This is a genomic window from Rhodococcus sp. IEGM 1351 (assembly GCF_030056875.1).
GTDB classification, from domain to species: Bacteria; Actinomycetota; Actinomycetes; order Mycobacteriales; family Mycobacteriaceae; genus Rhodococcus_F; species Rhodococcus_F opacus.
Genome location: NZ_JASHKU010000001.1, coordinates 56,040 through 171,382, shown reverse-complemented (window position 1 = coordinate 171,382; position 115,343 = coordinate 56,040). Strand labels below are relative to the sequence as shown.

Below are 115,343 nucleotides of genomic sequence, written 5' to 3'. Positions count from 1 at the left end.
GCGGTGTGGCTGCCGGGTACCGCCGTGCAGGAGCGCGCCGGCATCGGCGACTCCACGGACAAGGCGCGCACGTACCTGCGCGCAGTGGTGGGCGACGAGGAGATCGACCGTCAGGAGGCGTACGTCGCCACCGCGCCCGAGGTCGTCGACCTTCTCGAACGCGATCCCCACATCGAGTTCGAGTGGCGGGCGTTCCCCGACTACTACAGGGCACCCGGCCGGATGGACTACGGTCGCGCGATCAACCCGCTCGACCTGCCGAGCGACGAGATCGGGGACCTGCGCGAGGTCATCCGGCCCGAGGCCGACGTCGACCGGGCCGGGGAACCGCATCCGGAGGGCACACTGAACGGTGGCCGCGCCCTGATCGGCCGCCTTCTCATGGCTCTGCACGGCACCGGGCACGCGGAACTGCGCACCGAGACCGCCGCGCGCTCGCTGATCGTCGAGGACGGACGGGTCGTCGGCGTCGAGGCGACCAACGCCGCCGGTCAGACCGCCCGCATCCGGGCGACGCGCGGCGTGCTGCTCGCGGCAGGCGGGATCGAGGGCAACGCGGCCCTGCGCACCGAGAACGGAACACCGGGCCGGGCGGACTGGAGCATGGGCCCGCGCGGCGCGAACACCGGCGACCTCCTGCGGGCGGCGGTGGAGATCGGCGCGGACACCGCACTCCTCGACGAGGCGTGGTGGTGCCCCGGGGTCGAACTTCCGGACGGCTCCGGCGCTTTCATGGTGGGCGTGCGCGGCGGCATTCTCGTCGACACGTCCGGAGAGCGGTACCTCAACGAATCGCTGCCGTACGACCAGTTCGGCCGAGCGATGATCGAGCACGGCAGCAGCAGTTCGTATCTCGTGTTCGACTCGAAGGAGGGCGGGCCCGTGTTGCCTGCCATCTCCATTCCGAACATCTCCGCCGAGAAGCATCACGCGGCGGGCACCTGGGTCTCGGCCGACACGATCGAGGAACTCGCGGAGAAGATCGACGTCCCCGCAGACGGTCTGCGCCGCACCGTCGAACAGTTCAACGACTTCGCCAAGCATGGCGTCGACGAGGCCTTCCACCGGGGAGAGGACCCGTACGACAACTTCTTCTGCCCTCCGGGCACGGGTGCGGACGCGCCACCGAACCCGGCACTGAGCCCGGTGTCGCAGGGCCCGTTCCACGCGGCCCGCATCGTGCTCAGCGATCTCGGCACCAAGGGCGGGGTCCGGACCGACGCCGACGCCCGCGTCCTGCGCGCCGACGGCACGCCCATCGACGGACTGTATGCGGCGGGCAACACCAGCGCATCGCTCAGCGGCCGGTTCTACCCCGGTCCCGGAGTGCCGCTCGGCACCGCGATGGTCTTCTCCTACCGGGCAGTTCAGCACATGCGGAGCTGACTACACGAGGTTGTCCTCCACCGGGAGTCCGAACGCGCCCCTGCCGAACAGGGCGAGGGCGCGTTCGGGCTCGTTGGCCACGTGCACGCTGCCCGCGTGGGCGTCGCGCCACGACCGTTCGATCGCGTTGCCGCGCGACAGCGAACTTCCGCCGGCGGTCTTGAACAGCAGGTCGATCGCGTCGAGGGCTCGCTCGGTCGCGCGAACCTGATCGCGGCGCACCCGCAGGCGCAGACCCATGGGGAGTTCCTCCCCGGCCTCGGCCAGTTCCCACAGTTCACGCACGTTGCGATCCATCTGCAGTATCGCGGCGTCGATCTCGGACGACGCCCGGGCCACCGCGACCTGGGCGAACTGGTCGTCGACGAATCTTCCGCCACCGAGGCTGAGCCGCACTCGTTCCCGCATGAACGTCAGATAGCGTTCGTAGCATCCCGCGACGATGCCGACCCCGGGCGCCGCGACGGCGGTCGTGAAGAGTGTGGCGAACGGCAGCCGGTACAGCGGCCCCCGGTTCACCTTCTGTCCGGGTCCGCGCAGTTGCGCCGTCTCGTAATTCCTCTTGATCCGGTAGTCGGGAACGAACACGTCCTCGGCACTGATCTCGTTGCTGGCCGTGCCGCGCATCCCCACCACGTCCCACACGTCGTGGATGCGGTAGTCCGACCGCGGCACCAGCGCGGTCATGAAATCGACCGGGCGGCCCTCGGTCCCGACCACCATCGCGCCGAGCAGCGCCCACGACGCGTGCTCGCAGCCCGAGGAGAAATGCCAGTCCCCCGTCAGCCGGTAGCCGCCCTCGACGGGGACGAGCCGCCCGACGGGTGCGTAGGCGGACGACATGAGCACCGAATCGTCGTGGCCCCACACGTCATTTTGCGCCCGGTCGTCGAACAGGGCCAGGTGCCACGGGTGCACCCCGAGCACGGACGCCAGCCAGCCCGTCGAGCCGCACACACCGGACACGGCGCGCACCACCTCGTAGAAGTGCACCGGATTGCTTTCCGTGCCGCCGTACCGCCTGGGCTGCAGCATCTTGAACAATCCGGCGTCGCCGAGCTCACGGATCACCTGTTCGGACACCCGCCGCGACTCGTCGACCTTGTCCGCGCGTTCCGCGATCATCGGCAGCAGGCCGCGGATCGATCTCAGGACCTCGTTCGTCATCTGTCGGAGGGTAGGGCGATCACCCCCGCGCGTGGACAGGCATCTCGCTCAACGGGAAACGCCGCCCCACCGCCCGGTCCCGTCCAGTGGGACCACGTCATGCGGGCCGTCCACGCTCACTTAGCGTGCAGGGCACCGCACAAGCCCAGGAGAGGACGGGACGCATCGTGACCACCCAACAGTCCGAGACAGTCGAGGTACGCGAAATCGACGCCGGCGCAGCGCCCACCCGATTCGCCCGTGGATGGCACTGCATCGGATTGTCCGACGCTTTCAAGGACGGCAAGCCCCACTCCGTCGAAGCGTTCGGCACCAAGCTCGTCGTCTTCGCCGACACTGCGGGTGATCTCGCCGTGCTCGACGGCTACTGCCGACACATGGGCGGCGACCTCAGCCAGGGCACGGTCAAGGGCGACGAGGTGGCGTGCCCGTTCCACGACTGGAGGTGGGGAAGCAACGGCCGGTGCAAGAAGATTCCGTACGCGCGCCGGGTGCCGCCGCTCGCCCGGACCCGGTCGTGGCACGCGCTCGACCAGGACGGGATGTTGTTCGTGTGGAACGATCCGGAGGGCAATCCGCCGCCCGCGGACGTCACGATTCCCCGCATCGACGGCGCGCTCGACGACGAATGGACGGACTGGGTCTGGTATCGGACCACGGTCGACACCAACTGCCGCGAGGTGGTCGACAACATCGTCGACATGGCGCACTTCTTCTACGTGCACTACTCGTTCCCCACGTACTTCAAGAACGTCTTCGAGGGCCACGTCGCCAGCCAGTTCATGCGCGGGCAGGCCCGCGACGACATGCGCCCGCGCGCGTCGGGTCAGCCCAAGATGGTCGGAAGCCGCTCGGACGCCACCTATTTCGGCCCGTCGTTCATGGTCGACGACCTGACGTACCAGTACGAGACGCACGACGTCGACTCCGTGCTGATCAACTGCCACTACCCCGTCAGCGCCGACAAGTTCGTGCTGCAGTACGGCATCATCGTCAAGAAGTCGAAGGACCTCGAAGGCGACGCGGCCACCGAGATGGCGAAGAACTTCGGCACGTTCATCGCGAAGGGTTTCGAACAGGACATCGAGATCTGGAAGAACAAGACCCGCATCGAGAACCCGCTGCTGTGCGAGGAGGACGGCCCGGTCTACCAGTTGCGACGCTGGTACGAGCAGTTCTACGTCGACGTCGCCGCGGTGACCCCGCAGATGACCGAGCGGTTCGAGTTCGAACTCGACACCACCCGCCCCGTGGAGTCGTGGAAGAGGGAAGTCGAAGAGAATCTCGCCCGGAAGGTACGCGAAGATGCAGCCACTGCAGTGCACTGAGTGCGGCGCGAGCGTGCTGGTCCAGAAGAACAGCTGGGAACACACTTCCGTTCAGTGGGACGACGCGGCCCGCGCCCGGTGCCGCGAGATCGGCAGCGCGGGGCCGGGGCGCCCCGGCGCTCCCCGGAAAGGGTGTTCGGCGCTGACGGTGTCGATCACCCGAGCCGCGGAAGCGGGCGTCGTCCCGGTGCGCGATCCCGCCCCCGTCCCGACCCCTGTCGTCGCCCACTGAACGTTTTCCGGAAGGACACAACATGATCGACACCGAGCACTACGGTCCGTGGGCCGTGATCGCAGGCGGCTCCGAAGGTGTGGGCGCGAGTTTCGCCGAGGCACTGGGCCGCGCGGGGATCAACCTCGTGCTGATCGCCCGTAAGCCCGGGCCGCTCGAGGAGACCGCGGCCACGGTCCGCGCCCACGGCGTCCTGGTGCGCACACTCGCGCTCGATCTCCTCGATCCGGACGCCCTCGACCGGATCCGCACGGCCACCGACGACGTCGAGGTCGGGTTGCTGATCTTCAACGCCGGGGCCAACAGTTACGGACACGAGTTCGTCAGCGGCGACCTCACCGGCTTCCAGCGCGTCATCGACCTGAACATCACCTCGCAGCTGCACCTTTCGCAGCATTTCGGCGCGAGGATGAAGGACCGCGGCCGGGGCGGCATCGTGCTGGTCGGTTCGCTGGCCGGGTACCTGGGTTCGGAAGACCAGAGCATCTACGCCGCATCCAAGGCGTTCGGCCGGATCTTCGCCGAAAGCCTCTGGCTCGAGCTCGCGCCGTTCGGCGTCCACGTGGTCGAACTGGTCCTCGGCGTCACCCGCACGCCGGCGATGGTCCGGGCGGGCCTGAACTTCAATCTTCCCGGGATGAAGGTCGCCGAACCCGAAGACGTTGCCCGGGAGGGGATCGCGCACATCGCCGACGGCCCGGTCTGGGTGGCGGGCGGCAACTACGACGCGGCGCGCAAGCGCAGCGGTTTCCCCCGCGACGCACTCGTGCGCGGGGCAGCCGAGGGTATGCGGAAACTTCTGGGCCGCCGGTAGCCGCGGACGTCAGAGGGTGGTGACGAGTCCGCCGTCGATCACGAAATCGGAGCCCGTCACATTGCCCGCCCGGTCGCTCGCGAGGAACACGACGAGATCCGCCACCTCGTCCGGGCGGGTGAACCGGCCCGTGACCGCCTGCTCCGCGACACGCTCCGCCACTGCCTCCGGGTCACCGCCTGCGGCGCGCGCCACCGTCGCGGCGACCCCGTCGTCGCCGAGCCACAGGGCGGTCGACACCGGACCGGGGCTGACGGTGTTCACCCGAATACCCAAGGGTCCCAACTCTTTCGACAGGGCCTTCGAGAAGTTGGTGAGCGCGGCCTTGGACGCGCAGTAGTCGATGACGGTGGGGTCGGGCAGGAAACTGTTGACCGAACTCGTGGTCACGATGCTTCCCCGGCCCGCCGCGATCATCGTGGGCAGGGCGGCGCGGATCGTCCGCACCGCCGACATCAGGTTGAGATTCATCGTCGTGATCCAGTCTTCGTCGGTCACGTCGAGGAACCCGGTCAGTCTCGGGTGGGCGGCGCCGACGTTGTTGACGACGATGCCGAGACTGCCCCGAGCAGTGGCGGCGGCGACGAGTTCGCCCGGACCGGTGGGGGTCGACAAGTCGACGCTCACCGCCTCCACCGTTCCGCTGCGGACGAGTTCTTCCAGTTCGGGGCTGGGCGAACGGGCCCCCGCCACCACGAACGCGCCTTCCGCGGCGAGCGCCCGGGTGATGGCGAGCCCGATGCCCTTGCTGGCTCCGGTGACCACGGCGACGGTGCCACGTAAGGCAAGATCCACGGGGTTCCTCCTGACGACGGCGGAGCGTGCACGGACGAGCGGAACATCCCCCTCCGATCACGCTAGCCGAAATGATGCCGACCGCGCTGCAGGCGAGTAATCTCAGCGACGAAGGGCCAGGCCACGGCGTTGCTCTCGTATGGCGATGCCTGTCGTCGCACGACTACACCTGGCGCGCAGGCCCCTTCACCCCTAAGCACTGTGTTCTTTCCTGACTCGGGAGACGAGTGATGCGACTTCTTCGACTTCGAACCGCCGTTGCCGCGTGCGCGATCGCGGCTGCCGGCACGCTGACCGTGGGGGCCGGACCGGCCCTCGCCCAGGATCTGCCGACGGTGGTGCTGGTCCACGGCGCGTTCGCCGACACGACCAGCTGGGATGCGGTGGCCGCGGAACTGCGCGGCCGAGGATACGAAGTCGTGGTCCCCGACAACCCGTTGCGCGGACCGGCATACGACTCCGCCGCCATCGAGAAGGTGCTCGCGGACATCCCGGGGCCGGTGGTGCTCGTCGGTCACTCGTACGGCGGCGCGGTCATCACCAATGTGCATTCGCCGAACGTCGAGGCCCTCGTCTACGTGGCGGCCTTCGCCCCGGCGCAAGGCGAGCCGGTCATGCTGAACCTCGATCCGATCCGGTTCCCCGGCAGCCAACTGCTCCCGCCGGTGCTTCAGGTGAAGGTCATCGAGAACGATCCCACCGGAATCGCCGAGAGAAATCTCGACGGTTACATCGACCCCGGCCGATTCCACGAGGTGTTCGCCCAGGACGTCCCGGACGCCACGGTGGCCGACATGATCGCACACCAGAAGTCGGCCGCGCTCGTCGCGAACCTCGAGCCGACCGCCGATCCGTCGTGGGCGTCGACACCCAGCTGGGCCATGGTCGCTCAGAACGATCGCGTGATTCCGGCGGCCGCGGAGCGGTTCATGGCCACACGCGCGGGAGCCCGGATCACGGAAGTTTCCGCGTCGCACGCCGTCCTGGTGTCCCAGCCCGGCGCGGTCGCGGACCTCGTGGTGCAGGCAGACCAGGGAACTCCGTAGCGGACCGCCGTGAACGCGCCCGGAACACCGGCACCGAACAGCAGGAGCCTCGCCCATCGGGTCCACAAGATGGTCGGGCGTGATCCGCACGAGGAACACCGTGCGGCAACGCCGTTGGAGTTGCTGTTCGACCTGACGTTCGTCGTCGCGTTCGGCGTCGCGGGCGAGCAGTTCGCGCACCTCGTCGCCGAAGGGCACGTCGCCGCCGGGCTGGCGGGATTCGCGTTCGCGATGTTCTCGATCATCTGGGCGTGGATCAACTTCTCCTGGTTCGCGTCGGCCTACGACACCGACGACTGGATCTACCGGGTCACCACCATGGTCCAGATGATCGGCGTCGTCATCCTGGCGCTGGGCATGCCGCCGATGTTCGCGTCCATCGACCGCGGCGTCGAGCTCGACAATTCCGTGATGGTGTCCGGGTACATCGTCGTGCGCGTCGCCATGGTGTTCCAATGGCTGCGCGCCGCCAAACACGACCCCGAGCACCGTCCCGCGTCACTGACGTACGCCACGACGCTCGTCATCGCGCAGATCGGCTGGGTCGCCTTGGTGATCGCTCCCCTCACCGTCGAGTACGCGTTCGGCTTCGGCGCGATCCTCATCCTCGTCGAGCTGACCAGCCCCGTCATCGCCGAACGGTACCGGGGCGGAACACCCTGGCACGCACACCACATCGTCGAGCGTCACGGCCTGCTCGTCATCATCACCCTCGGCGAGGGTGTGATCGGCACCGTGGCGTCCCTGTCCGCCGTGGTCGAACACCAGGGCTGGACACTCGACGCGATACTCGTCACGGTCGCAGGCATCGGACTCACGTTCGGACTGTGGTGGGTGTACTACATCCTGCCGTCGGCCGAGGTGCTCGCGGTGTACCGCAACCGGTCGTTCGTCTGGGGTTACAGCCACATCGCGCTCTTCGCGTCGCTGGCCGCGGTGGGAGCCGGACTACACGTGGCGGCGTACTACATCGAACACGCCTCCCACATCGGCGCGACGGCAACGGTGCTCTCCGTCGCCGCGCCCGTCGCGATCTTCCTCGCCGGCGTCTACGCGCTGTACACGTACCTGCTGCGGGTGCCCGACCCGTTCCATGTCCTGCTCCTCGTCCTGACCGCGGCCACGATCGCGCTCGCGCTGGTGCTGGCGGCGCAGGGTGTGTCGATGGCATGGTGTCTGATCGTGGTGATGCTGGCGCCGATCGTCACGGTCGTCGGATACGAATTGCTCGGACACGCGCACGAGGCCCGGGCGCTCGAGATCGTCCTCGGGCGCGCCGACACCGGCGCCGGCGAGGAGCACTAGGACCAGGGAGTCACCGGCCGAGGCCGGGCCACACCGTCGACGACCAGATCGAGCCGCTCGTCGAAAAAGGCCACGAGCCCCCGAACTTCCGACGCGTCGACGAGGGGCTCGTCGTACCGCCACGCGATGTCGTGGAGCACTCCGCCTGCGGTGACCGCGGACCGGTAGGCGGCCTCGCCCTTGTAGGCGCAGTACGACGTCGTCGCACTCGGCTGCAGTTCCGCGACGACGTCGTCGGGCGGCAGGTAGTAGCGGACCGGCAGCAGTGTTTCGAACAGCATTTTCGCCCGCCGAGTGTCGGCGAGGAGCGTGTCGCCCAGCATCACCCGGATGTGGCGGGACGTGCGGCGAACGTCGATGCGCTGGAACGGGTCGTGCGGATGACCGACGATCTCGTCGTCCTCCTCCAGCCAGCGGTCGAAGCCGTCGAAATCGAGAACCACGTACCCGGCCAGGTCCTCGTCTCCGGGCCGGAACCCCAGGGCGTTCCCTGCGCCGGCGGTACGGAGCGCGACGGATTCGCCCTCCGTGCTGTGCACCGAGAACGGCACCCGCGGATCGAGTACCGGCATCGTCGTCACGTCCGGCAGGGCGAAGCCGACGTCGCCGGTCCCCTCCGCAGCCACCGAACCCGTTGGCTCCGGCGACAACTCCGCGTCGATGTCCTCCGCCGGCACCGCGTACGTGGGAACGACGCGCCGCGGTTCCCAGACCAGGACCGCACGGTCACTGTCGACCACCGTGGTCCCGTTCAGCACGGCACGGATCCGCTTCGCCGTCGGCTCGTAGCGAAGCTCGCGTAGCTGACGTCCGATGCTGTCGCGCAGTCGCAGGCCCATGAGTTGAGACTAGGCCTGTCATCGGGCCAGGCCGAGGGAAGCGACGAGGTCCTCGTGGAACTCGAACCAGACGCGGTGGCAGGAGTTGCGGTCGTTTGCCGTGATCCAGCCCGGATCGGTGCCCGCTCGCTCGACGGCGCCGGCGAACCGCTGGTGATAGCCGGCGAACCGGTCCATGCCCGCGACCAGGCGCGCCTCGAGTTCGCCCAGGGCGTGCGCCGCGGTCGCCAGGCGGGTGATCGTCGCGTCGATGGTCACGGTCGCCTCGCCGACGCCCATCTCGGCCAGCTGCCAGGCGGTGCACGCGTCCGCCACGGCGACGTTGTGCGGCAGGAAGTCCCGGTGCACCTGCACCACCACGGCGCGGGTGCCGCACCGGTCGAGCTCGGCGGCGAGCAGTCGCTCGCCGTGAACCTTCCCGGTTTCGGTCAGGGACCAGCCGCTGTCCCCGGCAAAGTCGGTGTGGGTGACCCACCCACGGGCCTCGGTATCGAGCAGGTGCTCGGCTGCCAGTCCTGCAGGCAGCGCGAACCGGGCGGCGATGCGCGCGGTCTCCGCGTAGCCCAGGATCCGCACGGCGTGCAGCACCAGGATGTCCGTCGGTGTGCGGTGCGACATCAGTTTCTCCCAGTGTTCCCGGTGGCGGTGCCGACGTGCCCGTGGGTGCCGTCGACGCGGACCAGCCTGCCCTCGGTCAGGGTGGTCATGGCCCCCGCCGCTGCCAGGACTGCCGGGATGCCGAATTCGCGGGCCACGATCGCGGCGTGCGCGAGCATCCCGCCCGTCTCGGTGACCACCGCGCAGGCTCGGGCCAGCAGCGGGGTCCACGCCGGCGAGGTCGTACGGCAGACCAGCACGTCGTCCGGACGAAAGCGGGCGAAGTCGTCCAGGCTGCCGATGATCCGTGCAGGCCCGACGGCGGTGCCCGGGCCGGCTGCGATGCCCGTCAGCAGAATGTCGCCCGACGTGGCTCGCACTGGCCGCGCGGTGGAGGGAGCGGTCGTGATCGGGCGGGCTTGCAGGACCCGGATGTCTTCGCCGGCGATCGCCCACTCGATGTCCTGCGGGCGGCCGAACAGGCTCTCGATATCGCGTCCCAGCGCCGCGAGGGCGAGGGCCTGGGCAGAGGTCAGCAGTTGCCCGCCCCGGTGCCGGGCGACCTGCACGTGCGCACCGTCGACCAGGTACGCCTCCGGAGTGACGGTCCCGGCCACGACACTGTCGCCCAGGCCTCTCGTGGCCTCGATCACCACCTGCTCGGCCCCGCTGACCGGGTGCCGGGTGAACATGACTCCGGCCGTCTCGGGTTGCACCATCACCTGCACGATCACCCCGGCCGACGCGGGGGCTTCCCGATCCGTGCGAGCAGCGTACGCGACGGCTTCGGGTGAGGAACCCGACGCGGCGCTGCGATGCACCGCCTCGATCACCTCGGCGCTGATGGTGACCCCGAGCGTCGTGGCCAGTTGTCCGGCGAACGAAGACTCGACGCCGTCCTCCGCGAGGGCGGACGAGCGCACCGCGAACGGACCGGGACCGAGACGGTGCAGTCCGGCCTCGATCTCCCGCTCCCAACCGGGATCGCCGAGGGGGTCGGGTATCACGAATCCGTCGGGTACCCGGTATCCGGCACGCAGCAGCCGGCCGAGGTTGCGGGCCTTCACACCGCAACGCTCGGACGCGTCCGGCAGGGGGAGCATCGGCACTGCTCAGGCCTCCGCGTCGCGGTCGCCGGCTCTGGCAAGGACCCGGTTCAGGCGCTGCTGGGCTGCCTGCGCCGAACCCAGACCGAGCGCCTCCGCGACCTGCGGCCAGGTCATCCCACAGGCACGGGCGGCGAACAGCAGGCCGGACTCGATCTGATCGAGCTCGACCCGAGCTGACGACAGCAGCCGCAGCCCGGCCGCGAGCACCGCTGGGTCCGTGCCGTGTGCGTCCCGGCCGGCCCACGCCGCGAACCTGACGAGGTCGGTGTCCGAACGTGGCTGCCCGGAATGCTCCCAGGGACGCCGCTCGAGCCGGGCGGCACCGGCCTCGTTCAGCGTCGTGCGTGCCTGATCGAGTTCGGCCGCGTGGGTCTGGTCGTCGGTGGTCACCCGACCACCACACGCCATCAACAGTCTGTTGTCAACATCCTGTTGATGGGCGCGTCGTCGGACGAGGTCCCGGCATCCTCAGCCGGCGAGGATCCCGGCGACGAAATCCTGCGCGTCCTTCTGCGACGCACCGATCGTCCCGCGATGGTCCGCACCCTCGTACGTCCGATACGTCAGTTCGTTCCCGTTGTCCTGCAACGTCTTCACCATCAGATCCGTCGACGGCTTGCTCACCACCAGGTCGCCCGAACTCTGCGCGACCAGCGTCGGGACCTGCACGTGGACCCGCGACGGCTCCTGACGGGCCAGGTACTCGGTGAGCGGTCCCAGGTCGGCGTCGGGACGGAAGACCTGACCGGCGGGCACGGGCGGCACCTTCCGGATGTCGTCGATGCAGCCGGTCCGCGCCACCGTCAGCAGCGGTTGCGCCTGCTCCGTCAGCAACGTCGACGGGTCGATGGCGGGATCCGCGGCCTGGGCTCCGAGGAGGATCAGCGGGAGGAACGCCTCGGCCGCCTCGATACCCGGAACACCCGAGCGGAAGTACTGCGGCGTCTGGTCGAGCCCGTTGCCCGGCGCGATCGCCACCGCACCACCGAGGCGCAGTTCCGGGGCGCGCTCCCCGCCCTGCGCGGCGGTGAACAACGCCGCCTGCCCGCCCTGGCTGTGACCGATCACGAACCACGTCGAGCCGACCGCCGGATCCATCGTCCGGGCGGCGCGCACGATGTCCACGACGGCGTTCGCCTCCGTGTCACCGTTGATGTACGGGTGGATCCCCGGCGTGCCCAGACCCAGGTAGTCCGTGCTCACCACCGCATACCCCTTGGCGACCCAGTCGTCGAGGGACGCGTCCACCCCGGAGAGATAGCCGTGGGCGGGGCCGCCGGCGAAATCCGCGGACGGGGCGCAGGCGTCCGCGACGCCGGTCGTGCCGTGCGCCCAGCTGATCACCGGATACCCGTCCTCGGGTGCCGGCGTGCGGGGGATCGACACGGTGCCCGACACCACGACGGGGTCGCCGTTGCCGTCCTGCGACACGTAGGTGATCACGTCGTTTCGCGCGGCACTCGGCAGTGCGGGACCGTCTGCGACGGCGCGGGACGAGAGAAGCTGGCCCGGCCGCAGTGCGCCCGGGTCGGTCGCCGTCTCGGATGTCGCAGTGGAACAGGCGGTTCCACCGACGAGGAGGACGAGTACGGCCACCGCGCCGATCCGGGCGCGCGACAACGTCATGAGAACGCCGCCAGCGGCTCGGAACCCGACCAGTCGTGACCCCAGTAGCTGTCCGCCGTGATCTCCTCCGCGGTGTAGTGCATCTCGTCGACGAGCATGCCCTCCGTGCCGAACTCGAGGTCCCAGCCGCCGGGGGCACGCACGTAGAACGACACCATGCGGTCGTTGGTGTGCCGGCCGAGGGTCGACGAGATGGAGAAGCCGAGCTTGCCGAGCCGGTCGAGCGCCTGGCCGACGGCGTCGAGGGTGTCGACCTCCGTCATCAGATGCACCATCCCGGGTTCGCCGCTGCGCGGTGCAGGGCACAACGCGAGGCTGTGATGGCGCTGATTGACGCCCATGAACCGCACCCGGCGGGCCGGTCCCGGGGCGTCGGCCGGTCCGAGCCGGATCGCGCCGCGCGGCAGGAAGCCCAGCACCTCGGTGTAGAACGTGTAGGCCTCCTCGAACGCCGGCGTCGGGAGGACCACGTGCCCCAGACCCTGTGCGCCGGTGACGAACCGGCCGCCGTGCGGAGTGACGACCGGACTGTGGTCGAGCACGGGCCCGAAGAACACCTCCACCCGTGTGCCGGACGGATCGTCGAACGCGATCACCTGCTCTGCGTCGCGGTGGCGCGACTCCTCCTCGGACAGGACGTCGACCGTGACACCCGACTTCTCCACCTGCTCACGCAGCCGCTGGAGAGCGAACTGGTCGCGCACCTCCCACCCCACCGCGAGTGCCGTGTCCGTGTCGCCGGGGAGGACGATCAGCCGCGACCGCCGCTCGTCGACGCGCAGGTACAGGCCGTCGGGCTCGGGGCCGGAACCCTCGGCCATCCCCAGCCCGTCCACCACCAGCTCACGCCAGCGTGGCACGTCCTTCGTCTGGATCCTGAGGTAGCCGAGTCCTCGAATGTCGGTCATGTGAAAGTCCTTTCCTGGAGGCGGCTCCGCCACCCGTGCGCCTTTCTGGTAGCTGGAACTACCAGAAAGGCGCACGGGCGCGGAGCGCCTAGATCATCGAGCGGTGGATGCCCTGAGGTTCTCCGCCGAGCTGGGTCAGCGCCGACGAGTGGAAGATCGACCCCGGCACGTGGATGGCGTGGGAGAGGCCGGCGTGGGCGTCGCGCCAGAAGCGCTGCAGGGGTGTCTTCAGTTGGAGCGCACCGCCACCGGAACGTGCGAAGATCTCGTCCACGGCGCGCACCGCCCGCCACGCGGCGGCCGTCTGCGTGCGCCGGCCGATGGAGCGGAGTTCGAACGAGACGTCCTGGCCCTTCTCGGTCATGTCCCAGAACCGGTCGACCGTCTCGAGGATCGCCGCGCGCGACGCCGCGATCTCCGCCGCTGCCTCGCCGATCGCGAACAGCACGTACGGGTCGTCCTTGATCGCGGTACCCGACACGGTGACACGTTCACGCTGCGCATTCAGGTGGCAGGCCAGCGCGCCCTCGGCGATCCCGATCAGCGACGACGTGATGCCGAGCGGGAAGATGCACGAGAACGGGAAGTTGTAGAGCGTCTGGGTGCGGCCGAACTCCCTCGGCGCAGACCCGTCGAACACCTTGTCGGCCTGCAGGGTCCGGTGCTGCGGGATGTACGCGTCCTTGACGATCAGGTCCTTGGACCCGGTGCCGCGCAGTCCGACGACGTTCCAGCTGTCCTGGTCGATGTCGTAGTCCGAGCGTGGCAGCAGCACGTGCAGGATCTGCGGGGGCATCACCCGGTTGCCGTCCCGGTCACCGACCGCGGCGCCGATCATGATCCACCCGCAGTGGTCGGTGCCCGAGGAGAACGACCACCGTCCGTTGAGGACGTAGCCGCCGTCGGTGGGCACGGCCACACCCATCGGCGCGTACGGCGAGGCCATCCACATGTCGGAGTCCTCGCCCCACACCTCGTCCTGGGCCGTGCGGTCGAAGAACGCCAGTTCCCACGGGTGGACTCCGACGATGCCGCTCACCCAGCCCGCGGCCCCGTCGATGGCGCCGATGCCCATCGCGGTCTCCGCGAACTCGCGCGGATGCGATTCGTAGCCGCCGTACTCCTTGGGCTGCAGCATCCGCATCACGCCGGAGTCGCGCAACCGTTTCGCGGAGGTGTCGGACAGGCGCATCAGCTTGTCGCCCTCGGCGCCTTCCGCGCGGATCTCGTCCGCGTACTGTTCGATCCTGTCAAGAACCTGGCCCATGATGATCTCGGCTTTCTGGTGTCGGTACCCGGCGAAACGCCTAGGCGGACTTCTTCTCGGCGACTGCGGACCCCGCGGACTTCCGGTCTGCGAGACCGAGGGCGATCTCGATCAGCTGGTCCTCCTGACCGCCGACCAGCTTGCGTCGGCCGGCCTCGATGAGGATCTCCGCACCGGACACCCCGTACCGGCGGGCGTGGGAATCGGCGTGCTTGAGGAAGCTGGAGTAGACACCCGCGTAGCCCATGGTCAGCGACAGTCGGTCGAGCAGGCAGTCGCCGTCCATGATCGGCCGGACGACGTCCTCGGCGGCGTCGATGATCTTCAGAGTGTCGATGCCGGTGCGGATTCCGAGCTTCTCGGTGACGGCGGCGAACGCCTCGACCGGGGTGTTGCCCGCGCCCGCACCGAAACGCCGGGTGGAGCCGTCGATCTGCAGGGCGCCGGCCTCGACGGCGAGCACCGAGTTGGCGACACCGAGCCCGAGGTTCTCGTGCCCGTGGAAGCCGACCTGCGCGTCGTCGCCGAGTTCGGCCACCAGGGCGGACACGCGGTCGCTGACGGCGTTCAGGATCAGCGCCCCGGCCGAGTCCACCACGTACACGCACTGGCAGCCGGCGTCGGCCATGATCCGGGCCTGCTTCGCGAGAACCTCCGGCGGCTGGCTGTGCGACATCATCAGGAAGCCGACCGTCTCCAGCCCGAGTTCGCGGGCGAGACCGAAATGCTGCACGGAGATGTCGGCTTCAGTGCAGTGCGTGGCGATGCGGCAGATGCTCGCGCCGTTGTCCGCGGCCTCGCGGATGTCCGACTGGACACCCAGTCCGGGGAGCATGAGGAACGCGATCCTGGCCCGCTCCGCCGTCTCCACCGCGGCCTTGATCAGCTTCTGCTCCGGGGTGTGGCTGAAGCCGTAGTTGAACGAGGAACCGCCGAGTCCGTCGCCGTGGGTGACCTCGATGACCGGAACCCCGGCGGCGTCGAGCGCCTCGACGATCGAGTGGACGTGTTCGACGGTGAACTGGTGTCGCTTGGCGTGGGAGCCGTCGCGCAGCGACGAGTCCGTCACCCGGATGTCGAGATCAGCACTGTAAGGCATCGGTATTCCTTCGAAGAGTGAATGGGGCGGACGCGCTCAGACGCTCGCGCCGAGGATCTGCGTCGCGAAGCTCTCGCCGACCTTGGTGGCGGCGGCGGTCATGATGTCGAGGTTGCCGGAATAGGGCGGCAGGAAGTCGCCCGCTCCCTCGACCTCGAGGAAGATGCCGACCCGGGCGAGGCCACCGCTGATCGGCGTCGGGTCGTCGAACTGCGGTTCGGCGCGCAGACGGTAGCCGGGGACGTACGCCTGCACGGACGCCGCGACGTCGTGGATGGACGCGGTGATCGCGGCCCGGTCGGCGTCGGCGGGAACGGAGCAGAACACGGTGTCCTTCATGAACATCGGCGGTTCGGCCGGGTTCAGGATGATGATGGCCTTGCCCTTCTTCGCCCCGCCGATCGTCTCGATGCCCCGGCTCGTGGTGATCGTGAACTCGTCGATGTTCGCGCGGGTGCCCGGGCCTGCGGACGGCGACGCCACGCTGGCGACGATCTCGGCGTACGCCACCTCGGTGATCCGGGAGACGGCGTGGACCATCGGGATGGTCGCCTGGCCGCCGCACGTGATGAGGTTGACGTTCGGCGCCGTCCGGTGCTCGCCCATGTTCACGGCGGGCACGACGGCAGGTCCGAGCGCGGCGGGGGTGAGGTCGACGGCCTGGATGCCGAGTTCCCGGTAACGGGGTGCGTTCACCCGGTGCACGTAGGCGGACGTGGCCTCGAAGACGATGTCGGGCCGCTCGTCCTGGGCGAGCAGCCAGTCGACGCCCTCGGCACTGGCGATCACACCCCGGTCCGCGGCGCGCTTCAGTCCCTCGCTGTCCGGGTCGACGCCGATCATCCAGCGGGGCTCGATGATCTCCGAGCGGAGGAGCTTGTACAGGAGGTCGGTGCCGATGTTGCCGGATCCGACGATCGCGGCGAGAGCCTTGGTCACAGTTGTCGCCTTTACTTGAATTGTACTGATACGGAACCGATGTCACTGAAATCGGCGCGGAACACGTCGCCGGGCCGGGCGTCGATCGCGCGGGTGCACGAACCCGGCAGGATCACGTGCCCGGCCTCGAGTCGCACTCCGAAGCTCGCGACCTTCCGTGCCAGCCAGGCCACGGCCTTCGTGGGATTGCCGAGCACCGCCGACGCCTCGCCCCGCGCGATCTCCTCCTCGCCCTGGAACAGCACGGCGGAGATCCCGCCGATGTCGACGTTCGCCGGTTCGACCCGTCCGGCGCCGAGGATCACCCCGGCCGAGGACGCGTTGTCGGCGATCGTGTCGGCGAGCCCGATCTTCCAGTCGGTGATGCGGGAGTCGATCAGTTCGATGCTGGGAACGATGTATTCGGTGGCCGCCAGCACGTCCGCCTCGGTGCATCCCTCCCCCGGCAGGGTCTCGCCGAGGACGTATCCGATCTCCACCTCGATGCGCGGGTAGCAGAATCGGGCGGTGTCGATCGGCGTCCCCTCGGCGTACACCATGCTCGACAGCAGATGCCCGTAGTCGGGTTCGTCGACGCCCATCATCTTCTGCATGACCTCGGACGACAGCCCGACCTTGTGGCCGTACACCGTCTCCCCCGCGCCCCGCCTTGCCCGGATGTTGATCAGCGCGATCTCGTAGGCGTCGACGACGTCGATGCCCGGGAACACGGTGGTCAACGGATCGATCGGCGCGCGGCTCTGTTCGGCATTCCGCAGGAGGTGGGCGGCGGACAGTCGCTGTGCATCGCTCAGCATCACGCCACCTCTCCCGCACGTGAGTGCTGTCGCGCGCCCCGGGACGTCTCGCCACTCACGTCGGCGACGTGCAGCGCGGCGATGTAGCCGAACACCATGGCGGGACCGATGGTCGCGCCCGCACCGGCGTATTCGTTGCCCATCACCGACGCCGACGTGTTGCCGGTGGCGTACAGGCCGTCGATGACGGAACCGTCCTCGCGGAGCACCCGCGCGTCGGCGTCGGTGACGAGTCCGCCCTTGGTCCCCAGGTCGCCGGCCTCGCACCGGATCGCGTAGAACGGTCCCTCGACGATCTCGTCGAGGCACGGGTTCTTCATCGTCGGGTCGCCGTAGTACCGGTCGTATGCGCTGTCGCCGCGGCCGAAGTCCTCGTCCTTGCCGGTGCGGGCGAAGCCGTTGAACCGGTCGATCGTCGCAACCAGGGTGTCGGCCTTGACGCCGATCGCGTCGGCGAGGTCACGCAGCGTGTCCGCCTTGTGCACGACCCCGGAGTCGTAGAACCCCTGCGGGAACGGCACACCCGGCAGCACCTGCGCGAACGGGTACCGCGACTTCGCCTTGGCGTCCATCACGAACCACGCCGGGACGTGACCGCCGTCGAGCTGGTCGTGGACGAAATTCACGTACGGCGACGACTCGTTGGTGAAGCGCTCGCCGCGGCCGTTGACGATCACCGACGGCGGAATGCACCGCTCCGACACGAGCGGGATCACGGCGCCCATCGGGTGGAACACCGACGGCATCCACCAGGCGTCGTCCATGAGGTCGACTGCCGCGCCGAGCTTCTGGCCGGCGACGATGCCGTCGCCGGTGTTCTCCCGGGCACCGGCGCTGACGTCCGGGACGCCGTGCTTGGGCAGGTACTTCGCGCGCATGTCCTGGTTGTGGTCGAAGCCGCCGGTCGCGAGCAGCACGCCGCGACGCGCGCCGATCCGGACCGTTCGTCCGTCGCGTTCGGCGAGAACACCCACGACGGCTCCGGTGCCGTCGACGATCAGTTCCGTCATCGACGTCTTCAGCCACAGCGGCACCCCGGCGTCCTTGAGGACCATCCGCATCCGCGCCACGAGTGCGCGGCCGCCGGTGGCCATGTGGCGTCGGCGGATCACGTTGGACGCCACCCGCCACGCCGCGATCAGTGATGCCTTGCGGCCCTTCCAGGTGCGCTTGACCATGGCGAGGTCGTGGTAGTCCTTGGACGTGACCCACAGTCCCAGCGGACCCTTCATGCTGTTCGGCCGCTGATACTGCTCGTCCTCCTTCAGCGCCCGGGTGTCGAACGGCTTGCATTCGATGGTGCGTCCGAGCGGACGGCCGCCGTCGTACTCCGGGTGGTAGTCGGAGTAGCCCTTCACCCAGTACAGCTTCATGTGCGGGCTGCGGTCGAGCAGGTCCATCAGCTCGGGGCCCTTGTCGACGAACGCGTCGAGACGGTCGGCGGGAACCGTGCCCTCGGTGATGATGTCAAGGTAGCGGCGGATCGATTCCCGCGAGTCGATCACACCCTTCTCCCGCAGTGTCGGGGCGTTGGGAATCCAGATGCCGCCCCCGGAGATGGCGGTGGATCCGCCGAACGTGGCGCCCTTGTCGATGACGAGAGTGTCGATTCCCCGGTCGGCCGCGGTGATCGCCGCGGCCATGCCGCCGCCACCGCTGCCGACGACGAGGAAATCGACTGTGGTGTCGAAGTTTTCTTCGGTGCCGCTCATCGTCCGGTGCCCTCCTTGCGGAGGAGGAAGGCGAGGACGGCACTCTCGAACGCCGTCTTCTGCTCGATCATCGCCCAGTGCCCGCAGTTCGGGAACACGTGCAGTTCCGCCCGGGGAATCGACCGCATCGGGATGATCGCCATGTCCAGCGGGCTGACCCGGTCGTCGCGACCCCACGTGAGCAGTGTCGGCGCCTTCACCTTGTGCAGCTGAGCCCAGTACGGCGTCGCATCCGACTCGAGTGCCGCCTTGGCGCCGGCCTCGAACGCCGCCTTGCTGTACATCTTGCGGGCGCTGGCGAGGGTCTCGGGGTCGGTTGCCTGCGTCCAGCGTTCCTCGATCAGTTCCTCGGTGACCATCGCGGGGTCGAACACCATCGAGTGCAGCCACGCGATCAGTCGTTCCCGGGTGGGGTCGTCCGTGAACTCCATCAGGAGGTTGATGCCCTCACCGGGGCCGGGGCTGAAGAGGTTCCTGCCGATGCCGCCGATGGTGATCAGCTTGCCGACCCGGTCGGGGTGCGCGATGGCGAACTGGGTGGCGACGATGCCGCCCATCGAGTTTCCGAGCATCGCCACCTCGTCGAGTCCGAGCCCGTCGAGGAAGCGGAGTACCGCGTCGCCTGCGGTGAGCATCGGATGACCGCCGAAGTCGTCGCTGACCCCGAATCCCGGGAACTCCAGGACGAAGGTGCGGAAGTGCTCGGCGAAGACGCTGAGGTTGCCGCGGAAGTTGCGCCACCCCGTCACGCCGGGGCCGGAGCCGTGCAGCAGCAGAAGAGGCGGGCCGTCGCCGGCCTCGTGGTAGCGAAGCACGCCGAGGTCGGTCTTCAGCTCCTTCAGGGTGCCCTCGTAACTCGAGTCAGTCGTCATGGTCGGTCACGTTGCCAGCGCGCTCCCGGCTCGGACAGAAGCGATCCCGGTCAGCGAGACATCGCCCTGCTCGCGCAGGTATCGGCAGGGGATTTCCACTGACCGAGACGGCATCTCGTGACGGTACCGGGCCGTCCTTAGCCTCGGGGACGATCGTCGAACGGGTCGGCGACGGAAGAGCAATCGGAGGCGGTCTGATGGCAACCGAACCGGCCGGCACCCAGCCCGGGACACGCTCGGACGCACCGTCACCGGACGAGATGCGCCGTGCCCTCGGCCAATTCGCCAGCGGAGTGACAGTGGTGACCGGGCTCGACACGGAGGGTCCGGTGGGATTCACGTGTCAGTCGTTCGCGTCGGTGTCCCTGGAGCCGCCGCTGATCCTGTTCTGCGCCGATCACCGCGGGCGGGCCTGGCCGCGCATTCGGCAGTCTGGGCGCTTCACGATCAACGTGCTGCGAGAGGACCAAACGGACCTCTGTTTCCGGTTCGGTTCGAGCCGGGGCACCAAGTTCGACGGGCTGTCCTGGGAGCCGTCGCGGTGGTCGACGCCGTCGCTGCCGGGGGTTCTCGTGCGCGTGCACGCGGACGTGCAGTCGGTGCACACCGCCGGGGACCACGACGTGGTGATCGGACGCGTCCTGGAACTCGAATCGGTGTGCGAGGAGCGTCCGATGGTGTTCTTCCGGGGCGGTTTCGGCCTCGACGCCGCTCCGCGACCCGTGCGCGCGTAACGAGTCCAGAGACTCGTCACGCGCGCACGGGCGCTACAGCCATTGCCCGGACTGCACCGCGAGGAGCTGGTCCAGGGTCTCGGTCGACCACGAGCTGTCCGGGATTTCCGGGGTCCGGCGGCCGCGACGGGGTGTTCCCAGTTCGGGGTGGAGCGTCCGGGTGACTTCCCGCGCGGCGTCGACGACGAGCGGGGCGACGCGTTCGAGTTGGACGGTGCGCGCGTCGCCGCACAGCGAGATCCCGGCCACCGGCCCGTCGGCGCTGCGGACCGCGACACCGACGCAACCGATTCCGCGCACCGCCTCCCCGCGCTCGAACGCGAGACCGCGGCGCTGCCGGATCCGGTTGAGCTCCTGGTGCAGCGTGGACAGTTCGGTGATCGTGCAGTCCGTGCTCCGGTTGAGCCGCGGCCCGTACATGCCGTCGACCTGCTCCGGGTCGACCCACGCCAGCATCGCCTTGCCGCCCGCCGTCGTGTAGGCGGGAACGCGCCCACCCACCCGCGACGGCAGGCTCGCGGCCATTCGCCCGCCCACCTTGTCCAGGTACACGCTCTCCGCGCCGTCCAGCACGGCCAGGTGCACCACCATTCCGGTCTGCATGTGCAGTTCGTGCAGCAGCGGGGCCGCCGCGGCCCGCACCTGGCTGTGTCCGTTGTCGCCGCCGCCGAGCCCCGTCGCGCGCCGTCCGAGGCAGTAGCCGAAGCTCGCGTGGTCGACCCAGTCGAGGCGGACCAGCTGGTCGAGGATGCGGTGCACCGTGGACCGCGGCAGCCGGGTGCGGCACGCGACCTCCTCGAGGGTCAGGCGCGACGTGCGGCCGTCGAACGCGTCGAGGATCAGCGTCATCCGCTCGACCATCGACGGGGGCAGATCCTTCTTCGCAGCGGGTACCGACAGTGCATCATCCGAATCGACGACAGTCATCGACGCCTCCAAATATCCTGGTCACACGCATACGCCCGACAAAAATTGAAATGAATTCTTAAAATGTACCAGTCGTGCCCGCCGCGGGGAAGAATTCGGACAACCGCCGCGTCCGGTCACCGGGAGTGCCCGCGCGGCACCCGGGCACCTCCACTACAACGGTGACGACAGACCGACCCCCCCGACAGCGGAGTAACGAACTGATGCACATAGGAATCGCGCCGCCCATCGTCATCGCGCACCCCGCCGTCCGCGCGGACTGGGAGCTCGGCGCCGGCATCGCGGAGTTGACCGCGATCGCCCGCACAGCCGACCGCCTCGGCTACCACCACCTCACCTGCAGCGAGCACGTCGCCGTACCCACCGACGTCGCGGTCGAGCGCGGCGGCACCTACTGGGACCCGCTCGCGACACTCGGTTTCCTCGCCGCCCAGACCACCGGCATCCGCCTCGCCACCCAGGTTCTGGTACTCGGCTATCACCACCCCCTCGAGATCGCGAAGCGCTACGGCACGCTCGACGTCGTCAGCGGCGGCCGGCTCGTCCTGGGCCTCGGCGTGGGCAGCCTGCGCGAGGAATTCGACCTGCTCGGCGCCCACTTCGACGACCGGGGCGCCCGCGCCGACGACGCCCTCGCGGCGCTCCGTGCGTCGCTGTCGCAACCCCGGCCCGAGTACCACGGCACGTTCTACGACTTCGACGGCGTCGTCGTCGAACCGCACGCCGTCCAGCCGCGGGTCCCGCTGTGGATCGGGGGACGGACACTGCGGTCCCTGCGCCGCGCTGCGACGCTCGGCGACGGGTGGGTGCCGTTCGGCCTCTCTCTCGACGAGTTGTGCGCGCTGCTCGCCAGGGTCGACGTCCCCGACGGATTCGACGTGGTCCTCAGCGCGGGCGCGCCCCTGGACCCGATCGGTTCCCGCGACACCGTGACTCGCGCCCTCGAACGACGACGCGACGCCGGCACCACCGTCGTCAGCGCCACCCTCGCGTCCACGAGCGCAGCCCACTACTGCGAGCAACTGGAGGCCCTCCGACAGTTGGGCGACGAACTCGGCGTCTCCTTCCGCACCGCAACCGAAGACAGGATCCGTCCATGACCGGCACCGACGAACTCGTCCGCGCACTCGCCGAACGCGTCACCGCACTCGAGGACAAGCTCGCCATCCTCGAATTGATGACCGCCTACGGTCCCGCCATCGACAGCGGTTCGGCCGACGCGGTCGCGCGGCTGTGGACCGAGGACGGCGTGTACGACGTCGACACCGGGGTGATGCGCGGGCATGCGGCCATCACGGCGATGGTGCAGTCGCAGGCGCATCAGGGCTGGATCGGTAGTGGCTGCGCGCACATGCTCGAGCCCGGGCACGTGCGCGTCGACGGTGACACCGCGGTGGCCACGTGCAAGTCGCAGTTGATCATTCACGACGACGACGGATTCCGCGTCCACCGGATCACCGCCAACCGGTGGGAGCTCGCCAAGATCGACGGCGCGTGGAAGGTGACCCGGCGCGTCAATCGGTTGCTCGACGGTCGGGAGGAGGCGCGCACCCTGCTGGCGGCGGGTGTGCGGGCCTGAGCACCGGCTCCGCGCACACCGACACGAGGCTGCGGGCCTCGTGTCGGTGTGCGCGGAGGGAAGATCAGGCGACCAACTCCGACTTGGGCACCGTCGCGTCGACCGGACGCTCGATCTTGTTGCGGGTGAGGAGAAGCCCCATCACCGCGGCGAGCAGTCCGGCGACGGCGAGTGTGAAGAAGGCGTAGACGAAGCCCTTCTCCGAGTACTGCGCGGCGCGGCCCACCAGCACGACACCGGGGATCGCGACGATGGCGATCATCACCTGACTGCCGATCGCACTGCCCAGCGAGCCGGACAGGTTCAGCATCCCGCCGGCAATCCCCTGCGTCTGCGCGGGCACGGTGCGCATGATGAGGTTCGGCAGCGTCGCCGACGCGGAACCGAGCCCGAGGCCGATCACCAACTGCCCGAACATCATCTGGACCGTCGAATCGTGCAGGGTGGCGAGCAGGAACGATCCGAGCGCGAGGGATGCGCCGCCGAACACCAGAACCGGCGCCGGGCCGATCCGACGGGTGAAGTATCCGCCGACCGGGCCCGCGATCATCGACACGACGCCCGTGGGGACGGTGTAGATGGCGACGGCGAGGGCGGTGACTCCGAATCCGTAACCGAGACCGAGGTCGGGATCGGTCATGACGAACATCGGGATGAGCATCGAATGGCTGACGAGGACGAACTGGACGAAACCGCTGGCGGCCAATGTCTTCGCGACGGGTCCGTGTTTCAGCATCTGCAGGTCGATGAGCGGTTCCTTCGGCGTGCGTTCGTAGAGAAGCCAGCCGGCGAGGATGGCGATACCGCCGCCCACGCACAGAAGCGTCTGCGGGGCCGTGTAACCCCACGCGGCGGCCTTACCGATACCGAACAGCAGCACGAATGCGCCGAGTCCGAGGATGGCCGCGCCGAGCACGTCGAGCTTCGATCGCGTCCGCAGCGTGGTCTCGGGAACGAAGATCGCGACCGCGATTCCGACGACCGCCACGTGGAGGAGTTGCGCCCAGAACACGCCGGTGTAGCCGAAGTGGTCGATGAGGTAGCCGCCGATGATCGGGCCGAGGATGGTGCTGGCGCCCATTCCGGTGGCGACGAATCCGACGGCCACGGGAATGATCGACGGGGGCAGGATGTCTCGGATCAACCCGTAGGCGAGTACGAGTATCGCCATGCCCGCACCCTGGAGTCCGCGGCCCACGAGGAAGAGTTCGAAGTTGGGGGCCAGCGCGCCGAGTAGTGAACCGGCGCCGAACACCGCGGCGGACACGAGCATCATCCGCTTCTTGCCGTAGATGTCGCCGAGTTTGCCGACGAGCGGAGTCGAGGCGGCGAGGACGAGCGTGACGATCGTGATCACCCAACCGACGTTCGCGGTGCCGAAGTGTTTCGCGATCTCCGGCAGCGCCGGGGTGACGAAGTTGTAGGCGAGCGGGATGACTTCGACGAGAAGGATGATCAGGGCGAGGAGGGCGAACGACTTCCCGCGTGAGAGCGGTGCGCGCTCCGCCTCACCTGGGGACAGGGGCATGTTATGCATATGTGGCTCCGGGGATTCGAGAGGATCAGCACGCCCAACCTGGCATGCCGCTCAGTGACGTCGACCACAGTTCCCACTCACCGAGACCTGTCCGCAGCCGGTGCCGTCGATGCCGAATCGGCAGGGAAAGTAGAAAACATTCCTCTATCAGATTGCGCTTCTCTCGTGACTGATCAGTAGTTCGTGCGATACAACTAGAATGAAATCTAGTTCATCTCTCACTCAGGAGTTCCCATGACGGAATCACTCAGCCTCGCCGGACGCACTGCCGTCGTCACCGGCGCGGGCGCAGGCCTCGGCCGGGCCGAAGCCCTCGCACTCGCCGCCGCCGGCGCGGCAGTCGTCGTCAACGACATGGGCGACGGCGCACACGCAGTGACCGCGGAGATCGCGGCGGCCGGCGGCCGCGCCACCGCCGTGACCGGTGACGTCTCCGACTGGTCGCTGGGCGAACACCTCGTGCACGAGGCCGTCAGCACGTTCGGATCGATGGACATCCTCGTCAACAACGCCGGAATCCTGCGCGACAAGATGATTTTCAACCTCACCGAATCCGACTGGGACGACGTCATCCGCGTCCACCTCAAGGGGCACGCCGCCACGTCGCGGGCCGCCGCCGTGCACTGGCGCGAGGCGAGCAAGGCCGCCGGAGGCCCGGTATACGGGCGGGTCGTCAACACGTCGTCCGAGGCGTTCCTGTTCGGATCGGCGGGCCAGCCCAACTACTCGGCCGCGAAGGCCGGGATCACCGCACTCACACTCTCGACGGCACAGGGCCTGTCCCGCTACGGGGTGCGCGCCAACGCGATCTGCCCGCGCGCCAGGACGGCCATGACCGCCGACGCGTTCGGCGAGAACACGGCCGACGCGGGACTCGACCCTCTGTCACCCGAACGGGTCGCCACCCTCGTCCACTACCTGTCCTCCCCCGCCGCCGACGAGATCAACGGACAGGTGTTCGTCGTGTACGGCAAGATGGTCGCGGTGATGGCGGCACCGCAGGTCGAGAACCGCTTCGACGCAGCGGGTTCCGCGTTCTCGCCCGAGGAGCTGGAGGAGCTTCTCACACCCTACTTCGCCGGCCGCGGACCGTACGAGAATTATGCCGCGTTCAGCGTCGCCGAACTGGAGAAGGTCGCGCTGGCGACCGGCGACACCGCCGATGTCTGAGCCACAACCGCAGAAGGAGCGCACGATGAGGCTGCACGGAAAGACGGCGATCGTGACGGGCGGCGCCGGCGGCATCGGCCGGGCCGTGACGACGGTGTTCGTCCGCGAGGGCGCCAACGTCCTGTTCGTCGACATCGACGACGAACGCGGCAAGGATCTCGAGCAGGAATTGGGATCGTCCGCTCGCTTCCTGAACACCGACATCTCCCGGCGCGAATCCGCCGAGCAGATCCGGGACGCCGCCGTCGCAGCGTTCGGATCCGTGGACGTGCTGGTCAACAACGCCCACGCCTCGCGGCAGGCCCTACTGATCGACCACACCCAGGAGATGTTCGACCTCTCGTTCCGGACCGGGTTCTATCCGGTCGTTCACCTCATGCAGGCGTGCTACGAGCAGTTGACGGCGGCGAAGGGGTCGGTGATCAACTTCGCGTCCGGGTCCGGGCTCGACGGCATGCCCACCCAGACGTCGTACGCCGCGGCCAAGGAAGCGATTCGCGGCGTCAGCCGGGTGGCCGCCAACGAGTGGGCGGCCGATCAGATCCGGGTCAACGTGATCTGCCCGTTCGCCGCGACCGAGGGCGTCCTCGCCTGGCAGGAACAATTTCCCGACCGCGCCGCCGCGTCCGTGGTGAAGGTTCCGCTGCAGCGGATCGGCGATCCCGAGACCGACATCGCGCCCGTCGCGGTGTTCCTCGCCTCCGAAGATTCGCGGTACATGACCGGACAGACACTGATGGCGGACGGCGGCAGCATCAAGCTGCGCTGATCCGCCCGGACAGGAGAACGACGATGGAAGACTTCGAGGGCCGGGTCGCCCTGATCACCGGCGGCGCCCGCGGTCAGGGCCGCAGCCACGCGGTCGCACTGGCCGAACGTGGAGCAGACATAGTTCTGTGCGACCGCTGTGAGGACAGCCCGGCCGTGAACTATCCCCTGGCCACTGCCGCCGATCTCGACGAGACCGCGGAGCTGGTGCGCGCCACCGGCCGCCGGTGCATCACCGCCACGGTGGACACCGCCGATCGGGCCGCGATGGACGCACTGGTTGCGGAGGCGGAGTCCGAGTTCGGGCGGATCGACGTCGCGGTCGCGAATGCCGGCGTCTCGGTGGCCGCCCCGGTGCAGTCGCTCACGCAGGAACAGTGGTCGGAGGCGATCGGTTCCAACCTCACCGGCGTCTTCAACACCGTGGGAGCGGTGGCGCCCGGCATGATCCGGCGGGGATACGGCCGGATCGTCACCATCTCGTCGATGCTCGGCCGGGCCGGCAACACCAACGTGGCCGCGTACGCGGCGTCGAAGTGGGGTGTCATCGGGCTCACCAAGAGCGCGGCGCTCGACCTCGCCCCGCACGGCATCACGGTGAATGCGATTGCACCGGGCAATATCTCGACACCGATGATTCACAACGACGCCCTCTACCGGATGATGCGGCCGGACCTGGAGATGCCCGGAGCACAGGACGTGGAACCGGTGTTCCGCAGCCTGCACGCCCAGCCCGTGGCGTGGCTGGATGCCGCCGAGGTCACCCGGGTCGTGCTGTTCCTTGCCGCCGAGGGCAGCGCACACATCAGCGGCATCGTCCTGCCCGTCGACGCGGGCAATGCCGCGAGGGTCACTGGCTGACGCCCCGTGAGTACTTATTAACGTCGGGCGGTTAACAAGTACTCACGGGCGCTAATGGTCAAGGCTTTGATTACACCGATTCGGCCGCTAACCTGTGCTCATGCCCGAGGAGACGACCGACCAGAGCAACCTGGACTTCCTGTCCTTCGTGGACTTCGCGGTGGGCAAGACCGTCGACGAACTGCCCGAGGTCGATCCGGTCTCCATGCGCCTGGTTCTCGCGCTGCACCGCGTGACCAGTGCCCTCGTCTACGACCTCGAGTCGACGGTCCACCGGCCCAGCGGGTGGAGCTGGCCCGGGTTCCGGGTGCTGTTCGTGTTGTGGCTCGCCGGACCGTGCGAAGCCAAGCGGGTGGCCTCACTGTCCGGGATGAGCAGGTCTGCTGTATCGGCGCTGGTGAATACGCTCGAGCGCGACGGTCTCGTGACGCGGCGACCGTCCGCAGGCGACCGCCGGGCGGTCGACCTCGAACTCACCGACGCCGGGCACGACGCCATCGTCAGCACGTACTCGGCGCACAACAAACGCGAGCAGACGTGGACCGACGCGCTGACAGCGTCGGAACGGCTCGTCCTGATCGGGTTGCTGGAGAAGCTGGCGTCGGGCACCGCCGCACGCGAAGCCGTCAAACGCAGTTGAGGTAGACGATGGTCGTGAGCAGTCTCATCCGTCCGGGCGAACAGCGCCTCGTCTCGTTCGACGAGTTCCGCGAGTCGGTGAGCGACGCGTTCGTCCCCCTCGAAATGACGTCGGCCGACCACGACGACTTCCGTGGCGTCGTGCGCGGCGCGACGGTCGGTGCGATCCGGATCAGCGAGGTCACGGCCGCCCCGCACGTCATCAGCCGAACACCGCGGACCATCCGCGCCGCCAACCCCGACTACTTCAAACTCGGACTGCAGGTGCACGGGTCGTGCGTCCTGAGCCAGGACGGCCGCGAAGCCGCGCTCACCCCCGGCGACTTCGCGATCTACGACACGACCCGGCCGTATCAGCTGTCGTTCGACGACCGGTTCCGGATGCTCGTCGTGATGTTCCCCCGGCACCTGCTCCGCGTTCCGCCCGACGGCATCGCCCAGCTCACCGCGCGCCGCGTGCCGGGCAGCCAGGGGCTCGGTGCCGTCGTCACCCCGCTGTTGCGCGGGCTCGGCGAGCAGATCGCCGACGCCTCCCCCACCGTGGCGGTACACCTCGGCGATGCCGTCCTCGATCTGGTCGCGGCCGCGTTCGCAGAGCAACTCCACCTCGCCGACGGACTGATCCCGCAGTCGCGTGGGAACGCACTGCGAGTCCGGGTCACCGCCTTCATCGACGAGCGGCTCGCCGACCGGGAGCTGGATCTGCACTCGATCGCCGGTGCCCATCACATCTCGGTGCGGCACCTGCAGAAGCTGTTCGAGGCCGACGGCGACACGGTGAGCGGATGGATCCGACGCCGCCGCCTCGAACAGTGCCGACGCGATCTCGCCGACCCCCGTCACCGCGATCTGCCCGTCTCGGCCATCGGTGCCCGGTGGGGTTTCGCCGACGCCGCCCACTTCTCCCGGCTGTTCAAGAACACGCACGGATCGACGCCCGGCAGATACCGCGCCGACGCCACACCGGTCACCGGGTCGACGCGTCCGGCCCGATGATCTCCGCGATCTCGTCGACGTGCACGGGCCTGCGCCAACTGTCCCAGCCCACGTGGATCTGCCGCGGGTGCACGGACGGGTCGAGCACGCCGTCCTGGTGAGTGTGCCCGTGCAGCAACCAGTCCCCCTCGTCCTGCAGCCGGTACTTCACGCCCCGGTCCTCCGCGGTGTGGTCGCCGACGTACGGGAAATGGGAGAGCAGCACGGTCTCGCCCGCGATCTTGCGCCGCGCGAACAACTGCACCGACGCGAACGTCTCCAGGAACACCCGTTGCCGGATGTGGCTGTTGCGGTTCGCCATCGGGTGACACGAGTCGTGATTGCCGGGGATCAGATGCAGTTCGACGTTCCGCTTCCGCGCGAACTCGTCGAGTGCGCGCAGCGCCCAGTCCTCGGCGGCCTTACCTCCGACGGTGATGTCGCCGAGTATCCAGAGTTGATCGCCGCTCCCGACGGCGGCGGCCAGCGCGTCGAGGATGGATTGGTCGTGCGCGTCGATCTCCGTTTCGAAGCCCCGGATCTCCACCAGCCGGGCGTGACGAAGGTGCAGATCGGACGTGAACCACACGCTCATGCCAGGAACCGCGACCGCAGTTCCGCGAAGAACGCCGCCGACAGCCGCTCGAAGTCGTCGGCGCTCACGCGGATCCGGTCGCCGATCTCCAACTTAAGCACGGACTGGCCGGAGAAATACTTCAGGACGCTGATGCCGCGCAGGATGCCGTCGTTGTTCATCAACGAGTCGGCGATGATCTCGACTTCGTTGAGCGGGTTCCCGTCCTTGCCCGTGACCGCCCGGATCCGGTGGACGAAGTAGCGGTCCAGCACCAGGACCATGTTGCCGAAGAACAGTGGCTCGAAGTCCTCGAGTGCGGCGAAAACCTTCTTGCCCGTGACCTCGCCCGCAATCGCCCCCGTCAGCGACGTGTACGCGGCGACCTGCTCCGCGACGGACGCCTCGGCGTGATCGATTTCGTCCTTCGTGTAGTTCTTCCGTCCGAGCACTTCGCCGTCTCCTTCGATGCACCGGGTGTCGGATCGACACGCTGAACTCCCAGACCAGCAGTGTTCCACCTTCCACATCCCAGCAGATGAGGGTTCGAGGTGCGATACTCCCGGGTGGCTCTTGCCTCGTATCAACCGGCAACAAAGAAGTCCGGAAGGATGCACCGATGAAGGTCACGATTGCACGAACCGTAGGTATCGCCGCCGCTGTCGCCGGCGCGGGTCTACTCGCCGCACCCACCGCGTCCGCGGCACCCGAAGACGTCACGGTCGATATCGGCGTCGACGGGAATGCCGTGGTGATGGACGTCCGGTACGACGTGTCCGGGGCAGTGGTGTGCGTGATGAACATCGTCCCCGTCGACGGAACCCTGCCGGCCGCCACCGTGGGCCCGACCGTCGTGATGGGCGGAGACGACGGCGAGCTGAAGGCCACCGTCGACCCCGGCAAGTACGCGGTGCAATGGTCCTGCTCGAGCGTGCCGTCGTTCGAGCAGTGGGGAAGCATTCCGCCGCTGACCAACGGCACCGTCGAACCCACCATCGTCACCGTCACCGAGACATCCGGGCCGGGCGGCGGAGGCTCGTCCGGCAGCCCGTTCGGCAGTTGACGGACCGTGCGTACGTGAGCGGCAAAGCGTGTTCGAGCACTCTTTCTCACTCACGTACGCGGGAATGGCGAACTTCTTGGACCAACGCGTAACGAAACCGCTGCGAGCGGGGATTGACAGTACGGAATCCCGCAACGGACAGGAACCCTCCGCCATGGCTACCGTCACGCACATCGATATCGCTCGCGCCCGCCGCTCCCGTCGGGTTCTCTTCATCGGCAACCCCACGCGGTACAAAGAGGTGTCGCACTGGGCGATGGTCAAGCAGTGGATGGTGGTCCACGGACTCGAGCCCGTCCGGAAGATGGACGGCCCCGCGCTCTGCGCGATCGTCACCGAGGACGTCCTCGACGGGGTCGGCTCACCCCAGGACGCGCTGACCGTTCAGAATGCTCGTGAACAGGGCATACCGGTGATCAGCGTCCACGACAGCACCCAGATCTGGCAGGCCACGGCCCGCGTCCGCGCGTCCATCGCACGATCCGGCGGCGGCGCACACTCGAGCCCGCACCACCAGGGAGCCTGAGGAAGCCGGGCCGCCGCCGTCATGGTCGACTGGGACGGCGAAGGCTACGCCGATGTCGGCGCCCTCCAGCGCGCCGTCGCGGAGACATCGATCGCGGAACTCGCCCTCGCGGGCCGTGAACGGTTGCTCGACGTGGGATGCGGCGACGGATTCGTCACGCTCCGCATCGCCAAACGGCTTCCCGGCGGTTCGGTGGTCGGAGTGGACGCGTCGCCGCGGATGATCGCGAAAGCCCAATCGCGAGTGTTGCCGGACGGCACCCGCGCCGAGTTCCGCATTGCCGACGCACGTGGCCTCCCGTTCGACGCCGAGTTCGACGTCGCGGTGTCGTTCAACGCCCTGCACTGGGTCCCCGACCTGCAGGTGGCCTTGGCCGGGATCGCCCGCAGCGTCGTGGACGGCGGACGGGTGATCATCCAGATGGTGTGCGCCGGCCCGCGGACCAGTGTCGAAGACGTCTTGATGGCCGTGGCGGCGGGCCCGCGATGGGCGGAGTTCTTCACCGACTTCACGGCGCCGTTCATCCACGTCGAACCGGAGAAGTTCCGCGACGTCGCGAAGGCGGCAGGACTCGACACCACCGACCTCGTCGTGCGCGACGTCGAATGGGATTTCGGTTCCCGGGAGGAATTCGCGCGGTGGTGCACCGTCGGGTCCACCGACTGGACCACGAACCTCGACGACGCAGCCGTGCCCGAGTTCATGGACGACGTCGTGCACGCGTACGAGCAGATCTCGGGACGCCCCGGGCTGTTCCTGTTCACCCAGATGCGGGCGGAACTTGCCCGAACGCCCTGACCCGCCGCGCAAGCACGCCTGCATGGTGGTGGTGCCCCCAGTCGGACTCGAACCGACACTGTGCGGATTTTAAGTCCGCTGCCTCTGCCAATTGGGCTATAGGGGCTACCGGCCGCCGACTCGGCGACCGTGCGCAGATCACCCTAGCTCAGGCGATCGACAATGCGATTCCGTCGAGGATGTCGTGTTCGCTGACGACGAGTTGGTCGATGCCCGCCTTCTTCTCGAATGCGTCGGCCAGTGTCAGGGTCACGATCGCGCCGCCGCCGATGACGTCGACCCGGCCCGGGTGCATCGGGCCGAGGGCGGCCCGCTCGGTGTGGGTCATGGCGATCAGCGAGTTGCAGACCTCGCGCAGCCGGGGCATCGGGATGCGGGACAGGTGCACCCGCTCGGCATCGTACTCGGGCAGTTCTTCGGCGAGCGCGGCGATGGTGGTCATCGTTCCGGCGACGCCCACCCAGGTGTGGGCCTGTTCGACGGGGACACGCGCGAACGCCTCGTCCAGGCGTTCCTGCGCGAACGCGCGGGCCTCCTCGACCTGTGCGGGAGTCGGCGGATCGTCGTGGAGGCAGCGCTCCGTGATGCGCACGCATCCGATGTCGGTGGAGAATGCGGCGTGGACGCCGGATTCGTCGCCCAGGACCACTTCGGTGGAACCGCCGCCGAGGTCCACGACCACGAACGGTCCCTGCGACGGATCGAGCTCCCCGACCGCTCCTTTGAACGACAGCCGTGCTTCCTCGTCGCCGGTGATGACCTCGGCCCCGGCGCCGGGGATGACTGCGCCCAGCACCTCGCGGGTCATCGAGAAGAAGTCCTCCCGATTGGACGCGTCGCGGGTGGCGGACGTGGCGACCATGCGGACCGCGGTGGCGCCGGCGTCGGCGATCATGCCGGCGTACTCGCTCAACGCGACCCGGGTGCGTTCGATGGCCTCGGGCGCCAGGCGCCCGGTGGCGTCCACGCCCTGTCCCAGCCGGACGACGCGCATCTCGCGACATACGTCGTGCAGTGCGCCCTGGTCGTCGACGTCGGCGACGAGCAGGCGGATGGAGTTCGTGCCGCAGTCGACGGCGGCGACGCGGGTCACTGCTCGGGACTTTCGACGTCGTCGATGCCGGGCCAGTCCGCGGGGATCGCGGTGCCCCTCAGCTTTCCGCCTGCCGCGGACGCGGCGAGGGCCACCGATTCGTCGCCCAGCGGGTTGACGCCCGGTCCCTTCGCCAGCGAGTGGGCCATCAGCACGTGCAGGCATTTGACGCGCTCGGGCATTCCGCCGCCGGTGAAGTCCGTTCCGAGGGGCTCGATGGCGTCACGTTCGGCGAGATACGACTGGTGGGCGCGCAGGTACGCGGCCGCGAGTTCCGGGTCCTGCCCGAGACGCTCGGTCATCTCACGCATCACCCCCGCGGACTCCTGCCGGCTGGCCTCCGCGGTCAGTCGCGGATCGGTCAGGTAGTACAGCGTCGGGAACGGTGTTCCGTCCGGAAGTGTGGGCGCGGTCTTCACGACGCCGGGCGTGCCGTCGGGACTGCGGTACGCGATCTCGAGCACTCCACGCGGTTCGCGGCCCAGCTGGGCGGCGACGGCGTCGAGGTCTTCCTGCGGCACGGGATTGGACGGGTCGGACGAAGTGGTCACCCGGTGGGTTCTCCTGGTTCTGGCGGTACGGGCGGCGGCACCACAGGGGGCGCCGGAGCCGGTGCCGGCTGCACCTCGGGCGCGGCCGGCGGTTCTGAAATGGTCTTCCACAGGTCGGAGTACCAGGGGCCCGCCATCTCGGCGTCCTTCTCCTCCGGCTTCTCGGGTTCCTTGTAGTCGCCGGGCAGCTGCACCTGGAACGGGGTGTCGCCGGGCTTCACCCACCGGAGCCGGCCGCGTGCCTGCGCCTCGATGTAGGCGGGGTCGGAGTAGCGCTCCTCGAGTATCCGCAGTTCCTGCAGATCCTTCTCGAGCTGAACCTGTTCCGCCGCAACACGGTCCGCTTCCCCACGCTGGGTGAGGTAGTTGCGCAGCGGAACCGCGAGGGTGAGCGCGAGAAGCAGCACGACCATGACGAGGACGAGCGCCCGGCCCGTCGACAGTCCGAGGATCGTGTGCTCGGAGCGCATTGTGCGGGCGGCCCCGGCCGCGCCCACCCGTCTCGGGCGGGCGCGACCGGGAAGCACCTTGCCGGTGTCGGCGCCGTCGACGGCGTCCGGCTTGCCGTCGGCCTGCCCCGGCGTCGTCGACTTGGTGGTACGGGGACGCCGCGCTCCGCCCGGAGCGCCGTCCGCCCGGTTTCCGCGGACCCGCTCACCCCGCCCGGAGCCCCGGCCGCCCGGACTTGCTCCGGACGACCGCGGCCTGCCGCGCTGTGCCACCTACCCCAACACCCCTTACTCGACTGTCGAACGTCAGCCTTCGAACGCGAACCGCGGGAACGCGACCTCGCCGGCGTAGCGGGCGGCGTCGCCCAGGTTCTCCTCGATGCGCAGCAGCTGGTTGTACTTGGCGACGCGCTCACTGCGTGCGGGGGCACCGGTCTTGATCTGACCGCTGCCCACGGCGACCGCGAGGTCGGCGATGGTGGTGTCCTCGGTCTCACCGGACCGGTGGCTCATCATCGTCTTGTAGCCGTTGCGGTGCGCGAGGTCGACGGCGTCGAGGGTCTCGGTCAGCGTGCCGATCTGGTTGACCTTCACCAGCAAAGCGTTCGCGGCACCCTTGACGATGCCCTCTTCCAGACGCTCCGGGTTGGTGACGAACAGGTCGTCACCGACGAGCTGCACCTTGTTGCCGATCTGATCGGTCAGGGCGACCCAGCCGTCCCAGTCGTCCTCGTCCAGCGGGTCCTCGATGGACACGATCGGGTAGGCATCGACGAGCTCGGCGTAGAACGCCGACATCTCGGCCGCGGTCCGGTTGCTGCCCTCGAACTTGTAGCCGGTGCCGTCGGTGTAGAACTCGGTGGCGGCGACGTCGAGTGCGAGTGCCACGTCGGTGCCCAGGACCAGGCCCGTCTTGCCGATGGCGACGCTGATCAGGTCCAGTGCTTCCTTGGTGCCCGCGACGTCGGGGGCGAAGCCGCCCTCGTCACCGAGACCGGTGGCCAGGCCCTTCTCCTTGAGCACCGACTTGAGGGCGTGGTACACCTCGGCGCCCCAGCGCAGCGACTCCTTGAACGTGGCGGCACCGATCGGGGCGACCATGAACTCCTGGACGTCGACACCGGTGTCGGCGTGCGCACCTCCGTTGAGGATGTTCATCATCGGAACGGGAAGGACGTGGGCGTTGGGGCCACCGACGTAACGGAAGAGATCCAGACCCGACGACTCGGCGGCCGCGCGGGCCACCGCCAGCGACGCACCCAGGAGCGCGTTGGCGCCCAGACGCGACTTGTCCGGGGTGCCGTCGGCGTCCAGCAGGGCCTGGTCGACGGTCCGCTGCTCGGTGGCGTCGATCCCGATGATGGCCGGAGCGATCTCGCTCAGGACGGCCTCGACGGCCTTCTCGACACCCTTGCCGCCATACCGGTCGCCGCCGTCACGCAATTCGACGGCCTCGTGCTCACCGGTCGATGCACCTGACGGGACCGCGGCGCGAGCGAAACTTCCGTCGTCGAGCAGCACCTCGACCTCCACCGTGGGGTTACCACGGGAATCGAGGATCTCACGGGCTCCGACCTGCTCAATGATGGACACTTGCTGATTCTCCTTATATGGGCTTCGCACTGTGCATCGACCGGTCCGATCGTGCCAGGGACACCAGATCGTGCCAGCACACAGCGTAACGGCACACCGAAACCGGCGCGGGATGGCGCGCCCCGCGGACGGCGAGCCGCCCGCACGACATCCATCGATGTGGCGCCGATCACGTCACAAAGGGGTGGTGGAAGGATTACGGGCGAACCCCGACCGAGTAGGCGGACGCCCGGTCGCGCACCAGCGTGAGGTACTCCCCCGACAGGTTGTAGGCCATCAGCGCCGACTGCCAGCCCTCCGCCGCGGTGAGGTCGCCGCCACGCTCGCACAGGTAGCGGGCGGCGGTCAGCGCCGCGTCGTCGATGTTGTCGGCGTCGGCCACGCCGTCACCGTTCGCGTCGACTCCCCACCGCTTCCACGTCTCGGGAATGAACTGCAGGGGACCCATCGCGCGGTCGTGCACGGGGTCACCGTCCATCGCCCCGCCGTCGGTGTCGGGGATTTCGGCGACACCAGGCCCCCCGTCGAGGGGGATACCCCGGATCTCGGGCGTCACCTGACCGGTGGGCCCGACCGCCGAACCGGCGTGGGTGCCGTGCCGGCTCTCCACACTCGCGATTCCGGCGAGGGTGGTCCACCCGATTCCGCATTCCGGCTTCGTCTCGGCCATCACCGTCGCCGCGTAGCCGTACGCCTCGAGCGCGGTACTCCCGACGCCGACCGAGTCGGCCAGCCCGGCAGACCATCCGTGCAGCTGATCCGCCGAACGCCCGGGTGCGTTGATGTCGATCGGCGGGGTCGCCGCGCCGGGCCCGGGTGGGATGCCTTCCGGAATCGCGATCCTCGGTTGCTGCTCCCGCGAGCACGCGCCGTAGGCGAGAACCACGACCACCGTCGCCGCGAGAAGAGCGAACAGCGGTCCGGGCCATCGGGAACGACGTTTCGGCCGCGCGGGATATCGGTTCACGTCTCCATCATCCACACGAAACTGGTCGATCCCAGCCACGCGGGACGGCCCCCGCACGGCGCCGGGCCGCGACGAGGCACCACACCAAAGGTAAAGGGTTGTAAAAGTGCTGGTGAGGGCTTCTTCGGATAAGTAGGCGCGGTGTATGTTTTTCTTCAGGGCTAAGGTTCGCCTTGCCTACCGCAAGTTTGCCTACCCAACCTTGCGGACCACTCGACTCGACCCCGTCTCGCCCAGGAGTGTGCATGTCAGTCCTCGCCGCAGGGACCGCGCCGTCGATCGCCACACAGCTGTTCGGCAGTGGTTTGATCGGTCTGCGCGAGGGCCTCGAGGCTGGCATCGTCGTCATGATCCTTGCCGCATTCCTCGTGAAAGCGGAGCGCAAGGACGCACTCAAGTGGGTCTGGCTCGGCGTCGGCGTCGCCGTCGCGATGGTGGCCGCGATCTTTCTCGTCATCCACTATGGAACGTCCACCGTCACCGGACTCACCGCGGAGGTCATCGCCGGCGTCGCGTCCCTCGTCGCGGTCGCGATCGTCACCGTCATGGTGCTGTGGATGCGCAAGGCCGCGCGGACCATCTCCCACGACCTCAAGGCGGGCATGGAGAAAGCATTGGTCGCGGGGCCCATCGCGGTGCTCACCCTCGCGTTCTTCGCCGTCGGCCGGGAAGGCGTCGAGACGGCGCTCCTGATGGTCGGGTACGCCGAGAACACAGCGGGTAGCGCCTGGCCCCTAGTCGGCCTCCTGCTCGGTATCGTCGCCGCCGCGGCCCTCACGGTCCTGCTGTACTTCGGCGCCGTCCGGCTCGACTTCGCGAAATTCTTCAAATACACCGGCATCTTCCTGATCATCGTCGCCGCCGGAATCCTCGGGTACGGCATCCATGCCCTGCAGATCGGCGGAGTCCTGCCCGGCGGCTCGGCACTCGCCTTCGACATCTCGGACGGCTACGACGCGTCCAGCTGGTACGGCACCGTCCTGGCAGGCATCTTCAACTTCCGGCCCGACCCGACGGTCCTGCAGGCCGTCGCCTGGGTCGTGTACGTCGTCGTGGTCCTGTTCCTGTTCCTCCGGCCCGTCTCCGCACCCACACCGGCCCCCGCGGCACCCGAGCGCACCGCTTCCCCCACCCCCGACGAGACCGTTTCATGAAAGGCACCTTCCGCCCATGAAGACCAAGCGCCGAACCACCTTCGCCCTCGCCTCGGTCGCCGTACTGCCGCTGGCGCTCGCCGGCTGCACGGAGAAGTCGACCGCAAGCACCGACGACATCACCGTTACCGCGAGCGACGACACGTGTGACGTCAGCGCCGACTCCGGGACCACCGGGAACAGCACGTTCCAGGTCACGAACAACGGCACCAAGGTCACCGAGTTCTACGTATTCGCCGAGGGCGACCGGGCGATGGGCGAGGTCGAGAACATCGGTCCCGGCCTCACCCGCCAGCTCATCGTGTCGCTGCCCGACGCCGGCACCTACCAGCTCGCATGCAAGCCCGGCATGGTCGGCGACGGCATCCGCCAGGAGTTCACCGTCACCGGAGACTCGATGAGCGCCTCCGAGGAGAGCGGACAGCTCGCCGAGGCCGCCGACGGCTACCGCCGCTACATCCGCAGTCAGGTCGTGGCCCTGCAGGACACCACGCAGCAGTTCGTCGACGCCGTCAAGGCCGGCAACATCGATCAGGCCAAGGCACTCTTCCCCGTCTCCCGCACCTACTACGAGCGCATCGAGCCCGAGGCGGAGAGCTTCGGCGAACTCGACCCCAAGCTCGACCTGCGGGAGGCCGACCTCGAACCCGGGCAGGAATGGACGGGCTTCCACCGGCTCGAGAAGGATCTGTGGGTCACCGGTCCCCAGCCCGACACCAACGCGATCGCCGACCAACTCGTCGTCGACGTCCAGTACCTCGCCGACCAGGTGAACGCCGAGGACTACACGATCGATCCCACCAAGATCGCCGGCGACGCGCAGGGACTGCTCGACGAGATCTCGACGTCGAAGATCACCGGTGAGGAAGACATCTTCTCGCACACCGACCTGTGGGACTTCCAGGCCAACGTCGACGGCTCGCAGGCCGCGGTCGCCGCACTGCAGCCGATCATCGACGAACGCAATCCCGAACTGGCCGCGAACATCACCCAGCGTTTCGCGGACCTCGATGCCGAACTCGCTCAATACCGCCAGGGTGACGGGTTCGTCTTCTACGACACTGTCGACGAACAACAGCGCCAGGAACTGTCGCGCAAGATCGACGCCCTCTCGGCCGAGGTCAGCCAGGTTCAGGGCGTGGTAGCAGGCGCATGATCATGACTGATCCGACCGGAACACCCGACACGACCACCTCGGTGGACGAGCGCAGGGGAATGTCCCGACGACGTCTGTTCGGCGCCGTCGGGGCGGGAGCCGCCCTCGCCGGCGCCGGTGCACTGGTCGGGCGCGCCACCGCCGCCGTACCACCGTTCTCGCACGGCGACGTCGTCGCCTTCCGGGGCGAACACCAGGCGGGCATCGTGACGCCCGCGCAGGACCGGATGCACTTCGTGGCGTTCGACGTCACCACGAAGTCCCGTGAGGAACTCGAAGCACTGCTGAAGAAGTGGACCGTGATGGCCGAGCGGATGACCGCGGGCGAGGAGGCCACCCCGGACGGTGCCATCGGCGACGGAGCCTACGTTCCGCCCAGCGACACCGGGGAGGCGCTCGGCCTGCCGGCGTCCCAGCTGACGCTCACCATCGGGTTCGGACCCTCACTGTTCGACGACCGGTTCGGCTTCGCGTCCAAGAAGCCTGCCGCGCTCGTCGACCTTCCGCACTTCCGGGCGGACAACCTGGATCCGGCGCGCAGCGGCGGCGACATCGCGATCCAGGCGTGTGCCAACGACCCGCAGGTGGCCGTGCACGCCATCCGCAACCTGGCGCGCGTCGCGTTCGGGACGGCCTCCGTCCGGTGGTCGCAGCTGGGGTTCGGCCGCACCTCGTCGACGTCGACCACCCAGGACACGCCGCGAAACCTGTTCGGGTTCAAGGACGGAACGAACAACATCAAGGCCGAGGAACCCGGCGTCCTCGACCAGCACGTGTGGGTGGCGTCCGACGACGACCAGGCGTGGATGGGCGGCGGCGCGTACCTCGTGGCGCGGCGGATCCGCATGCTCATCGAGCAGTGGGATCGCACCGTGCTCGGCGAGCAGGAACGCGTGATCGGACGGTCCAAGGGCACCGGCGCCCCGCTGAGCGGCAAGGCGGAATTCGACGAACTCGACTTCGATTCCAAGAAGGGTCACGACCCCGTCATCGACGTCGACGCGCACGTGCGACTGGCATCCGCTCAGGAACTCGGCGGCATCCAGATCCTGCGTCGTGGATACAACTTCACCGACGGCTCCGACGGTTTCGGCCACCTCGACGCCGGACTCTTCTTCATCGCCTACTGCCGCAACCCACAGGAACAGTTCGTGCCGATGCAGCTCAACCTGTCCAGGAACGACGCGATGAACGAGTACATCCAGCACGTCGGTTCCGCCCTCTTCGCCTGCCCGCCCGGCCTCGCCGAGGGGCAGTACTGGGGTCAGGGCCTGTTCACGTAGAGCCTCCCGATCAACGCACCGGGCAGTCGTACCGCATCAACGGTGCCGGCCGAGCAACCGAAGGTCGAGCTGGTCGGGAGGCAGCGGGCGGCCGTGGTAATGCCCCTGGGTGACGTCGCAGCCGTATCGACGCAGGGCCCTCAGGGTTTCCTCGTCTTCGACACCTTCGGCGACCAGAGACGCGCCCAGGCTGTGTGCGAGCTCCACGGTCGATCGCACAATCGCGACGGATCGAGGGTCGCTGGCGAGGCGGGCGACGAAGACCCGGTCGAGTTTCAGCTCATCGACGGCAAGGTCCTGCAGATAGGCAAGGGAGGACCACCCGGTGCCGTAGTCGTCGATCGACAATCCGATTCCGAGACCCTGCAGCGCCTCGACCACCCTTCTGGCGCGCATGTAGTCGGTCATCAGGACACTTTCGGTGATCTCGAGAATGAGTGCGTCGGCGGGTAGTCGAAAGTCCTTCAAGAGCCGGTCGATCTCGGCAACCAGGTCTGCGTCGAGCAGATTCGTGACCGAAAGGTTCACCGCGACGGTCAGCGATACCCCGCGATCGAGCCAGGTGCGCGCTTGACCCAGAGCAAGCTCCAGGACTCTCGTTGTCAGTGGCCGCATCAGGCCCGACTGTTCGGCATGAGGAAGGAATTGATCGGGCAGGAGTAGGCCGTGGCGAGGGTGTTCCCATCGAACGAGAGCCTCGACGCTGTGCACCTGCCCGTCGCACGCGCTGACCTTCGGTTGGTAATAGCACGTGAGCTCGTCGCCGGCGATCGCTGTGCGCAACTCCTCGACGGACTGCCTCTCCTCGATGCTGCGTTGGTACTCGGCAGCGTCGTACACCTCGAGCGCGCGACGGCCGCACTTGGCCCGATACATCGCCACTCCGGCGCGCTGAAGCAAGTCCTGGGGGTTGGCGCAATGTTGCGGGCAGAGGGCGATTCCGATGCTCGCCTCGACGTGAACGGTGATCTCATCGAGGTGGAACGGCTCGCGCAACGCTTCGAGGAGACGACCAGCCAGCGCACGGGCTTCCGTAAGGTCGATCCCGGACGGGAGTAGGACCGCGAACGCGTCTCCGCCGATCCGGGCCGGCAGATCACCCGGTCGCACCGACCGCGCCAGCCGGTCCGCGACCTGGCGCAGCAATTGATCGCCCACGTACCGTCCGAAAGAATCATTGATCTCCTTGAACCGGTCCAGATCCATCAGCAGCAAGCCCGGACCCGGGCGGTGGGGTTGCCCGACCGGCTGCGCCACATGGTCGAAGTATTCGGCCGTCAACGCGGCCGTGATCGCCCGCCGGTTTGCCAGGTTCGTGAGGTCGTCGGTCCTCGCCTCGCGGTGGCTGTCGGCCAGGACGACCACTTCACGGAACGTCACCGCGAATCGGGCCGCGACCGCGACCAGGGTGAGCGCGGCGAGAACCACCGCGAGCCGCGACAGCCGCGCATCGTGGTCGAGCACCAGCAGGCCCACCGACGCAGCGGTGCACACCAGTGGGGGGACCCAGATAGCCAGTCCGGGAAGCTGATTGGATCGCCGCCGGCCGGGGGCCCGCCAACTGGCCAAGGCCACCAGCAGCACCGCGACGTGCGGGAGCGCATCGATCCACGTGCCCTCGACGTAGCCGTCAGCACTGCGGAACAGGTAAAAGGTGTCGGCCACCGCAAACAGCATGAACCCCGCAACCAGCAGCACCCACCGCTGCTCGGCACGCCAACCCAGCACCGCGAGCGCCCCGACCGCAAGCGCGAGGAGCAGCACGTCTCCCACCGGGTACGCCAGCCCGACGATCACCGCTGCGGGTGACCCGCTCGCCACCGACTCGATCGGACCGAATGCGAGGGCCGCCGCCAGAGCCGCGAGCGTCAACCCGGCGGTGACGGCATCCAACCAGATCTCCGCCGGTAGTCGCCGCGCTCGCGCACGGAGGAGCAACACCAGCCCGGTATAGACGAGTGGGTAGAACGCCAACTTCAGCGGATCGGCCACGGATGGGGACTGGCCCTCGGGCACCCACGACATCGCCACGACATCGCCCACGCACCAGCTCGTCAGCCCCAGCGCGATCAGCCACCACGCCTGGCGCTCGGCCGGCACCCACCACGCGCGAGCGGCGACCACGAAGGCGACCGAGAGCGTCAATCCGTCGTAGAGCGCCTCGCGCAGCACGATCCAGCCAGCCCGATCACCCACCGCGATCGAGATCGCGTACGAGACCGCACCGATCAGCAGAATCCCGAGCACCGCCATCACACCGCGCCGTGACCGACCTGGTGGCGACACCCAGCCCGTCCGAAACGGCCGTGTTCGGCTGTGTGCCGACGTCATTCCAGTTGCGGCACGCCGGCCCGAGAGAGGCTGCTCTGTTACGGGTTCCGCGGCTCGAGGCAGGTTCTCGATCTCCCCCGGCCCGGTATCGACGGTGCGGGAGGTGGGATGGTCGACACAGGGCCGCCCGTCGAACTCGTCGAAGCCGGCCGCATTCGGCATGAAACTGCGAAGGCAGCCACCGCCGCCGCGTTTGGCCGCGTACATTGCCAAATCTGCCTGTTTGAGCAGGCTCTCGGTCGTCGCGTCGGGGACCTCGGATGCGGCAATGGTCAGCCCGATACTGGGACGGATGGAGAGCGCGACACCGTCGATGACGAACGGCGGGATGAAGGCCTCCAGCACCCGATCCGCAGCAGACAGGGCATCCTCGACGCTCCCTTCGACCAGGGCCGCGAACTCGTCACCTCCGAGCCGGGCTACGGTGTCGGTGCTCCGCACGCACCCGGTGAGCCGTTCGGCAACGCGGATCAACAGCTCGTCCCCTGCGGGATGGCCGAGGCTGTCGTTGACTGTCTTGAAATCATCGAGGTCCACACACAACACCACGATCGGTGACCGTTCCCGCCGTTGTCGCTGCACTGCCTGGTCGAGACGGTCGAGAAACAACGCACGGTTCGCCAGTCCGGTCAGTCGGTCGCGAAAGGCCTGTCGGGCCACGGTGAGCAACAACCGCCGGTTCTCGGCCAACACGATGAACTGCCGTGCCAGCAAGGCCGACACCAGGACCATGATCGCAGCGGGAATCGGGCCGGAACCCAGCCCGGGCAGCTCCCGCTGCAGGCCGACGGCAACGGCCAGCAACAACGGAACGTACGGCAACCACAACCGTGCCCGGGACGGAATCTGCACCGGAGCCGGTTCGGGTGACGGTGCGCGGGTGCTCGACAGCGCCGCCAGCCCGATCGCGACGAAGGCGGCCACCCAGCCCAGGTCGGTTACACCGCCGTTGCGATAGGTGCCCAGCGCGGTCAGGTAGGAGACTGCGCTGGCAGACAATGCCATCAGGATGATCCCGATGCACAGCAATCCCAGGGTCAGGCGTTGCCCAACCCGCGCTCGGGTCAGCACCACAATCGCCATCGTCGCAATCACCAGGTCCGCGACAGGATAGGCGAGGGACGACACGAGGCTTGCCGGTGTGTCGCTCCCCGCGTGGTACACGCTGCCGAGCACGCTCACCCACGACACCACGAACAGTGAACCGGCCACGATGATTCCGTCCAGAATCAGCCGGGTACGGGACTGTCCGCTGTCACCGGCCGGGAACAGCAACAACGCCGCGCATGCGCCGACCGGAAACAACAGATACGCCGCAGCCGCCGCGGAGGGGAACGGTATCTGATCACTTCCCTCGTTCACCACGTAGTAGCACCAGATGGCTTGACCGACCGACCAGGCCGCCAGCCCACCTGCCAACGCCGACCAGCTGTGGCGCACCATGCCCCGCCCTACCCAGGCAGCCCAGGCGGCACACGCGGTGGCGAGCACGGCGAACACCAGCAAACTCACGTCGGCAATCGCGATCGTCGTGAACGCTCCATCCCATCCCGACCACCAACCCATCGCGAACAGCAGCGATGGGACGATGAATGCGACGGCGATCGCACACAGACCGCCTCTCCACACGGCCTCGGCGCTCGACGACGTCCCCACCCGCTCGGCTGTCCGATGTCCCATCGTCACCACCCGAACTGCCGCCTGCTGTCAGTGAATTCTTGAATTCAAAGTATCCAGACGTCCATCTTTGCACGACGTACATACTGAAATACAGTGCAGAATGATACCCATGGTATGTTTCCGTCGTCACCGTAAGGCAGACAGGCAAGCACGAACGTTCGACATCGCTTGCCCGATCCGCACCGCTACCGTGCGCGGATCGCGGTCAGCGGCCGACGAGCTTCCGGATCAACCGAGCAAGCGGCCGCCGAAACCGCGGACAGTCGCACAGTGCACAGGACGTGCCCTCGCGGTAGTGCTCGTGAGCGGCGAATGGGTGGCCGCAGCGGCAGGTAAACCTCTCTCGAGGTTGCGTGGAACGGCCGCCCTCACGACGGCCAGTGACCCGCCCAGTCCGCCGCTCCGAGGGAGGCCTTCCCCTGTGCACGCGCCGCGTTCTCGGCTACCCGGATCCGGGTGATGAACGCGTGCGTCGCCGCCCGGAGTCTCGTCTCGGCCTCTGCCTCAGCTACCAGACCGGACTCGAGCTCGTCGGGCACGAGTTCGGACGGCAGGCCGGCCTTGCGCGCGCGGGCGATCACCTTCGCCGCGAGGGACGCTGCGGGCTGGCTCATCGCGACGCCGTCGAGGCAGGAACTCCGCGCCTTCTCCGCCGCCTTCCGGATCTCCCATGCCCGTTCCTGCTCCGCGATGTCGATCGGCCCGACGACGTCTTCCCCGAGGTGGGGACTGCGGTGCACGAGCTTGGCCACCAGGGTCGCGGCTACGTCGTCCACGTCGAAATTGCCCGACGCCGACGCGATGCGCGAATGGAACAGGACCTGCAGCAGCAGGTCTCCGAGTTCTTCCCGGAGATCGCCGGGTTCGGACGACTCGATCGCGTCGAGCACCTCGTACGTCTCCTCGACGAGGTAGTGCGACAGGGTGCGGTGCGTCTGCGTCACTTCCCAGCCGCCGTAACTCCACAGTCGATCCATCACCTCGGCGGCCTCGACGAGGTTGTCGCCCGGGACCTTCGGTGCCGCGATGACCCGGGACCCCGACGCCACCCACTCGCGCACGGTGGGGTGGTCGGGATCGGTACTGACCAGGACGGCGGCCCCAGGTGCTTCGGTCAGCAACGTCCGCACGGCTTCGGGTACCTCGTCGGTGAACTCCACTCCGTCACCGACCACCCCGACGGCCTGCATCGGGAGCGTCGTGGGCCGCAACGGATCGAGCAGGACCACCGTCATCGGGTCAGGCCTCCATCACCACGGACCCGGCAGCCTTGCCGTCCAGCGCGAGCACGAAATCGGCAATGTACTGCAGCAACTCCACGTCCCGCACCCGCTCCGCGCCTATTCCGCCCGACCCTGCCCGGGGCAGCGGCAGCTGCACCATCCCGGTGGTGGCACGGTACTGCGCGCTCGGGTAGATCCGCTTGAGACGCAACTGCTTCGAGTCGGGCAGGGCCATCGGCGCGATCTTCAGCTGCGTCCCGACCACGGCGATTTCCTCGAGTCCGTACTCGCGGGCCAGCAGGCGCAGCTTGGCCACCGAAACCAGTCGGCGGACCTCCTCGGGGAGCGGTCCGTACCGGTCGACGAGTTCGTCGACCACGGCCGTGATGCCGTCGAGTTCGGTGGCCGCCGCGAGCTTGCGGTACCCCTCGAGCCGGAGACGGTCGCTGGTGACGTAATCGGGAGGGATGTGCGCGTCGACGGGCAGGTCGATACGGACCTCCTTCGGAGCGTCCTCCGTCGTGATCGGCTTGCCGTCGGCGGCCGCCCGGAACGCCTCGACCGCTTCCCCCACCAGCCGCACGTACAGGTCGAACCCGACACCCGCGACGTGACCGGACTGCTCGGCGCCCAGCACGTTTCCGGCGCCGCGGATCTCGAGGTCCTTCATCGCGACCGCCATGCCGGCACCGAGGTCGGAGTTCTGCGAAATGGTCGCGAGGCGGTCGTAGGCCGTCTCCGTGAGCGGCTTCTCCGGCGGGTACAGGAAGTACGCGTAGCCGCGTTCCCGGCTACGCCCGACGCGACCGCGCAACTGGTGCAGCTGCGACAGGCCGAGGGAATCGGCGCGTTCGACGATGAGCGTGTTGGCGTTGGAGATGTCGAGACCCGTCTCGATGATGGTGGTGCACACCAGCACGTCGTAGTCACGTTCCCAGAAGCCCTGCACGGTCCGCTCGAGCGTGTCCTCGTTCATCTGCCCGTGCGCCACCACGACCCGCGCCTCGGGGACGAGGTCGCGGATCCGCTGGGCCGACTTGTCGATCGAGCTGACCCGGTTGTGGACGTAGAACACCTGCCCGTCGCGGAGCAGTTCCCGTCGGATGGCCGCGGCCACCTGCTTGTCGGCGTACGCGCCGACATAGGTGAGGATGGGGTGCCGCTCCTCCGGCGGCGTGAGGATCGTGGACATCTCGCGGATGCCCGCCATGCTCATCTCCAGCGTTCGCGGGATCGGCGTGGCCGACATCGTGAGAACGTCCACGTGGGTGCGCAGCGCCTTGATGTGCTCCTTGTGTTCCACACCGAAGCGCTGTTCCTCGTCGACGATGACGAGGCCCAGGTCCTTCCACCGGATCCCGGTCTGCAGCAACCGGTGCGTGCCGACGACGACGTCGATCTCGCCGTCCGCCATGCCGGCGATGATCTCCTTGGAGTCCCCCGCATCCGTGAAGCGGGAGAGCCCGCGCACCGTCACCGGGAACGCCGCCATGCGCTCGGTGAACGTCTGCAGGTGCTGCTGAGCGAGCAGCGTCGTCGGCACCAGGACCGCCACCTGCTTGCCGTCCTGCACGGCCTTGAATGCCGCGCGCACCGCGATCTCGGTCTTGCCGTAGCCGACGTCGCCGATGACGACGCGGTCCATCGGGACCGCCTTCTCCATGTCGGCCTTGACCTCGCTGATGACCGTCAGCTGGTCGTGGGTCTCGGTGAACGCGAAGGCGTCCTCCATCTCCTTCTGCCACGGGGTGTCCGGGCCGAACGCATGACCGGGTGCGGCCTGCCGCGCCGCGTACAGCTGGACGAGTTCACCGGCGATCTCACGAACCGCCTTGCGCGCCTTGCGTTTGGTGTTGGCCCAGTCGGAACCGCCGAGCTTGCTCAGCGCGGGCAGCTCGCCGCCGACGTACCGCGACAGCTGGTCGAGCGACTCCATGGGAACGAACAGACGGTCGCCCGGGTGTCCGCGCTTGCTGGCGGCGTACTCGATCACGAGGTACTCGCGCCGCGCGCCGCCGATGGTGCGTTCGACCATCTCGACGAATCGTCCGATGCCGTGCTGGTCGTGCACCACCATGTCCCCGGCGGTCAGAGCGAGCGGGTCTACCTGGTTGCGGCGCTTCGCCGGCAGCCTCTTGCCGTCGCCGACCGCGGCCACCCGGTTGCCGGTGAGATCGGCCTCCGTGACGATGACGAGTCCGGCGGTGGAGGCGTCGCCGGGGAAGACCAGGCCGTCGTGGAGCGAACCGCGCAGCACCCCGACCTGGCCCCGCGGGGGCTCGGTACCGGGCGCGAGTTCCGCCGCGGGTACCTCGGCCTCGCGCAGACGCTCGAGCACGCGATGCGCTGTGCCGGCGCCCGCGACCACGAGGACGGCCCGCCCGCCGGTGGTGACGTGGGCGCGCAGGCTCACGAACAGTTCCGACAGCAGGTCGTCGGAACCGCGGATCTGCGGTGCCGGCGTGACCGCCAGCTCCAGTTCCTCGCCGTTGCCGGACGCGAGCGGGCTCAGCGTCCACCACGGCAGACCCGTGGTCTCCGCGGATTCACGGACCTGGCTGAGCGAACGGTAGGCGGAGGCGCCGAGGTCGATGCCGTCGCCCTTCAGCACCGAGGTGTCGAGCGGGACGGCGCCGCCGATCGAGGCCGCCGTCCACGACGCCTCGAGGAACTCCTGACCGGTGCGCACCAGGTCGGTGGCGCGCGTCCGGATCTTCTCCGGATCGCACAGCAGCACGTGTGCGCTCTCGGGCAGCACGTCGGTGAGCAACTGGAGTTGCCCCGGCCGCAGTACGGGCAGCAGTGCCTCCATGCCCTCCACCGGGATGCCGGCCGACATCTTGTCGAGCATCTCGACTAGCGCGGCGTCGGCCTGGTTGTCGACCGCGAGCTGCGCGGCGCGGTCGCGGACGTCCTCGGTGAGCAGCAGTTCGCGGCACGGCGGGGCGATCACGGCGTCGATGTCGAGTTCGGGCAGCGACCTCTGATCCGCGACGGAGAACGCGCGCAACTCGGTGACCTCGTCGCCCCAGAATTCGACGCGCACGGGATGATCCGCGGTGGGTGAGAACAGGTCCAGGATGCCGCCGCGGACGGCGAACTCGCCGCGCTTGCCCACCATGTCGACGCGCGTGTACGCCATTTCGACGAGCCGCTGGATCAGCCCGTCGAAGTCGTGCTCGACACCCACGCGCAGCGTGACGGGTTCGATCTCACCGAGACCGGGGGCCATGGGTTGCACCAGCGAACGGACGGTGGTGACGATGACCTGGAGCGGGGCCCCGTACGAGCGGTCGTCCGGGCGCGCGAGTCTGCGGAGCACCTCCACGCGGCGACCGACCGTGTCGGCGCTCGGCGACAGCCGTTCGTGCGGCAGCGTCTCCCACGACGGGAACTGCGCCACGGCGTCGCCGATCATCTCCTGCAGTTCGGCGGTGAGGTCGTCGGCCTCGCGACCGGTCGCGGTGACCAGCAGCAGATGGGTGCGCTCGGCGAGAGCCGCGGCCACGAACGGCCGGGCGGGTGCGGGCGCGACGATGTCGAGGTGATGCCGCCCGAGCGCCTCGGTCACCTGCGCGATGACGGCGTCGCCCAGCGCGATCTTCGCCAGACCGGCGAGCGGGGTGTCGGACGAGGGCTCGGCAGCGATGAGCGGGGAAGACAACGACGCACTCCTGAGCAGTGATGACGAACTGCCGGCGAACAGCTCGGGCCGGGACGAGCGGCCAGTTGCGGACTGAGCCAGCCTAGTCGATATCGCACACGGACGGACCGGGGTCCGTATCAGGTGCAGACCTGCACGACCGGTGCGACGGCCACCGAGTTCAGCGCCCGCACGTGCCCGTCACCGCGTCCGCTGTCCCGGTCCTGCGCACCGGCACGATCCGTGCTCCGCCGGGCGGCAGGTGGAACCAGGAGTCCGCCGGTTCGAAGCCGCGGAGGTCGAGGTGGACGTACTGGGCAGCGCCGTCGGTTCCGACGTCGACGACCCAGTCTCCAGGCGCCGCCTGCCGCGCCACCGCCGTCAGGCCGACGGTGCGTTCGAGGGCCCGTGCAGGTCCGCCGACGAGGTGCACGGACTCGGCGACGACACCGCCCTCGCTCGACAGGGTGACGGTCACGCTCTCGTAGCCGCGGGGGCCGAAGCGGTGGACGTGTGTCGCGTCGGTGAAACGCCCGAGCACCGTGTCGAGCGACCACCGGTGGGCCGCGTGCCCGGCGAGGGTCACCGGTTCGGTGACGTCGAACGCCCGGGCACCCGTGCGGGTGTGCACTTGCACCCGTCACTCCCCCACGACCGTGTTGTCGGAGTCGTTGACCGCGTCGATCCGCAGTCCGTCCAGTCCGTCCTCGGCGAGGAGGACGGCGATCGGCAGCGACATCCGCCGCATCACGAACCACGACGCCTTCGACCTGCCGTCGGAGTCGAGCAACCCCCACCCGGCGCCGGGTTCGAGGTCGCGGAGCGCGAACACCAGGGCGCCGTCGCATCCTGAATCGGGCCGTCGCCAGTAACCGAGAGTCGCCGCGAACACCTCGCAGACGGCGGCCCGACCGAGGGGCGAGGTACCGCTCGGGGTCGCTCCAGCGGACCGTCGACGGTTCCTCGCCGAACAGCGTCCGCACGTAGTGATCGCGGACGTCCTCGAAGTCCCAGGACGCCCCGTTGTCCCGCGGCACGGCGGCCTTCCACCATGGATGGTGGCCGGCCGCCGCGAGGCTGCCGAGCTCGGCCTGCGCCGGACCTAAACATACCCCGAGTCTGTAACGCTGTCTTGTCGGAACGCCGACTACAAGTCCCGAAAGGACGACCGCCCTCCACATCCCCGCGACCCGATGGCCGACTCGGAGTCGACGCACCCTCAGTAGGCGCCGTTCGGCCGAAGCACTGCGCGAGTCGTCTTCCACAGGATCAGCAAATCCAGCGTGGGGCTCCAGTTCTCGACGTAATGCAAGTCGGCACGCACCGACTCCTCCCAGCTGAGGTTGCTCCGGCCACTCACCTGCCACAGACCCGTGAGTCCCGGTTTGACGAACAGCCGACGCCGCGCACCATCGTCGCCGTATCGCGCCACCTCGCACTCCAGCGGTGGACGTGGGCCCACCAAGGACATGCTGCCCGTCACGACATTGAACAACTGCGGCAACTCGTCGAGTGAGTAGCGGCGAATGAACTTGCCGACACGTGTGACCCGGGGATCGTCGTGAATCTTGAACATCACGCCGGCGCCCTCGTCGAACGCCGCGAGCTCACGGATTCGCCCTTCGGCACCCACCACCATGCTGCGGAACTTGTACATCGTGAACAGCGCGCCGTCCCGCCCCACGCGGGTCTGTTTGAACAACGCCGGACCACGACTGCTGGCGCGAATTGCACAGGCGATCATCAGAAGAACCGGAGCGATGCCGATGACGAGAACGAGAGCGAAGATCCGATCGAGAACATTCTTGATGACCCATGCCGGGCCCGAATACGTCGGCGCGCTCAACTGCATCAACGGAACTCCCGCGACAGGCGCTATATGCAGGCGCGGACCGACCACATCCATGAGCACGGGCGCGATCAGAAGGTCGGTTCCGGTGCCCTCGAGTTCCCAGCTGAGCCGCTCGGTTCGAGTGGGGGTCCAGCCGCTCGAGGGGAGAACCGCAATCGCCTGGAAGGAATGCAGCCTCGCGATTCCGACGATGTCCTTCTCCGTCCCGATCACCGGAATGCCCTCGATTGCAAGCGGAAGCTCTTCACCCGGTCTCACATCGGCCAGGCAGACAGCGTCGACGCGCCACCCGGCCTGTGAGATATCAGGCGTTCGTTTGATCAATTCGAGCACTTCCGCGACGTCGCCGGCCACGAGGACGGAGCGCAGATTGCCCCCCGATCTCCGGCGTCTGCGCAGTTCCAGCCTCAGCACATAGCGTCCGAGCACCGAGAGTGCGGCCGCGAGCGGAAGAGCGCCGAACACCCACGAGTGCCCGTTCGAGGTGCCGAGGGCATACCCGGCAACAGCCATCACTGCGATGGCCCAGACATACGCTCGTCCGACCCTGTGCACTTCCTCGGCACCGCTGCCGAGAACGCGTGGATCCCATGCATGCGCCAGAGCCAGGGAGAGCATCGAGAGAACGAGAACCGCGACCGCAACTGCGAGCCCCCCCTGCCACGCCCCAAGAGACCCGAGAGAGAGGTGGCGATAGGCGACGGTGACGAAGAGGTCCGCAGCCAAGACGCAGAGGAGATCGCTGCAGAACGCAGCGCGAAAGTACGAACGCTCCCAGTCCGGTCGTCGAGGCGGAGGCTCGGGCACGGCACGGCCGGGGATCGTCGGTACTCCCGCCCCCGTTCGGACACGTGCACATTCGGATCTAATGAGGAGCTGGGTCCTCTCGGACACACTCAGCGCTTCGACATCGCTTCCACATTCGCACATTGGCCAAACCCATGCTCGGAACCCACCCGCCGCGGCGTCGATCCGATCGAGCCCCGGAACTGATTACTAAAAACATACTCCGAGTCTGTTATGGCCGCAATCAAATGACTTGCATTATTTTAAACGAATTAAACCAAACTTTCGGTATAGTTAATGCGGCACGGGCTACCTACAGCCCGACCTCGATCGCTCCCGCGACCAGCAACTTGCCGATCTTCTCCGCCGAGACCGGGCGGCTGAACAAGAAGCCCTGCGCCCGATGGCAACCCATGTCGAGAAGTTGCCGGGCCGACTCGACGTTCTCGACGCCCTCCGCGACCAGCTCCAGGCCGAACGATTCGGCAAGGCCGATGATGGACTTCACGATCGCCCGGTCCCCCGCATTGCTGTCGAGGTTCATCACGAAGCCCTTGTCGATCTTCAGCGTCCCGACCGGCAGCGCCTTGAGGTGGCTGAGGGAGCTGTACCCGGTGCCGAAGTCGTCGATCGCGACCTCGACATCCATCGCGTGCAGCCCTTCGAGCGCCTCACGCGTCCAGGTCAGGTCACTGAGCACAGCGTTCTCGGTGATCTCCAGGCACAGCGCGCCCTTCCGAAGGTCGAATTCCGTCAAGGCATTCGCGACGACGTCGAGAAAATCCAGACCGGCCAACTGCCCCGGCGAGACGTTGACGCGGAGATCCAGATCCAGTTCGGGAACCTGCGACCGCCAGTCGGCCCACTGGCGACAGGCCTTCCGGATCACCCAGCGCCCGAGCTCCCCCGCCACATTCGTCGCCTCGGCGACGTCGATGAACGACGCCGGCTGCAGCAAACCGAGCAGCGGGTGATTCCACCGCACCAGAGCCTCCACCCCGATGATGCGGCCGGTCCGCAGGTCGACCTCGGGCTGGTACTCGAGGAACAGCGACTCGTCCGCGATGGCCGCACGCAGACTGAGCTCGATCATGTTGCGTTTCTCGCTCTCCTCCTGCATCTCGTCCGTGAAGACGCTGATCGCGTTACCGCCCTTGGTCTTCGCGACCATGACGGCCTGGTCCGCCTGGCTGAGAAGTGAACTTGTGGTGGCCTTACCTGGATATCCCGCCGCGACACCGATGCTGACACTGCGACTGACGACCTCGCGGCCGAGACGCACCCGCTCGGTCACTACGTCGCGGATGCGCTGCGCCCGCGCCTCCGCCTCCTGCAAACCGACCGATCCGCCAAGCACGAGCACGAATTCGTCGCCGCCCAGCCTGGAGACGAGGTCGTCGGCCTCGCTGCTCGATCTGAGCCGGTCCGCGATCGTGGAGATGAACCCGTCGCCGGCTCCGTGACCGAAGAAGTCGTTGAGAGGCTTCAGCCGGTCCAGGTCGAGGAACAGGATGGCGACCGGCCCGGGTTCGGACTCGGCGAGGCGAGTGTCCAGGTGGTGGTAGAGCGCGCGCCGGTTACTGAGTCCGGTGAGGGAATCGTGGTCGGCCGAGTAGCGCAACTGCTCTTCGACGACGATGCGTGCCTGGACCTGGGCGAGCAACGCGGCGATGGCCTTGAGGACGTCGAGCTCTGGCGGCGTCCAGTCGCGGTCGCCGAACTTGATGAATCCGAGCGTGCCCGTCGTCGTCTCACCGGACAGCAGCGGAACGGCCGCGAGCGACACCTGTGGCACTCCGGACGCCTCGCGGACCCGCTCGTTGTAATCCGGACCGGACACCTCCGGCCGGAAGATGGCCACTTCCTTCTGGTGCTCGATCTGGGCGAACGTCGAGTCGGCGTCCTTGAAATAGACGACGCCGAGCGGGTCGGGGTCGGGGATGAAGGGCCGGAGTGGGTATTCCGCGATCAGGACCGTCGCGGCGATGTCGTGGTCGGTGAACCGGAGGAAGCTGGTGTCGACCTCGAAATGCTCCACAAGATCCTGCAACACGCGGGTGGCCACGGGCTTGAACGAGACCGCATCGACAGGCGTGAGCCGGGACGCCACGGTTGTCACCAGGGTCTCGAGCTTCTCGGTTTGCTTCTCGGTGTTCACGGGCCCTCCTGTCCTTACGATATCCGCCTGCGAACCCGATCGGCGAGGCGCTCGCTCCGAACCGAGGGGCCCGGCGCATGGCTGAGCCGTAACACCAGGGCGAGCGCTTCACCTCCCTTCGCTCCGACGACGTCGAACAGTTCCTTCCGCAGCCTCTCCAATGGGGCCGCATACCGTGGTGAGAGTTGTTCGAGTTCCGCGCTTTCCACCCCGTAGAGAAATACCGGTGAAATCGGCTGGACGGCGAGCCCGAGCGCCTGCGCGCAGATCCATACGCATTCGGTAGCTTGGCCGCCGCGCACATAGTCCCGCAGGGTGCTACCCGGGATCGCGACGGCGGCGATCGCCGAGCTCGACACAACGCGGTCCGCAGTGGACTTGCCCAGCGCCTGGCCCGCGTCCTGTGCGCCCAACCGTTCCATGACGTCGGGTCTCCGCAACAGCGCAAGGGTCGACAGTTCCGCCGAGTCGAGTTCCAGTGCGCGAACGTCGATGCCGGTCTCGACCGAATCAAGGAGCGGCCACCGCAACTCGCCGATCATTTCGCGATGCAGGGTAGGAGTGAGGAATCGGATGCGATCCGACTCCGCCAGAATGGCGCCGATCGTCGCGATGTCGTCCCGGTCGGTCACCAGGCAGAGGCGTGCACCCTCGCGAGATGCAGCATCCGAGAGAAGCCCTACCTGCCTATCGTCCAACGGCCGGGGCACGCCCGGCCGGCGGTTGGTGGTCCGGTCGAGCATGTGCTCGTAGCGGTCGGTGAGTTCCCGGTCGTTTCCGCTGCCGAACGTCATCGTGGCAACGGGAAGTCCCGGATCTCCGTCGTGGACCGTCACGGTGCCGAGCAGTCCGGCGGCCGACGCGGCGATCCGGGCGTTGTGCAGGGCGGCCCCGACCGCGACATAACTGCCCCGGTACCCGACGTCCATGGCCGTCGAGTGCTCCGGGGCCAGGGAGATGGTCAGCCCGTCGTCGTCCGCCGCGATCGTCCACGGCTGGACGTTGCCGCCGGACGGCGCGCGGGCCGCTGCATGCACGACGGCGTCGACGGCGTCGCGCGAGACCGCGGCAGCCGCCTCGCGATCCGCGGGCTCCTTCGGCAGGTCGTGCGGTCTGGGCGGATCGGTGAGGGCATCGAGATGCCCGTCCAGATCCATGCGACACCGACCCGACGCGAGCGGCTGTCCGAGCACGATGCGCCGCACCGCCGCCGCGACCTCCGCCCCGCCGAGCAACACCTCGCCCCCGAGCTGCGGCCAGGTCGAGATGGTCTCGTCCACCTCCACCAGCGAGGCCGCCATCGTCGCCGACAACTGTGTGGCGTCGAGAATCCGAAGGACGAGCGGAATCTTGTCCCGCGCGCCGAGACCGGCGAGTGACTCCACGTCGACGTCGCCGATCACTCCGTGGAAGATTGGGCGATCCGGTTCGAGGTCGAACCGCTCGACGTCCAGCAGGCCCCTGTCGCTGGTGGCCATCAGCACCGGCAGACCCCGGCGACGGGCCTCCCTCCGCAGGGACACCTTGACGTCCAGCGAGTCGCACTCGTCGATCACCACGTCCGTGCCGTCCAGAAATTCGGCCACCGACTCGACGTCGAGACCGTCCTCCCATAACGTCACAGTGACGTAGGGGTCGATCTCCGCGATACGGCGGGCGGCGACCACTGCCTTGTTCACGCCGAGGTCCAGAACGGTGCCGGGAACCCGGTTCAGGTTGGACAGTTCGAGGGTGTCGAAGTCCGCGAGCCGCAGGCCGCCGCATGCCCCTTCCAGGGTGAGGGCCAGCGCAACCGCGTGGCCGACGCTCAGCCCGACGATCCCGACGGTCACGTCGCGAAGTCGTTCCTGCTCCGGTGCGGTGACTTTGTTTCGATTACGGTCCAGCCGCAGCAACCGGAACGCTGCGGGGCCGAGCAACCGCACCGCGGTGCGTCGCCACGAGTAGTACGCCCACACCGGCGTCTCGTCCAGCACATCGGGATCGGGCGCGGGAACAAGAGTGCGGAGCGTGTCCCTCTGCTGTTCGAGTCGATCGACGAAGACCACCGCGGGGTCGCGGCGGAGACGGTCGAGTACCGCCGCGTCCCCGGAGTGGCCCTCGTCGAACAGCAGTGCGGTGTAGTCACCGCGGGATTCGTTCACGAGACGCTCCGCATCGGCCGGACGACGTTTCCTCCCGTCCCCGTCGCGGTGTCCGCCGACGGCGTCGAGCGGGACGTCGTGAGTAACAGTTGGGCCAACTGCATGGATTCGGCGCGGCCCCTGCGCCTACTCCGATCCCACCACATCAGCCGCGTCTCGTAGCGGTCATCGGGGTAAGGCACAGGAGCAATATGGCCGGCCACCACCCCGCCGGAGGACCGCCACGTGTCCAGAACGTGGGCCGCCGCGGTTGCGAGCATGAACTGGACGTCGAGCAGATCCATCGAATAGGTGGCGAATCGGCCCAGTGCGCCGACGAGTTCACCCCGCCGGCCGGCGCTGTCCGACACCCACGCGCCCTTCGCCTCCAACACGCCGAACGGCAACCGGTCCTCGATCATCCGGCGGACGGCGGGAGCTCCGGGATGGGTGCCCCATTCCGTGATCGCATGCGCCTGATCTGCGGAAAGATAGGGCCCCTGGATTCGGACGCCCGCCGCGACGGAGCCCTGCGGCTCGATCGCGACAACGAACATTGCAGTGGTGTCGCCGTCCTGTATCCGGCGGTATTCGAGGGCCTTCTCGGCGCCGTACTTGCGATAGCCGGTCACGGCACCCTCGAGATATGCTTCCCACAGCGCCGGCTCGTCGGAGGGCCGGGCCACGACGAAGCGACACTCCGACCGGGGATCCCAGACACTCAGAGTTCGGTCGAGTATGGTCTCGGTCGACCGTACGTCGGTCTGCGGACGCGTCAGCTGTTCAACAGGCATTGGCTTTCCCATCGGAGTTGGTGCGGCAATTCCGGGGACTCACGGGTTACGTTAAGACCCCAAGAACTGGACACACGAACACCCGGTCACAGCCCCGCGGCTACTCATTTTCCGCGTTTACTCCGGATTTGTCACCTGTGGTGCCGAAAATAGGCACTAAAACAAACTTCAGGTCGGTATTCAACGCGCCTGAATTACGTCAGGGAAATGAACAACTCGACGTTGTTCGGAGGACGGAAGACCTCTACCTCTTCCGCGTAAGCGCGCTCGATGCGCCCCTCCTTCTCGGCCACCTCGGCCTGGATCCACACATCTTCGATGGGGTCGGACGTCCGCCCGTCTGGTGTGAACTTCGCGAAATAACCGGCCGGGACGCGCACCAGCACGTCGCCGATCTCGAGGTGGTCGAGGTCGATGCAGCGATACCCGATCACGGCCGTCCATCCCAGCTCCGGGACCGCGACGTAGACGGTGGTGAGTTCCTCGACGCCGCGCAGCTGGACGCGCTCGCGGGTGAACTTCAACAGGTCGGTCGCATGCGCCGACGAACCCAACTCCATGCGCGGGAGAACGAGGCCACCGAAATCAGTCGACTCACGCTTGACAATTTCGAAACTCATTGCTGCCCCTGCCTGGTGGCGGGTGGCACTATCGCCACATAGAGATCGATCCCGAAAGCATGCGGGTAGAACTCGAAATCGCCGGTGAAGGACCGTTGAATTTGCTGTGACTCCTCCGCGTCTCGAATCTGCCCCCAGAGGGCGTCGAAGAGATCAGGGAATGTGCCGACCGAGGAGAACTTCGCATAGGTGCCCGCAGGAATCCGCGATACCAGGTGCCCGCGCCCTACCTGATCTATCGAGGAGCACTCGTACCCCACGATTTGCGTGTAATACGAATTGATCTCGGGAGCGTGGTCAACGTAGGCAGAGGCCAACGGGCGATCCACATTCTGCGCGAGGAGGGTGGACCACGTCTTCTCGAGAGCCTTGTCGCGCGCTTCCCCCAGCGCCCGCTTGGGGCTGCGCACAGCCAGTCCAGCGACTAACGTCTCTTCACGTTCGACAATGACGAACGGCACCGGGCACCCCTCCGATGTCATCGGACCATATGGCCTACAACGACAATTTATGTTCGGCCTCCTGCATTTTGGAGGTCGAATTTTCACAATACATCGTCGGGTATCCACCGTCTGCGTCATTGGTCCCCGAAGCCGCCAGCCTCCTGTTCGCGGCCACAAATTACTCCACTGTCTGGACTAATTCGATAAATTTCGAAAATGGTTTTGCACGCACCCAACATACCCAAAGTTGGTTTTGAGCCTTGAACGGTGACATGAAGTGTGGTTTATTGAGTGGATCGACGACCCGTGGTGTGACATACCTGACAGGAACGTCATGACCTCCCCGGGGTGAAGGGAGACTGCAGTGCGCTGCCGACTGTGCGACTCCGACCGGATGCGGAGCATCCTGGACCTGGGCGCGACCCCGCCTTGTGAACTCTTCCTGACCGAAGCCGCGTTGGACACTGCGGAAGTAACCTATCCACTGCACCTGCGGCTGTGCGAAGACTGTTTGCTCCTGCAGATTCCTGCACTGATCACGCCGGAAGACACCTTCACCGACTACGCCTACTATTCCTCCTTCTCGGACTCCTGGGTCGAGCACGCGCGGAGGTTCGTCGCCTCGGCCGCGGACAGACTCGGCCTCGACGACACTTCGTCGGTCGTGGAGGTGGCGAGCAACGACGGCTACCTGCTGCAACACTGCGTCGCCGCCGGAATCCGCTGTCTCGGAATCGAACCGTCGCACAACGTCGGTGCGGCTGCGCGTGAGCGCGGGGTTCCCACTCTCACCGCGTTCCTGGACGAGGACCTCGCCGCCCGTGTTCGAGCGGAGCACGGCCCCGCGGAACTCGTGGTCGCGAACAACGTCTACGCGCACGTCCCGGACCTTCTCGGATTCACTCGCTCTCTCCGCACCCTCGTCGCAGACGACGGCTGGCTGAGCATCGAGGTTCACCACGCCTTGAATCTGGTCCACCTCGCGCAGTTCGACACGATTTATCACGAGCACTTCCAGTACTACACCGTGCTGTCCGCGACCCGCGCGCTCGCGACGGCGGGCCTCACCGTCGTCGATGTGGAACTGCTGGATACACACGGGGGATCGATACGGGTCTGGGCGCGTCCCAGCGCCGTCGGCCGGGAGCCGACTCGCCGCGTCGCCGAGGTGCTGCACCGGGAGAAGACGGCCGGCCTGCACGACGTCGACGGCTACCTCGGACTCGAGCCTCGGGTGAGGGCTGTACGACAGCAGTTGCTCGGGTTCCTCCTGGACTGCCGGACCGAGAACCGGACGGTCGTCGGCTACGGCGCTCCGGGTAAGGGGAACACGCTGTTGAACTACTGCGGAATTCGTCCGGACCTACTCGAATATACGGTCGATCGGAATCCCTACAAGCACGGTCGTTTCACGCCCGGCACCCGGATTCCGATCCTCGACCCGAAGCAGATCGAGAAGGATCGCCCGGACGTCGTCCTCGCGTTGCCCTGGAATCTCGAGGCAGAACTGACCGAACAACTGCGATACATCACAGAGTGGGGCGGGGAACTGGTCTTTCCACTCCCCTCCCTACACAGCGCTGGTTTCCAGCCGGACCTCGTGTCAAGGAGGCTCACGACATGAAAGTTGTCCTGTTCTGCGGCGGTTACGGCATGCGCATGCGAAACGACCGCAGCGACGCAATCCCCAAGCCGATGCAGATGGTCGGCCCCCGGCCCCTGCTGTGGCACGTGATGCACTACTACGCCCACTTCGGGCACAAGGAGTTCATCCTCTGCCTCGGGTACGGCGCCGAGGCAATCAAAGAGTTCTTCCTCGACTACCGCGAAGCGGAGTCCAACGACTTCATCCTTCACGCTAACAAGATCGAGCTTCTGCATTCCGACATCAGCGACTGGTCCATCACGTTCGTCGACACGGGTCTGGAATCGGCGATCGGTGAACGACTGCGCCGCGTGCGAAGGCACCTCGACGGCGACGAATACTTTCTCGCGAACTACGCAGACGTCCTGACCGACGCTCCCCTCGACGACGTGGTCGCGAAGTTCCACGAATCCGGTGCCGCGGCGTCGATGCTCGTCGTTCCGCCGCAGTCCTCGTTCCACTGCGTGAACGTGGCCGATAACGGCGAGGTCAAGGAGATCATACCGGTCGGTCGGCTACCGATCTGGGAGAACGGTGGCTACTTCGTCCTCAGCCACGAGATCTTCGACCTTCTCCCACCGGGCGGCGATCTGGTAGCGGATGTCTGCGAAACCCTGGCGGGCGAGGGCCGCCTGTTCGGATACCGGCACGAGGGCTTCTGGAAGCCTGCCGACACCTTCAAGGAGCGGGCGGAACTCGACGCGAATTACGCAAAGGGCATCCATCCGTGGATGGTGTGGGATCAACCGCAGGCGGTGTCATAGGTCATGCTCGACCTCCATACCCCGCAGGTAGCCGAGATCGCCGTTCTCGGCGCACACTGTGACGACATCGCGATCGGCGTCGGCGGGACGCTGCTGACTCTGTCGTCCACTTCGCCAGGACTCCGAGTGCGTGCCCTGGTGTTGTCGGGCAACGACTCCAGGCGAGAGATCGAGGAACGGCACGCGCTCACCGCACTGTGCCCCGGTGCCGACCTCGAACTCGACGTCCTCGACGTTCCTGACGGGCACGCGCCCGGATACTGGGAGCCGATCAAGACTGCACTCGAGGGATTCCGGCGACGATGTGAGCCCGACATCGTGTTCGCTCCACACCGCGGGGATGCCCACCAGGATCACCGGCTACTGGCCGAACTCGTACCGACAGTGTTTCGGGACCATCTCGTGCTGGGCTACGAGATCCTCAAATGGGAGACCGACACCCCCCACCCCACCGTCTTCCATCCTCTGATACGAGCGGTCGCGGAGGAAAAGGTCCGGGTTCTGTTGAAGCACTACCCGTCCCAGATCGACCGCGATTGGTTCGACGAAGAAGCGTTCCTCGGCGTCACCCGGCTGCGGGGTGTGCAGTGTCGGCGGCTGCACGCCGAGGCCTTCGTTCTCGAGAAGGCGAACATACGATTCGGAAGGACCTGACATGCGAGTGCTCCTCACCGGACACCGTGGCTACCTGGGCTCGGTCATGGCTCCGTGTCTGCTCGCCGCTGGCCACGACGTCGTCGGCCTCGACTCGGGACTGTTCGCCGGCTGCATCCTCGGACCCGACAGTGCCGAGGTTCCGTCGATTCACGCAGACATCCGCGATGTGACGGCGTCACATCTCGTCGGCTTCGACGCGGTGATCCATCTTGCCGCGCTGTCGAACGATCCACTGGGTTCACTGGCCCCCGAGATCACCTTCGACATCAACCATCACGCGTCGTTGCACCTCGCCCGGCTCGCGAAAGATGCCGGTGTGCAACGCTTCCTGTATGCATCGACATGCTCGGTGTACGGCTCGGCGGGCGAGGATCTGGTGACCGAATCGGCACCCCTCCGCCCTCTCACCCCGTACGCGGAGAGCAAGGTGCGCGTAGAGGAGGACGTGACCGCCATCGCCGACTCGGGGTTCTCGCCGGTTTTTCTGCGAAACGCGACCGCGTTCGGGTTCTCGCCATGTCTGCGCGCCGACATCGTCCTCAACAATCTCGTCGGCGTCGCGATGCTGACCGGCACCGTGCGTGTGTTGTCGGACGGCACGCCGTGGCGCCCACTGGTGCACGCCCGCGACATCGCAGCTGCATTCTGCGCCGCACTCGTCGCGCCCGTGGACGCGATTCACTGCCGCGCCTACAACGTGGGGACCGAGGACAACAACGTCACCGTGGCGCAGATCGCGGAAGCCGCGGCCACGGCAGTGCCGAACTCGACCGTCGACGTCACCGGTGAGACAGGACCGGATCCGCGGTCGTATCGCGTCGACTTCAGCGCGATCCGGACGGCATTCGAGGGATACACCCCGCAGTGGACCGTCGTCGCGGGCGCGGTCGAACTGTACGAGAACTACGTCCGCTGGGGGCTCACGGAAGAGCTCTTCACTACGCGCTTCACCCGCCTGGCCCACCTGCGGACGCTGCAAACCGCGGGTCTGCTCGACGCGTCGCTCCGATTCCAGCGGGTCGGTGCGGGCCGTGACTGACGACGGTCGTGCGCGCGCCTCAGAGCGACTTCATCAGACTTGCCCAGCTCGCGGCAGCTGCGTCCCGCGCGCTCACCGACGACACCGGGAGCGGCCAGGCGATGGCGAGGTCAGGGTCGTCGTAGGCCACCGCCACGTCTTCTGCCGGGTCGTGCTCCCTGTCGATGCGATAACAGACATCGGCGCAGTCGGTGAGGGCCTGGAACCCGTGCAACAATCCGGGTGGCACGAACAGATGCGCGAACGTGTCATCGTCGAGGGTGAACGCCTGCGTGCGTCCGAAAGTCGGCGACGTCCGCCGTACGTCCACGAGCACGTCGTAGATCGCTCCGTGCGCGCAGCGCACGAGCTTGGCTTCGCCTTCCCCCGATCTGCAGTGCATGCCGCGGATCACGCCGCGCACCGATCGCGACTGGGAGTCCTGCACGAAGTCCGCGGCGCGGACCGGTCGGCGCGAGGACGCTCGGCGCGCGACGGCGTCGTCGAATATGTGTGCGTCGAACGTCCGCGTGAAGAGTCCCCGCTCGTCCCGAAACGGCTCGGGAGTGAAGAGCAGGACATCCTCGAGTTCCGTGGTTTCCACGCGCACATCACCATCGTGCCGCACCGCGGTAGGCGGGTGCGGCGTTTCCGGAAGTCCGGACAGTCACGATGATCTGCCGCGGATGCGCCGGTTCCGACACGGTCCGTGTGCTCGATCTCGGGCGTATGCCCGCCGCGGACCACTTCCCGCCGGCGTGGTCGGCGATCGACTCGCGCGAGTCGGCGCATCCGCTGGCAATGGAGCTGTGCCGACAGTGCGGACTCGCGCAACTCGCGGACGACGACACAACGCCGGAGGAGCCGCGGGGAATCGAACCTCTCGCGTTGCGGAACCAGGCTGCCGACGCCGTTCGGACGGTCGCCGAGTCGGGCTTCCTGAGCGGCGACACCGTCCTCGAGTTCGGCAGCCCGCACGGCGGCAGCTGGCTCGGACTGCTCGCCGACCGCGGGTTCCGCCCGCCGCCCCCGGGGAGACCTGCATCGGTGGTGCTCGATTGCTTCGGCCTCATGCACGAAGGACACCAGAGGGCGGCACTGGCGGAACGAGTGAGCACAACGGCAAGTGATGGCACCCTTCTTCTCCAATTCCACTCTCTCGCTGCAATAGTCACGCACGGCCAATGGAACGCGCTGCGGCACGGCCACTACGCGTACTACTCCCTGACGGCCCTGCAGCGCATGCTCGGCGACGTCGGCATGAGCCTGTCGAACGCGTGGGAGTTCGACCTGTACGGTGGCACCGTCCTGGTTGCCGCCCGGCACGGCGGCCGGTCGGGCACGTCGCACACCGTCCGCAGAATCCTCGCGGCTGAAAATGCCATGGCGGTGTGCACGCCGCGATCGATCCGCCACCTGCAGCAGGCCGCGGACGACCACGTCAGCTCGCTGCGTATCTGGCTCGCCGCGATGGCAGGTCGCGGGCAACGCGTCTACGCATACGGTGCGGCGTCGCGGGCAGTTGCCCTGTTCAGCCGTGCGGGCGTCGACCGACGTGTGTTGTGCGCGGTGGCCGACGCGTCCCGCGCCAAGCAGGGCCGGCGGATGCCCGGCACCGATGTACCGATCATCTCCCCCGCGCAGCTGCTCGCAGACGACCCCGACGTGGTGCTGCTGACGGTCGCCGACCTGCTCCCGGAGGTGCAGTCGCAGTTTCCAGGGTTGTCCGGCAAATGGGTGGTGGACATCGCCGACGGGGAACGTCAGCAGCCTGGCTGGAACAAGCTCCGCACATACCCTGCCGTCTGATAGCCGCTCTGCCACACCCAGTCGGCGGCAGAGATGTCCGCCGGGCTGGCCGCCATCATGACGTCCCCGCCGAAGCAGCGCTGAATAATGTACCGAGCCCGTGACACGTGCGGGGTGAACGTGACCACGATGACGCTGTTCCATCCGCCGGCCGTCGCGAGATCGCGGAATGCCTGCGCTTCCCCGGCGGTGGTCGCGGGGTCGGGATCGAAGCAGACAACCGCAAACGCGAACTGCGCTCCGCACAGTCGATCGAGCCACTCGTCGGATCCACCGCTCGGATCGGACAGCACCACATGCCCGGCGAGCCCCTCGAGGGCGAGGTCGAGTCCGTAGGTATAGCGCTCGTGACCGGGACCACCGAGAACCAGGATCGCATCAGCTCGGTGGAGCTCGTCGAGTTGCGGCTCGACATATGTCGGCACACCTGCTGCCGTCGCGCCGAGGACCGCGGCAACCACGCAGATGAACGGCCAGCGCAACCATCGAGCTGTACTGCGCACCTAGCGTTCCCCTCCCACGACGCGGCCGGCGATCGTGTGGACGGCCGCCCGTATCTCCGCGAAGGCGGATGGTGCGATCAACCGAAGGGACAGGAGGTAGGCGATCAGGAACGCCACACACTCCAGGGCTATCGCCGCGAGTCCCACCGCGATCGACCGCTGGTCCGAGTGCACGACGTACCGTTCGAGTGGCGCGATCATCGCGAACGCAGCCAGCGAGGCGATCACTGATGGGACCATCACCCGGGCTATCTCACCGCCCGATGCCCCGATCACCGAGCGCGCGAGTCCGAGCCCGGTTATCCCCACGACGATCGCCGCGCCGGAAACCGCGAGACCGACCCCGGCGAGACCGAGTGGTAACAACAGCAGCAGTAAGGGGACTCCGGTCAGCAGGCCGGCTGCGGTCATCCAATTCATGCGGCTGGATCGGCCGGCCCCCTTCATCGCCTCCGCGCTCACCGAGTTCATCGCCACGCCGAGTCCGATGCCCGCCATCGATGCCACCGCCACTCCGGCGCCGCGCCAGGGCTCGCCGAGCAGTACCACGACGGCGGGCTCACCGACTGCGACCATCAGTGCCCCAGCCGGCATCGCCACCCGCCAGATCCAACTCAGAGCACGCAGGAAAGCATCTTTGAAGCGCCGCGAGTCGGAGGAGATGCGGGAGAAGGCGGGAAACAGCACATACGAGCAGACCTGGACGATTGCCATGCCGGGGAGCAACGCGATCCTGCGGCCATACCGATAGTTGCCGAGCGCAGCCTCGCTCAGTCCGCGGCCGATGATCGTCAACTCGACGACCTCCTGTGCCCGTGCGGCTGCGCCGTCCAGTAGTAGCGGAAACGAGAAGACCGCCATTTCGCGCCAGATCCGAAACGAGAACCGCCCTCCGAACGGATGCCATCGGGACAGCCACCAACTCGCGACGATCCAGACGAGCATCGACGCATACGAGCCGATTACCAGGGACCAGACGCCGTACCCCAGCGCGGCGAACACTATCGAACCCGCCGCAAAGGTGAGCCCCACGGCGGGATCCACGATGATCCGGCGCTTGAACTGAAAACGGCGCTGCATCAGGGCATCCGGGACGCATGTGATCGCGATCAAGAACATCGAACCGGACATGGCAGCGGCCACCGTCCCGACCGCCTGGCTGCTGAACACGCGCCCGATCAAGGGGGACACCGCCAACATGACCAGGCTCATGAGGATCCCCGTACCCAGGGTCACCCAGAACACCGTGGTGGCCGCATTCTCGACGTCGTGCTCACGCTGAACGAGTGCCTGGGCCAACGTGCCGTGGGTGACGACCACCAGAAAGGTCGTCATCACCGTACCCGCCGCGAACACCCCGACGATCTCGGGGCTCAGCAGCCGTGCCAGCACCAACGTCTGCACGAACGTCACACCCTGCACGATCAGCAGACCCGCCGCGGCCATCGCGGCCCCGCGGCGGAGGATGCTGCTCAGTGTGCCGACCGAGGTGGTCCCGGGCGACGGTGCAGATCCCGAGTCACCACACTCCGGGGCGCGCCCAGGTGTCGACGAATCCACTGCGCCGCCTTCGTTCACGGCCGACTCACGGCCTCGGTGCGCCGACCGATCGTGTGTCCGAGGGCAACGGTGACCCTTTGCTTGACCGGATGCAGCCTGCGCATCGTGTCGGGAAAGAGCGATAACGAGCACGTCACCAAGGCGGCGCGGAGTGTGTGCCGCTGCGCGAACGCCGCTTTCGCCTCGACACGCGCCACGGCCAGGTTCCCTTCGAGCAGCGACCGTCGGGCCCGTCGCATCGCTTGGTGGTACCGCAACCGCCGTAAATTGCTCCGTAGCGCGTCCAGGTCCTCGGCCCGGCTCGTGGAGTGGGCCACCGTCTGGAACGACCGTTGAATGCGCCCATCGAACGCCTCGACCCCCGCGGGGTCGCGCGATACCGAGTCCTTCCGGACACGGCAGCGCGCGAGGCGCTCAGGGAGCATTCGCACATCGAATCCGGAATCGACGAGCCTCAGCCACATGACCACGTCCGCCTCGACTTCCTGTGTCGCGTGCTCGTACCCACCCACAGCGATCCACGCCTCGCGCCGAACCGCGCCCGTGTAGTACGGGATGTATCCCGCGAGCATCTCGGTCAGAGCCAGAGGCTGCCCCGGATCCGGTCGCGCCCTGAATCCGATCGAGCGTAGGTATCCCTTGGGTGCGCCACCGAGATCGTCGAACAGCAGGGCGTCACAACCGACCGCGTCGACGGCCCGGTCGGCGGCGAGTACCGCCCCCGTCCGCGCGCAGAAGTCCGGCATCAGCAGATCGTCGCTGTCGAGCACGCAGACGTACTGTCCGCGCGCCAGAGCGGCGGCAGCCGTCACACCGCCCTCGTATCCGCGATTTTCCTGTCTTACCAGCCTGATTCGGCTGTCGGATGCGAAGGAACGGACTATCGCCGCGATCTCGTCGGAGCATCCGTTGTCGACGACGATCAACTCCCAGTCGGTACGGGTCTGGCGGTGCACCGACTCGATCGTCTGCGCCAGATACTCCTCCGTCCGGTAGGCGGTGGTCAGAAAGCTGAAGGTAGGGAGGGGGCGCGAGTCGCTCACCGTCACCACCCCAAGCCCACATAACCTTCGCGCCGGCGCCGCTCCTCGGCGCCTGGGAGCCGGACGAGGTCGACAACCGTGTGCTGCGCGCCCGCCCGGTTGACCGCCGCCACCACTGCGGGCTCCCTGGACCCCGCGATGAGCACCTCTGCGTGATCGAGGACGGCGTCGACGTCATCGGTGAGAACCTCACCGATGTGCGGCAGCAGTTCCTCGATGAAGTCGCGGTTCGCGCCCAACAACCTGGACAGTGCGACGTTGGCATCGCAGATCTTGACGTCGTAACCCTTGCCGATGAGTCGCTCGGCCAACTCGACCATCGGGCTCTCACGCAGATCGTCGGTGCCGGGCTTGAACGACAGACCGAAGATGCCGATCCTCCGCTTACCCAACGCGATCACCTGGTCCACTGCCCGCCGCAGGTGCATCTCGTTCGACACCAGCACGTTCGCCAGCACCGGCACTTCGACGTCGTGGATTCGAGCAGTGTGCATCAGCGCGCGCACGTCCTTCGGGAGACACGAGCCGCCGAAAGCGAATCCCGGACGCAGATAGGCGGCACTGAGATTCAGTTTCGTGTCGGCGAGGAAGATGTCCATCACGGCGTGTGAGTCGAGCCCCAGAGATGCGCAGATGGCTCCGATTTCGTTGCCGAACCCCACTTTCAGGGCATGGAAACTGTTGTCGACATACTTGACCATCTCGGCGACGGGGATCGGTACGCGGAACCGCGGTCCACCGAGCCCGTCGTACAGACTTGTCACCAGCTTCCCGCTGCGCTCGTCACTTTCCCCGACCACCGTCTTGGGCGGATTGAGGAAGTCGCGCACACTGCTGCCTTCGCGCAGGAACTCCGGGTTGACGCAGACGCCGAAGTCGACACCCACACGCTTGCCCGAGGCACGTTCCAGACGCGGGATGAGTATCTCCTCGCAGGTACCCGGCACCATGGTGCTGCGATAGACGACGACGTGGAAGCTGTCCTTGGTCGCCAGCGCGGCGCCGATCTCGTCGGTCGCACGCTCGAGATAGCGGGTGGCCAGGCCTCCCCCCGGTGCGGACGGGGTGCCGACACAGACGATCGTGACGTCGCTCGCGAGGACGGCGGCGGCCGGGTCGTCGCTGACGGTGAGCAGGCCGGATTCCACCACCTCCGCGATCAGTTGGCCGATCCGCTCCTCGAACACCGGGGTCTGGCCCCGGCGCAGGAAATCGATCTTCGAGGGATTGACGTCCACCCCGACCACGGGGAAACCCCGGGACGCCAGGCACGCCGCCGACACACATCCGACGTAGCCTAGCCCGAAGACGCTCAGGGCTATCCGCCGCGCGGATGGACGCATATGCAATTCGGTCGCGCTCATGACAACCGCCCAACCAGTAGAGGTCTAGAAGTTTTCTAATGGGACCTATTCCATACTACGTCCCCGTTTTTCGTCATGGTTCCAATCGCATGGTTGATTTCAACCCGGTTTTCCGAGCTCCCCTCGCGCCAACTCGCGATGAGACATCCATCGCGAACCCCGACGGTGAGGTCTTCAGCCCACGCCATGCGTCCGTCCAGTGGATTGAGCACAGTAGCGACCACAACCGGTACGTCGCCCGTGCAGTATCCACCGACCAACCATGCCGGCTCTCTCGATTCCAGCCGACGCGACCACCACCCGAGACCGAGCTGGGCGTCACCTCGTACCTCGTACCGGATCAACTCACTGCTGGCGCTGTGGACCAGCTGGAGAATCGGCTCCCTATCGCGGCTGGCAAGGTGACCCTCCTCGAGCGGTGTGACGTCCAGCGAGGGCGACAGCGGCCACGACGTGCGTACCTCATGACGGCCTCGGCCCGCGATGAGATCGACGACGAGGATGCTGCCCCGATCCGGCGGCGCGATGAGCCACCTCCGATGCACCACCGGCTGCGAGAGCCGACTGTAGCCACTGTGTTCGGCATCGACGACACAGCGCTCGAGGTCGACCGACCGCACCCGAACCCGGGCGTGCTCCGTCCACAGAAACGGCCCTCCGACGACCGACTGGTCCAGGCCGTCGACACACACGGTGGCATGAGCGCGAGTACCCCGATGAGCAGCGCGCCAGTCGGGGTGCCGGTAGTAGCTGCCGGTGCCGGGGTCGCCGATCACGTCGTCGCCGTCGATGCTCAGCGTCACTGCGAGGGCGTCGGCGTGCCCGTGTGCAGCGAGCGAGAGGTAACCGAGCGGCCCGACGTCGACAGTCAGCCGGCGCGCGCCCGCGCGCAGCACGACGAGACCGCCGTGCGGGGCGTAGAAGCTACGAGGACCAGGTTCCGGGAAGGACTCCACCCCGGAAACCGGTTCTGTGCGAGCGTAGTTCATCCAGGCCGCCGACAGCGTCGTGCGGCCCACCCGACGTGCCGCCGTGTTGCGGGTCACCGCGCCCACCGTGCCGAGGTGATCTCGGGCTGTGCGTACCGGCTCCGCGCCGAGCCTGAGCGCGAAGCCCTCGTCGTCGTCGCCGTAGTGCGGCTCCGGATCACGATCACCGACGAGTGCTGCGATGAAGTCCGCGCTCCGATCGACGGCCGCGATCAACTCCGGGGGTGGTCGACCGTCACGAAGCGTCAGCAACGCCGCCACGGTGAGAAGCAGTTCCGAGGTGAAGATCTGGTATCCCATTGCCTGCTCGGCGCCTGCACCATCGGGCAGGATCTGCCGCCCGGCCTCGGCCGACAATACGCGGATCGCGTCCTTCTCCCACGACTCGGCACGGGCCAGGTCCGGCAGAAGAATTGACACTGTGGCCAGGCCTGCCATTTCCCCTACCAGGTGGTTGTTCGCCGAGCTGAACCGTGAACGCTCGTCCCAGCAGCGACGGGCAGACTCGGCGAGCACGCGGACGACGGCCCGAAACCGCGCGGTCGTCAACGCCGGCGAATTTCTCAGACCCTGGAGTGCCACCGCGATCGAGATCGAGCGGACCCCCGCCTCGAAGGCACCGCGCCATCCGATGCCGATGCCCGGCGGATTCTGCTCGATCCACGAGTCGAGTTGACGAAACGCCGCGTCGCCGAATCGCTCCTCACCGGTGAACAACCACGCTTCGGCGAGCCAGGTCAGATGTTGGAGTCTATTGAGCTCCCAGATCCACTTCGGATCACCATCCGCGGTGCGGTGGTCGATTCTGGATGCGGGCACGACAGGCCAGCCGACTTTCGAATGCGGGTCGTAGTGCCAGTCGATCGGCTCCGGCAGCGTCACTTCCGGGTAACCGAAGTAGGCGAATCGCCCACCGGCCACGCGCTCGGCAGCCGCGATCACCTGCTCGACCCCGGCCGGATGTTCCCGCGCGATGACGGCCGCCCGGCCGCGGTCCAGCAGTGCGGGCCGACCGGCGCATTCCCGGAATCTCGCCAACGCGGTTTCCCAGTCCGCCTCCGGCGTCCCGAACAGGTCTGCGTCACTCGTCGCACCGCGCCCGCCGTGCGGAAGCAGGCTCCGACCCGCTCGACTCGCACGCCATGCCACCTCGCGCGGGCTCATCGACTGCAATCGCCGCACGTGCCACAAGAGTTGACTCACGGCGCCCTCCATGCGGATACGAGAACCTCATCCGGCAGGTGACAAGGTGCCGTCGAGCGTGTCAAGCTGACTCGGTGCCCGGCACTCTCGCCTCCCGGCGTTTCAGCCGCCTCCGGTTCGCCCTGACGACGGTCGTTACGGCCGTTGGACTGATCGCCGCCTGCGCTACGCCTGTGGACGAGCGTCCCGCGCCCGCGCCCACGCCCGGCGATCCCCACTCCCTGACGTTCCCCAGGACCGCAACGTATTTCCTGAATCAGCAGGATCTTCCGCCCGTCGAGGAGCTCGCTCGATATGACGTGGTGGTCATCGACAACGAGTGGGCGAACCGGAAGCCGCACGAATACTTCGACGAGCTCCGTCACGCCAATCCACGCCTCCGGTTGCTCGCCTACGTGAACGTGGTCGACCATCCCGATCAACTCGGAACGGAGGCGTACTGGGCCAACCGATACGCGCTGTGGCAGTTCGACGAGAACGGCGAAAGTGCGTTCCCGGAACCATGGCTGGCGCACACGATGGACGGCACGCCGGTCAGCGAGTGGCCGGAGTCGACGATGACCAACCTCACGGACCAGGCGCCGCGGATCAACGGCCAGATCTTTGCCGAGTATGCCGCGAACTGGGTGGTGGACGACGTCTGGTCCGCGGGGGTGTGGGACGGCATCTTCCTCGACGTCTGGGGCGACCGGATCTACAGTGCGGATCGAGATCACTGGGACATCGATTCCGATGGCACCGACGAGCCGGACGATTCGATCTACGGGTTCGGAAACCCCTGGGAACGCGGCGTGAACCTGGCCGAACAGATCATCCGGCAACGAATTCCGGATGCCATCCTGGTCGCGAACGGCGACCGGACACTGCTGACGCAACAACTGGACGGCCGGGCGTGGGAAAAATTCGCAGACCCGCGAGCCGACCGGAATCCCATGTTCGACATCGAGCAGTATGTCAGCCTGACCGCCGAAGGCGAACACCGCCGGCCCGGACTCGCGATGACGATCGACAAGCTGGGTGCCGCACCGCATTCGGCACAGGATTTCCAGCGTGCCCGGTACTTCCTGGCGGCGACGTTGCTCCAGAACGGATTCTGGGCGCCGATGGGCGCCGACTACGACGAGCCGGCCTACTTCGACGAGATGGACGGTGGCGGACTCGGCCCGGGGTACCTCGGGCATCCACTGGTGGCCGACCCGTCGCCGGCTGTCCTCAACGATCCGTACGCGGACGGGGTCGGGTCGCTGGGCCACGGCCTCTTCCGTCGCGACTTCGAGCACGGAACCGTCCTGCTGAACACCGACGACAAACCGCGAGAAGTGCAACTCGAGAAGCCCTTTCGGCGACTTCAGGGCGTCCGGGATCCGAGCACCAACAACGGAGACACCGTCACGTCGGTGACCCTCCAACCGAGTGACGGTCTCGTGCTCTCGAGCGAGAACCCATGACCGCATTCGGTCGTTCATCGCCTCACGCGCTCCGCCGCGAAGAGCCGCGCGTAGAAGTCCGTGAGTGCCCGGCGCGACGTCTCCCACGACAACTGCTGCTCGACACGTGCCCGGCCCAGTTGGCCCATTCTGTGACGTTTCTGCGGGTCCCGGAGCAGCTCGTCGATCCCTGCTGCGAAGGCTGCCTCGTCGTTGGCCGGGGCGTAGACAGCGGACTCCCCCGCCGACACTCTCGACTCGACGAGCTCGAACGAGACGAGTGGCCGACTCATCGCCATGTATTCGACGACCTTGTTCATCGTCGATACATCGTTCAACGGGTTGCGTGGATCCGGTGCGAGACAGACATCTGCGGTCGACAGACATCGCTGCACGAACTCGTCGGGGACCCGGCCGGTGAATTCGACCATGTCTGTGAGTCCGAGCTTCTCGCTGAGGGCCACCATGTCGTCGAAGGAGTCTCCCGCTCCCATGAATATGCAGTGGAGGTCGTCCCGCCCGATCCCGTCCCGCAGGTGAGCGAGGGCGCGTAGCGCGTAGTCGACGCCGTCCTGCGGGCCCATCACACCCAAGTATGCCGCGAGATACCGCTTGCCGCGCTTCAGGTTCGGATCGGGGTCTCGGCGGACGAACCGACTCAGATCGGGCGCGCTCCGAACGACGGTAACCTGCTCCGGCGGCAGATGCCCGCGCTCGAGGGCAACCCGCCGGTAGCTCTCGTTCGTCGAGATCACCGCGTCGGCGGAGGCCAGTGTGAGCCGTTCCAGTAGCCTGGTCGCCCAATAGAGGATCGGACCGCCTCGGGGAAACCGAGACAGGAAGAGTTCGGGCACCAGATCGTGGTGATCGAACACGAACTTGGCACCGGCCGGGCGAAGAAGCGCAGCGACGAGGAACAGCAGATCCGGCGGATTGCAGGCGTGGACGGCATCGACCGGATCATCACGCCGCACCCGGAGAGCGAGCCGCGTGGAGTGCCACAACGCCAGACCGTACTCCCGCAGATAGCCCAACGGCCCACCTTCCGCGGCACGAAGGGGATAGCGGAGAATGCGGACCCCGTCCAGCGTGACGTCCGGCTCGCAGTCCTGGGTGGCCCCCATCGGGCAGATCACCGTGACGCGGTAGCCTGCCTCGACCAACGCGCTGCTCTCCTGCCACACCCGGCGGTCGAACGGTACCGAGAGATTCTCCACGAGAATCAGAATGTGCCGACTCATCGCACCTCCACCACTTCCGTGAGCAGGCGCTCGAATCCTCGCGCCGTGTCTTCGATCCGGTACTGCTGTTCCGCCCGTGCACGCCCCGACCGTCCCTGCCGAGTGCACAGTCCCGGGTCCGCGGCCAAGGAAATGAGCCGTTGCGCCATCGCATGTGCATCTCCGACCGGCACCACATAACCCTGTTCACCATCGGTGACCATGTCTCGCAGGCAACCGCAATCGGTGACCACGAGCGGCACGCCCGCGGCCATGGACTCGATCGCGATGATCGGCACGCCCTCATGCACGGACGACAGACAGGACACGTCGAGCCCTGGCAGGAGTTGTTGCACGTCCCGCCGCACCCCCATGAACCGCGTGCGGCCCGAGATACCGAGTTCGGTGGCAAGAGTGCGTAGCTCATCGTCGCGTTCGCCGCCTCCGATCACGACCAGCCGTACCCGGACACCGGACGCCGCCACGGCAGAAATCGCTTCGAAGAGCACCTGGTGCGCCTTCTGACTGCTGAGCCGGCCAACGATACCGACAATGAAGTCCTGCTGGTCGAGACCGAACGCGGTCCTGGCACGCTCACGGTCGGTGTCACGCGGCAACGGCGGCAGCACGATCCCGTTCGGAATCACCACCTCGCGCGTGCGTCGCCACGCGAAGCGTCCTACCCCTTCTTCCCGGCGCAGGTACTCGCCCTGTCGCGGGGCGAGCAGGACCAGCGCATCGGACAGCCACAGCGTCTCCACGGTGGAGCGCGGCAGGCAACGCTTGCCGACCGACGTCAGGTCCATGTCGTGGGCCGCCACGATGTTGGCACGTACTCCCGCGATCCGTGCCGCAATTCGCCCCAGCGCCAGCGCCGCTCGATGATGATGAGTAACCAGCACCGCGTCTGTGCGATCACGTCGCAGGCTACGGATCAACCGCGGCAGGGTTCGAACGTCGTAGCGACCCGAGCGCTCGAGCACTTCGACGTCGAATCCCGCCCTCCGAAACTCCTCGCCGAGCGGCCCAGCCTCGCGCAGACAGATCAGGCGCGGTCGTACCACCCGCGGATCGAGATTGCGGAACAGTTCCAGCATCAGGAGTTCGACACCCCCGACGAACGTCAGGTCCAAGACCAAGCTGAGCCGGATGGGTCTCGCCCCGCGAGGCGGGCACCGACCCGCCACCTCCTCGAGTGCACGTTCACTCTCGGCTACGCTGGCGCGCAGACTGAACTCGGACTCGACTCGCGTCCGCGCTGCGAGGCCCATCTCCCTGGACGTCTCGGGGTCCGTCAGCACTCGCAACAGCTTCTCGGCCAGTGCCGTCGGCGCACGCGGGGGCACGAGAAATCCGGTCACCCCCTCCGAAATCATCTCTGGAACGCCGCCGACTGCGGTACAGACGGCCGGCCGCCCTGCGGCCATCGCCTCGAGCAACGCCATCGGGAAACACTCCACGCTGTACGAGCTCAGGACGAAGACGTCCATCACTCCGAGCAGATCCCTCACATCCGGACGGGAGCCGGTGAACACCAGGCGGTCGGCGATGCCCAGCTCACTGGCGAGCCGTTCCAGATCGCCTCGCGTCGGCCCATCGCCGACGACGAGGAACTTCGTGTCCGGCAGCTCGTCGATGACCAGCCGTGCGGCGCGCAACAGCGTGGCGTGGTCCTTCTCGGGTCGCAGCGCGGCAAGGATTCCCACCACTCGGTCGCGCGGCCCGATCCCGAGCTCCGCGGCGGCGGAACGATCTCCCCTCGGATCGAACTTTGCGGGGTCCACACCGTTGTGGATGATTCGGATCTTGCCCGGCGGGATGTGCAAATCGTCTACCAGATAGGGAACCTGCAACTTCGCCACACCGAAATACGCGCTCGTGACCGGGCCGAGCGCGCGGTCGACGATCCGCCGAAAGACACTCCTCGTGGTGGTCTCACCGCAGTTGTGCACCCATACGACCGTCCGTGGAACTCGCGCCAGAACGGCAGCGATCCGACCGAGAGCCTCCGCATTGAAGCCGCGCACGATCATGATGTCCGGGGCGATCCTGCGCGTCTCCCGCACGAGGTCGCGCAGCGCACCGACCGCCTGCAACTTCGTTCGCCACAACGCCAGGGCGGGAACATCGCCGGCCGCCAGGGCAGGAAACAGCTCGCCCTCCTTCCCGATGCAGATGACGCTGGGCTCGAACCTCTCTCGGTCCAGCCGGGGAAGCAACGTGACAGCATGCCGCTCCGCTCCGCCGACGCGGAGGTCAGGCACTACACACAACACCCGCAGGGGGCGATCGGCTGTCATCGCCGCACCTCGCGGTAGAGGGCATCGAAACGGCGCCAGACGACGTCGACGTCGAACTCGGCTCGGATGCGCTGCAACGCCTGGGATCCGAGCCTGATGCGGGCATCGTCGTCGTAGACCACACGACGCAAGGCTTGCGCGAGCGCGTCCACGTCGTCAACCGGAACCAGCACCCCACAATGATCGTCGATCAGTTCGGGGATGCCTCCCACCGCGCTGGCTACCACACACAGACCGTGGGCCATCGCCTCGAGTATCGCCATCGGCTGGCCCTCATTGCGCGACGGCAGGGCCAATACCTGGGAGCTTGCCAACAATTCGGGTACCCGATCCGGAGCGAGCCATCCGAGCACCGTGACGGTGCTACCCACCGACAGCTCATCGACCCGGTCCCGCGCGCGCTGCACTTCGCCGTCACCGGCGATCGTCAGTCGCGCACGCCCGTTTCCGTCGCCGATCATCTTCGCCCACGCGTCGAGCAGTGTGAAGGTCCCCTTGCGATCGCCGATGCAGCCGAGGAACAACACGTGCACCGGTTCACGTCCGGACGGCTGCCGTACCGGACGGCAAGGTCGGACCGCATTGGGAACAGAGACGATGTACGCCTGCGGCGCAATCCGCTCGAGCCGCTCTGCCCACCGGTCGCCGAGTGCCACTACCACGTCCGCACCGGTGAGTGTGGCGCGGATGAGCCCCTTTACTGGGCGCGACGATCGGCCGTAGAACAGATGGAAGTCGGAACCGTGCACGTGCATCACAACCGGCACCCGGAAGATTCGACAGATCCAGGCGAGGATGGCCTTTCGGATGAAGCTGCCTGCGACGGAGGTATGAAGGTGAACCACATCCGGCCGGTCGAAAACCAGAGCAGACACGAACGTGCCCAGCCCCGTCGCGAACGCCACGATCTTCGTGGCGACCGTGCCGTTCCGGTGGGTACTGACATGGCGAACATTCCACAGCTCCCACAGCGGAGTAGCTTGCATCGTTCGGACGAAAGTCGCTACTCCACCCCGGGTGGACGTACTGGTCGACGCCCACAGGGCCCGCTGCCGGTTCATGCGCGTTCCTGTTCTGGGACCGATACAGGCGCGCGTCGAGACGGATCCGGTGTCATCTGGTCCGCGGGAAGTCGATCAGCCCAGCCGATGACGATTCCGACGAGCAGCATCACGACCGCGTTCGGAAAGTCGAAGAACCGTAGGTCGACCGTGAGGCCCGCGATCACGAGCACAACGAAGGCCATGATCGCTACGAGCGCGAGACGCCTCCCGCACAGGCCGTCCGCCGGCAGCACCCGGTATGCGTGGAAGAGACCGCAGGCCAAGAGGAAGAGGACCGCGAGCCACAGAGCCAACCCGAGTAGTCCCAGTTCCGCCGCGATTCCGAGCTCGTTGAAGTGAGACGCGATTCCGAAGCCGCGAATCCATGGCACATCCGGCGCCCACTGCTGGTGATGGTACGTGTTCATCGCGGTGAAGCGCCCGATCCCCCACCCCGCCAACGGTTTCTCCTGGACTGCCCAGATCGCCGTCTCCGCAGTGTTGAGCCGATCCTGCAGTTCGTCGGGTGATCCGACACCACCCGCGGAACGATCGCTGCTGGTGAAGGCCGACCATTTGACGGCCACGGCGGCCGCCACGACCGCACCGGTCACGACGAACCCGGTTCGAAACCCCTTGGCAGACGCTGCTCCGATCAACACCACCACAGCGAATGCCAGCCAGACAACTCGCGTGTGGGTCAGATAAACGCCGTATGCGGACGCTACCGCGATAGCGATGGCCACAACCCTGCTCCACCGAGGTTCACTGCGCGTTGCGGCCAGGAGGAGCGCCACGATGAAACCGAGGATCAACACCACGCCGTTGACCACAGGCTGGTCGAAAATGCCGACGGCTCGCCCCTCCCAACTCGGAGACTCGACTATGTAGCGTGGCCAGACGAGTGCGGTCGGACCATGAAACTGCAGAATGCACATCGCAGCCGAGTAAGCCCCGAGCGACAGGATCGTCCACAGAAGTAGCCGCACTGCAGACACTCGGTCGAATGTGTACCGCCCCACGAGAAACACCGTGAACGGAATGATGGTGCCGGTCAGTACGAATCGCGGTACGGAGAGTTCTGCGCCGGACACGGGGACGACGGAGCCGTACTGGTGTGAGGAGAACATCGACATCACGTTCCAGGTGACGTAGAGAACCATTGCACACTCGATGGCGCCCAGACGCGGAGCGCGATCGATGCCCCGGGCAATCCAGATCGCCCACGCACCCACCACCCCGAGGTACGCCAGGACGAAGGGATCCACCGGCAGAATGCTGGGTAGGGCAACCCGGAGAAACGTGGTGACCAGCAGCAGAAGCACAGCGACCACCGGATCGCGCAGCCCGGCGAAGACAAGCGCACTGCCGACGGCGCCGAGCAGAAGAAGCACACCGAAATGAGTCGGTACCTTCGCGGCGGCTGCGAGCACGATGAGCACAGCCACGGGGAACCCTGCGCCCACCATCCATCGGAAGGTCGATCCACCCGTGGACGAGACACTGGTGGGGTCGGCGAGGGGCGGTGTCCGTCTCATTGTCGTCAGGTCACGGACGCGCGGTCTGATCCGGAGTGGACTCGCGGACCTGCACGAGGTCGACGGTATCCAACGCGTCCGAGTCCGCGGACTCGTCCAACTCGACCGAGTCCGCGGACTCGTCCAACTCGTCCGATGGCGGGATCGGCGCACTGCGCCGCGTGCATCGAGGATCGATGATGACGGCGCCGAGCAACCTCGACTCCACCTGCCCGAGCAGCCGACATGCCTCCACCGTTTCGGGGACCCGCGTGCTGCGCCTTTCGACCACCAGCACTACCGCGTCTGCTGCCGCGCAGATCACCTGCGCTTCAGCTGCTTCCGTGATCGGCGGAGCCTCGACGACAACAACGTCGGCGATACTGCGGGCCTGTTGGAGCAGGTTGCCGAACCGCTCACGGGTGAACAGCGCGTAGGGATCACCGTTCCCCGTTCCGCTCGGCATCTCCGGTATCTCCGGTATCTCGCCGGGTACCGCGTCCTGGATGAACCCGGCGATCGCAGGTGGGGTGACCGGGGCGAGGAAATCCGCGACGCCCGGAGCTTCATCGACATTCGTTGCGCGCTCGGAACCGTGCAGATCCGCCCGCACGATCAAGGACCGTTCGCTCTGGATCGCCCTGTGCTCGGCGATTGCCCGCGCAACCTGTGCAACGCCCTCCGTGCGCCGCGGCGCGGTCACCACAATCGTTGCCGGGCGGGGAAGATCGGCCAAACCGACGATGTTTGCCAAACGTCGGAATTGTGCCTCGCGACGCTGTTCCGCCCGAGGCTTCCCGCCGCGCGGGACCTCGACCAGCGTGTCCACGCCGACCTTCGCACGCACGTCGTCGGCGGTCGTGAGGCGTTTCGACACCGCGTCCAGCGCGAGAGCTGCAACGCACCCGAGTATCAGGCCGCCGAACAGCCCGAGCACCGCGTTCCGCGCCAGAGACGGGCTCTCCTCTGCGACGCCGGCGGCGAGCTGCTGGTCCTGCAGCTCGTTTGTCGTGTCCAACTCGATCGCCGTGATCCGGTCCTGGAGCTGCGCCATTGCGACGGGGTCCGCTTCGGGGGTTGCACGCTGCTCGTCGAGTTGCTTCCTGAGCTCCTCGAGGGTGTCGGCCCTACCGGCAAACCTGACGGTGTTGACATCGTCTCGGAACGCCCCGGCCATTGCAGTTGCCGCGGATGCCGCGGTCTCGGGGTCTTTGGCTGTGGCGTCGATATAGAGGATCGGACTCGCGGCGGCTGTGCTGGCCGCGAAGGCTACGTCGTCGGGGACGCCCGCTCGAGTTCGGATCCGTTCCTGGTAGGGCCCGTTGTTGAAGTAGTCGACATACCCCACCACGAGGATTGCGTCCTGTTCGGGAGCCCGGCCCGGCGAGGAGACGATCAGCGCCGCCCTGCCCGTATAGCTGGTCCCGGCTTCCTTCGCTGCTACGACCCCTCCGAGGACCGCCAGCGCCGCGATGAGGACGACCAACACACGACGGCGCCAGATACGCTCGAGCTGAACGTTCAATGTGCTGGTCATGTACCCCTCCACTATCAGGTTGCGGAGGATCGCGCGTCCCCGCTGAGATGTCGGGCTGACTCGGCACGCCATCGTTCGACCCACGGCGCCGACCCGAAATGTCGACTAAGCTATTCCCGACCTCGAGATTAATTTACTCCATAGAAGAGTACCTGAGGTATGGTTTTGGCGGATTTTTCATATTTGACGACTGGCACACGCGGCCGAGTATCATCAATCGCCAGAGGTGAGATCGTTGGATCTTCCGAAAACAAGAGTTGCAGTCGTCGCGGCGGCCAGGTTCCATCTCCGGCCGCTCCGCCGGATTCATCTTGCACGCCGGGCCCCGGCCTTGCACCTCGGCCCGGTAGTCGTCGGCGGGCACGAAGTGGCGCTCCGTTCGCCGCGGCTGTCCGACGCAACCGCCTGGCGGGAAATTCGGCTGCGAGATCAGCGTCTGATCGAACCGTACTGGGTCAGTTCTGCACTGAGCTGGCCGGAGCGCCACACCGAGACGGTATGGGTCGACGAATGCCTTCAGTCACGAAAGGCCGCCCGTGCCGGCCTCGCGCTGCCGATGGTGGTCGAGATCGACGGACGCTTTGCGGGACAATGCAATCTCGAGCGCATCGACGTGCGCACCAAGACCGCAGAGTTGGGAATCTGGCTCGACGCACGGGTAACCGGCAAAGGCGTGTGCTCAGTCTTGGGCGTGCTACTCGCGGACTACGTGTTCGGCACGTTGGGACTACGCCGAGTCACCGCGCCCATCTGCGTGGACAACGCTGCGGCTGCGAAGCGGGCTGAGCGCGTGGGCATGAGACGTGAGGGCACAATGGCCAGCTTCCTCGACGTCGGCGGCTGCCGTAGAGATCACGACATGTGGGCGATCACGTCGGACATGTGGGCGCAGGCCTCGAACATGGGAGACCCACGTCCCGACAACATCCAACATTGACGACACCCTGACCACCGCATTCGTCAGCCCGTGATTCGACCGGAACACGAATGGCGCGTTACTGTTCCGTTGCCCGGCGCGGGTTCTCCGACTCTACGAGCGCGTACACGCGCTCGAACGCCCGCCTACTCGCACACACCTGCGCGCGCGCCTCAGCACGCAGGCCGGAACGCAGATCCGGAGCGGCCTGCCACATATGGTGAACCGCACGCGTGAGTCGTTCCTCGAGCCCGTCCTCAGCGAGTTGCACCAACTCGACGCCGCCGGGGAACATCCCGCTCAGACCACCGAGTTTGTCGTCGTAATAGCGCGATGTGGACAAACCCACCACCGGAATACCTTGGGCAAGAGCGAAAACGGCAACGTGGTATGCGCCGGTGACGAGTACCCGGCACCGCGCCACTTCGGCCACCAGATCTCGGGCACTGGCGAAGCGCCCCAGTATGGGTCTCACGACCGGAAACCCGTCGACCAACGGCATCGTCGAGCGACGATCCTCGGCCTCGTACTCGGAGACGATCAGCGGAACGAGACCAGCATCGACGCTACCAGCGAACCCCCGGACCACACGTCCGACGACATCTTGTGCACCGCCCGTGACCTGGGAGTATCCCGCAACGCGAAGACATACCCCGATGTCTGTCCCGATCGGATCCGATCGCATGTCGTAGGCCAGTTCCACGGCATCGTCGCCGGTGACCACGATCCTCTCGGAGGACACGCCGAGCGACCGCAGGAGCGCCGGGCCTCGCACTCCCTCTCGGACCGCGATGAGATCGACCTTGGGCAGGACGTGCGAGGCATGGGCGACGAGGTGTTCACCCGTGAGCGGTCCAATGCCCTGACCACACATCGCGGTCGGTATCTGCAGGTCAGCCGCGCACTCGAGCAGATCGAGGGTTCGGTGGGCCTGATAGGGATCTACGTCGGTCATGTAGCCACCACCCATGGCGAGCACGAGTGACGCATCACGGACGGCCATCGGAATGCGCGGAATGCGCCCGGTTTCGTCGGGCACGGCGACCGATCCGCGGAGGGAGTCACGAACCCTGCGCGCGTAACGCCGTGGACGATCCGAGGCAGCCCACCAGCCCTCCGACACCGGGCCGACCAGTTGGGGCCCGGCATACGCAGGTAATTGCCACCATGGTCCGGATCGCGCCCATCTGCTCCCACGGCGATAGGTGACCGGCTCGGCGCTCGGAGCGAACGCGCGCAACAACGACGGTGCATAGGTCAGGACGCCGAGCCGCGCACCGGGCCATCGCTCGCTCAATCTCCTGACGGTGACGTCGAGGATGGCGAGATCACCTCTATTGGTGAGCCAGTACTCCCCGTTTTCGATCAGTACGCGCACAGTCGAACTGTCGATGCCCGTCGAGTCGGCCTCATAGTTCGCCATTACTGTCCTTGAAGAGTCCGGAGAAATCGGATATGGCTACAGTCTCGCGCGACAACGCTGGGCCGACAACAGTCTCGTCAGATGCAGCCCGCGGAACAGATTTCCGATCGACGCCGCTTGCGAGTGCACCCCGACGGGGAGAGACTCGTGTCGACAGTACCGCACAACGTGAAGGCACTGCACCCCTCCACACCCCGGAGTTCGGCTATGTCGAATGCACGCGACGACGGCTCGGCCCGCCCGTCGTTCACACGCTCCAACGAACTGCAGTCCCGCCTGAACCGATTGGTCCCAGGCGGCGCACACACCTACGCGCGCGGTCCCGACCAGTATCCGGACTTCATGGCACCCGTTCTCGTCCGCGGTTCAGGCGCCCGTGTGTGGGATGCGGACGGAAACAATTTCATCGAATACGGCATGGGTCTTCGATCGGTGACGTTGGGGCACGGCTACCGTCCTGTCGTGAACGCCGTCTGCGCGGCGATCGCCGATGGAACGAACTTCAGCCGGCCGACCGATCTCGAACTGCAGGCCGCGGAAGACTTCCTCGAACTGGTTCCCGCAGCAGACATGGTGAAGTTCGCCAAGAACGGGTCGGACGTCACCACCGCCGCGGTCCGCCTCGCCCGGGCGGTGACGGGCCGAGAGATGGTGGCCATCTGCAATCAACCGTTCTTCTCGGTCGACGACTGGTTTATCGGTACCACAGCGATGAACAGCGGTGTTCCCACCGATATCGGCGCCAAGTCCGCCGGTTTCGCGTTCAACGACCTCGCTTCGCTCGCCGCACTCTTCGACCGGAACGACGGTCAGATCGCCTGTGTCATCCTCGAAGCTGCGACCGCAACGGCGGAGCCGGAACCGGGCTTCCTCCAGGGTGTCCGCGCCCTCTGCGACCGGCACGGCGCACTGCTGATCTTCGACGAGATGATCACTGGATTCCGCTGGTCGGCCGGCGGCGCACAATCGCTCTACTCGGTCGAACCCGATCTGTCGTGTTGGGGAAAGGCCATGGGCAACGGCTTTCCGATATCGGCCCTCGCCGGTAAACGTGAGTACATGGACCTAGGAGGTCTGAATACGGACCGAGAGCGCGTGTTCCTCCTGTCGACCACGCACGGCCCGGAGCGCGGCGGGCTGGCAGCCTTCCGAGCGGTCGTTCACGCCTACGCCACCGAGGACCCTATATCTCACATGGTGCGGTCGGGACAACGCTTGGCCGAGGGTGTGAACAGGGCCGCGGCAGAGCTGGGTATCGCAGACTACGTCCAAGTGATGGGACGACCATCCTGCCTCGTATTCGTCACCCGAGACCCCGAACGTCAACCATCGCAGGAGTTCCGCACACTCTTCCTCCAGGAACTGTTGTCAGGTGGAGTGCTCGGTCAATCGTTCGTCACATCCGCAGCGCACACCCCGACGGACATCACCGACACTCTCGAGGCGACCCGGGGCGCACTGCAGATCTACAGCAGAGCGATCGAAGCCGGGAGTGTGGCGGGATTCCTCCGCGGGCGGCCGGTCGCCCCCGCCCTTCGCCGGTACGCCGCACCCCGAAGGATCGGCGTTGCAGACTAATTCGTCAGCGGCTGAATTGATTTCGACGACCATGCTCCAACGCTCAATACCGCAGCAGCTGAACCATGTTGACGCATTCCACCGGGAGGGACTCGACAGAAAAGTTCGACCCGTCCGTGCGCATCACGCCGCGAACGCCGAGACTCACCCGTTGCTCGACACTCGGAGACCCGAGCCCCACACGCGACGGCACCCTCGCAGACGTCGCAATACCGAAAAATGCTCTGCGAAAATAGAATCGGCATCCACGACGCTGCGAAACCCATCCCCGCCGCGCCGGCTCGATTCCGCCGAATCGCCCATCGTCTGCGGACCAACCGCGTCGACACGACCTGCTCCACACAAGCACTCGAGGACGCCACCGCGCGACAACGCGGGCACGTACGATCTGCGTGGACCGCTCCGATCGCCGACCGCACAGTCGCCGGCATACCTCTTGTACCGACATTCGACGCACGCCGGAAAACCGCTCGCCGGAAGCCCTGGTACACCGCATTCCCGACCCCGGCCCGTCCAGCGCAAGCGAGGCTACCGGGAAGGGTCGGACCGCACCAACCGAATGCGTGGCAGTCCGAATGCTGTGTCGGTGAGTCTGCTTTGTTGGTGAGTCGACGCGTTCGTCTCAGCCGCGGCGCCGCGGATGTCTACACTGTAAAACGTAAGTCGGATCTCCGTCCTCGAGTGATACGTCCTGGTCAGAGGTCTCGGCCGGGAACCCTCACTTCACTTCACCCAGGAGGTCTCGATCGACATGTCTCAACCACCGGGCGAGCCCTCGAAGGACTGGCCACCGCCAGAAGACCGAGACAGAGTTCACTGGAAAATCGAACGAGGACTGCGCGAGGAACTGTTGGCCAGCACCCCCGACACGCGCGAGTCCGTCACTCGAGATGTATACAACCGTCTGTTCGAGGAGGTTCCCTGGCATAAAGCGCACGTCACAGACGCCGCTTCCGAGGAAGCCTTCGAAGAAGGCTGGTTCCAGCAGTACGGGGCGCTGACTCGACCAACTGACACTGTGGTCGACGTAGGCTGCGGGAGAGGAGGTCTGATTCGGCGATTCGCGCCGGCCGTGCGCGAATGCATCGGCATCGACGCCTCGGACGCGATGGTGGAACTTGCGAACCAAGAGCGACCGGCCAACGCACGCTTCATGGTCGGTAGCGTGCTCGACCCACCGCTGCCGCCATCCTCGGCCGATTTCGTGATAAGCCGTCAGGTTATGGAGCACCTGCACCCTCACGATGTTCCCGAACACCTCGCCGCGGTTCTGAAGATTTTGCGGCCGGGGGGGCGCTTTCTCATCGAGACACCCAGTCGACTGACCGGTCCCTGGGATATTTCGCGCGGCTTCACTCCTGTGGCCACGGGGTTTCACCTGCGGGAATACACCAACGGGGAGTTGGGCGCCATGCTGCGCGACGCCGGCTTTCGGCGCGTGCGCAGTCGCGCCGTGCCAAGTCGGATGTTGTTACACCTCGGCAGGGCGAAGCGTCACGCGTACGTGCCGGTCGCAGTCAAGGCGATCATCGAGCGTCCGTTGCAGGCGGCTCCGATCTCCGTTCGCACGAAACTCGCCGGCCCTCTCTCGGTCCGTGAAGTCCTCTTGATTGCCGAGCGTAAATAACTTGCGCCTCAGTGCAATGCGGTCGGCCGCCGGTGCGGAGTGACCCGCAATCTGTGGAGCGACCACCGGGCACCTCCTACAGTGCCGCCTGGTCGGTGGCGCACCGGAATCCCGTGTGGAACACGACACCGGTGGGTTGCATAGCTTGCCGGTAGTAGCCCTCTTTGTAGTAGACGGTGCTCGTGCCGGGAATCAGCGTGCGGACGAAGTACGTGTCGGCGCCGTTGGTGAACGTCTGCGGTACGCCGTTGAGCCACAGCTTGATCCAGCCTGCGGTGTCCGATGCCGACCAATTGATCTGCATCTTCACGTCATGCCACCGACCCACGTCCAGGGGTATCTCGAAGAGGGTGAGTGTCTCCAGATAGGCGCCGGGCACGGACTGCTTCTGGACGATCAGTGACCAGTAGCCGTTCCGCTGGCCCACAGACCATGCGACCGGGGGACTTCCGACACCGACGTCCTGGTGCCACTGGTTCGTCAGCCCCCAGCCGAGGTCGGCGTGGTTCTGCGGAAATCCGGGGTCGAACTTGGTGGAGAATTGATACCAGAGTGTCTGGCCTTCGAAGCCGCCGGTTTCGTTCCCGGCCGCCACTTCGGAACGCTCGCCGTCCCCGAACGACGGGACGTCGCCGCTGCGAACCTCGAAGCGGGCCGCTCTGCCGTAGGTTCCGTCCGGGACGATGCTCGCAGAGTAACTGGGGACATAGTCCGCTCCGGACCCGTTGTAGTCCTTGGTCTGCACCGACGGCCATTGCGAGAAGTCGCCGCTGCTGTAGTCGCCGGTGAAGGTCCGGGCCACGGGGGTGGTGAACGGCGCGGCGCTCACCCCTGTCGTCACCCCGAGCGGTGTGACCGAGATGGAAAAGACGACGGCCGCAGCGACCGCAACTGAACCAAGCGCGGAACGCAAGTGGAACATGGCGGCTCCATCGATGTGGGTGAGCGCGGCCTCCAGAGCCTTCTCTTGGCCCCCGACACAGACAAGAGAGCTATATCACTTCGATGAAGAGATTACCCACCCGGCTCGACAGAAGCTAGAGCCTCAGTTGTTGACGAATCTCGACGATGCGCAGACGAACGGCGCGCCGCGGGGGGTTCCATCCGTTGATGAACCCTGGACTTCGGCCGTCGTGTGGCGATGGACCAGATGCAGTTCCCGCTCCGGGTGGGAGCGCGACGAGCGCGCGGCGGTGGAGGCACCACCGCCGGAAACGCACTCAGCGCAGCAGGCGGCGCGAGGCGAACTGCCGGAAGTACACGAGCTTCGACGGCTCGACAAGCCCGGGAAGAATGAAGTACCAGACCCGCTCCATGCGGCGAGGAAGATCGTCGAAGGCGCCGGTCGCGGTCGCGACCACATGCGCTCCCAGCAACGACCCGAGCAGAAAGGTGGAAAGCGTCCCCGTGGAGACGTCGTCCTCCGCGAGAATGTCGCCCTCCTCGACCGCTCGTGCGACAAGTCGTTCGAAACCCTGCTGCCACGAGGCCACCACGTTGCCGTGCGTCCCCTGGTAGTCGCCGATCTCGTGCTGCAGTCGCAACATCGCCGCGACGATCGGATCGGAACTCGCCGCCTCGATCGCCACATAGGACAGGGCGACGAGCGCTTCCAGCGCCGGCGTCGGCCCGTCACTGACGGACGTCATTCCGGCGGTGAGACGGATCTGGCCCTCGTCGATGACACCGCGGGCCAGGTCTTCCTTCGAACTGAAGTGGAAGTACAACGCACCTTTGGTCACACCGGACTGCTCGATGATCTCGTTGAGACCCGCGTTGGCGTACCCGAGGCGTAAGAATACGTCGGCCGCCGCCATCAGGACCGACGCCCGAGTTACCTCTGCTCGAACCTGTCTCGCCATCGACTGCCTCCCGAACAACCCCCCCGACGGGGCGCGCAAACTCCAGCGAACCCTAGCACTTGACAGGCGCAGCCCTGGTGAAGTTGAACCGCGAGTCGGAAAACGAGAACACGTTCACTGAGGTGTCGTGCGGGGCCGATCCGTACCCAGCTGCGGATCCGCCTCGAGATTGGTCAACCCGTTCCAGCACAGGTTGACCAGATGCGCGGCGACGACTTCCTTCGGCGGTGTCCGCTCGTCCAGCCACCATGTCGCGGTGGTGGACACCATTCCGACCAGTGCCTGCGCGTACAGCAGGGCCAGATCCGGATTGAAGCCACGCCGCGAAAAATCGCCGGCGAGGATGTGCCCGACCTGACCGATGGCCTCGTTGAGCAGGCTCGAGTACGTGCCGTCCGGTGCCGCCACCGGAGAGTCGCGGACGAGGATGCGGAATCCGTCGGTGTGCTCCTCCACATAGGTCAGCAGCGCCAGCGCCACCCGCTCGACCCGGACCCGGGAGCGGTTCTGCTTCAGCGAGGACGTCACCATCTCCAGCAGCCGCGACATCTCCCGATCCACGACCACGGCATAGAGGCCCTCCTTGCCGCCGAAGTGTTCGTAGACGACAGGCTTGGAGACGTGCGCCCGCTGTGCGATCTCCTCGATCGACGTCGCCTCATAGCCTCGCTCGGCGAACAGGGCGCGACCGATCTCGATCAACTGCTCCCGGCGTTGCGTACCGGTCATCCGGGTGCGGACCACCCTCTCGGGGGTCGCGTCCACGTCCGTGGGTCGGGGCACCGAGGCACCATCCTTTCCTGACACTCGCGACGACGAAGTGCCGCGGGCAGCGTCGAAACACTGCAGGTAGCACCCACTCTATCGGGACGTTCGAGACAAATTTCCGCAGCGGTTCGACGGGCGGCGGGTCGGCATGCGAGGATTCTCTCGCGCAAACGGGCGTGACACCCCGTGTGTGTGGCAATCCGCCGTAGTGTAATGGCAGCACCTCTGATTTTGGTTCAGATAGTTCAGGTTCGAGTCCTGGCGGCGGAGCGGAGCCTGCGGAGCTGATTCCTGCAGGCGGAGCTGTCGAGAACAGCAAGAGCGGAACGATCCAGAGGGAGCTTCATGCCAGTGCAGACCGCCGTGGTCGTCCTCGCCGCCGGCGCGGGAACTCGGATGCGGTCGAAGGCCCCCAAGGTGTTGCACACCCTGGGCGGACGCACGATGCTCGCGCATTCCCTGCACGCCGCCGCGGAGGTCGATCCGGCACACCTCGTCACCGTCGTCGGGCACGACAAGGAACGCGTCGGAGCCGCCGTCACTGCCCTCGAGGCCGAACTGGGCCGTCCGATCGCAATCGCCGTCCAGGAAGAGCAGAACGGCACCGGGCACGCCGTCGAATGCGGCCTGTCCGCTCTGCCCGCCGATTTCCGCGGGACCGTGCTGGTCACCGCCGCGGACGTCCCGCTGCTCGACGGCCGCACCCTGCACGCTCTCGTCGACGAGCACCGCAGCGAACCCACGCCCGCGGCGGTCACGGTACTGACGTTCACCGCCCCGGAGCCCACGGGCTACGGGCGGATCGTCAGACTGCCCCACGACGGTGAGATCGCCGAGATCGTGGAAGAGGCCGACGCCACAGAAGAGCAGTCGGCCATCACCGAGGTCAATGCGGGTGTGTACGCGTTCGACGCCGAGTTCCTCCGCTCCGCGCTCGGGCAGCTCAACGCGAACAACGCGCAGGGTGAGCTGTACCTGACCGACGTCGTCAAAATCGCCCGCGAGGCCGGTGCACCCGTCTTCGCCGCCCACCTGTCCGACTCCGCGAAGGTCGCGGGCGCCAACGATCGCGTCCAGCTGTCGAGGCTGGCCGCCGAACTCAACCGCCGCACCGTCGAGAACTGGATGCGGGCCGGCGTCACCGTCGTCGATCCGACGACCACGTGGATCGACGTCGGCGTCACGCTCGCTCGCGACGTCACCATCCATCCGGGAGTGCAGCTGCTCGGCACCACCGCCGTCGGCGAGGACGCCGTGATCGGTCCCGACACCACACTCACCGACGTGACGGTCGGCGAAGGCGCCAGCGTGGTGCGCACCCACGGCTCGGAATCGACGATCGGCGAAGGCGCCACCGTCGGCCCGTTCTCCTACCTGCGTCCCGGCACCGTCCTCGGTGCGTCCGGCAAGCTCGGCGCATTCGTCGAGACGAAGAACGCCGACATCGGAGCGCACTCCAAAGTTCCTCACCTGACCTACGTGGGCGACGCCACGATCGGCGAGTACAGCAACATCGGTGCGTCGAGCGTGTTCGTCAATTACGACGGCGTCACCAAGAGCCGTACGGTGGTGGGGTCACACGTCCGGACCGGATCGGACACCATGTTCGTCGCTCCGGTACAGGTCGGTGACGGTGCTTACACCGGCGCCGGCACGGTGCTGCGTTTCGACGTACCACCGGGGGCACTCGCGGTCTCCGGCGGGAAGCAGCGCAATATTGACGGCTGGGTGCAACGAAATCGGCCCGGTACCGCCGCCGCCGAGGCGGCAGCCGCCGCGGGACCGCACCACAGTTCAGATCTGCACGAAACCGAGAAGCAAGATTTAAAGGATGGCATAGAGCAGTGACCGCGAATTGGATCGACAACCAGAAGAACCTCATGCTTTTTTCTGGTCGCGCGCATCCGGAGCTGGCCGAACAGGTAGCGAAGGAACTCGACGTGCGGGTCACCCCGCAGACTGCCCGTGACTTCGCGAACGGCGAGATCTTCGTCCGTTTCGAGGAGTCGGTCCGCGGCTCCGACGCCTTCGTGCTGCAGAGCCACCCGGCCCCGCTGAACACGTGGGTGATGGAACAGCTGATCATGATCGACGCGCTCAAGCGCGGATCGGCCAAGCGCATCACCGCGATCCTGCCGTTCTACCCCTACGCACGCCAGGACAAGAAGCACCGCGGCCGTGAGCCCATCTCGGCTCGCCTGATCGCCGACCTCCTCAAGACGGCCGGCGCCGACCGCATCATCACGGTCGACCTCCACACCGACCAGATCCAGGGCTTCTTCGACGGCCCCGTCGACCACATGCACGCCCAGGGGCAGCTCGCCGAGTACATCCGCGGCAATTACGGCACCGAGAACATCGCCGTCGTCTCCCCCGACTCCGGTCGCGTCCGGGTCGCCGAGAAGTGGGCCGACACCCTCGGCGGCGCGCCGCTGGCGTTCATCCACAAGACGCGCGACCCGCTGGTGCCCAACCAGGTGAAGTCCAACCGCGTCGTCGGTGACGTCGACGGCCACACCTGCATCCTGATCGACGACATGATCGACACCGGTGGAACCATCGCCGGCGCCGTGAAGATCCTCAAGGAGGCCGGCGCGGGCGACGTGATCATCGCCGCCACCCACGGTGTCCTGTCCGATCCGGCGGCCGAGCGCCTCGCCGCGTGTGGTGCCAAGGAAGTCATCGTCACCAACACGCTCCCGATCGACGAGTCGAAGAAATTCCCGACCCTGACGGTGCTGTCCATCGCACCGCTGCTGGCTCGCACCATCAAGGAAGTTTTCGAGAACGGCTCGGTCACGTCGCTGTTCAACGGCAACGCCTAAGCGCTTCGCACCCGTGAGTGGTTGACGAGTCCAGACACTCGTCAACCACTGACAGGCGTAGCCTTTCTCTGTGTTCACCGGGATCCCCACCGCTGCTCTCGACTTCTACGAGGACCTCGAGGCCGACAACAGCAAGAGCTTCTGGACCGCGCACAAATCCGTCTACGACGACTCCGTGCGCGCACCCATGACCGCCCTGCTCGCGGAACTCGAATCGGAGTTCGGCGCAGGCAAGGTGTTTCGCCCCTACCGCGACGTCCGGTTCTCGAAGGACAAGACGCCCTACAAGACCCATCAGGGCGGATTCGTCGAAACCCGCCCCGGCGTGGGCTACTACGTGCAGATCGACGCCGCCGGACTGTTCGTCGCGGGCGGCTTCTATTCGCATACCCCGGTCCAGGTCGGGCGTTTCCGTGACGCCGTCGACGACGACCGCAAGGGCCGCGAACTCGTCCGGCTCGTGAAGAAGGTCCGGTCGTCGGGATTCGAGATCGGCGGCGACACACTCAAGACCCGTCCCCGCGGCGTCGCCGAGGACCATCCGCGACTCGACCTGATGCGTCACAAGTCGCTCACCGCCAGCCGGAGCTACCTCTCCCCCGACTGGATCGAAACTCCCCGCGCCGCTGACGAAGTGCGCACCGCCTGGCGTTCGATGCGGCCGCTCGTCGACTGGCTGACCACCGTCATCGGTGCCGGAGAATGAAACTTACCGGTCGGGAAAACACGTGTGGCACACAGCGTTTGCGGAGCAGTTTGCGAGCATCGGCATGATCTTCGTCACGCTTGGCCGCAGAACCGCAGGTCGTACTTACGGCGATGTGACTCGCACGCTCGAATTCCCCTACTGTGGCTCGTCGTGATCGACGCGCAGACTCTCTCCGGCCCTATCGATATCGCTGCAATTCGAAACGTCCGGCGTTGGTCGCCGGGGGCGTGCGTGTGGTGCGGAGACGACAACGCAGTCGAAATGTTCCGTAACGAACCTCGCTGTGGCACTTGCCGCGAGAAGGAATCGGTCATCGACGAGGCCCGCCGCTTCCTGGGTATGTACGGTCTGCGTCCGCTCGGCGGCACGTTGCAGTCGGACGACGACGAAGAGCGTGAGCACCGGGTCAACGCCCGCGATGCGCGTCGCGAACTCAACGAGATGAAGCTCGCGGAACTCCCGGACCCGGCCGCCGTGCGCAAGGCCCTTCGTCCCCGGGCGGCCAGTGTGGTGTCGGAGCCGCGCAGCACCTCCCATTCCGGAACGTCGTCGACCACCGCGTCGACCCGCCCGAGCACGTCCCGCACGTCCGCCACGCCGCCGGTGGCACCGGTGCGCACCGACGCCGTCGACGTCGCCGCACTCGAATCCCGCGTCACGGGTCTGCTCGATCAACTCTCGGCCATCGATGCCCAGATGAACCTGATCGGTGAGCCCGCCGGACTGGCCGCGCGTGCCCGGATCAGCGACCTCGAGAAGCAACGCGCCACCGTGCTCCGCACCCTCGCGGCGCTGGAGAAGGCCCGGATCGCGGCCGGCCAGTAGGCCACCCGTTTCGGGCTGCCGCAGGGTGATACTGTCGCCCTTCGTGCAGCCCGCCTCCTCACCCACCGCGCTCGTCATCGACGCGAAGAAACCGCCGATGGGCCCGATGCTGGTGACCCCCAATGCGCGCATCAACGGGTATCCCGTGCCGCTCCGGTGGGGACACAACGAAATTCCGGCACCGCCGGGCGTGCACCACATCCAGATCTCGGTCCCGTGGATCTGGGAGCAGGGCAGGGCGCAGATCACCGTCGACAACCGGTACCATCCGGCTCCCCCGGTGTATTACGCGTCGCCGTTCAGCAGTTTCAGCAAGGGCGCCATCGACCATCGGCCGGTGAAGAATCCTGGACTGCTCGGGTTGCTGCTCATCCTCACACCGGTACTCGTCCTGATCCTCGCCGTCGTGGCGTTCGCCCTGTTCGGCTAGAGAAGTCGCAGCCGCACCATTGACACATTGTGGAATGTGTCTCACTATCGGTACATGACCGCACATGTGTCGAGCGTCTCGTTCGTGCCGAGGTCCGGGCAATCGTGGCGGGCCCCGTGGCAGATGTACGCAGACCTGCGCGACCACGACCCGGTCCATCACGTCGTCCCCGAGGGCGCACCCGGGAACGAGTACTGGGTGCTGTCCCGGCACGCCGACGTCTACGCGGCGGCCCGGGACGCCGAGACGTTCTCCTCCGCAGCCGGCCTCACCACGACATACGGCGAGCTGGAGAAGATCGGCCTGCAGGACAATCCGCCGCTGGTGATGCTCGACCCGCCCGACCACACCGCGTTCCGCCGTCTCGTGTCGAAGGGATTCACCCCACGGCAGGTCACCGCCGTCGAGCCGGACGTCCGGGCGTTCGTGGTGGAGCGCATCGAACGACTGCGGGAGACAGGTGAGGGCGATGTGGTGAAGGAACTGTTCAAGCCGTTGCCGAGCATGGTCGTCGCCCACTACCTCGGTGTCCCCGAAGAAGACCGAGCGCAGTTCGACGGCTGGACCGAGGCCATCGTCGCGGCGAATGCGCAGGGCGACACGCTGCAGGCGACGGGTGCGGTCACCGATCTGATGGGCTACTTCGCCGGACTGATCGAGCGGCGGCGCACCGACCCCGGAGACGACACGATCTCACACCTCGTCTCGGGCGGAATGGGAGCCGACGGCGACGTCACCGGGCTGCTCTCCATCCTCGGTTTCGCGTTCACGATGGTCACCGGCGGTAACGACACCACCACCGGGATGCTCGGCGGCGCAGTCCAGTTGCTCACCGAGCACCGGGATCAGCGCCGCGATCTGATCGAACATCCGGAGCTCATCGGCGACGCCGTCGAGGAATTGCTGCGGCTCACGGCCCCCGTCCAGGGCCTCGCCCGCACGGTGACCCGCGACGTCGAGATCGACGGCACCGTCGTTCCCGAGGGACGGAAGGTGCTTCTGCTGTACGGCTCCGCGAACCGCGATCCGCGCCGGTTCGGACCGGATTCCGAGGTCCTGGACGTGCGTCGCAGTCCGAAGCAGATCCTCACGTTCAGCCACGGGGCCCACCACTGCCTGGGTGCGGCCGCAGCACGGATGCAGGCGCGGATCGCGCTCGAGGAACTGCTGGCCCGCTGCCCCGACTTCACCGTCGACATCGACGCCGTCGTCTACGCGGACGGCAACTACGTGCGCCGCCCGACTAGCGTCCCGTTCCGGGTGCGTGAAGCATGACCGCCGACTGGATGCGGGACGAACGCCCCCGCCTCGCCGCCGAGCGAATCCTCGACGTCGCGGCCCAGCTGTACGTCGAGAACGGCATCGCCGCCGTCGGTATGGCCGAGGTCGCCCGGGCGGCCGGATGTTCCCGTGCCACGCTGTACCGCTACTTCGACAGCAGGCAGTCGTTGCAGCTGGCGTTCGTCCACCGCGAGGCCCGGCGCATCGGCACGCTGGTCGCGGAGGAGGTGTCCGGGGTCGGCGACCCCAAGGACGTGATCGTGGAGGCAATGCTGGCCGCGATCCGGCTGGTGCGCGCCGACCCGACTCTGGCCGCCTGGTTCCAGCTCGGCGACTCCGGACTCGCCGCGCAGATCGCGCACTCGTCGGACGTCATCGAGTCGCTGGGCACCGCCTTCCTGGGGCAGGCGGGGTTCTCCGGGGAGGAGACGGTAAGGAAGGCACGGTGGCTCGTCCGGATCATCGTTTCCCTGCTCACCGTTCCGGGCGTCGACGACGCCGACGAACGCACGATGCTCGAGCAGTTCGTCGCGCCGGCGATCGCCGAGCACGACTCTGGACGCGCCTGACACCTGCCACCGCCCGGACGAACGGGACGCTCGTTCGATCTGACGCAACGAGCGTCCCGTTCGTCCGAGGCGAAATCGGCGACGGTCAGGGAACGAAGAAGTAACCCAGGCCCGGCACGATCGTGCCCGACGAGGCGCCGAGGACGGTCGCCGTCACATGCCCCGATCCCGTCGGCACGTCGACGACCGGTTCCTGTCCAGGCACCCCGAAGGAGCCCGACGGCACGGTGGCCGTCCCCGTCACGCCGGTACTGAGATTGAGCCACCGAATCGTGGTGGCAAACGCGTACGTCGTGCAGTTCGCGTTCGGGGTGAACGCCGGGCACATGCTCGTCGCGGACAACCGCACGACACCCGGCCCCGGGTTCGCACCGGTGGACGCGGCCAGCGACACCGTGGCGAACGGGAACGGGTCTCCGATGACACCGGTGAACGGAACCTGGAACGCCGTCGTCGTCACCGACACCGGATCGGGGACGGCAGAAGCGATGCCGGCGGACGCAGTCGTGAACGCCACAGCAGCGGCGCACGTGCCGACGAGCGTGCCGAGACGTCTGATCCTCGTTGCCATACTTACCCTTTCCTTGTCGCTGCATGTGAGTGGCACCGCGTGCGCGGGCACACAATGCCACTCACATGGGTCAGTTCCGCGCGGCGCACACCAGCGCGAAGCGGTCGTCGGGATCGGTCCAGGTGCGGTCGACGTCGAATCCCGCCTCCGCCAACTCCCGTCGGATGCCGTCGAGGGTGAACTTGGCGGAGATTTCCGTCCGCAGCTGCTCACCCTCGGTGAATTCCACGTCCAGATCCAGCTCGCCCACGCGGACCGACATGGCACGCTCGGCTTCGAGCCGCATCTCGATCCACTCGTTGTCGGCGTCCCACAGCGCGACGTGCCGGAACTCGTCCACCGGGAAATCGGCGTCGAGCTGTGTGTTGAGGACCCGCAGCACGTTACGGTTGAACTCGGCGGTCACCCCGGCCGCGTCGTCGTAGGCGGGCACGAGGACGGCGGGATCGGTGACCAGTCCGACCCCGAGGAGCAGGTGCTCCCCCGGCTCGAGGACGTCGGCGATCCCGGAGAGGAACTCCGCCCGCTCGGCGGGCACCATGTTTCCGAGGGTGCCACCGAGGAACGCGATCGTGCGGCGGCCACCGCGTGGCAGGTGGTGCAACGACTCGGTGAAGTCGCTGACGACGCCGCGCACGGTCAGATTCGGGAACTCCACACCGATCTGCTCCGCCGCGCTCTCGAGCGCGGACACCGACACGTCCTGCGGTACGTACGTATGGAGGCTTCCGTGCCGCGTGCCGGCGCCCAGCAGCAACCGTGTCTTCTCCGACGACCCGGATCCGAGTTCGACGAGAATCTCCGGCGCCGCGACCTCGGCGATCTCCCCCGAATACCGTCTGAGCAGTTCCCGTTCGGTACGCGTCGGGAAGTATTCAGGTAACGCGGTGATCTGTTCGAACAGCTCGCTCCCGCGGGCGTCGTAGAAGTATTTGGGAGGCAGCCATTTCGGGTTCGACGTGAGCCCGACGGTGGCGTCCTTGCGCAGAGCGGCCTTCAGCTGCTCGGGCTGCAGGTACACCTCGAGTGTCGGTGTGGTGGTCATCGTGCTCCCATCTCGAGCGGGGTGACGATCAGGTGTCCGGGGCGTGCGCTGACGAAGTGCCGGTCCGGAATCGATTGCCATGCGGGGTTGTCGTCGTAGGGTTCGGACATCAGGATGGCCCGCTCGTCGTCGACGAGCGCCGACAGCGAGTGATGCCAGGTGGTGGCCCACAGTTCGCTGCCGTTGCCCAGCAGCAGATTCAATCGCGAGTTCGGGGCCGCGGCGACGACGTCCTGCACGAGCGCACTCATCGCCTTCTCGGGGTCCTGCTCGCCGAGTGCCCGGCGCAGGAGCAGCCACAACGCGGCCGAGTCGGTCGGTGCCTCGAGTTGCAGCAGATCGCTCACGGGTAGCTCCGCGGCGAGCGCGCCGAGCGACTCCGGCCACCCGCGCACCACCCCGTTGTGGCTGAAGGCCCAGGTCTCGTCGGAGAACGGTGCACAGGCCGTGTGCTGCACGGGCATCCCGACCGTCGCCGACCGCGCGGCGGCCATCACCGCGCGGGAGCGGATGTTCGGCAACGTCTCTCGCACGACGGGGTCGGACCACAGCGGCTGAGCACTGCGGTAGCGGGAGAAGCCGTCCGTTCCCCACCACCCCACACCGAATCCGTCGGCGTTGATGGTTCCGCCACCCCTCATGTCGTGTGGCGCGTAGGACTGGCGCAGTAGCGAGTTCTCGCCGCGACTCAGGAGGTCGCCCACCGACTGTTCCGGTCCCAGATAGCCCAGGTGTCGGCACATCTCAGCGGTCGTCTCCCGGAAGGTCCCGGGCACAGCGGAATCCGGAGAAGATCTGCCTGCGGATCGGGTGGTCCCAGTTGCGGAACGTCCCACGGCATGCCACCGGATCGGTGCCGAACGAACCGCCGCGCAGCACGCGGTAGTCGCCGCCGTAGAACACCTCCGAGTACTCGCGGTACGGGAATGCCGAGAAACCGGGATAGGGCTCGAAGGGCGACGACGTCCACTCCCACACGTCGCCGATCAGTTGATGGACGCCGAGCGGGGACGCCCCCGACGGGTATGCCCCGACCACCGCGGGTCCGAGGTGGTGCTGCCCGAGGTTGGCCAGCGAGGCGTCGGGTTCGTCGTCACCCCAGGGGAATCGGCGCGACCGGCCGGTGAACGGGTCCCATCGCGCGGCCTTCTCCCATTCGGCTTCGGTCGGAAGTCTCTTGCCGTCCCAGCGCGCGAACGCCTCGGCCTCGAAGAAGCAGACGTGCACGACCGGTTCCTGGAGATGGATCGGCTCGGTCACCCCGAACCGCCGTCGCCACCACGTTCCGCAGCCGTCGTTCTCCCAGAACTGGGGAGCGTCCAGCCCCGCTTCGAGGCGGTGCGCCCATCCCCGCTCACTCCACAATTCGGGACGTGCGTAACCACCGTCGTCCATGAACTCGAGGTAGCGGCCGTTGGTGACGGGGACGGCGTCGATCACGAACGCCGGGACGTGCACGGGGTGCGCGGACCTCTCGTTGTCGAGTGCCCACGGATCGTCCGACGTCCCCATCGTGAATTCGCCGGAGGGAATGACCACTTCGTCCTCGTCCATCGCCCCGCCGACACGCGGCGCGCTCTCCGCGGCCAGTACTGCTGCACCGGTGCGCAGTTGATGGGTGGCGAGCATCGTTTCGGCGTGCTGCTGCTCGTGCTGCGCGATCATGCCGAATGCGAATCCGTTCTCCTCGAGCGGCCGGCCCCGGAACGTGCTGCGGTCGAGCACGTCCCACGCCTTGTCTCGAACAGTTCGTATGTATTCCCTCGCCTCGTCCGGGTTCAGCAGCGGCAGGGACGGCCGGGAGTTCCTCGAATGTTTGAATGCGTCGTACAACTCGTCGATATCGCGGCGGACCGGTTCCCGGCCCCCGACATCCCGCACGAGCCACAACTCTTCCTGATTGCCGATGTGCGCGAGATCCCACACGAGCGGGCTCATCAACGGCGAATGCTGCGCGACGAGGTCTTCCCCGTCCACACAGTCCGTCAACCCGGCGGTGCGCTCCCGCGCCCGTGTCAACACCGTCTCGATCTTCTCGCGGGTACCCATCAGCGTTCCCCGCTCGGTGCCTGGCCCCGGCAACATCGCTCGGCGGCGGCATCGAGCAGTCTGACGAATTCGGGGTCGGGCGAGTACGCCGCCGCCAGCGACAGCAGAGATGTTGCCGCAGCGCGCAGTTCGAGGTCGGCCAGACCGAACTCGGCCGCGTCCCGCCAGCGTTCGGCGGTCGGCAGCGCCGCGTCGAGCGCCTCGGTCATGGCACCCGGACCCGACAGCAGCGCGTCGATCGCCGCGATGGGAACCCGCCACTGGTCACCCGGTTGCGCGTCGAGGTAGCGCACCTCGAGATGACCGGCCGCACGAACGGGCGGAAACAGGGTGGTGAGATGGTAGTCGAGGTCGGCGGGCATCGGGCGTCCGATCACGTCGTCCAGCGCGCCCTCGACCCAGTCGGCGAAAGTTGCACCGTCGGGCGCAGTCCAGTCCGTTCCGTCGTTACGGATGCACAGCAGCGGCACGTCCAGTACCCACCCCGCATAGTCCGCGATGTGCGGGGTTCCGGTGGTGCGCGGCGAATCGAGTTCGAGCCACGTTCGCATCCGCTGCGATGCCCATTGCCCGTCGGGTCCCCCGTAGAGCCGCGGCGAACACGCGAAGGCCGCGATCAATGCAGGACCGATGGCATGGAGCAGGTGCCACCGCTTCTCCACCGCAACCGGATCGGCCCCGGCGTCCACGCTGATCTGCGTTGCGGCGGTGTTGCACATCATCAGTTTCCCGAAGGGCCCGATGCCGGTGAAGTGGGATTCCATCGCGCAGTACCGCGGCGATTGGAGGAGACGCTGCGCGGGCCGGCGGGTGTCCGCGGCCTCGGACGACATGAGGATCGATTGGGACGACAACAGGTCCGCGAGAACCGCCTGATCGGCGGCGAGATAGTCGCACAATTCGCGTGCGGAGTAATAGGGGGCGCTGGACAGTTCGATCTGTCCGCCGGGTTCGACCGTGACGACGCTGCCACCGGGAAGGGGCTGAGCAGGAGAAGAGGGATCGATGGTTCTGGGAGTGTGCGGCCCGAGAGCTTCAGCGAGAGCGGCGAGGTCGGGGCGCACGTTTTCCGGCAGTTGCGCGGTCAGCCACTCCAATTCCGCGCCGATCAGCTGCGGCGGCCCAAGTTTGAAACACACACCACCCAGGTACGCCTCCGCCGCCGGCCGCGACGTGAAACACGTTGCCTCGACGGACTGAACTGCAGTAGCCATTCGACCCTCCCCTTCGGGCGCCGCCTGAACGTCGTTATCGACATTAGAGCGCCTCGGCCGTCGATGCACGCCCCAACGGCATACTTTTGGAGGAACCTGCACAGGTACGTTCGAGTCCATTCACCGCGAAAAGGGAGGTATCGGACATGCTCGACCTCGAGCAGGCGCGACGGGACACCCCGGGCTGCCTCGACAAGGTGTTCCTCGACAGCGCGGGCTCCTCGCTTCCGCCGACCCCGGTCCTGGACGCCGTGTTCGCGCACCTGCGCCGGGAAGCCGACGTGGGCGGCTACGTCGCGGCCGCCGAACGGGCCGACGATCTCGCCGCCGTCAAGTCGTCCCTGGGCCGGCTGATCGGGGCGAGCGCCGACGGCATCGCCCTGGTGGACAGTGCCACCACCGCCTGGAACGACTTCTTCCATGCCGTCCCGCTCCGGGCCGGTGACCGAGTGCTGATCTCGGAGGTCGAGTACGCCAGCAACGCCATCGCCGTCCTGCAACGGGCCCGGTCCGTGGGCGCGACGGTCGACGTGATCCCCAGCGACCCGGCGGGCCAGATCGACGTGGCCGCCCTCGAGACGCTTCTCGACGACCGGGTCCGTCTCGTGTCCCTCGTGCACGTGCCCACCAACGGCGGTCTGGTCAACCCCGTCCGCGCGGTGACGGAGCTGGCACATTCGCACGGCGCGCTCGTGCTGCTCGACGCGTGCCAGTCGGTCGGTCAGATCGCGCTCGACGTGGGCGAACTGGGCGTCGACGCGCTCTCCGCCACGGGCCGCAAATGGCTTCGTGCACCGCGGGGCACCGGCTTCCTGTACGTCCGGCCGGAACTGGCCGCGACGCTCGAGCCGGCCGCCCTCGACCTGCACAGCGCGGAGTGGACCGCAGCCGATGCGTACCGGCTCGCCACCGACGCCAGCCGGTTCGAATTCTGGGAATGCGACGTCGCCGCGCGCCTCGGACTCGGAGTGGCGGCCGACTATCTCCTCGACCTCGGGGTGGACGAGGTCGCGGTGGCCGTTGCTGCCGGGGCGGAGCACCTCCGGTCGGGGCTCGCGGCGATCCCCGGTGTCACCGTGCGCGACCTCGGCGCCCGCCGCTGCGGAATCGTCTCGTTCACCGTCGACGGGTTCGATCCCGGCGACGTCCGGAAACAGCTGGCCGCCCGCAACGTCACGGTCACGGCCAGCCTGCGTGGATCGACGCTGCTGGACATGAGCGCCCGCGGACTGGACGCCGTGGTGCGGGCGTCGCCGCACTACTTCTGCTCCCCCGACGACCTCGACCGGTTCCTCGCGGAGGTGCGGACACTCGCGAACTAGGGCAGTACGCTGGAACTCACCCGAATATCAGGACTTCGCGATGACGGACCAGGGATCACCGGCGCTGCCGCGCTTCGCCGCGGAGAAGGTCGTGCAGTTGCAGACGCGCAGACGCGACGGCTCGTGGGTGGACACTCCGGTCAACTTCGCCGTGCAGGGCGATCGGGCATACTTCCGGACCCCGGGACGGGCGTCCAAGAACAAGCGGCTACGCAATTTTCCCGACGTCCGGATCCGCCCGTGCACGTGGTCCGGCAAGCCGACGGGTCCGCCGGCGCAGGCCACGGCGCGACTGCTGTCCGGTGAGGAGGCGCGGGCCGCGGGCGCCCTGATCGACGAGAAGTATCCCGTGGTGCAGCGGATCGGGGTGCATCTCGCGCACCGGCTGGCACGCACGTCGACGCTGCACTACGAGCTGTCCGGCGTGACGGACCTGCCCGGATAGCCGGGCGCTCGCCGACCTCCGAGCGCGGCGTCCCACTGACCGGGAGATCCACCGAATCGGGTTTTGGAACAGGTTACAGTTTGAGGGTAACCCACGTCACACTTCGCCTGTGACCGCCCGAGAGGACTTCCACCCATGGTCGACGCCACACCGATCCGCCCCCGGTCCGCAGCAACGGTCACCGAGTGGGACTACGAGGCCGATGTCGTGGTCGCGGGTTACGGCATCGCCGGTGTGTCCGCCTCCATCGAGGCGGCGCGCGCCGGCGCCGACGTCCTGGTCCTCGAACGCACCAGCGGCTGGGGCGGTGCCGCCGCTCTCGCGGGCGGCTTCATCTACCTCGGCGGAGGCACGCCGTTGCAGAAGGCGTGCGGGTTCGACGACTCGCCCGAGAACATGAAGACGTTCATGATGGCGGCCCTCGGCCCGGGTGCCGACGAGGAGAAGATCACCGACTACTGCGAGGGCAGCGTCGAACACTACAACTGGCTCGTCAACTGTGGTGTCCCGTTCAAGGAGAGCTTCTGGGGCGAACCCGGCTGGGAGCCCCCGTTCGACGACGGACTCATGTACTCCGGCGGCGAGAACGCGGCACCCTTCAACGAGATCGCGACTCCCGCACCGCGCGGCCACGTTCCGCAGATGGACGGCAAGCGGACCGGCGAGAAGGGCGGTGGCTACATGCTGATGAAGCCGCTCGTCGAGACCGCCGAAAAGCTCGGGGTCCGAGCCGAATACGACATGCGCGTCCAGACGCTCGTCACGGACGACACCGGTCGCGTCGTCGGGATCGTCGCCAAGCAGTACGGCAAGGAGGTGGCCGTGCGGGCGCGCCGCGGCGTCGTCCTCGCCACCGGCAGCTTCGCCTACAACGACAAGATGATCGAGGCCCACGCGCCGCGGCTCATCGGCCGCCCCGGCGCCGCCATCGAGGAGCACGACGGACGGTCGATCCTCATGGCGCAGGCCCTCGGCGCCGATCTCGCCCACATGGACGCCACCGAGGTCGCGTTCGTCTGCGACCCCCAGTTGATCGTCCGCGGCATCCTGGTCAACGGCCGGGGGCAGCGCTACGTGCCGGAGGACACGTACTCCGGGCGGATCGGCCAGATGACCCTGTTCCACCAGGACAACCAGGCGTTCCTCATCATCGACGAGGCGTCCTACGAGGAGGGGGCGGCCGCCACCACGGCCACGCCGTTCCTGCGCGTCCAACCGAAGTGGGCGGCGGAGACCGTCGAGGAACTCGAATCGGACATGGGTTTGCCCGCCGGCGCACTGCAGTCGACCGTCGAGGTCTACAACACGCACGCCGCCGAAGGATCGGACCCGCTGCTGCACAAGAAATCCGAGTGGGTGAAGCCGATCGGCACCCCCGTCGCGGCACTCGACCTGCGCGGGTTCACCCTCGGCTTCACGCTCGGCGGCCTGCGAACGACCGTGAACTCCGAGGTACTGCACGTCTCCGGCGAACCGATTCCCGGCCTCTTCGCGGCGGGACGGTGCACGTCCGGTGTGTGCGCCGGCGGCTACGCCAGCGGCACCTCCCTCGGCGACGGCAGCTTCTACGGCCGCCGCGCCGGGATCAGTGCGGCGACGCACACCTGACCGGACTACCCGACGAGCCGGACCGTCACGCCGGCCGCGAACCGGTAGGGCTGGGTGCTCAGGACCGCGCCGAGACTCTTGCGCAGACGCGAGACCTCGGCGCGGACCGCCACCACGTGGTCGCGGTCGCCGAACAACGATTCGCTGAGCGAGGCCGCGTCGACGCCCGCCGGTCCCGCGACCGACAGCACCCGCAGGATCTGGGCGTGCCGGGGCGAGAGCGCCCGCGTCCAGTTGACGTCGCCCCGGACCGTCACGTGCGGCGCGTCCCCGAGGTCGAGTTCCAGTTCGATGGCTGCCCCGTCGACGCGCCTGCGCACCAGCCAGCCGTCGCCGAGCGGTTCGGGCACGCACAGCCCGAGCCCCGGGACGAGCAGTGGCCGGTCCAGGCTCGGCGGCGCGACCCGCTCCGGCGCCGCGATGCCACTCGCCTCCGCGACCCACCCGTGCTTGTCGACGACCAGCGCCGGACCGCCCGCCGACGCGAGCAGCGGTGCCGCCCGGCCGCGCAACTTGTCCAGTTGCGCCGTGTGCTCGCGCCACAGTGTCGCCTCGGCCAGACGCACGGCGGTGCGGACGAGTGCGACCGTGGTCGGGTGAATCGACATCGCCGACCCACTGATGTCGACGACGCCGAGGATCTCACCGGTGCGCGGATCGTGCACCGGCGACCCTGTGCACGACCAGCCGTGATGCGAGGGCGCATAGTGCTCGGCCGAGAACAGTTGCACCGCAGCATCTTCGATCAGCGCCGTGCCGATCGCGTTGGTCCCGACCGCCTGCTCCGCCCAGCGAGCACCCTCCGTGAACCCCAGGGCGTCGGCCGCCTTCCGGACCCCGCGGGATCCTTCCCGCCACAACAGGACACCGTCGGCGTCGGCGATGACCACGATGAAGTTCGCATCGTCCGCGACCTGCGTCAGCGTGCTGCGCAGTTCCGGGAGCACCGTGCGCAGCGCCGTCCGGGTACGCCGCGCCTCGATCTCGGAGAAGTCGGCGGGCTCCACGTCCGCGCAGTGGTCCGGGCTCACACCGCCCGCCTGCAGTCGGGACCACGACCGCGCCACCACGTCCCGGGGCAGCGCGGGCGGCTGCTCCCCGGACAGCACGGCGTCGTGCACCCGGCTGAGCAGCCGGGCATGTCGCGGCAGATCCACACCAGTTGCCACTGCGGTCAGCCGGTCGGCGGTCGGACGTTCAGCGCTCACAACGCCGAGGCTACCCCCGACGTTGTGAGCCACACCACTGTCCGTCATCGGATCGGCTGCAACCCTTCCTCCTGGGCCTTGATCTGGAAGGCCAGATACTTCGAGTAGTGCCGGGACTGATGCAGGTTGCCGGCCATGAACCAGAAACCCGGATGACCGGACCGGCGCCACACCGTGCGCAGCTCGCCCTCGTCGTCGAGGCCCCACACGTCCTGGCAGCGGTCCGCGACCGCGTCGCCGAGGAACTTGCGGGCGCTCTCACGCATGTTCTTGTATCCGGTCGCGAGAACCACCACGTCCACCGGCATCTCGGTGCCGTCGGCGAACACAACCCCGTCCGGGGTGAAGTGATCGATCTCGGTTCCCTGCTTCACCGTCACCTCGCCGCTCGCGATCAGCTCGGATGCACCGACGTCGATGTAGTAGCCGCCGCCGCGTCGCAGGTACTTCATGAACAGGCCGCTGCCGTCCTCGCCGAAATCGACCTTGAATCCGGCCTTCCGCAGACCGTCGAGCATCTCCGCGTCCTTCTCTGCAATGGCCTCCGTCGCCCCGGCGTGAATTCCCGCGAGCAACGGGTACGGCAGCGACGCGAAGATCAGGTCGGCGTCCTGCACCGCGGGCCCGCCCTCCTCGTACACGCCGCCGAACAGTCCGGGGATGCCGTGCTTGCTGCTCATCACATACGTGGACGAGCGCTGCAGGATGGTCACGTCCGCACCCTGCTCGTTGAGTTCCTGGGCGATGTCGTGGCCCGAGTTGCAGCAGCCGACGACGAGGGCCTTCTTGCCCTGCATCTCCCGGCCGCCGACGAACCAACTCGAATGCTCGATGGTTCCCTCGAACGTGTCGGCACCAGCGATCCGCGGAATGTTCGGCACCCCACTCATTCCCGTGGCGAGGACGACGTGCCGGGGGTGCAGCGTGCGGGTGGAGCCGTCGTCGCGGGCGACGGTCACGGTCCATTCGCCGGTGGCGTCGTCATAGCTGCCGCCGGTGAACTCGGTTCCCGTCCACACGTTGAGTTCCATTGCGTCGGCGTAGAACTCGAACCAGTTCGCGAGCTTGTCCTTGGGCGTGAACACCGGCCAGTGGTCGGGGAAGTTCAAGTACGGCAGGTGGTCGTACCAGACCGGGTCGTGCAGGACCAGCGAGTGGTAGCGCTTGCGCCAGCTGTCACCGATCCGGTCGTTTCGCTCCACCAGCAGGGTGTCGACTCCGAGCTGTCCCAGACGGGCCGCGAGGGCAAGACCACCCTGGCCGGCGCCGACGATCACGACGGCCGGCTGCTCGGTCTCGAACTCACCCTTGACGGTTCGCCGGTCGAGCCAGTTGATCTTGCCGCGGTGGGCGCCGTGATTCGTGCCCTGAACCCGCCGATGCCCCTTCTTCTCCTCGTGACCCTTGATCTCCTCCATCGCGCTGATCAACGTCCAGGCACGCCACTCGCCGTCGTCGTCGCGCCTCAGCCGAACGAAACCGCGGCTGCGGGCCAGGGTCGTCTCGAACGTGAAGAAGGCCTGTATCCAGTCACCCTCGGGATCGGCCACCGCCTCGGCGGGGTGCGCGGGTGACAGGACGAGGTGGCGCGGCTCGTGCACCGGAACCGAATCCGCGAGGCGCGACTCGATGTCCGCGCGACCGTGCGTGGTGTGCAGATCCCAGGTGAACGACAGCAGGTCGCGCCACCAACCGTCGACCAGGAAGTGCTGGGCGGCCCCGCGCACGTCGCTTCGTTCGAGGGCGGCACCGAATCCGGCCAGCCAGCGCCGGGCGATGTCACCCGGCTGCGGGATGGCGGTGTCGACGGGTGCGTCGAGTGTGGCGGTCATGATGTCCTCCGTCGTCGGGAATCGAGAAGTTCGATACCTCTGTGATACGGGTCACAAGGGCGGGGCGGCAGCGTTGCATCGGATTGCACCGTCCCCACCTCGGCGCCGCGCAGCCTCCCGAGGACACCCGATTAGCAGGTCAACAGGCCATCCGGTAGAGTTCCATAAGTTGTCTCGGCGAGGGTGAACCAGAAGTTCCCATTGACTGGCTCACCGTGATCGACGCGGCGACGGCTCTGCTCGAGCGTTTCGCTCCTGGCCGTCGCGTGTTCGTCCCTCGTCGACTCGAACCGCCCGCCAGTTACCACCGTGAGTTGTAGGAGCCGTTTCACCATGTCTGACGAAAATCGCCTCGTAGCCGCCGTGCGCACCGAGTTCGGCAAGGGTGCCGCCCGCCGCGCGCGCCGCGACGGCCAGGTCCCCGCAGTCCTGTACGGCCACGGTGAGGACCCCCGCCACCTGAACGTCCCGTCCCGCGACTTCGCCGCCATCCTGCGCGCGCACGGCACCAACGCCATCCTGACCCTCGACATCGAGGGCAAGGAGCAGGTCGCGCTCACCAAGTCGGTCGTGGTTCACCCGATCCGCAACTACATCGAGCACGCCGACCTCCTCGTCATCAAGAAGGGCGAGAAGGTCACCGTCGACGTTCCCGTCGTCGTCACCGGTGAGGCCGCTGCCGGCACCCTGGTCGCGCAGGACGCCGCCACCATCTCCCTCGAAGCGGACGCGCTGCACATCCCCGAGCAGATCGAGATCTCGGTCGAGGGCCTCGAGGTCGGCACCCAGATCCTGGCCAACCAGCTCGAGCTGCCCAAGGGTTCCACCCTGCAGGCCGACGAGGAACTGCTCATCGTCAACGTCGTCGCAGCCCCGACCGCTGCCGACCTCGAAGAGGAGACCGGCGAAGCCGCGGCCGAGCCCGCCGAGGCTCCGGCCGAAGAGGGCGCCGAGAGCTGATCCTCTCGCAACCGCACTGATGTCGGCGGCGCGTCGTCCCGGATTGTCCGGGGTGACGCGCCGCTGTCGTCTGACACGACCCCCTCACGCATGGAAGGACCCTGTCGGTGAGTGAAGACACCGCCCTGGTGGTGGGTCTGGGCAACCCCGGACCGCAATACGAGAAGACCCGGCACAACGTCGGCTTCATGGTGGCCGGCGTGCTGTCCGCTCGCATGGGTGGCAAGTTCAGCGCGCACAAGAAGAGCGGCGCCGAGATCGTTCAGGGGCGACTCGAGGGACGTCCGACGATCCTCGCCAAACCGCGGTCGTTCATGAACCTGTCCGGTTCCGCCGTCGCCGGGCTGGCCCGGTTCTTCTCCGTCGATCCGGGCAACATCGTGGTCATCCACGACGAACTCGACCTCGACTTCGGGACCATTCGACTCAAGCAGGGCGGCGGCGAGGGCGGGCACAACGGCCTGCGGTCCATCTCGAGCGCGCTCGGCACCAAGGAGTACCTGCGCACCCGTGTCGGGATCGGTCGTCCCCCCGGACGGATGGATCCGGCGTCGTACGTGCTGAAGCCGTTCTCCTCGGCGGAACGCAAGGAACTCGACCTCGTCTGCGAAGAATCCGCGGACGCCGTCGAGCTGGTCCTGCGCGTCGGGCTCGAGGCTGCGCAGAACCGCCTGCATTAGTGGACCAGATTCGCCGACGTGGCGCGGCGGAGTTTGCCCGACGACGTCTTGGGAATGCTGCCGGGCCCGAGGACGGCGACCGTGCGCGGTCGCACGCCGACCTCGGAGAACACGGCGTGCACGACCTCGTGCTCGATGCGCTTGACCACTTCGGGGTCCTGATAGTCGTTGGTCTCCACCGCGACGGCGAAACTTTCCCGCTTCTGCCCCGCGTCGAGGCGGACGGCCACCGCGTTGCCGGGACGCACTCCGGCGACGGTGCCGGCGGCCCGCTCGATGTCCGTCGGGTAGATGTTGCGGCCACCCATGATGATGACGTCCTTGACGCGGCCGCACACGACGACGAGGCCTTCTTCAGTGAAGTAGCCGACGTCGCCGGTGTTCAGCCAGCCGTCCGCGTCCTGCGCGGGCTTGTGTCCGTCGACCGTGATGTATCCGGGGGTGACCGCCTTGCCGCGGACCTCGATGATGCCGACACCGCGGGTCGGGAGCAGCTCACCCTCGCTGTCGACGACGCGTCCCTCCAGGTTCGGCACCATCTTTCCGAGGGTGGCGAGGGCACGCGCGTTCGGCTTGCTCGACGGGACAGCGCGCTGCATCGCCTCGAGGAGATCCGGGTCGACGAGGTCGAGCACCTGGCCCTGATCCGGATCCGGGATGGAGACGGCGAGGGTGGTCTCGGCCATGCCGTAGACGGGGGCGAGTGCGGACGGGTTCAGGCCGAAGCGGGCGCCCGCCTCGGCGAGCTTGGTCATCGTCTCGGGGTCGACGGGCTCGGCGCCGTTCCACATGTACCGGACGGTGCTCAGGTCGACGGCGCCGTCCTCCGCCTGCTTGAGGCGGCGGGCGAGCAGCGAGTACGCGAAGTTGGGGGCGGCTGTGACGGTGCCCTTGTACTTCCCCATCAGTTCCGCCCACAGCAGCGGCGTGCGGAGGAAGTCCATCGGGGTGATGCTCACGACCTCCGCGCCGACCTGCATCGGCACGCTCAGGAACCCGACCATCCCCATGTCGTGGAACAGGGGCAGCCAGCTGATCATCACATCGTCCTCGATGGAGAACTTGATGCGGTCGATCATGGCGTACGCGTTGGTGTAGAAGTTCTCGTGCGTGATCTGCACGGCCTTGGGGGAACCGGTGGAACCGGACGTGAGCTGCTGCAGCGCGATGTCGCTCTCGAACGTCTCGACCGGGTCGATAGCCGTGCCCTCGTTCAGCTCGGCCACCGTCACCACGGTGATGCCGCGCTCCTCCAGCAGCGGCTTGGCGGCGTCGAACGGCGCACCGAGGATGACGGCCTTCGCCTGAATCATGTTGATGACGGTCTCGGTGTCCTTGGCCCACACGGCCAGGTCGGTGCGCGGCGTCGGCTGATGCAACATGGTCACGGACGCGCCCCGCATCCAGGTGCCCTGGCAGGAGGGTGCGATGTCGACGGGCTGACCGGCGAGGATGCCGATGGCGTCGCCGTGTCCGATACCCGCCTCGGCGAGTGCGCCCGCCATGCGGCGCGCGGCCTTGTGGATCTCGCCCCACGGCTGCCGCAGCGGCGCGTCGGGCTCACCCGTGTTGAGACCACGGGTGCTACTCGCCGCGGTCGCGTACATCTCGTCGGTGAATTTGCTCACAGTCTTCCTCCTGCACATACGGGTGTCCGAACGCAGAACGGTGAACTCCGGAGCGCCCCGACGACTCACCCATATAAATCCCCCACCGGCCTCCGATCGTTACTCCTCCCTGGATGCGACTGTGCTGCGCGTTCGTGTTCGGCACCCGAGTAACCTGGTATGCGGCCACACGGCCTTCCTGCACGCCACACGTCCCCCGAGAGGTTCTTCGTTGACTACCCCGTCCGACTCGGCCGACACCATTCCAGCCGAGGCGGCGTCCGTCGCCACGTCCGCCGCACCGGAAGGGAAATCCGAGAAGGGTGTCCGTGCGGAGGCGTCCCGTCGCCGCACGTTCGCCGTGATCTCGCATCCCGACGCCGGTAAGTCGACGCTGACGGAGGCTCTCGCGCTCCACGCGAAGGTCATCTCCGAAGCGGGCGCGGTCCACGGCAAGGCCGGCCGCAAGTCGACGGTGTCCGACTGGATGGAGATGGAGAAGGCCCGCGGCATCTCGGTCAGCTCCACGGCCCTGCAGTTCAACTACCGCTCCACCGAGGCGTCGGCGGACGACCCCGTCGACAACGTGATCAACCTGGTCGACACTCCCGGTCACTCCGACTTCTCGGAGGATACGTACCGCGTCCTGACGGCGGTCGACGCCGCCGTCATGCTGATCGACGCCGCGAAGGGTCTCGAACCGCAGACGCTGAAGCTGTTCCAGGTGTGCCGTCACCGCGGAATCCCGGTGATCACGGTCATCAACAAGTGGGACCGGCCGGGCCAGACGCCGCTGGAGCTTCTCGACGAGATCCAGGAACGCATCGGTCTCACCCCGACTCCCCTGTACTGGCCCGTCGGGATCGCCGGCGACTTCCGGGGCCTGCTGCGGCGCGGCGAGGACGGTGCCCCGCGGGAGTACATCCGGTTCACCCGGACCGCGGGTGGCGCGAAGATCGCCCCCGAAGAGGTCATGGATGCCGACGCCGCCCTCGCGAAGGAGGGCTCCGAATGGGAGACCGCCGCGGAGGAGAGCGAACTGCTCTCGGCCACCGGTCAGGACCACGACCAGGAGCTGTTCCTCGGCGGCCAGACGTCGCCGGTGATCTTCGCGTCGGCGATGCTCAACTTCGGCGTCCGCCAGATCCTGGACACGCTCGTCGAGCTGGCGCCGCCGCCGCGCGCCCGCGAGGACGTCGGCGGCACCCCTCGCGAGGTCACCGACCCGTTCAGTGCGGTCGTCTTCAAGGTCCAGGCCGGCATGGACACCGCGCACCGCGACCGGCTGGCGTTCATGCGCATCGTGTCGGGCGTGTTCGAGCGCGGCATGGTGGTCACCCACGCCCAGACCGGCAAGCCGTTCACGACGAAGTACGCGCAGACCGTGTTCGGTCGCGAGCGTTCGACCGTGGAATCGGCGTACCCCGGCGACGTGGTGGGACTGGTCAACGCCACCGCACTCGCCCCCGGCCACACCCTGTTCTTCGAGAAGAAGGTGGAGTTCCCGCCGATCCCGTCGTTCGCGCCGGAGCACTTCTCCATCCTGCGGGCCGAGAGCGCGGGCAAGTACAAGCAGTTCCGGCGGGCTGTGGATCAGCTCGATTCCGAGGGTGTCGTGCAGATCCTCCGCAACGACCTCCGTGGCGACGCCTCGCCGGTCATGGCGGCCGTCGGCCCGATGCAGTTCGAGGTGGTCGCGGCGCGGATGAAGGCCGAGTTCAACGTCGAGGCCCGGATGGAACCCCTGGGCTACGCGTTGGCGCGGCGCACCGACGCCGAGTCGGCCGACGAGCTGAACCGTCAGCGCGGTGTCGAGGTGTTCACCCGCTCGGACGGCGTGATGCTGGCGCTCGTCAGCGACAAGTGGCGGCTGCAGTACATCCAGAAGGAGCTGCCCGACCTCACGCTCGAACCTCTCGTGGCCGCCGCCGACTAGCGTCTTCTACTACAGCGTCTACATAGATCTCACACTCTCCGCCACTGGCGCAACGGATAGTTGAGATGGATGTGTGTCACGGCTACCTGTATCACCGTGCGGTGGTGCGGGTTTGACCGTGTCCCACACCGACGCTTGTGGTCAGCGACGGGTCTGACGGGATGGACTTCGCCGAGCTCGCTGAGGACATCGCCCACGAAGCCGAACAGGCACTGTTCCTGGCCCGTCAGATCAAGCAGATCGACGAGCGAGTCGCGAACCTCTACGCCGACGCCGACCGGCCGGCATCGTTGCCTCTGCTCCCGGCGTGGGGGCGGTGATCAGCGCCGTCATCGCTGGACGGATCGGCGACCGGCACCACGAGTCTGCGATCTGTCATCTGGCCACCCATCTGGTCACCCGGATCGCCGCCTGCATGCGTACCGGCCAACCGTACGCCTTGCGGGACGTCGACGACACGCCGATCACCGAGGCCGAGGGCCGGGCGATCGTCAAGGCGCGCTACAAGATCGACCCGCGGCGGCGCGAGAACGTCCGATACAAGCGGATGCGTGAGCGCCGCAAGCAGGCGGCGGGCCAGGAGTCCCAGGGGTCGCGATGCGCTCCAACAGGCCGGCCCGCCAAGACCAAGCCTACGAGCCGCCAGGTGGCTTGACCTCCGCTAGGAACTCAGGTACCGCCCGACAAACGCTACAGGCGAACGGGGCCAGTCTGTCTCGCCGGATCGGCCACACCACCGCGCTCTGGACCTTCTCCGCGTCGAGGCGCATCCGGTCCAGTCACTCCCATTGCTATTCGAGCCCGCAAGCGCGGCACTGGCGGACCCGGCGCACCACATCACCGGGGCGATCCCCCGACGTCGACGATCTCGTCACCGAACTGGGCGAGGTCCGCAACCGCGGATGGGCCCTGGAACGAGAACAGGGGACGGTCGGCGTGGTGTGTATCGCGACCGTCGTGCCCTACCGGATCCCCGCCACCGACGCCCTCAGCGTGTCCATGCCCGCCGAGGTCGCGTCGTACCCGGGTGAGCTGGAGCGGATCGCCGGCGTGCTCACGAAGCACGCGTCCGCCTGGGCCCGGGAATTGAGGGCCGAGGGAGTTCGATGACGTGACGGCGCCGCGGACCCGAGACCGACCGGGGCCGCGCCGTGCGCCGTCGAGGCGTGCGGCCCGCCGGACCCTCCTGGTAGCTTTCAGGTCGAATCGAGCACACTGACGGGCTTTGCGCGGTACCCGTTTGGCCACGAGCAGGAAGCGACACGATGGAGAACGGCATTTCCACCAACGGATCGGGCAGTAACGGCTCCGCCGGCACGAACTCGGCATCGGAGTCCCCTTTCGCTGAACCGAGCACGGGCGGGCTGACCGGCAGCAACAGTAACGGCAACGGCAAGTCCACGACCAGCTCCGCCGAGACGTTCACCTTCCCGCTGCCGACGCGCAGCTCGGGTTCGCACAGCACCGAGGAGCCGGGCGAGGTCTCCGACACGACGGCGTCGCTCGAATCTCGTGGGCGCACCGTCATGCGACGCAACGCGATGGGAGTGGCAGCCGTGCGAGTCGCGGGCCGTCTTGCACACACCGAACTGCTCGAGGAGCACCTCGCCTCGGCGAGCAGTCACTCCGCCGATCCCACCGTGGACGCCGACGAACTGCTGGCGCTGCTCGGCGAATACCTCGTCGCAGCCGGGTTCGAGCGCCCCGAGATCCACGCGAAGCTGAACGGCCAGTCGATCGTCGTCGACCTGCGCTCGCCGTCCGCGACCGCACGCTGACCCCCGCTCCCGGGCGTCGTCAGGGCCACAGCACCTCGCGGAGCCACCGGCCGGACTCGCGGCGGTAGAGCTGGCGCACGTGCCTGCGCCCGGCGTCCGCCTGCCAGAACTCGACACTGTCGGGGACGATGCACCATGCCCGCCAGGTTCCCGACACGAAGTCGGGGTCGGCCTCGATGCGGGCCACCGCCGCCGCGACGGCGCGTTCGTATTCGGCGGGATCGTTTAGGACCTCGCTCTGACGACTGGCGGCGGCCACGGCCCGCGCGGTGACCGACCGTTCGCGGAAGTCGCGGGCGGAGAGCGCCGGATCCCCCTCGACGACGGAACCGCGCACCCTCACCTGCCGGCCCTGCTCTCGCCAGTAGAACGACAGTGCCGCAACCGCATTCGTAGCGAGTTCACGCCCCTTCGGCGAGCGCGTGTCACCCGAGAACCAGAAGCCCCGCTCCGTGACGTCCTTGAGGAGCAGGAAACGCGCGTCCGGATCGCCGTCGGCATCCACGGTCGACAGCGCTGCGGCGTGCGGTTCCGGAACACCGGCCGCCGCGGCCTGCGTGATCCAGTCGAGAAACAGCGCGGTCGGCGACTCCGGAAGCGCGTCGACGGGCGGGGGTGTCTCGCCGCCGAGAGCGGGCAGGGCGCGTATCCACGCGCGGGTGTCCGGAAACGACGAACGGTCGGGTGTGGTCGGCATGTGCCGACAGTAGCCGCGGCCCGGGTCTTCAGGCCGACGCGGCCGGATCCGTCGGCCCCACCAGCATCCAACGGTGACCGAACGGATCGATGAGTGTCGCGTTGCGATGTCCGTGGCCCTCCGAGATCCACCGCTCCACCTTGCCGCCGGCGTCGCGGGCACCCGCCAGGACGGCATCGGGGTCGTCGACGGACAACATCAGGCTCACTGACGTCGAACCCGATTCCGGCGCGGTCAGACCCATCTCGGGGAACTCCTCGGCGAGATAGATCATGCCGCTCGGCAACCGCAGTTCCGCATGACCGACCCGGCCGTCGTCCATGACGATCGGCTCACCCACCACCTCGGCGCCGAACACCTTGGAATACCACTCGATGGCCTCGACACCCCGCCGCACCGTCAGATACGGCAGCGCGCCGGGAACGGGGACTTCCGGAGCCATCGTCACCTCCCAGTGTCCGCGGTGCGTCGAGTCCCAGTGTGCTCCCTCAGGCAGATGCCGGAGGTTGCAACATCGCCCACTTGTTGGACGTGAGCCGGAAACTCGGGAAATCGGAGAGCGACGCAACCGATTCCCAGGTGCGTTCGTATCCGGTGTGCGTGATCCGCCAGTTTCCGTCGGGGCACCGAAGATAACGATCGTGATAATAGGCAGACCCGCGCAGCAGCATGCCGTCCTCGGGAATCAGCGTGGTGTCCGCGAGAAACCACACGCCTACCGCGGTGTCTCCGGTGACGGTGATCTCGGGCTGGCCGCACTGATGCTCGGTGATGACGTGGGTCCCGAGAGTGTTCTCGAGGAAGGACACGAATGAGTCACGGGAATCGAACGTGAGGTATTCGCTGTACGTCGCCGTGACGTCCGGGACCATCGTGTCGGCGAACTCCACCCACGACTTCGTATCGAGAGCACGTGAATAACGGTGCTTGAGCTGCTCGATCTGTTTGATTGCTTCGAGATCCATGACCCCCGCCTCCTGTGCAGCGAACATGCAAGCCCTGGACTGCAGATTAGTCGGATGATCTGCAGGTTCGCCTTGGTTTCCCCCGTTTTGACCAGATCATGCATATTCAGGCCGTGATCCGGGACACGAAAAGGTTACGAAATGACTGCATGGCCTGCGCAACAGCACACTGTTCACACTACCTTAGGCTAGCCTCACCCGACGAGGGTCCGAGCCCGCAGGCTCCCACCGACCCGAGGGTCCCGCACCTCAGTCCATCGGCGTTCGAATCCATCTGCTGTACAGCACTTTTAGTCATCTTTCCGAGCACCCTTCGCTCCGAAGGGTCCCATAATGCCGGACGCCGGAAGGGATTGCTGTGACCCCGAATCCACAGGTAACCCGCCCGACGCTATCGTGACGCTGACGTGGTCACGCGAGAGGGGAATTTATGGATCCGGCCCGCATACCGGTGATCGTCGGAGTCGGCGACATCCGCTCCGGCCGTGCAGGCGATCCGGCAGCCCCGCGTGAACCGCTCGACCTGATCACCGCCGCCGCGCGTGCCGCCCTCGCCGACAGCGGCTCCGCGACCCTCGGCTCCCGGATCGACGCAATCCATGCGGTGAAGACCGTCAGCTGGTCGTACGACGACCTCCCCGGACTGCTGGCCGCCCGGTTGAATCTGCCGTCACCACGGTCGAGCACGTCCCCGATCGGTGGCCACTGGCCCGCGACGCTCCTCGACCGCATCGGCGACGACATCGCCTCGGGCCGGTCGTCGGCAGCGCTCCTTGTCGGCGGTGAGTCGCAGGCGACCATGACGGCGCTGCGCAAGTCGGGCACCGATCCCACGACGCTGGGCTGGGCGTCGGAACCGGGGGGTCCTCCCGCGTTCGACCCGGCGGATCTCGGGAGTCCCGCGATGCAGCGCGCCGGCCTGATCGTTCCGACCCGGGTGTACCCGTTGTTCGAGAACCGCGTGGCGCACGAGTCGGGTGTCGGACCCGACCAGTCGCTGGCGGAGTCGGCCCGGATGTATTCCGCCTTCTCCGAACTGGCGGCGAAGAACCCGGCGTCGTGGACGTGCGAGGTGTATTCCGCCGAGGAGATCGCCACGGTGGGTCCGGGCAACCGGATGGTGTGC

The 115,343-nt window shown here is 67.3% G+C and carries 105 protein-coding genes, 2 tRNA genes and 2 pseudogenes (2 of these 109 cut by a window edge); 48 read left to right on the top strand and 61 right to left on the bottom strand.

The features are described 5' to 3' along the window. Positions 1-1,386, top strand: the 3' portion of a protein-coding gene (locus QM806_RS00840) for an FAD-dependent oxidoreductase (protein ID WP_005570118.1). It extends 153 nt beyond the left edge of the window; the window shows 1,386 of its 1,539 coding nt (coding positions 154-1,539); its start codon lies beyond the left edge, outside the window; its stop codon occupies positions 1,384-1,386. Here QM806_RS00840 and hsaA read toward each other — a convergent pair whose 3' ends face one another. Beyond that, positions 1,387-2,553: a 3-hydroxy-9,10-secoandrosta-1,3,5(10)-triene-9,17-dione monooxygenase oxygenase subunit gene (gene hsaA / locus QM806_RS00835; protein WP_169692921.1), complete on the bottom strand. Its 1,167-nt coding sequence runs from the start codon at positions 2,551-2,553 to the stop codon at positions 1,387-1,389. A 167-nt stretch (positions 2,554-2,720) separates the two neighbouring features. Here hsaA and QM806_RS00830 point away from each other — a divergent pair, with 167 nt between their 5' ends. From QM806_RS00830 to QM806_RS00820, 3 genes are read left to right on the top strand one after another with little or no spacing between them, the layout of a single operon-like run. Beyond that, entirely contained in the window at positions 2,721-3,881 is a 1,161-nt protein-coding gene (locus QM806_RS00830; RefSeq protein WP_283290089.1) for a 3-ketosteroid-9-alpha-monooxygenase, oxygenase component, read from the top strand. Further along, positions 3,859-4,113: a hypothetical protein gene (locus QM806_RS00825; RefSeq protein WP_005255686.1), complete on the top strand. Its 255-nt coding sequence runs from the start codon at positions 3,859-3,861 to the stop codon at positions 4,111-4,113. Before QM806_RS00830 ends, QM806_RS00825 begins: the two co-directional genes overlap by 23 nt. Positions 4,114-4,135: 22 nt before the next feature. Beyond that, complete coding sequence (locus tag QM806_RS00820) at positions 4,136-4,927, top strand: SDR family NAD(P)-dependent oxidoreductase (protein ID WP_005570110.1); 792 nt, start codon at positions 4,136-4,138, stop codon at positions 4,925-4,927. Positions 4,928-4,936: 9 nt separating this feature from the next. Here QM806_RS00820 and QM806_RS00815 read toward each other — a convergent pair whose 3' ends face one another. Further along, the gene (locus QM806_RS00815) at positions 4,937-5,722 is read right to left on the bottom strand and encodes an SDR family NAD(P)-dependent oxidoreductase (protein ID WP_005570109.1); all 786 of its coding nucleotides are present in this window, start codon (positions 5,720-5,722) and stop codon (positions 4,937-4,939) included. 230 nt (positions 5,723-5,952) lie between these two features. On the opposite strand from QM806_RS00815, the gene QM806_RS00810 reads away from it, so the two are divergent. Then, the gene (locus QM806_RS00810) at positions 5,953-6,768 is read left to right on the top strand and encodes an alpha/beta fold hydrolase (protein WP_054247348.1); all 816 of its coding nucleotides are present in this window, start codon (positions 5,953-5,955) and stop codon (positions 6,766-6,768) included. Between the two features lie 69 nt (positions 6,769-6,837). Further along, positions 6,838-8,073 carry a low temperature requirement protein A gene (locus QM806_RS00805; RefSeq protein WP_054247349.1) on the top strand — a complete coding sequence of 412 codons (1,236 nt, stop codon included), beginning with the start codon at positions 6,838-6,840 and terminating at the stop codon, positions 8,071-8,073. Here the strand turns inward: QM806_RS00805 and QM806_RS00800 are convergent. From QM806_RS00800 to QM806_RS00745, 12 genes are all read right to left on the bottom strand, one after another. Then, on the bottom strand, positions 8,070-8,912 hold the full coding sequence (locus QM806_RS00800; protein WP_169692923.1) for a DUF427 domain-containing protein: 843 nt from the start codon (positions 8,910-8,912) through the stop codon (positions 8,070-8,072). The genes QM806_RS00805 and QM806_RS00800 overlap by 4 nt on opposite strands. Positions 8,913-8,930: 18 nt before the next feature. Then, on the bottom strand, positions 8,931-9,530 hold the full coding sequence (locus QM806_RS00795; RefSeq protein WP_169692924.1) for a hypothetical protein: 600 nt from the start codon (positions 9,528-9,530) through the stop codon (positions 8,931-8,933). Next, positions 9,530-10,612: a PEP/pyruvate-binding domain-containing protein gene (locus QM806_RS00790; RefSeq protein WP_212635960.1), complete on the bottom strand. Its 1,083-nt coding sequence runs from the start codon at positions 10,610-10,612 to the stop codon at positions 9,530-9,532. The genes QM806_RS00795 and QM806_RS00790 overlap by 1 nt, the downstream gene beginning before the upstream one ends. Positions 10,613-10,621: 9 nt before the next feature. Beyond that, on the bottom strand, positions 10,622-11,008 hold the full coding sequence (locus QM806_RS00785) for a hypothetical protein (RefSeq protein WP_005565241.1): 387 nt from the start codon (positions 11,006-11,008) through the stop codon (positions 10,622-10,624). Between the two features lie 78 nt (positions 11,009-11,086). Further along, complete coding sequence (locus QM806_RS00780) at positions 11,087-12,244, bottom strand: alpha/beta hydrolase family protein (RefSeq protein ID WP_054247353.1); 1,158 nt, start codon at positions 12,242-12,244, stop codon at positions 11,087-11,089. Next, positions 12,241-13,152: a biphenyl-2,3-diol 1,2-dioxygenase gene (bphC, locus tag QM806_RS00775; protein WP_005565239.1), complete on the bottom strand. Its 912-nt coding sequence runs from the start codon at positions 13,150-13,152 to the stop codon at positions 12,241-12,243. The genes QM806_RS00780 and bphC overlap by 4 nt, the downstream gene beginning before the upstream one ends. Positions 13,153-13,240: 88 nt before the next feature. Further along, positions 13,241-14,419, bottom strand: coding sequence for an acyl-CoA dehydrogenase family protein (locus tag QM806_RS00770; RefSeq protein ID WP_005565238.1), 1,179 nt, complete (start codon positions 14,417-14,419; stop codon positions 13,241-13,243). A 40-nt stretch (positions 14,420-14,459) separates the two neighbouring features. Then, positions 14,460-15,518, bottom strand: a complete 1,059-nt coding sequence (dmpG, locus tag QM806_RS00765) for a 4-hydroxy-2-oxovalerate aldolase (RefSeq protein ID WP_005565237.1) — start codon at positions 15,516-15,518, stop codon at positions 14,460-14,462. 36 nt (positions 15,519-15,554) lie between these two features. Further along, entirely contained in the window at positions 15,555-16,457 is a 903-nt protein-coding gene (locus QM806_RS00760; protein WP_283290080.1) for an acetaldehyde dehydrogenase (acetylating), read from the bottom strand. An 11-nt stretch (positions 16,458-16,468) separates the two neighbouring features. Further along, entirely contained in the window at positions 16,469-17,254 is a 786-nt protein-coding gene (locus QM806_RS00755; RefSeq protein WP_005565235.1) for a 2-keto-4-pentenoate hydratase, read from the bottom strand. Further along, positions 17,254-18,966 (bottom strand): FAD-binding protein, encoded by a 1,713-nt coding sequence (locus QM806_RS00750; RefSeq protein WP_169692925.1) that lies wholly within the window; start codon positions 18,964-18,966, stop codon positions 17,254-17,256. The genes QM806_RS00755 and QM806_RS00750 overlap by 1 nt, the downstream gene beginning before the upstream one ends. Next, the gene (locus QM806_RS00745; protein WP_005565233.1) at positions 18,963-19,838 is read right to left on the bottom strand and encodes an alpha/beta fold hydrolase; all 876 of its coding nucleotides are present in this window, start codon (positions 19,836-19,838) and stop codon (positions 18,963-18,965) included. Before QM806_RS00745 ends, QM806_RS00750 begins: the two co-directional genes overlap by 4 nt. A gap of 197 nt (positions 19,839-20,035) precedes the next feature. On the opposite strand from QM806_RS00745, the gene QM806_RS00740 reads away from it, so the two are divergent. Then, positions 20,036-20,572 (top strand): flavin reductase family protein, encoded by a 537-nt coding sequence (locus tag QM806_RS00740; RefSeq protein ID WP_054247357.1) that lies wholly within the window; start codon positions 20,036-20,038, stop codon positions 20,570-20,572. 33 nt (positions 20,573-20,605) lie between these two features. Here the strand turns inward: QM806_RS00740 and QM806_RS00735 are convergent, their stop codons facing one another. After that, the gene (locus QM806_RS00735) at positions 20,606-21,499 is read right to left on the bottom strand and encodes an IclR family transcriptional regulator (protein ID WP_169692926.1); all 894 of its coding nucleotides are present in this window, start codon (positions 21,497-21,499) and stop codon (positions 20,606-20,608) included. Positions 21,500-21,702: 203 nt separating this feature from the next. Between QM806_RS00735 and QM806_RS00730 the strand changes: the two genes are divergently transcribed. Then, complete coding sequence (locus QM806_RS00730) at positions 21,703-22,599, top strand: TIGR03619 family F420-dependent LLM class oxidoreductase (RefSeq protein WP_169692927.1); 897 nt, start codon at positions 21,703-21,705, stop codon at positions 22,597-22,599. After that, complete coding sequence (locus tag QM806_RS00725) at positions 22,596-23,078, top strand: nuclear transport factor 2 family protein (RefSeq protein ID WP_065490067.1); 483 nt, start codon at positions 22,596-22,598, stop codon at positions 23,076-23,078. Before QM806_RS00730 ends, QM806_RS00725 begins: the two co-directional genes overlap by 4 nt. A 64-nt stretch (positions 23,079-23,142) precedes the next feature. On the opposite strand, the gene QM806_RS00720 is transcribed toward QM806_RS00725, so the two are convergent. Continuing rightward, positions 23,143-24,606, bottom strand: a complete 1,464-nt coding sequence (locus QM806_RS00720) for an MFS transporter (protein WP_065490065.1) — start codon at positions 24,604-24,606, stop codon at positions 23,143-23,145. A gap of 243 nt (positions 24,607-24,849) precedes the next feature. Here QM806_RS00720 and QM806_RS00715 point away from each other — a divergent pair, with 243 nt between their 5' ends. The 5 genes from QM806_RS00715 to QM806_RS00695 all read left to right on the top strand — a co-directional run bounded on the left by QM806_RS00715 (position 24,850) and on the right by QM806_RS00695 (position 29,049). Next, positions 24,850-25,785, top strand: a complete 936-nt coding sequence (locus QM806_RS00715) for a 3-oxoacyl-ACP reductase (RefSeq protein WP_005255638.1) — start codon at positions 24,850-24,852, stop codon at positions 25,783-25,785. A gap of 25 nt (positions 25,786-25,810) precedes the next feature. Further along, positions 25,811-26,554 carry an SDR family NAD(P)-dependent oxidoreductase gene (locus QM806_RS00710; protein WP_283290078.1) on the top strand — a complete coding sequence of 248 codons (744 nt, stop codon included), beginning with the start codon at positions 25,811-25,813 and terminating at the stop codon, positions 26,552-26,554. A 23-nt stretch (positions 26,555-26,577) separates the two neighbouring features. After that, the gene (locus QM806_RS00705) at positions 26,578-27,414 is read left to right on the top strand and encodes a mycofactocin-coupled SDR family oxidoreductase (RefSeq protein ID WP_054248731.1); all 837 of its coding nucleotides are present in this window, start codon (positions 26,578-26,580) and stop codon (positions 27,412-27,414) included. 100 nt (positions 27,415-27,514) lie between these two features. Then, the gene (locus tag QM806_RS00700) at positions 27,515-28,054 is read left to right on the top strand and encodes a MarR family winged helix-turn-helix transcriptional regulator (protein ID WP_005571065.1); all 540 of its coding nucleotides are present in this window, start codon (positions 27,515-27,517) and stop codon (positions 28,052-28,054) included. Positions 28,055-28,062: 8 nt separating this feature from the next. Then, the gene (locus QM806_RS00695; RefSeq protein ID WP_169692928.1) at positions 28,063-29,049 is read left to right on the top strand and encodes an AraC-like ligand-binding domain-containing protein; all 987 of its coding nucleotides are present in this window, start codon (positions 28,063-28,065) and stop codon (positions 29,047-29,049) included. On the opposite strand, the gene QM806_RS00690 is transcribed toward QM806_RS00695, so the two are convergent. Continuing rightward, positions 29,021-29,623 (bottom strand): metallophosphoesterase, encoded by a 603-nt coding sequence (locus tag QM806_RS00690; protein ID WP_005572560.1) that lies wholly within the window; start codon positions 29,621-29,623, stop codon positions 29,021-29,023. The genes QM806_RS00695 and QM806_RS00690 overlap by 29 nt on opposite strands. Then, positions 29,620-30,054 (bottom strand): hypothetical protein, encoded by a 435-nt coding sequence (locus QM806_RS00685; RefSeq protein ID WP_005255628.1) that lies wholly within the window; start codon positions 30,052-30,054, stop codon positions 29,620-29,622. Before QM806_RS00685 ends, QM806_RS00690 begins: the two co-directional genes overlap by 4 nt. 167 nt (positions 30,055-30,221) lie before the next feature. On the opposite strand from QM806_RS00685, the gene QM806_RS00680 reads away from it, so the two are divergent. The 3 genes from QM806_RS00680 to QM806_RS00670 all read left to right on the top strand — a co-directional run bounded on the left by QM806_RS00680 (position 30,222) and on the right by QM806_RS00670 (position 31,989). Further along, positions 30,222-30,665, top strand: a complete 444-nt coding sequence (locus QM806_RS00680; RefSeq protein ID WP_005255627.1) for a hypothetical protein — start codon at positions 30,222-30,224, stop codon at positions 30,663-30,665. Between the two features lie 154 nt (positions 30,666-30,819). Next, on the top strand, positions 30,820-31,191 hold the full coding sequence (locus QM806_RS00675) for a hypothetical protein (protein WP_005255626.1): 372 nt from the start codon (positions 30,820-30,822) through the stop codon (positions 31,189-31,191). A gap of 21 nt (positions 31,192-31,212) precedes the next feature. Further along, entirely contained in the window at positions 31,213-31,989 is a 777-nt protein-coding gene (locus QM806_RS00670) for a class I SAM-dependent methyltransferase (protein ID WP_005255625.1), read from the top strand. Positions 31,990-32,018: 29 nt separating this feature from the next. Here the strand turns inward: QM806_RS00670 and QM806_RS00665 are convergent. The 6 genes from QM806_RS00665 to QM806_RS00640 form a co-directional block, all read right to left on the bottom strand. Then, positions 32,019-32,095 (bottom strand) — tRNA-Leu (locus QM806_RS00665). 42 nt (positions 32,096-32,137) lie between these two features. After that, positions 32,138-33,082 (bottom strand): Ppx/GppA phosphatase family protein, encoded by a 945-nt coding sequence (locus QM806_RS00660; RefSeq protein ID WP_005572558.1) that lies wholly within the window; start codon positions 33,080-33,082, stop codon positions 32,138-32,140. Continuing rightward, entirely contained in the window at positions 33,079-33,633 is a 555-nt protein-coding gene (locus tag QM806_RS00655) for a DUF501 domain-containing protein (RefSeq protein ID WP_005255623.1), read from the bottom strand. The genes QM806_RS00660 and QM806_RS00655 overlap by 4 nt, the downstream gene beginning before the upstream one ends. Then, a complete protein-coding gene (locus QM806_RS00650; protein WP_005255615.1) occupies positions 33,630-34,355 on the bottom strand; it encodes an FtsB family cell division protein in 726 nt (241 codons plus the stop codon). The genes QM806_RS00655 and QM806_RS00650 overlap by 4 nt, the downstream gene beginning before the upstream one ends. 33 nt (positions 34,356-34,388) lie before the next feature. Continuing rightward, entirely contained in the window at positions 34,389-35,675 is a 1,287-nt protein-coding gene (eno, locus tag QM806_RS00645) for a phosphopyruvate hydratase (RefSeq protein ID WP_005238851.1), read from the bottom strand. A 196-nt stretch (positions 35,676-35,871) separates the two neighbouring features. Continuing rightward, entirely contained in the window at positions 35,872-36,642 is a 771-nt protein-coding gene (locus tag QM806_RS00640) for a lytic transglycosylase domain-containing protein (RefSeq protein ID WP_005255613.1), read from the bottom strand. 245 nt (positions 36,643-36,887) lie between these two features. Here QM806_RS00640 and efeU point away from each other — a divergent pair, with 245 nt between their 5' ends. Genes efeU through efeB form a run of 3 tightly spaced genes read left to right on the top strand, consistent with a single transcriptional unit; the run spans position 36,888 to position 40,235 of the window. Further along, positions 36,888-37,796 carry an iron uptake transporter permease EfeU gene (gene efeU, locus QM806_RS00635; protein ID WP_005572554.1) on the top strand — a complete coding sequence of 303 codons (909 nt, stop codon included), beginning with the start codon at positions 36,888-36,890 and terminating at the stop codon, positions 37,794-37,796. Positions 37,797-37,812: 16 nt separating this feature from the next. Further along, positions 37,813-38,952 carry an iron uptake system protein EfeO gene (efeO, locus tag QM806_RS00630; protein ID WP_005572551.1) on the top strand — a complete coding sequence of 380 codons (1,140 nt, stop codon included), beginning with the start codon at positions 37,813-37,815 and terminating at the stop codon, positions 38,950-38,952. Positions 38,953-38,954: 2 nt separating this feature from the next. Further along, positions 38,955-40,235 carry an iron uptake transporter deferrochelatase/peroxidase subunit gene (gene efeB / locus QM806_RS00625; RefSeq protein ID WP_283290073.1) on the top strand — a complete coding sequence of 427 codons (1,281 nt, stop codon included), beginning with the start codon at positions 38,955-38,957 and terminating at the stop codon, positions 40,233-40,235. 36 nt (positions 40,236-40,271) lie between these two features. Here the strand turns inward: efeB and QM806_RS00620 are convergent, their stop codons facing one another. The 10 genes and pseudogenes from QM806_RS00620 to QM806_RS00570 all read right to left on the bottom strand — a co-directional run bounded on the left by QM806_RS00620 (position 40,272) and on the right by QM806_RS00570 (position 57,906). Beyond that, on the bottom strand, positions 40,272-44,246 hold the full coding sequence (locus QM806_RS00620) for a bifunctional diguanylate cyclase/phosphodiesterase (protein ID WP_283290071.1): 3,975 nt from the start codon (positions 44,244-44,246) through the stop codon (positions 40,272-40,274). 368 nt (positions 44,247-44,614) lie between these two features. Then, entirely contained in the window at positions 44,615-45,481 is an 867-nt protein-coding gene (locus QM806_RS00615; RefSeq protein WP_054246036.1) for a nucleoside triphosphate pyrophosphohydrolase, read from the bottom strand. A gap of 4 nt (positions 45,482-45,485) precedes the next feature. After that, positions 45,486-49,133, bottom strand: coding sequence for a transcription-repair coupling factor (gene mfd, locus QM806_RS00610; protein ID WP_054246037.1), 3,648 nt, complete (start codon positions 49,131-49,133; stop codon positions 45,486-45,488). Between the two features lie 119 nt (positions 49,134-49,252). Then, positions 49,253-50,206 (bottom strand): annotated as a pseudogene (locus QM806_RS41575) (glycosyl hydrolase); the annotation flags it as partial. 125 nt (positions 50,207-50,331) lie between these two features. Then, on the bottom strand, positions 50,332-51,858 hold the full coding sequence (locus QM806_RS00595; protein WP_283290066.1) for a sugar transferase: 1,527 nt from the start codon (positions 51,856-51,858) through the stop codon (positions 50,332-50,334). A gap of 205 nt (positions 51,859-52,063) precedes the next feature. Continuing rightward, positions 52,064-53,908, bottom strand: a complete 1,845-nt coding sequence (locus tag QM806_RS00590; protein ID WP_054246039.1) for a putative bifunctional diguanylate cyclase/phosphodiesterase — start codon at positions 53,906-53,908, stop codon at positions 52,064-52,066. A gap of 14 nt (positions 53,909-53,922) precedes the next feature. Further along, complete coding sequence (locus QM806_RS00585; protein ID WP_283290064.1) at positions 53,923-56,052, bottom strand: Rv1355c family protein; 2,130 nt, start codon at positions 56,050-56,052, stop codon at positions 53,923-53,925. Next, positions 56,049-56,825 (bottom strand): hypothetical protein, encoded by a 777-nt coding sequence (locus QM806_RS00580; protein WP_120659445.1) that lies wholly within the window; start codon positions 56,823-56,825, stop codon positions 56,049-56,051. Before QM806_RS00580 ends, QM806_RS00585 begins: the two co-directional genes overlap by 4 nt. A gap of 194 nt (positions 56,826-57,019) precedes the next feature. After that, positions 57,020-57,445 (bottom strand): hypothetical protein, encoded by a 426-nt coding sequence (locus QM806_RS00575; RefSeq protein ID WP_054246042.1) that lies wholly within the window; start codon positions 57,443-57,445, stop codon positions 57,020-57,022. Next, positions 57,442-57,906 carry a GyrI-like domain-containing protein gene (locus tag QM806_RS00570; protein WP_054246065.1) on the bottom strand — a complete coding sequence of 155 codons (465 nt, stop codon included), beginning with the start codon at positions 57,904-57,906 and terminating at the stop codon, positions 57,442-57,444. The genes QM806_RS00575 and QM806_RS00570 overlap by 4 nt, the downstream gene beginning before the upstream one ends. Before the next feature lie 346 nt (positions 57,907-58,252). Between QM806_RS00570 and QM806_RS00565 the strand changes: the two genes are divergently transcribed. The 4 genes from QM806_RS00565 to QM806_RS00550 are packed head-to-tail and all read left to right on the top strand — an operon-like array spanning position 58,253 to position 61,993. Next, complete coding sequence (locus QM806_RS00565) at positions 58,253-59,512, top strand: class I SAM-dependent methyltransferase (protein ID WP_283290061.1); 1,260 nt, start codon at positions 58,253-58,255, stop codon at positions 59,510-59,512. Then, entirely contained in the window at positions 59,509-60,297 is a 789-nt protein-coding gene (locus tag QM806_RS00560; protein WP_054246044.1) for a glycosyltransferase family protein, read from the top strand. Before QM806_RS00565 ends, QM806_RS00560 begins: the two co-directional genes overlap by 4 nt. 3 nt (positions 60,298-60,300) lie before the next feature. Then, the gene (locus QM806_RS00555) at positions 60,301-60,951 is read left to right on the top strand and encodes a PIG-L deacetylase family protein (RefSeq protein ID WP_054246045.1); all 651 of its coding nucleotides are present in this window, start codon (positions 60,301-60,303) and stop codon (positions 60,949-60,951) included. A 1-nt stretch (position 60,952) separates the two neighbouring features. After that, the gene (locus QM806_RS00550) at positions 60,953-61,993 is read left to right on the top strand and encodes an NAD-dependent epimerase/dehydratase family protein (protein WP_054246046.1); all 1,041 of its coding nucleotides are present in this window, start codon (positions 60,953-60,955) and stop codon (positions 61,991-61,993) included. A gap of 19 nt (positions 61,994-62,012) precedes the next feature. On the opposite strand, the gene QM806_RS00545 is transcribed toward QM806_RS00550, so the two are convergent. After that, complete coding sequence (locus QM806_RS00545) at positions 62,013-62,582, bottom strand: dTDP-4-dehydrorhamnose 3,5-epimerase family protein (RefSeq protein ID WP_054246047.1); 570 nt, start codon at positions 62,580-62,582, stop codon at positions 62,013-62,015. A gap of 62 nt (positions 62,583-62,644) precedes the next feature. Between QM806_RS00545 and QM806_RS00540 the strand changes: the two genes are divergently transcribed. Continuing rightward, the gene (locus tag QM806_RS00540) at positions 62,645-63,781 is read left to right on the top strand and encodes a class I SAM-dependent methyltransferase (RefSeq protein ID WP_283290058.1); all 1,137 of its coding nucleotides are present in this window, start codon (positions 62,645-62,647) and stop codon (positions 63,779-63,781) included. Here the strand turns inward: QM806_RS00540 and QM806_RS00535 are convergent. From QM806_RS00535 to QM806_RS00515, 5 genes are read right to left on the bottom strand one after another with little or no spacing between them, the layout of a single operon-like run. Further along, positions 63,736-64,284 (bottom strand): YdcF family protein, encoded by a 549-nt coding sequence (locus QM806_RS00535; protein WP_240482734.1) that lies wholly within the window; start codon positions 64,282-64,284, stop codon positions 63,736-63,738. The genes QM806_RS00540 and QM806_RS00535 overlap by 46 nt on opposite strands. Beyond that, positions 64,285-65,844, bottom strand: coding sequence for an oligosaccharide flippase family protein (locus QM806_RS00530; RefSeq protein WP_259465574.1), 1,560 nt, complete (start codon positions 65,842-65,844; stop codon positions 64,285-64,287). 14 nt (positions 65,845-65,858) lie between these two features. Further along, the gene (locus tag QM806_RS00525; RefSeq protein WP_054246068.1) at positions 65,859-66,887 is read right to left on the bottom strand and encodes a glycosyltransferase family 2 protein; all 1,029 of its coding nucleotides are present in this window, start codon (positions 66,885-66,887) and stop codon (positions 65,859-65,861) included. A 2-nt stretch (positions 66,888-66,889) separates the two neighbouring features. Further along, on the bottom strand, positions 66,890-68,251 hold the full coding sequence (locus tag QM806_RS00520) for a nucleotide sugar dehydrogenase (RefSeq protein ID WP_240482744.1): 1,362 nt from the start codon (positions 68,249-68,251) through the stop codon (positions 66,890-66,892). Between the two features lie 35 nt (positions 68,252-68,286). Then, positions 68,287-70,443, bottom strand: a complete 2,157-nt coding sequence (locus QM806_RS00515; RefSeq protein ID WP_240482747.1) for a heparinase II/III family protein — start codon at positions 70,441-70,443, stop codon at positions 68,287-68,289. Between the two features lie 74 nt (positions 70,444-70,517). On the opposite strand from QM806_RS00515, the gene QM806_RS00510 reads away from it, so the two are divergent. Further along, positions 70,518-71,891 carry a putative glycoside hydrolase gene (locus QM806_RS00510; protein WP_054246049.1) on the top strand — a complete coding sequence of 458 codons (1,374 nt, stop codon included), beginning with the start codon at positions 70,518-70,520 and terminating at the stop codon, positions 71,889-71,891. 14 nt (positions 71,892-71,905) lie between these two features. On the opposite strand, the gene QM806_RS00505 is transcribed toward QM806_RS00510, so the two are convergent. The 5 genes from QM806_RS00505 to QM806_RS00485 form a co-directional block, all read right to left on the bottom strand. Then, the gene (locus tag QM806_RS00505; protein WP_054246050.1) at positions 71,906-73,111 is read right to left on the bottom strand and encodes a glycosyltransferase family 4 protein; all 1,206 of its coding nucleotides are present in this window, start codon (positions 73,109-73,111) and stop codon (positions 71,906-71,908) included. Further along, a complete protein-coding gene (locus QM806_RS00500; protein WP_182623816.1) occupies positions 73,108-75,390 on the bottom strand; it encodes a glycosyltransferase in 2,283 nt (760 codons plus the stop codon). The genes QM806_RS00505 and QM806_RS00500 overlap by 4 nt, the downstream gene beginning before the upstream one ends. Continuing rightward, on the bottom strand, positions 75,387-76,451 hold the full coding sequence (locus tag QM806_RS00495; protein WP_283290049.1) for a glycosyltransferase family 4 protein: 1,065 nt from the start codon (positions 76,449-76,451) through the stop codon (positions 75,387-75,389). Before QM806_RS00495 ends, QM806_RS00500 begins: the two co-directional genes overlap by 4 nt. After that, on the bottom strand, positions 76,448-77,881 hold the full coding sequence (locus tag QM806_RS00490) for an O-antigen ligase family protein (protein ID WP_133986373.1): 1,434 nt from the start codon (positions 77,879-77,881) through the stop codon (positions 76,448-76,450). The genes QM806_RS00495 and QM806_RS00490 overlap by 4 nt, the downstream gene beginning before the upstream one ends. Positions 77,882-77,981: 100 nt before the next feature. Further along, positions 77,982-79,487: a P-loop NTPase family protein gene (locus QM806_RS00485; RefSeq protein ID WP_283290047.1), complete on the bottom strand. Its 1,506-nt coding sequence runs from the start codon at positions 79,485-79,487 to the stop codon at positions 77,982-77,984. 367 nt (positions 79,488-79,854) lie between these two features. Between QM806_RS00485 and QM806_RS00480 the strand changes: the two genes are divergently transcribed. Next, positions 79,855-80,424 carry a GNAT family N-acetyltransferase gene (locus QM806_RS00480; protein ID WP_240482751.1) on the top strand — a complete coding sequence of 190 codons (570 nt, stop codon included), beginning with the start codon at positions 79,855-79,857 and terminating at the stop codon, positions 80,422-80,424. Between the two features lie 58 nt (positions 80,425-80,482). Here QM806_RS00480 and QM806_RS00475 read toward each other — a convergent pair whose 3' ends face one another. Further along, on the bottom strand, positions 80,483-81,826 hold the full coding sequence (locus QM806_RS00475; protein WP_120659450.1) for a polysaccharide pyruvyl transferase family protein: 1,344 nt from the start codon (positions 81,824-81,826) through the stop codon (positions 80,483-80,485). A 207-nt stretch (positions 81,827-82,033) separates the two neighbouring features. Between QM806_RS00475 and QM806_RS00470 the strand changes: the two genes are divergently transcribed. Next, the gene (locus QM806_RS00470; RefSeq protein WP_133986371.1) at positions 82,034-83,404 is read left to right on the top strand and encodes a glutamate-1-semialdehyde 2,1-aminomutase; all 1,371 of its coding nucleotides are present in this window, start codon (positions 82,034-82,036) and stop codon (positions 83,402-83,404) included. Positions 83,405-84,155: 751 nt separating this feature from the next. Beyond that, a complete protein-coding gene (locus QM806_RS00465; protein ID WP_133986370.1) occupies positions 84,156-85,031 on the top strand; it encodes a class I SAM-dependent methyltransferase in 876 nt (291 codons plus the stop codon). 76 nt (positions 85,032-85,107) lie between these two features. On the opposite strand, the gene QM806_RS00460 is transcribed toward QM806_RS00465, so the two are convergent. From QM806_RS00460 to QM806_RS00450, 3 genes are all read right to left on the bottom strand, one after another. Further along, positions 85,108-85,953: a polysaccharide lyase family 20 protein gene (locus QM806_RS00460; RefSeq protein ID WP_082359718.1), complete on the bottom strand. Its 846-nt coding sequence runs from the start codon at positions 85,951-85,953 to the stop codon at positions 85,108-85,110. A gap of 298 nt (positions 85,954-86,251) precedes the next feature. Further along, the gene (locus tag QM806_RS00455) at positions 86,252-86,893 is read right to left on the bottom strand and encodes a ScbR family autoregulator-binding transcription factor (RefSeq protein WP_037203446.1); all 642 of its coding nucleotides are present in this window, start codon (positions 86,891-86,893) and stop codon (positions 86,252-86,254) included. A 114-nt stretch (positions 86,894-87,007) separates the two neighbouring features. Continuing rightward, the gene (locus QM806_RS00450) at positions 87,008-87,622 is read right to left on the bottom strand and encodes a TetR/AcrR family transcriptional regulator (RefSeq protein ID WP_206031502.1); all 615 of its coding nucleotides are present in this window, start codon (positions 87,620-87,622) and stop codon (positions 87,008-87,010) included. 238 nt (positions 87,623-87,860) lie between these two features. Here QM806_RS00450 and QM806_RS00445 point away from each other — a divergent pair. From QM806_RS00445 to QM806_RS00410, 8 genes are all read left to right on the top strand, one after another. After that, positions 87,861-87,931, top strand: a tRNA-Gln gene (locus tag QM806_RS00445). Positions 87,932-88,006: 75 nt separating this feature from the next. Beyond that, positions 88,007-89,509: a bifunctional UDP-N-acetylglucosamine diphosphorylase/glucosamine-1-phosphate N-acetyltransferase GlmU gene (glmU, locus tag QM806_RS00440; RefSeq protein ID WP_054246059.1), complete on the top strand. Its 1,503-nt coding sequence runs from the start codon at positions 88,007-88,009 to the stop codon at positions 89,507-89,509. Beyond that, positions 89,506-90,486: a ribose-phosphate diphosphokinase gene (locus tag QM806_RS00435; RefSeq protein ID WP_005568652.1), complete on the top strand. Its 981-nt coding sequence runs from the start codon at positions 89,506-89,508 to the stop codon at positions 90,484-90,486. The genes glmU and QM806_RS00435 overlap by 4 nt, the downstream gene beginning before the upstream one ends. A 70-nt stretch (positions 90,487-90,556) precedes the next feature. Then, on the top strand, positions 90,557-91,192 hold the full coding sequence (locus QM806_RS00430) for a DUF2461 domain-containing protein (protein ID WP_005568654.1): 636 nt from the start codon (positions 90,557-90,559) through the stop codon (positions 91,190-91,192). Between the two features lie 264 nt (positions 91,193-91,456). Continuing rightward, positions 91,457-92,020, top strand: coding sequence for a hypothetical protein (locus QM806_RS00425; protein WP_133986367.1), 564 nt, complete (start codon positions 91,457-91,459; stop codon positions 92,018-92,020). 25 nt (positions 92,021-92,045) lie between these two features. Beyond that, the gene (locus tag QM806_RS00420) at positions 92,046-92,450 is read left to right on the top strand and encodes a hypothetical protein (RefSeq protein WP_005574290.1); all 405 of its coding nucleotides are present in this window, start codon (positions 92,046-92,048) and stop codon (positions 92,448-92,450) included. Positions 92,451-92,504: 54 nt separating this feature from the next. Continuing rightward, positions 92,505-93,725 carry a cytochrome P450 gene (locus QM806_RS00415; protein ID WP_133986366.1) on the top strand — a complete coding sequence of 407 codons (1,221 nt, stop codon included), beginning with the start codon at positions 92,505-92,507 and terminating at the stop codon, positions 93,723-93,725. Further along, complete coding sequence (locus tag QM806_RS00410) at positions 93,722-94,300, top strand: TetR/AcrR family transcriptional regulator (RefSeq protein ID WP_005574294.1); 579 nt, start codon at positions 93,722-93,724, stop codon at positions 94,298-94,300. The genes QM806_RS00415 and QM806_RS00410 overlap by 4 nt, the downstream gene beginning before the upstream one ends. Positions 94,301-94,385: 85 nt before the next feature. Here QM806_RS00410 and QM806_RS00405 read toward each other — a convergent pair whose 3' ends face one another. The 5 genes from QM806_RS00405 to egtA form a co-directional block, all read right to left on the bottom strand. Then, positions 94,386-94,871: a hypothetical protein gene (locus QM806_RS00405; RefSeq protein WP_005574296.1), complete on the bottom strand. Its 486-nt coding sequence runs from the start codon at positions 94,869-94,871 to the stop codon at positions 94,386-94,388. Positions 94,872-94,941: 70 nt separating this feature from the next. After that, the gene (gene egtD / locus QM806_RS00400; RefSeq protein WP_005574298.1) at positions 94,942-95,916 is read right to left on the bottom strand and encodes an L-histidine N(alpha)-methyltransferase; all 975 of its coding nucleotides are present in this window, start codon (positions 95,914-95,916) and stop codon (positions 94,942-94,944) included. After that, entirely contained in the window at positions 95,913-96,659 is a 747-nt protein-coding gene (egtC, locus tag QM806_RS00395) for an ergothioneine biosynthesis protein EgtC (RefSeq protein ID WP_037203445.1), read from the bottom strand. The genes egtD and egtC overlap by 4 nt, the downstream gene beginning before the upstream one ends. A 1-nt stretch (position 96,660) precedes the next feature. After that, positions 96,661-97,965 (bottom strand): ergothioneine biosynthesis protein EgtB, encoded by a 1,305-nt coding sequence (egtB, locus tag QM806_RS00390; protein WP_005255519.1) that lies wholly within the window; start codon positions 97,963-97,965, stop codon positions 96,661-96,663. After that, positions 97,965-99,179 carry an ergothioneine biosynthesis glutamate--cysteine ligase EgtA gene (egtA, locus tag QM806_RS00385; protein ID WP_005255517.1) on the bottom strand — a complete coding sequence of 405 codons (1,215 nt, stop codon included), beginning with the start codon at positions 99,177-99,179 and terminating at the stop codon, positions 97,965-97,967. The genes egtB and egtA overlap by 1 nt, the downstream gene beginning before the upstream one ends. A gap of 146 nt (positions 99,180-99,325) precedes the next feature. Between egtA and QM806_RS00380 the strand changes: the two genes are divergently transcribed. The 3 genes from QM806_RS00380 (at position 99,326) to QM806_RS00370 (ending at position 102,554) form a co-directional block, all read left to right on the top strand. Continuing rightward, positions 99,326-100,501 (top strand): aminotransferase class V-fold PLP-dependent enzyme, encoded by a 1,176-nt coding sequence (locus tag QM806_RS00380; RefSeq protein WP_133986365.1) that lies wholly within the window; start codon positions 99,326-99,328, stop codon positions 100,499-100,501. Between the two features lie 40 nt (positions 100,502-100,541). Next, the gene (locus QM806_RS00375; protein ID WP_005562704.1) at positions 100,542-100,946 is read left to right on the top strand and encodes a PPOX class F420-dependent oxidoreductase; all 405 of its coding nucleotides are present in this window, start codon (positions 100,542-100,544) and stop codon (positions 100,944-100,946) included. A 135-nt stretch (positions 100,947-101,081) separates the two neighbouring features. Next, complete coding sequence (locus tag QM806_RS00370; RefSeq protein ID WP_120659458.1) at positions 101,082-102,554, top strand: FAD-dependent oxidoreductase; 1,473 nt, start codon at positions 101,082-101,084, stop codon at positions 102,552-102,554. Between the two features lie 5 nt (positions 102,555-102,559). Here QM806_RS00370 and QM806_RS00365 read toward each other — a convergent pair whose 3' ends face one another. Both QM806_RS00365 and QM806_RS00360 read right to left on the bottom strand, forming a co-directional pair. Further along, positions 102,560-103,810, bottom strand: a complete 1,251-nt coding sequence (locus tag QM806_RS00365) for a GAF domain-containing protein (protein ID WP_065490022.1) — start codon at positions 103,808-103,810, stop codon at positions 102,560-102,562. Then, on the bottom strand, positions 103,807-105,594 hold the full coding sequence (locus QM806_RS00360) for a flavin-containing monooxygenase (protein WP_005569427.1): 1,788 nt from the start codon (positions 105,592-105,594) through the stop codon (positions 103,807-103,809). Before QM806_RS00360 ends, QM806_RS00365 begins: the two co-directional genes overlap by 4 nt. A gap of 333 nt (positions 105,595-105,927) precedes the next feature. On the opposite strand from QM806_RS00360, the gene QM806_RS00355 reads away from it, so the two are divergent. Continuing rightward, a complete protein-coding gene (locus tag QM806_RS00355) occupies positions 105,928-106,554 on the top strand; it encodes a 50S ribosomal protein L25/general stress protein Ctc (protein ID WP_039952679.1) in 627 nt (208 codons plus the stop codon). Between the two features lie 107 nt (positions 106,555-106,661). Then, positions 106,662-107,234 carry an aminoacyl-tRNA hydrolase gene (pth, locus tag QM806_RS00350; RefSeq protein WP_005255495.1) on the top strand — a complete coding sequence of 191 codons (573 nt, stop codon included), beginning with the start codon at positions 106,662-106,664 and terminating at the stop codon, positions 107,232-107,234. Here the strand turns inward: pth and QM806_RS00345 are convergent. Continuing rightward, complete coding sequence (locus QM806_RS00345) at positions 107,231-108,862, bottom strand: fatty acyl-AMP ligase (protein WP_054247598.1); 1,632 nt, start codon at positions 108,860-108,862, stop codon at positions 107,231-107,233. The two genes, pth and QM806_RS00345, sit on opposite strands and share 4 nt — an antisense overlap. Positions 108,863-109,073: 211 nt before the next feature. Between QM806_RS00345 and QM806_RS00340 the strand changes: the two genes are divergently transcribed. Beyond that, positions 109,074-110,777 (top strand): peptide chain release factor 3, encoded by a 1,704-nt coding sequence (locus QM806_RS00340; RefSeq protein ID WP_007300094.1) that lies wholly within the window; start codon positions 109,074-109,076, stop codon positions 110,775-110,777. Positions 110,778-110,795: 18 nt separating this feature from the next. Here the strand turns inward: QM806_RS00340 and QM806_RS41570 are convergent. Further along, positions 110,796-110,915, bottom strand: a pseudogene (locus QM806_RS41570) (zinc ribbon domain-containing protein); the annotation flags it as partial. A gap of 23 nt (positions 110,916-110,938) precedes the next feature. Between QM806_RS41570 and QM806_RS41565 the strand changes: the two are divergent. From QM806_RS41565 to QM806_RS00320, 4 genes are all read left to right on the top strand, one after another. Beyond that, positions 110,939-111,097 (top strand): hypothetical protein, encoded by a 159-nt coding sequence (locus QM806_RS41565; RefSeq protein WP_231137855.1) that lies wholly within the window; start codon positions 110,939-110,941, stop codon positions 111,095-111,097. Then, positions 111,094-111,432 (top strand): hypothetical protein, encoded by a 339-nt coding sequence (locus tag QM806_RS00330; RefSeq protein WP_283290028.1) that lies wholly within the window; start codon positions 111,094-111,096, stop codon positions 111,430-111,432. The genes QM806_RS41565 and QM806_RS00330 overlap by 4 nt, the downstream gene beginning before the upstream one ends. Continuing rightward, positions 111,429-111,887 carry an IclR family transcriptional regulator domain-containing protein gene (locus tag QM806_RS00325; protein WP_247252901.1) on the top strand — a complete coding sequence of 153 codons (459 nt, stop codon included), beginning with the start codon at positions 111,429-111,431 and terminating at the stop codon, positions 111,885-111,887. Before QM806_RS00330 ends, QM806_RS00325 begins: the two co-directional genes overlap by 4 nt. Positions 111,888-112,042: 155 nt before the next feature. Continuing rightward, positions 112,043-112,555, top strand: a complete 513-nt coding sequence (locus QM806_RS00320) for a metal-sensitive transcriptional regulator (protein ID WP_005565172.1) — start codon at positions 112,043-112,045, stop codon at positions 112,553-112,555. Between the two features lie 19 nt (positions 112,556-112,574). Here QM806_RS00320 and QM806_RS00315 read toward each other — a convergent pair whose 3' ends face one another. The 3 genes from QM806_RS00315 to QM806_RS00305 are packed head-to-tail and all read right to left on the bottom strand — an operon-like array spanning position 112,575 to position 114,217. Beyond that, complete coding sequence (locus QM806_RS00315; protein ID WP_133986361.1) at positions 112,575-113,252, bottom strand: pyridoxine/pyridoxamine 5'-phosphate oxidase; 678 nt, start codon at positions 113,250-113,252, stop codon at positions 112,575-112,577. A 28-nt stretch (positions 113,253-113,280) separates the two neighbouring features. Then, on the bottom strand, positions 113,281-113,694 hold the full coding sequence (locus QM806_RS00310) for a VOC family protein (RefSeq protein ID WP_005255471.1): 414 nt from the start codon (positions 113,692-113,694) through the stop codon (positions 113,281-113,283). A gap of 46 nt (positions 113,695-113,740) precedes the next feature. Further along, positions 113,741-114,217, bottom strand: a complete 477-nt coding sequence (locus QM806_RS00305) for a nuclear transport factor 2 family protein (RefSeq protein ID WP_007300089.1) — start codon at positions 114,215-114,217, stop codon at positions 113,741-113,743. Positions 114,218-114,647: 430 nt separating this feature from the next. Here QM806_RS00305 and QM806_RS00300 point away from each other — a divergent pair, with 430 nt between their 5' ends. Continuing rightward, positions 114,648-115,343: the beginning of an acetyl-CoA acetyltransferase gene (locus tag QM806_RS00300; protein WP_283290023.1), read on the top strand. Its footprint extends 801 nt past the window's final position; 696 of the gene's 1,497 nt are visible here — the first part of the coding sequence; it begins with the start codon at positions 114,648-114,650; its stop codon lies beyond the right edge, outside the window.

Excerpts from the sequence above, each read along its gene's own strand:
- QM806_RS00675 (WP_005255626.1), top strand. The coding sequence starts at position 30,820 with ATGGCTACCGTCACGCACATCGATATCGCTCGCGCCCGCCGCTCCCGT.
- QM806_RS00715 (WP_005255638.1), top strand. The coding sequence starts at position 24,850 with ATGACGGAATCACTCAGCCTCGCCGGACGCACTGCCGTCGTCACCGGC.
- QM806_RS00755 (WP_005565235.1), bottom strand. The coding sequence starts at position 17,254 with ATGCTGAGCGATGCACAGCGACTGTCCGCCGCCCACCTCCTGCGGAAT.
- QM806_RS00410 (WP_005574294.1), top strand. The coding sequence starts at position 93,722 with ATGACCGCCGACTGGATGCGGGACGAACGCCCCCGCCTCGCCGCCGAG.
- glmU (WP_054246059.1), top strand. The coding sequence starts at position 88,007 with ATGCCAGTGCAGACCGCCGTGGTCGTCCTCGCCGCCGGCGCGGGAACT.
- QM806_RS00415 (WP_133986366.1), top strand. The coding sequence starts at position 92,505 with ATGACCGCACATGTGTCGAGCGTCTCGTTCGTGCCGAGGTCCGGGCAA.
- QM806_RS00810 (WP_054247348.1), top strand. The coding sequence starts at position 5,953 with ATGCGACTTCTTCGACTTCGAACCGCCGTTGCCGCGTGCGCGATCGCG.
- QM806_RS00820 (WP_005570110.1), top strand. The coding sequence starts at position 4,136 with ATGATCGACACCGAGCACTACGGTCCGTGGGCCGTGATCGCAGGCGGC.
- QM806_RS00465 (WP_133986370.1), top strand. The coding sequence starts at position 84,156 with ATGTCTCAACCACCGGGCGAGCCCTCGAAGGACTGGCCACCGCCAGAA.
- QM806_RS00365 (WP_065490022.1), bottom strand. The coding sequence starts at position 103,810 with ATGACGGACAGTGGTGTGGCTCACAACGTCGGGGGTAGCCTCGGCGTT.
- QM806_RS00735 (WP_169692926.1), bottom strand. The coding sequence starts at position 21,499 with ATGACTGTCGTCGATTCGGATGATGCACTGTCGGTACCCGCTGCGAAG.
- QM806_RS00405 (WP_005574296.1), bottom strand. The coding sequence starts at position 94,871 with ATGGCAACGAGGATCAGACGTCTCGGCACGCTCGTCGGCACGTGCGCC.
- QM806_RS00520 (WP_240482744.1), bottom strand. The coding sequence starts at position 68,251 with ATGAGCGCGACCGAATTGCATATGCGTCCATCCGCGCGGCGGATAGCC.
- QM806_RS41565 (WP_231137855.1), top strand. The coding sequence starts at position 110,939 with ATGGACTTCGCCGAGCTCGCTGAGGACATCGCCCACGAAGCCGAACAG.
- QM806_RS00505 (WP_054246050.1), bottom strand. The coding sequence starts at position 73,111 with ATGAGTCGGCACATTCTGATTCTCGTGGAGAATCTCTCGGTACCGTTC.
- hsaA (WP_169692921.1), bottom strand. The coding sequence starts at position 2,553 with ATGACGAACGAGGTCCTGAGATCGATCCGCGGCCTGCTGCCGATGATC.
- egtB (WP_005255519.1), bottom strand. The coding sequence starts at position 97,965 with ATGGGTACCCGCGAGAAGATCGAGACGGTGTTGACACGGGCGCGGGAG.
- QM806_RS00770 (WP_005565238.1), bottom strand. The coding sequence starts at position 14,419 with ATGGGCCAGGTTCTTGACAGGATCGAACAGTACGCGGACGAGATCCGC.
- QM806_RS00790 (WP_212635960.1), bottom strand. The coding sequence starts at position 10,612 with ATGCTCCCCCTGCCGGACGCGTCCGAGCGTTGCGGTGTGAAGGCCCGC.
- egtC (WP_037203445.1), bottom strand. The coding sequence starts at position 96,659 with ATGTGCCGACACCTGGGCTATCTGGGACCGGAACAGTCGGTGGGCGAC.
- QM806_RS00455 (WP_037203446.1), bottom strand. The coding sequence starts at position 86,893 with ATGGCGAGACAGGTTCGAGCAGAGGTAACTCGGGCGTCGGTCCTGATG.
- efeO (WP_005572551.1), top strand. The coding sequence starts at position 37,813 with ATGAAGACCAAGCGCCGAACCACCTTCGCCCTCGCCTCGGTCGCCGTA.
- QM806_RS00705 (WP_054248731.1), top strand. The coding sequence starts at position 26,578 with ATGGAAGACTTCGAGGGCCGGGTCGCCCTGATCACCGGCGGCGCCCGC.
- QM806_RS00370 (WP_120659458.1), top strand. The coding sequence starts at position 101,082 with ATGGTCGACGCCACACCGATCCGCCCCCGGTCCGCAGCAACGGTCACC.
- QM806_RS00450 (WP_206031502.1), bottom strand. The coding sequence starts at position 87,622 with ATGACCGGTACGCAACGCCGGGAGCAGTTGATCGAGATCGGTCGCGCC.
- egtD (WP_005574298.1), bottom strand. The coding sequence starts at position 95,916 with ATGACCACCACACCGACACTCGAGGTGTACCTGCAGCCCGAGCAGCTG.
- QM806_RS00485 (WP_283290047.1), bottom strand. The coding sequence starts at position 79,487 with ATGACCAGCACATTGAACGTTCAGCTCGAGCGTATCTGGCGCCGTCGT.
- QM806_RS00745 (WP_005565233.1), bottom strand. The coding sequence starts at position 19,838 with ATGACGACTGACTCGAGTTACGAGGGCACCCTGAAGGAGCTGAAGACC.
- QM806_RS00795 (WP_169692924.1), bottom strand. The coding sequence starts at position 9,530 with ATGTCGCACCGCACACCGACGGACATCCTGGTGCTGCACGCCGTGCGG.
- QM806_RS00690 (WP_005572560.1), bottom strand. The coding sequence starts at position 29,623 with ATGAGCGTGTGGTTCACGTCCGATCTGCACCTTCGTCACGCCCGGCTG.
- QM806_RS00560 (WP_054246044.1), top strand. The coding sequence starts at position 59,509 with ATGAAAGTTGTCCTGTTCTGCGGCGGTTACGGCATGCGCATGCGAAAC.
- QM806_RS00615 (WP_054246036.1), bottom strand. The coding sequence starts at position 45,481 with ATGACGGTGGTCCTGCTCGATCCGTTGCGGCCCACGACGCTCCCGATG.
- QM806_RS00540 (WP_283290058.1), top strand. The coding sequence starts at position 62,645 with ATGATCTGCCGCGGATGCGCCGGTTCCGACACGGTCCGTGTGCTCGAT.
- QM806_RS00305 (WP_007300089.1), bottom strand. The coding sequence starts at position 114,217 with ATGGATCTCGAAGCAATCAAACAGATCGAGCAGCTCAAGCACCGTTAT.
- egtA (WP_005255517.1), bottom strand. The coding sequence starts at position 99,179 with ATGGCTACTGCAGTTCAGTCCGTCGAGGCAACGTGTTTCACGTCGCGG.
- QM806_RS00695 (WP_169692928.1), top strand. The coding sequence starts at position 28,063 with ATGGTCGTGAGCAGTCTCATCCGTCCGGGCGAACAGCGCCTCGTCTCG.
- QM806_RS00680 (WP_005255627.1), top strand. The coding sequence starts at position 30,222 with ATGAAGGTCACGATTGCACGAACCGTAGGTATCGCCGCCGCTGTCGCC.
- QM806_RS00620 (WP_283290071.1), bottom strand. The coding sequence starts at position 44,246 with ATGGGACATCGGACAGCCGAGCGGGTGGGGACGTCGTCGAGCGCCGAG.
- QM806_RS00360 (WP_005569427.1), bottom strand. The coding sequence starts at position 105,594 with ATGACCGCCACACTCGACGCACCCGTCGACACCGCCATCCCGCAGCCG.
- QM806_RS00710 (WP_283290078.1), top strand. The coding sequence starts at position 25,811 with ATGAGGCTGCACGGAAAGACGGCGATCGTGACGGGCGGCGCCGGCGGC.
- QM806_RS00750 (WP_169692925.1), bottom strand. The coding sequence starts at position 18,966 with ATGAGCGGCACCGAAGAAAACTTCGACACCACAGTCGATTTCCTCGTC.
- QM806_RS00575 (WP_054246042.1), bottom strand. The coding sequence starts at position 57,445 with ATGAGTTTCGAAATTGTCAAGCGTGAGTCGACTGATTTCGGTGGCCTC.
- QM806_RS00780 (WP_054247353.1), bottom strand. The coding sequence starts at position 12,244 with ATGACGTTGTCGCGCGCCCGGATCGGCGCGGTGGCCGTACTCGTCCTC.
- QM806_RS00470 (WP_133986371.1), top strand. The coding sequence starts at position 82,034 with ATGTCGAATGCACGCGACGACGGCTCGGCCCGCCCGTCGTTCACACGC.
- QM806_RS00805 (WP_054247349.1), top strand. The coding sequence starts at position 6,838 with ATGGTCGGGCGTGATCCGCACGAGGAACACCGTGCGGCAACGCCGTTG.
- QM806_RS00355 (WP_039952679.1), top strand. The coding sequence starts at position 105,928 with ATGTCTGACGAAAATCGCCTCGTAGCCGCCGTGCGCACCGAGTTCGGC.
- QM806_RS00800 (WP_169692923.1), bottom strand. The coding sequence starts at position 8,912 with ATGGGCCTGCGACTGCGCGACAGCATCGGACGTCAGCTACGCGAGCTT.
- QM806_RS00375 (WP_005562704.1), top strand. The coding sequence starts at position 100,542 with ATGACGGACCAGGGATCACCGGCGCTGCCGCGCTTCGCCGCGGAGAAG.
- QM806_RS00825 (WP_005255686.1), top strand. The coding sequence starts at position 3,859 with ATGCAGCCACTGCAGTGCACTGAGTGCGGCGCGAGCGTGCTGGTCCAG.
- QM806_RS00495 (WP_283290049.1), bottom strand. The coding sequence starts at position 76,451 with ATGAACCGGCAGCGGGCCCTGTGGGCGTCGACCAGTACGTCCACCCGG.
- QM806_RS00670 (WP_005255625.1), top strand. The coding sequence starts at position 31,213 with ATGGTCGACTGGGACGGCGAAGGCTACGCCGATGTCGGCGCCCTCCAG.
- QM806_RS00320 (WP_005565172.1), top strand. The coding sequence starts at position 112,043 with ATGGAGAACGGCATTTCCACCAACGGATCGGGCAGTAACGGCTCCGCC.
- QM806_RS00730 (WP_169692927.1), top strand. The coding sequence starts at position 21,703 with ATGCACATAGGAATCGCGCCGCCCATCGTCATCGCGCACCCCGCCGTC.
- QM806_RS00555 (WP_054246045.1), top strand. The coding sequence starts at position 60,301 with ATGCTCGACCTCCATACCCCGCAGGTAGCCGAGATCGCCGTTCTCGGC.
- QM806_RS00315 (WP_133986361.1), bottom strand. The coding sequence starts at position 113,252 with ATGCCGACCACACCCGACCGTTCGTCGTTTCCGGACACCCGCGCGTGG.
- QM806_RS00550 (WP_054246046.1), top strand. The coding sequence starts at position 60,953 with ATGCGAGTGCTCCTCACCGGACACCGTGGCTACCTGGGCTCGGTCATG.
- dmpG (WP_005565237.1), bottom strand. The coding sequence starts at position 15,518 with ATGCCTTACAGTGCTGATCTCGACATCCGGGTGACGGACTCGTCGCTG.
- QM806_RS00720 (WP_065490065.1), bottom strand. The coding sequence starts at position 24,606 with ATGCCCCTGTCCCCAGGTGAGGCGGAGCGCGCACCGCTCTCACGCGGG.
- QM806_RS00380 (WP_133986365.1), top strand. The coding sequence starts at position 99,326 with ATGCTCGACCTCGAGCAGGCGCGACGGGACACCCCGGGCTGCCTCGAC.
- QM806_RS00460 (WP_082359718.1), bottom strand. The coding sequence starts at position 85,953 with ATGTTCCACTTGCGTTCCGCGCTTGGTTCAGTTGCGGTCGCTGCGGCC.
- QM806_RS00725 (WP_065490067.1), top strand. The coding sequence starts at position 22,596 with ATGACCGGCACCGACGAACTCGTCCGCGCACTCGCCGAACGCGTCACC.
- QM806_RS00580 (WP_120659445.1), bottom strand. The coding sequence starts at position 56,825 with ATGCCTGTTGAACAGCTGACGCGTCCGCAGACCGACGTACGGTCGACC.
- QM806_RS00425 (WP_133986367.1), top strand. The coding sequence starts at position 91,457 with ATGTTCCGTAACGAACCTCGCTGTGGCACTTGCCGCGAGAAGGAATCG.
- QM806_RS00310 (WP_005255471.1), bottom strand. The coding sequence starts at position 113,694 with ATGGCTCCGGAAGTCCCCGTTCCCGGCGCGCTGCCGTATCTGACGGTG.
- QM806_RS00475 (WP_120659450.1), bottom strand. The coding sequence starts at position 81,826 with ATGGCGAACTATGAGGCCGACTCGACGGGCATCGACAGTTCGACTGTG.
- QM806_RS00740 (WP_054247357.1), top strand. The coding sequence starts at position 20,036 with ATGGCAACCGAACCGGCCGGCACCCAGCCCGGGACACGCTCGGACGCA.
- QM806_RS00700 (WP_005571065.1), top strand. The coding sequence starts at position 27,515 with ATGCCCGAGGAGACGACCGACCAGAGCAACCTGGACTTCCTGTCCTTC.
- efeU (WP_005572554.1), top strand. The coding sequence starts at position 36,888 with ATGTCAGTCCTCGCCGCAGGGACCGCGCCGTCGATCGCCACACAGCTG.
- bphC (WP_005565239.1), bottom strand. The coding sequence starts at position 13,152 with ATGACCGACATTCGAGGACTCGGCTACCTCAGGATCCAGACGAAGGAC.
- QM806_RS00500 (WP_182623816.1), bottom strand. The coding sequence starts at position 75,390 with ATGACAGCCGATCGCCCCCTGCGGGTGTTGTGTGTAGTGCCTGACCTC.
- efeB (WP_283290073.1), top strand. The coding sequence starts at position 38,955 with ATGACTGATCCGACCGGAACACCCGACACGACCACCTCGGTGGACGAG.